Annotated in this window: 101 protein-coding genes, 5 tRNA genes and 2 pseudogenes (2 of these 108 only partly in view); 55 read left to right on the top strand and 53 right to left on the bottom strand. The window is 26.2% G+C overall.

Annotated elements, in window-relative coordinates; genetic code table 11:
* The 11 genes from dnaE to H0H55_RS01590 form a co-directional block, all read left to right on the top strand.
* Positions 1-3,779, top strand: the 3' portion of a protein-coding gene (gene dnaE, locus H0H55_RS01640) for a DNA polymerase III subunit alpha (protein ID WP_185861038.1). 550 nt of this gene lie to the left of the window's left edge; only the last 3,779 of its 4,329 coding nucleotides appear in the window; the start codon falls outside the window, past its left edge; its stop codon occupies positions 3,777-3,779.
* A gap of 182 nt (positions 3,780-3,961) precedes the next feature.
* The gene (locus H0H55_RS01635; RefSeq protein ID WP_185861037.1) at positions 3,962-5,740 is read left to right on the top strand and encodes an argininosuccinate synthase domain-containing protein; all 1,779 of its coding nucleotides are present in this window, start codon (positions 3,962-3,964) and stop codon (positions 5,738-5,740) included.
* A complete protein-coding gene (gene argC, locus H0H55_RS01630; RefSeq protein ID WP_185861036.1) occupies positions 5,737-6,711 on the top strand; it encodes an N-acetyl-gamma-glutamyl-phosphate reductase in 975 nt (324 codons plus the stop codon). The genes H0H55_RS01635 and argC overlap by 4 nt, the downstream gene beginning before the upstream one ends.
* 2 nt (positions 6,712-6,713) lie before the next feature.
* Positions 6,714-7,862 (top strand): aspartate aminotransferase family protein, encoded by a 1,149-nt coding sequence (locus tag H0H55_RS01625; protein WP_185861035.1) that lies wholly within the window; start codon positions 6,714-6,716, stop codon positions 7,860-7,862.
* Positions 7,852-8,934: a glutamine-hydrolyzing carbamoyl-phosphate synthase small subunit gene (gene carA / locus H0H55_RS01620; RefSeq protein ID WP_185861034.1), complete on the top strand. Its 1,083-nt coding sequence runs from the start codon at positions 7,852-7,854 to the stop codon at positions 8,932-8,934. Before H0H55_RS01625 ends, carA begins: the two co-directional genes overlap by 11 nt.
* Before the next feature lie 17 nt (positions 8,935-8,951).
* Positions 8,952-12,179 carry a carbamoyl-phosphate synthase (glutamine-hydrolyzing) large subunit gene (carB, locus tag H0H55_RS01615; RefSeq protein ID WP_185861033.1) on the top strand — a complete coding sequence of 1,076 codons (3,228 nt, stop codon included), beginning with the start codon at positions 8,952-8,954 and terminating at the stop codon, positions 12,177-12,179.
* Between the two features lie 17 nt (positions 12,180-12,196).
* Entirely contained in the window at positions 12,197-13,162 is a 966-nt protein-coding gene (locus tag H0H55_RS01610; RefSeq protein WP_185861032.1) for a Rossmann-fold NAD(P)-binding domain-containing protein, read from the top strand.
* Complete coding sequence (gene argB, locus H0H55_RS01605; RefSeq protein WP_185861031.1) at positions 13,159-13,944, top strand: acetylglutamate kinase; 786 nt, start codon at positions 13,159-13,161, stop codon at positions 13,942-13,944. Before H0H55_RS01610 ends, argB begins: the two co-directional genes overlap by 4 nt.
* Positions 13,935-15,014: a M20 family metallo-hydrolase gene (locus tag H0H55_RS01600; RefSeq protein ID WP_185861030.1), complete on the top strand. Its 1,080-nt coding sequence runs from the start codon at positions 13,935-13,937 to the stop codon at positions 15,012-15,014. Before argB ends, H0H55_RS01600 begins: the two co-directional genes overlap by 10 nt.
* 52 nt (positions 15,015-15,066) lie before the next feature.
* Entirely contained in the window at positions 15,067-15,390 is a 324-nt protein-coding gene (gene trxA / locus H0H55_RS01595; protein ID WP_185861029.1) for a thioredoxin, read from the top strand.
* 5 nt (positions 15,391-15,395) lie between these two features.
* Positions 15,396-15,469: transfer RNA gene (locus H0H55_RS01590), tRNA-Asp, on the top strand.
* Here the strand turns inward: H0H55_RS01590 and ribB are convergent.
* From ribB to H0H55_RS01575, 3 genes are read right to left on the bottom strand one after another with little or no spacing between them, the layout of a single operon-like run.
* On the bottom strand, positions 15,431-16,087 hold the full coding sequence (ribB, locus tag H0H55_RS01585) for a 3,4-dihydroxy-2-butanone-4-phosphate synthase (protein ID WP_185861564.1): 657 nt from the start codon (positions 16,085-16,087) through the stop codon (positions 15,431-15,433). The two genes, H0H55_RS01590 and ribB, sit on opposite strands and share 39 nt — an antisense overlap.
* A gap of 12 nt (positions 16,088-16,099) precedes the next feature.
* A complete protein-coding gene (locus tag H0H55_RS01580; RefSeq protein WP_185861028.1) occupies positions 16,100-17,260 on the bottom strand; it encodes an LptF/LptG family permease in 1,161 nt (386 codons plus the stop codon).
* A gap of 17 nt (positions 17,261-17,277) precedes the next feature.
* Positions 17,278-19,107, bottom strand: coding sequence for a DNA translocase FtsK 4TM domain-containing protein (locus H0H55_RS01575; protein WP_185861027.1), 1,830 nt, complete (start codon positions 19,105-19,107; stop codon positions 17,278-17,280).
* A gap of 114 nt (positions 19,108-19,221) precedes the next feature.
* Between H0H55_RS01575 and H0H55_RS01570 the strand changes: the two genes are divergently transcribed.
* Both H0H55_RS01570 and nadD read left to right on the top strand, forming a co-directional pair.
* Positions 19,222-20,349, top strand: a complete 1,128-nt coding sequence (locus tag H0H55_RS01570; protein ID WP_185861026.1) for a porin — start codon at positions 19,222-19,224, stop codon at positions 20,347-20,349.
* A 66-nt stretch (positions 20,350-20,415) separates the two neighbouring features.
* Positions 20,416-20,993 (top strand): annotated as a pseudogene (gene nadD, locus H0H55_RS01565) (nicotinate (nicotinamide) nucleotide adenylyltransferase).
* Positions 20,994-20,995: 2 nt separating this feature from the next.
* Here the strand turns inward: nadD and H0H55_RS01560 are convergent.
* The gene (locus H0H55_RS01560; protein WP_185861025.1) at positions 20,996-21,898 is read right to left on the bottom strand and encodes a 5'-3' exonuclease; all 903 of its coding nucleotides are present in this window, start codon (positions 21,896-21,898) and stop codon (positions 20,996-20,998) included.
* A gap of 43 nt (positions 21,899-21,941) precedes the next feature.
* On the opposite strand from H0H55_RS01560, the gene metG reads away from it, so the two are divergent.
* A complete protein-coding gene (gene metG, locus H0H55_RS01555) occupies positions 21,942-23,612 on the top strand; it encodes a methionine--tRNA ligase (protein ID WP_238784143.1) in 1,671 nt (556 codons plus the stop codon).
* Between the two features lie 37 nt (positions 23,613-23,649).
* On the opposite strand, the gene H0H55_RS01550 is transcribed toward metG, so the two are convergent.
* The 5 genes from H0H55_RS01550 to prmC form a co-directional block, all read right to left on the bottom strand.
* Positions 23,650-23,737 (bottom strand) — tRNA-Ser (locus H0H55_RS01550).
* A gap of 15 nt (positions 23,738-23,752) precedes the next feature.
* On the bottom strand, positions 23,753-24,988 hold the full coding sequence (gene lysA, locus H0H55_RS01545; RefSeq protein WP_185861023.1) for a diaminopimelate decarboxylase: 1,236 nt from the start codon (positions 24,986-24,988) through the stop codon (positions 23,753-23,755).
* Positions 24,989-24,992: 4 nt separating this feature from the next.
* Positions 24,993-27,395, bottom strand: coding sequence for an endopeptidase La (gene lon / locus H0H55_RS01540; RefSeq protein WP_185861022.1), 2,403 nt, complete (start codon positions 27,393-27,395; stop codon positions 24,993-24,995).
* 123 nt (positions 27,396-27,518) lie between these two features.
* Positions 27,519-29,546, bottom strand: a complete 2,028-nt coding sequence (gene ligA / locus H0H55_RS01535; RefSeq protein ID WP_185861021.1) for an NAD-dependent DNA ligase LigA — start codon at positions 29,544-29,546, stop codon at positions 27,519-27,521.
* Positions 29,547-29,570: 24 nt separating this feature from the next.
* Positions 29,571-30,473, bottom strand: coding sequence for a peptide chain release factor N(5)-glutamine methyltransferase (gene prmC / locus H0H55_RS01530; RefSeq protein ID WP_185861020.1), 903 nt, complete (start codon positions 30,471-30,473; stop codon positions 29,571-29,573).
* 70 nt (positions 30,474-30,543) lie between these two features.
* On the opposite strand from prmC, the gene mnmE reads away from it, so the two are divergent.
* Genes mnmE through rplI form a run of 5 tightly spaced genes read left to right on the top strand, consistent with a single transcriptional unit; the run spans position 30,544 to position 34,622 of the window.
* Positions 30,544-31,932 (top strand): tRNA uridine-5-carboxymethylaminomethyl(34) synthesis GTPase MnmE, encoded by a 1,389-nt coding sequence (gene mnmE, locus H0H55_RS01525; protein ID WP_185861019.1) that lies wholly within the window; start codon positions 30,544-30,546, stop codon positions 31,930-31,932.
* 7 nt (positions 31,933-31,939) lie between these two features.
* Entirely contained in the window at positions 31,940-33,445 is a 1,506-nt protein-coding gene (gene gltX / locus H0H55_RS01520) for a glutamate--tRNA ligase (RefSeq protein ID WP_185861543.1), read from the top strand.
* A 53-nt stretch (positions 33,446-33,498) separates the two neighbouring features.
* Positions 33,499-33,843, top strand: a complete 345-nt coding sequence (gene rpsF, locus H0H55_RS01515; protein ID WP_185861542.1) for a 30S ribosomal protein S6 — start codon at positions 33,499-33,501, stop codon at positions 33,841-33,843.
* Complete coding sequence (rpsR, locus tag H0H55_RS01510) at positions 33,836-34,147, top strand: 30S ribosomal protein S18 (protein WP_185861541.1); 312 nt, start codon at positions 33,836-33,838, stop codon at positions 34,145-34,147. Before rpsF ends, rpsR begins: the two co-directional genes overlap by 8 nt.
* A gap of 1 nt (position 34,148) precedes the next feature.
* Positions 34,149-34,622, top strand: a complete 474-nt coding sequence (gene rplI, locus H0H55_RS01505) for a 50S ribosomal protein L9 (protein ID WP_185861540.1) — start codon at positions 34,149-34,151, stop codon at positions 34,620-34,622.
* Here the strand turns inward: rplI and H0H55_RS01500 are convergent.
* On the bottom strand, positions 34,602-35,933 hold the full coding sequence (locus H0H55_RS01500; RefSeq protein ID WP_185861539.1) for an Nramp family divalent metal transporter: 1,332 nt from the start codon (positions 35,931-35,933) through the stop codon (positions 34,602-34,604). The genes rplI and H0H55_RS01500 overlap by 21 nt on opposite strands.
* Positions 35,934-36,089: 156 nt before the next feature.
* On the opposite strand from H0H55_RS01500, the gene H0H55_RS01495 reads away from it, so the two are divergent.
* The 10 genes from H0H55_RS01495 to mtaB all read left to right on the top strand — a co-directional run bounded on the left by H0H55_RS01495 (position 36,090) and on the right by mtaB (position 46,759).
* Positions 36,090-36,932: a prephenate dehydratase gene (locus H0H55_RS01495; RefSeq protein WP_185861538.1), complete on the top strand. Its 843-nt coding sequence runs from the start codon at positions 36,090-36,092 to the stop codon at positions 36,930-36,932.
* 7 nt (positions 36,933-36,939) lie between these two features.
* On the top strand, positions 36,940-38,079 hold the full coding sequence (locus H0H55_RS01490; protein ID WP_185861537.1) for a pyridoxal phosphate-dependent aminotransferase: 1,140 nt from the start codon (positions 36,940-36,942) through the stop codon (positions 38,077-38,079).
* On the top strand, positions 38,076-38,924 hold the full coding sequence (locus tag H0H55_RS01485; protein ID WP_185861536.1) for a prephenate dehydrogenase: 849 nt from the start codon (positions 38,076-38,078) through the stop codon (positions 38,922-38,924). The genes H0H55_RS01490 and H0H55_RS01485 overlap by 4 nt, the downstream gene beginning before the upstream one ends.
* 15 nt (positions 38,925-38,939) lie before the next feature.
* Entirely contained in the window at positions 38,940-40,013 is a 1,074-nt protein-coding gene (locus tag H0H55_RS01480; RefSeq protein WP_185861535.1) for a bifunctional 3-deoxy-7-phosphoheptulonate synthase/chorismate mutase type II, read from the top strand.
* Positions 40,014-40,043: 30 nt separating this feature from the next.
* Positions 40,044-41,285, top strand: a complete 1,242-nt coding sequence (gene metK / locus H0H55_RS01475) for a methionine adenosyltransferase (protein WP_185861534.1) — start codon at positions 40,044-40,046, stop codon at positions 41,283-41,285.
* Between the two features lie 33 nt (positions 41,286-41,318).
* Positions 41,319-42,119, top strand: a complete 801-nt coding sequence (locus H0H55_RS01470; RefSeq protein ID WP_185861533.1) for an enoyl-ACP reductase FabI — start codon at positions 41,319-41,321, stop codon at positions 42,117-42,119.
* Between the two features lie 31 nt (positions 42,120-42,150).
* Positions 42,151-42,816: a ribulose-phosphate 3-epimerase gene (rpe, locus tag H0H55_RS01465; RefSeq protein WP_185861532.1), complete on the top strand. Its 666-nt coding sequence runs from the start codon at positions 42,151-42,153 to the stop codon at positions 42,814-42,816.
* Positions 42,813-44,657, top strand: coding sequence for a DNA primase (gene dnaG / locus H0H55_RS01460; RefSeq protein WP_185861531.1), 1,845 nt, complete (start codon positions 42,813-42,815; stop codon positions 44,655-44,657). The genes rpe and dnaG overlap by 4 nt, the downstream gene beginning before the upstream one ends.
* A gap of 68 nt (positions 44,658-44,725) precedes the next feature.
* Positions 44,726-45,352 carry a peroxiredoxin gene (locus tag H0H55_RS01455; protein ID WP_185861530.1) on the top strand — a complete coding sequence of 209 codons (627 nt, stop codon included), beginning with the start codon at positions 44,726-44,728 and terminating at the stop codon, positions 45,350-45,352.
* A gap of 45 nt (positions 45,353-45,397) precedes the next feature.
* Positions 45,398-46,759, top strand: a complete 1,362-nt coding sequence (gene mtaB / locus H0H55_RS01450; RefSeq protein ID WP_185861529.1) for a tRNA (N(6)-L-threonylcarbamoyladenosine(37)-C(2))-methylthiotransferase MtaB — start codon at positions 45,398-45,400, stop codon at positions 46,757-46,759.
* On the opposite strand, the gene lipB is transcribed toward mtaB, so the two are convergent.
* On the bottom strand, positions 46,740-47,450 hold the full coding sequence (lipB, locus tag H0H55_RS01445; protein WP_185861528.1) for a lipoyl(octanoyl) transferase LipB: 711 nt from the start codon (positions 47,448-47,450) through the stop codon (positions 46,740-46,742). The two genes, mtaB and lipB, sit on opposite strands and share 20 nt — an antisense overlap.
* Positions 47,451-47,553: 103 nt before the next feature.
* Here lipB and lysS point away from each other — a divergent pair, with 103 nt between their 5' ends.
* The gene (gene lysS / locus H0H55_RS01440; RefSeq protein WP_185861527.1) at positions 47,554-49,050 is read left to right on the top strand and encodes a lysine--tRNA ligase; all 1,497 of its coding nucleotides are present in this window, start codon (positions 47,554-47,556) and stop codon (positions 49,048-49,050) included.
* A gap of 12 nt (positions 49,051-49,062) precedes the next feature.
* Here the strand turns inward: lysS and H0H55_RS01435 are convergent, their stop codons facing one another.
* A complete protein-coding gene (locus H0H55_RS01435) occupies positions 49,063-50,028 on the bottom strand; it encodes an amidohydrolase family protein (RefSeq protein WP_185861526.1) in 966 nt (321 codons plus the stop codon).
* Between the two features lie 26 nt (positions 50,029-50,054).
* Complete coding sequence (gene rsmG / locus H0H55_RS01430; RefSeq protein ID WP_185861525.1) at positions 50,055-50,675, bottom strand: 16S rRNA (guanine(527)-N(7))-methyltransferase RsmG; 621 nt, start codon at positions 50,673-50,675, stop codon at positions 50,055-50,057.
* Between the two features lie 70 nt (positions 50,676-50,745).
* On the opposite strand from rsmG, the gene H0H55_RS01425 reads away from it, so the two are divergent.
* Complete coding sequence (locus H0H55_RS01425; protein WP_185861524.1) at positions 50,746-51,933, top strand: pyridoxal phosphate-dependent aminotransferase; 1,188 nt, start codon at positions 50,746-50,748, stop codon at positions 51,931-51,933.
* A 10-nt stretch (positions 51,934-51,943) separates the two neighbouring features.
* On the opposite strand, the gene H0H55_RS01420 is transcribed toward H0H55_RS01425, so the two are convergent.
* The 4 genes from H0H55_RS01420 to H0H55_RS01405 form a co-directional block, all read right to left on the bottom strand.
* Positions 51,944-52,018, bottom strand: a tRNA-His gene (locus H0H55_RS01420).
* Positions 52,019-52,039: 21 nt separating this feature from the next.
* Positions 52,040-53,095 (bottom strand): diphosphomevalonate/mevalonate 3,5-bisphosphate decarboxylase family protein, encoded by a 1,056-nt coding sequence (locus H0H55_RS01415; RefSeq protein ID WP_185861523.1) that lies wholly within the window; start codon positions 53,093-53,095, stop codon positions 52,040-52,042.
* 18 nt (positions 53,096-53,113) lie between these two features.
* Positions 53,114-54,517, bottom strand: coding sequence for a dicarboxylate/amino acid:cation symporter (locus H0H55_RS01410; protein ID WP_185861522.1), 1,404 nt, complete (start codon positions 54,515-54,517; stop codon positions 53,114-53,116).
* A gap of 56 nt (positions 54,518-54,573) precedes the next feature.
* Positions 54,574-54,644: transfer RNA gene (locus H0H55_RS01405), tRNA-Gln, on the bottom strand.
* A 119-nt stretch (positions 54,645-54,763) separates the two neighbouring features.
* On the opposite strand from H0H55_RS01405, the gene rpsP reads away from it, so the two are divergent.
* Positions 54,764-55,102, top strand: coding sequence for a 30S ribosomal protein S16 (gene rpsP / locus H0H55_RS01400; protein WP_185861521.1), 339 nt, complete (start codon positions 54,764-54,766; stop codon positions 55,100-55,102).
* On the opposite strand, the gene truB is transcribed toward rpsP, so the two are convergent.
* Genes truB through gyrB form a run of 3 tightly spaced genes read right to left on the bottom strand, consistent with a single transcriptional unit; the run spans position 55,099 to position 58,547 of the window.
* Complete coding sequence (gene truB / locus H0H55_RS01395) at positions 55,099-55,815, bottom strand: tRNA pseudouridine(55) synthase TruB (RefSeq protein WP_185861520.1); 717 nt, start codon at positions 55,813-55,815, stop codon at positions 55,099-55,101. The genes rpsP and truB overlap by 4 nt on opposite strands.
* A complete protein-coding gene (locus H0H55_RS01390; protein WP_185861519.1) occupies positions 55,812-56,603 on the bottom strand; it encodes an undecaprenyl-diphosphate phosphatase in 792 nt (263 codons plus the stop codon). Before H0H55_RS01390 ends, truB begins: the two co-directional genes overlap by 4 nt.
* 24 nt (positions 56,604-56,627) lie before the next feature.
* Complete coding sequence (gene gyrB / locus H0H55_RS01385; protein ID WP_185861518.1) at positions 56,628-58,547, bottom strand: DNA topoisomerase (ATP-hydrolyzing) subunit B; 1,920 nt, start codon at positions 58,545-58,547, stop codon at positions 56,628-56,630.
* An 82-nt stretch (positions 58,548-58,629) separates the two neighbouring features.
* Here gyrB and argH point away from each other — a divergent pair, with 82 nt between their 5' ends.
* Positions 58,630-59,985: an argininosuccinate lyase gene (gene argH, locus H0H55_RS01380; protein ID WP_185861517.1), complete on the top strand. Its 1,356-nt coding sequence runs from the start codon at positions 58,630-58,632 to the stop codon at positions 59,983-59,985.
* On the opposite strand, the gene trmD is transcribed toward argH, so the two are convergent.
* The gene (gene trmD, locus H0H55_RS01375) at positions 59,982-60,653 is read right to left on the bottom strand and encodes a tRNA (guanosine(37)-N1)-methyltransferase TrmD (RefSeq protein ID WP_185861516.1); all 672 of its coding nucleotides are present in this window, start codon (positions 60,651-60,653) and stop codon (positions 59,982-59,984) included. The genes argH and trmD overlap by 4 nt on opposite strands.
* 77 nt (positions 60,654-60,730) lie before the next feature.
* Here trmD and der point away from each other — a divergent pair, with 77 nt between their 5' ends.
* The 3 genes from der to H0H55_RS01360 all read left to right on the top strand — a co-directional run bounded on the left by der (position 60,731) and on the right by H0H55_RS01360 (position 65,072).
* The gene (gene der, locus H0H55_RS01370; RefSeq protein WP_185861515.1) at positions 60,731-62,059 is read left to right on the top strand and encodes a ribosome biogenesis GTPase Der; all 1,329 of its coding nucleotides are present in this window, start codon (positions 60,731-60,733) and stop codon (positions 62,057-62,059) included.
* Between the two features lie 32 nt (positions 62,060-62,091).
* A complete protein-coding gene (gene ruvA / locus H0H55_RS01365; protein ID WP_185861514.1) occupies positions 62,092-62,688 on the top strand; it encodes a Holliday junction branch migration protein RuvA in 597 nt (198 codons plus the stop codon).
* Between the two features lie 83 nt (positions 62,689-62,771).
* Entirely contained in the window at positions 62,772-65,072 is a 2,301-nt protein-coding gene (locus H0H55_RS01360; protein ID WP_185861513.1) for an inorganic phosphate transporter, read from the top strand.
* Here the strand turns inward: H0H55_RS01360 and H0H55_RS01355 are convergent.
* Both H0H55_RS01355 and H0H55_RS01350 read right to left on the bottom strand, forming a co-directional pair.
* Positions 65,069-66,058, bottom strand: coding sequence for a LuxE/PaaK family acyltransferase (locus H0H55_RS01355; RefSeq protein WP_185861512.1), 990 nt, complete (start codon positions 66,056-66,058; stop codon positions 65,069-65,071). The genes H0H55_RS01360 and H0H55_RS01355 overlap by 4 nt on opposite strands.
* Positions 66,048-66,557 (bottom strand): CvpA family protein, encoded by a 510-nt coding sequence (locus H0H55_RS01350; RefSeq protein WP_185861511.1) that lies wholly within the window; start codon positions 66,555-66,557, stop codon positions 66,048-66,050. The genes H0H55_RS01355 and H0H55_RS01350 overlap by 11 nt, the downstream gene beginning before the upstream one ends.
* A 25-nt stretch (positions 66,558-66,582) precedes the next feature.
* On the opposite strand from H0H55_RS01350, the gene H0H55_RS01345 reads away from it, so the two are divergent.
* Positions 66,583-66,963, top strand: a complete 381-nt coding sequence (locus H0H55_RS01345) for a hypothetical protein (RefSeq protein ID WP_185861510.1) — start codon at positions 66,583-66,585, stop codon at positions 66,961-66,963.
* On the top strand, positions 66,944-67,927 hold the full coding sequence (locus tag H0H55_RS01340) for a phenylalanine--tRNA ligase subunit alpha (RefSeq protein ID WP_185861509.1): 984 nt from the start codon (positions 66,944-66,946) through the stop codon (positions 67,925-67,927). Before H0H55_RS01345 ends, H0H55_RS01340 begins: the two co-directional genes overlap by 20 nt.
* Here H0H55_RS01340 and rlmB read toward each other — a convergent pair.
* Together rlmB and H0H55_RS01330 are read right to left on the bottom strand one after the other, a co-directional pair.
* Complete coding sequence (gene rlmB / locus H0H55_RS01335; RefSeq protein ID WP_185861508.1) at positions 67,911-68,672, bottom strand: 23S rRNA (guanosine(2251)-2'-O)-methyltransferase RlmB; 762 nt, start codon at positions 68,670-68,672, stop codon at positions 67,911-67,913. The two genes, H0H55_RS01340 and rlmB, sit on opposite strands and share 17 nt — an antisense overlap.
* 363 nt (positions 68,673-69,035) lie before the next feature.
* Positions 69,036-69,299 carry a YtxH domain-containing protein gene (locus H0H55_RS01330; protein WP_185861507.1) on the bottom strand — a complete coding sequence of 88 codons (264 nt, stop codon included), beginning with the start codon at positions 69,297-69,299 and terminating at the stop codon, positions 69,036-69,038.
* A gap of 99 nt (positions 69,300-69,398) precedes the next feature.
* Here H0H55_RS01330 and murB point away from each other — a divergent pair, with 99 nt between their 5' ends.
* Together murB and H0H55_RS01320 are read left to right on the top strand one after the other, a co-directional pair.
* Positions 69,399-70,424 carry a UDP-N-acetylmuramate dehydrogenase gene (murB, locus tag H0H55_RS01325; RefSeq protein ID WP_185861506.1) on the top strand — a complete coding sequence of 342 codons (1,026 nt, stop codon included), beginning with the start codon at positions 69,399-69,401 and terminating at the stop codon, positions 70,422-70,424.
* A gap of 85 nt (positions 70,425-70,509) precedes the next feature.
* The gene (locus tag H0H55_RS01320) at positions 70,510-71,319 is read left to right on the top strand and encodes a purine-nucleoside phosphorylase (RefSeq protein WP_317168412.1); all 810 of its coding nucleotides are present in this window, start codon (positions 70,510-70,512) and stop codon (positions 71,317-71,319) included.
* Between the two features lie 3 nt (positions 71,320-71,322).
* On the opposite strand, the gene H0H55_RS01315 is transcribed toward H0H55_RS01320, so the two are convergent.
* Positions 71,323-72,327 (bottom strand): Mrp/NBP35 family ATP-binding protein, encoded by a 1,005-nt coding sequence (locus H0H55_RS01315; protein WP_185861505.1) that lies wholly within the window; start codon positions 72,325-72,327, stop codon positions 71,323-71,325.
* A 103-nt stretch (positions 72,328-72,430) separates the two neighbouring features.
* On the opposite strand from H0H55_RS01315, the gene H0H55_RS01310 reads away from it, so the two are divergent.
* Both H0H55_RS01310 and pnuC read left to right on the top strand, forming a co-directional pair.
* Positions 72,431-73,030, top strand: coding sequence for a 4'-phosphopantetheinyl transferase family protein (locus H0H55_RS01310; protein ID WP_238784178.1), 600 nt, complete (start codon positions 72,431-72,433; stop codon positions 73,028-73,030).
* The gene (gene pnuC / locus H0H55_RS01305; protein ID WP_317168411.1) at positions 73,027-73,662 is read left to right on the top strand and encodes a nicotinamide riboside transporter PnuC; all 636 of its coding nucleotides are present in this window, start codon (positions 73,027-73,029) and stop codon (positions 73,660-73,662) included. Before H0H55_RS01310 ends, pnuC begins: the two co-directional genes overlap by 4 nt.
* Position 73,663: 1 nt before the next feature.
* Here pnuC and hisS read toward each other — a convergent pair whose 3' ends face one another.
* From hisS to rsmH, 13 genes and pseudogenes are all read right to left on the bottom strand, one after another.
* Positions 73,664-75,079, bottom strand: coding sequence for a histidine--tRNA ligase (gene hisS / locus H0H55_RS01300; protein WP_185861503.1), 1,416 nt, complete (start codon positions 75,077-75,079; stop codon positions 73,664-73,666).
* A complete protein-coding gene (ftsZ, locus tag H0H55_RS01295; RefSeq protein ID WP_185861502.1) occupies positions 75,079-76,413 on the bottom strand; it encodes a cell division protein FtsZ in 1,335 nt (444 codons plus the stop codon). The genes hisS and ftsZ overlap by 1 nt, the downstream gene beginning before the upstream one ends.
* Before the next feature lie 11 nt (positions 76,414-76,424).
* On the bottom strand, positions 76,425-77,786 hold the full coding sequence (gene ftsA, locus H0H55_RS01290; protein WP_185861501.1) for a cell division protein FtsA: 1,362 nt from the start codon (positions 77,784-77,786) through the stop codon (positions 76,425-76,427).
* A gap of 4 nt (positions 77,787-77,790) precedes the next feature.
* Positions 77,791-78,474, bottom strand: coding sequence for a cell division protein FtsQ/DivIB (locus H0H55_RS01285; RefSeq protein WP_238784177.1), 684 nt, complete (start codon positions 78,472-78,474; stop codon positions 77,791-77,793).
* A 40-nt stretch (positions 78,475-78,514) separates the two neighbouring features.
* Complete coding sequence (gene murC, locus H0H55_RS01280) at positions 78,515-79,906, bottom strand: UDP-N-acetylmuramate--L-alanine ligase (RefSeq protein WP_185861499.1); 1,392 nt, start codon at positions 79,904-79,906, stop codon at positions 78,515-78,517.
* Positions 79,903-81,012: an undecaprenyldiphospho-muramoylpentapeptide beta-N-acetylglucosaminyltransferase gene (murG, locus tag H0H55_RS01275; RefSeq protein ID WP_185861498.1), complete on the bottom strand. Its 1,110-nt coding sequence runs from the start codon at positions 81,010-81,012 to the stop codon at positions 79,903-79,905. Before murG ends, murC begins: the two co-directional genes overlap by 4 nt.
* The gene (locus H0H55_RS01270; RefSeq protein ID WP_185861497.1) at positions 81,002-82,201 is read right to left on the bottom strand and encodes an FtsW/RodA/SpoVE family cell cycle protein; all 1,200 of its coding nucleotides are present in this window, start codon (positions 82,199-82,201) and stop codon (positions 81,002-81,004) included. The genes murG and H0H55_RS01270 overlap by 11 nt, the downstream gene beginning before the upstream one ends.
* A pseudogene (gene murD, locus H0H55_RS01265) lies at positions 82,188-83,551 on the bottom strand (UDP-N-acetylmuramoyl-L-alanine--D-glutamate ligase). Before murD ends, H0H55_RS01270 begins: the two are co-directional and overlap by 14 nt.
* A gap of 4 nt (positions 83,552-83,555) precedes the next feature.
* Positions 83,556-84,734: a phospho-N-acetylmuramoyl-pentapeptide-transferase gene (gene mraY / locus H0H55_RS01260; RefSeq protein ID WP_185861496.1), complete on the bottom strand. Its 1,179-nt coding sequence runs from the start codon at positions 84,732-84,734 to the stop codon at positions 83,556-83,558.
* Position 84,735: 1 nt separating this feature from the next.
* Positions 84,736-86,205: a UDP-N-acetylmuramoyl-L-alanyl-D-glutamate--2,6-diaminopimelate ligase gene (locus H0H55_RS01255; protein WP_185861495.1), complete on the bottom strand. Its 1,470-nt coding sequence runs from the start codon at positions 86,203-86,205 to the stop codon at positions 84,736-84,738.
* Positions 86,202-88,181, bottom strand: coding sequence for a penicillin-binding protein (locus H0H55_RS01250; protein WP_185861494.1), 1,980 nt, complete (start codon positions 88,179-88,181; stop codon positions 86,202-86,204). The genes H0H55_RS01255 and H0H55_RS01250 overlap by 4 nt, the downstream gene beginning before the upstream one ends.
* Positions 88,178-88,513: an FtsL-like putative cell division protein gene (locus H0H55_RS01245; protein WP_185861493.1), complete on the bottom strand. Its 336-nt coding sequence runs from the start codon at positions 88,511-88,513 to the stop codon at positions 88,178-88,180. Before H0H55_RS01245 ends, H0H55_RS01250 begins: the two co-directional genes overlap by 4 nt.
* Before the next feature lie 13 nt (positions 88,514-88,526).
* Entirely contained in the window at positions 88,527-89,423 is an 897-nt protein-coding gene (rsmH, locus tag H0H55_RS01240) for a 16S rRNA (cytosine(1402)-N(4))-methyltransferase RsmH (protein WP_185861492.1), read from the bottom strand.
* An 87-nt stretch (positions 89,424-89,510) separates the two neighbouring features.
* Here rsmH and tgt point away from each other — a divergent pair, with 87 nt between their 5' ends.
* Positions 89,511-90,635 carry a tRNA guanosine(34) transglycosylase Tgt gene (gene tgt / locus H0H55_RS01235; protein ID WP_185861491.1) on the top strand — a complete coding sequence of 375 codons (1,125 nt, stop codon included), beginning with the start codon at positions 89,511-89,513 and terminating at the stop codon, positions 90,633-90,635.
* Position 90,636: 1 nt separating this feature from the next.
* Positions 90,637-91,722, top strand: a complete 1,086-nt coding sequence (locus H0H55_RS01230; RefSeq protein WP_185861490.1) for an LptF/LptG family permease — start codon at positions 90,637-90,639, stop codon at positions 91,720-91,722.
* Here the strand turns inward: H0H55_RS01230 and H0H55_RS01225 are convergent.
* A complete protein-coding gene (locus H0H55_RS01225) occupies positions 91,719-93,230 on the bottom strand; it encodes a Do family serine endopeptidase (protein ID WP_185861489.1) in 1,512 nt (503 codons plus the stop codon). The genes H0H55_RS01230 and H0H55_RS01225 overlap by 4 nt on opposite strands.
* Before the next feature lie 65 nt (positions 93,231-93,295).
* Between H0H55_RS01225 and dapF the strand changes: the two genes are divergently transcribed.
* Complete coding sequence (gene dapF, locus H0H55_RS01220) at positions 93,296-94,090, top strand: diaminopimelate epimerase (RefSeq protein WP_185861488.1); 795 nt, start codon at positions 93,296-93,298, stop codon at positions 94,088-94,090.
* 19 nt (positions 94,091-94,109) lie between these two features.
* Positions 94,110-95,195 carry a zinc-binding metallopeptidase family protein gene (locus H0H55_RS01215; protein WP_185861487.1) on the top strand — a complete coding sequence of 362 codons (1,086 nt, stop codon included), beginning with the start codon at positions 94,110-94,112 and terminating at the stop codon, positions 95,193-95,195.
* Here the strand turns inward: H0H55_RS01215 and H0H55_RS01210 are convergent.
* Complete coding sequence (locus H0H55_RS01210; RefSeq protein ID WP_185861486.1) at positions 95,185-96,189, bottom strand: redox-regulated ATPase YchF; 1,005 nt, start codon at positions 96,187-96,189, stop codon at positions 95,185-95,187. The two genes, H0H55_RS01215 and H0H55_RS01210, sit on opposite strands and share 11 nt — an antisense overlap.
* 80 nt (positions 96,190-96,269) lie before the next feature.
* Between H0H55_RS01210 and tatC the strand changes: the two genes are divergently transcribed.
* The gene (gene tatC, locus H0H55_RS01205; RefSeq protein ID WP_185861484.1) at positions 96,270-97,064 is read left to right on the top strand and encodes a twin-arginine translocase subunit TatC; all 795 of its coding nucleotides are present in this window, start codon (positions 96,270-96,272) and stop codon (positions 97,062-97,064) included.
* Positions 97,065-97,121: 57 nt separating this feature from the next.
* Here tatC and H0H55_RS03095 read toward each other — a convergent pair whose 3' ends face one another.
* Both H0H55_RS03095 and smpB read right to left on the bottom strand, forming a co-directional pair.
* Positions 97,122-98,675 carry an OmpA family protein gene (locus H0H55_RS03095; RefSeq protein ID WP_238784176.1) on the bottom strand — a complete coding sequence of 518 codons (1,554 nt, stop codon included), beginning with the start codon at positions 98,673-98,675 and terminating at the stop codon, positions 97,122-97,124.
* A gap of 48 nt (positions 98,676-98,723) precedes the next feature.
* Complete coding sequence (smpB, locus tag H0H55_RS01195) at positions 98,724-99,167, bottom strand: SsrA-binding protein SmpB (protein WP_185861482.1); 444 nt, start codon at positions 99,165-99,167, stop codon at positions 98,724-98,726.
* Between the two features lie 58 nt (positions 99,168-99,225).
* Here smpB and H0H55_RS01190 point away from each other — a divergent pair, with 58 nt between their 5' ends.
* The 8 genes from H0H55_RS01190 to murI all read left to right on the top strand — a co-directional run bounded on the left by H0H55_RS01190 (position 99,226) and on the right by murI (position 104,536).
* On the top strand, positions 99,226-100,071 hold the full coding sequence (locus tag H0H55_RS01190) for a transketolase (protein ID WP_185861479.1): 846 nt from the start codon (positions 99,226-99,228) through the stop codon (positions 100,069-100,071).
* Positions 100,072-100,084: 13 nt separating this feature from the next.
* Positions 100,085-101,050, top strand: a complete 966-nt coding sequence (locus tag H0H55_RS01185; protein ID WP_185861477.1) for a transketolase family protein — start codon at positions 100,085-100,087, stop codon at positions 101,048-101,050.
* Between the two features lie 6 nt (positions 101,051-101,056).
* On the top strand, positions 101,057-101,386 hold the full coding sequence (locus H0H55_RS01180; RefSeq protein ID WP_185861476.1) for a nucleotide pyrophosphohydrolase: 330 nt from the start codon (positions 101,057-101,059) through the stop codon (positions 101,384-101,386).
* 4 nt (positions 101,387-101,390) lie between these two features.
* Entirely contained in the window at positions 101,391-102,644 is a 1,254-nt protein-coding gene (locus H0H55_RS01175; protein WP_185861475.1) for a 3-phosphoshikimate 1-carboxyvinyltransferase, read from the top strand.
* A 334-nt stretch (positions 102,645-102,978) separates the two neighbouring features.
* Positions 102,979-103,050: transfer RNA gene (locus H0H55_RS01170), tRNA-Glu, on the top strand.
* Between the two features lie 11 nt (positions 103,051-103,061).
* Positions 103,062-103,298 (top strand): 30S ribosomal protein S20, encoded by a 237-nt coding sequence (gene rpsT, locus H0H55_RS01165; protein ID WP_185861474.1) that lies wholly within the window; start codon positions 103,062-103,064, stop codon positions 103,296-103,298.
* A 72-nt stretch (positions 103,299-103,370) separates the two neighbouring features.
* Complete coding sequence (locus H0H55_RS01160; RefSeq protein ID WP_185861473.1) at positions 103,371-103,721, top strand: hypothetical protein; 351 nt, start codon at positions 103,371-103,373, stop codon at positions 103,719-103,721.
* A gap of 2 nt (positions 103,722-103,723) precedes the next feature.
* Positions 103,724-104,536: a glutamate racemase gene (gene murI, locus H0H55_RS01155; RefSeq protein ID WP_185861472.1), complete on the top strand. Its 813-nt coding sequence runs from the start codon at positions 103,724-103,726 to the stop codon at positions 104,534-104,536.
* Here the strand turns inward: murI and H0H55_RS01150 are convergent.
* The 10 genes in view from H0H55_RS01150 to H0H55_RS01105 are tightly spaced (at most 54 nt apart) and all read right to left on the bottom strand, a layout consistent with a single transcriptional unit that may run on beyond the window.
* Positions 104,523-106,796 (bottom strand): NADP-dependent malic enzyme, encoded by a 2,274-nt coding sequence (locus H0H55_RS01150; RefSeq protein WP_185861471.1) that lies wholly within the window; start codon positions 106,794-106,796, stop codon positions 104,523-104,525. The two genes, murI and H0H55_RS01150, sit on opposite strands and share 14 nt — an antisense overlap.
* 18 nt (positions 106,797-106,814) lie before the next feature.
* A complete protein-coding gene (locus tag H0H55_RS01145) occupies positions 106,815-107,294 on the bottom strand; it encodes a FixH family protein (protein WP_185861470.1) in 480 nt (159 codons plus the stop codon).
* 54 nt (positions 107,295-107,348) lie between these two features.
* Positions 107,349-108,236, bottom strand: coding sequence for a cbb3-type cytochrome c oxidase N-terminal domain-containing protein (locus tag H0H55_RS01140; RefSeq protein WP_185861469.1), 888 nt, complete (start codon positions 108,234-108,236; stop codon positions 107,349-107,351).
* Positions 108,233-108,430 carry a CcoQ/FixQ family Cbb3-type cytochrome c oxidase assembly chaperone gene (locus H0H55_RS01135; RefSeq protein ID WP_185861468.1) on the bottom strand — a complete coding sequence of 66 codons (198 nt, stop codon included), beginning with the start codon at positions 108,428-108,430 and terminating at the stop codon, positions 108,233-108,235. Before H0H55_RS01135 ends, H0H55_RS01140 begins: the two co-directional genes overlap by 4 nt.
* A 25-nt stretch (positions 108,431-108,455) precedes the next feature.
* Positions 108,456-110,648: a cytochrome-c oxidase, cbb3-type subunit I gene (ccoN, locus tag H0H55_RS01130; protein ID WP_185861467.1), complete on the bottom strand. Its 2,193-nt coding sequence runs from the start codon at positions 110,646-110,648 to the stop codon at positions 108,456-108,458.
* A gap of 8 nt (positions 110,649-110,656) precedes the next feature.
* Complete coding sequence (gene ccoS / locus H0H55_RS01125; protein ID WP_185861466.1) at positions 110,657-110,806, bottom strand: cbb3-type cytochrome oxidase assembly protein CcoS; 150 nt, start codon at positions 110,804-110,806, stop codon at positions 110,657-110,659.
* A 4-nt stretch (positions 110,807-110,810) separates the two neighbouring features.
* A complete protein-coding gene (locus tag H0H55_RS01120) occupies positions 110,811-113,063 on the bottom strand; it encodes a heavy metal translocating P-type ATPase (RefSeq protein WP_185861465.1) in 2,253 nt (750 codons plus the stop codon).
* A gap of 14 nt (positions 113,064-113,077) precedes the next feature.
* Positions 113,078-113,473 carry a glycine cleavage system protein GcvH gene (gene gcvH / locus H0H55_RS01115; RefSeq protein WP_202985610.1) on the bottom strand — a complete coding sequence of 132 codons (396 nt, stop codon included), beginning with the start codon at positions 113,471-113,473 and terminating at the stop codon, positions 113,078-113,080.
* A gap of 38 nt (positions 113,474-113,511) precedes the next feature.
* Entirely contained in the window at positions 113,512-114,177 is a 666-nt protein-coding gene (locus tag H0H55_RS01110) for a glycoside hydrolase family 73 protein (protein WP_185861463.1), read from the bottom strand.
* A 54-nt stretch (positions 114,178-114,231) separates the two neighbouring features.
* Positions 114,232-115,343 carry the 3' portion of a putative porin gene (locus H0H55_RS01105; RefSeq protein WP_238784175.1) on the bottom strand. It continues 535 nt past the right edge of the window, so only the last 1,112 of its 1,647 coding nucleotides appear in the window; its start codon lies off the right edge, out of view — the gene reads right to left on this strand; the stop codon is at positions 114,232-114,234.

Genomic DNA, 115,343 nt, shown 5'->3' with positions numbered 1-115,343 from the left:
TCGAACTATTACGTATTGGAATAATATCTCATAAAGATATAGGAGTCAAAGAAGATGTCATATTGAAATTCAGAAGTAAATATTTACAGAGAATTTCTGCTTCTGTAGTTTTTCTGAATCTGAAGAATAATCATCACGTAAAAACAGAAAAAGAAGAAAAAGTTTCTTTTAAATTCAAAAGTGATGATCCATTACCATTAGATGACATCTTAAAGGATAAATTGAAAAAAAAAAAATATTCTCATATTCATAATCATACCTACTTTTCTATTCTTAATTCAACTATAAATATTCAATCACTAGTAGAAAAAGCTATGTATTTTGATATGCCGGCGGTGGGCATAACAGATTATGGAAATCTGATGGGATCTTTCTTTTTTTTAGATGTTATTCATTCTATGAATAAAAAATATTATCCGAAAAAATCAATTAAAGGAATCATAGGTTGTGAAGTATTTATTTCAAATAATTATTTGAAAAATAAATTTACTAAAGAAGAACCAGACAAACGATATCATCAAGTTTTTTTATCTAAAAATAAAAAAGGTTTTTATAATTTATCAAGACTTTGTTCATTAGGTTTTACAGAAGGTTTTTATGCTGGAATTCCTAGAATTGGAAAAGAATTAATCAAAAAATATAAGGAAAATTTAATTGCTCTTACTGGAGATTTAAATGCAGAAATTCCATATACTATTTTAAATCATGGAGAAAGAAAAGCTGAGAAAGTTTTTTTATGGTGGAAAGATCTTTTCGGAGACGATTTTTACATAGAATTATTGCGTCACGGCTTAAAATCAGAAGATTATGTTAATAGTATATTACTGAAATTTTCAAAAAAATATCACGTAAAATATGTTATACAAAATAATACTTTTTATTTAGATAAAAAAGAAGCAAATGCTCATGATATTTTACTTTGTATAAAAAATGGAGAAAAACAATCGACTCCTGTAGGAAAAGGAAGAGGTTATAGATTTGGTTTTCCGAATCATGAATTTTATTTCAAAAGTCCGGAAGAAATGAAAAAAATGTTTTTTGATTTTCCAGAATCTTTTGATTTTCTAGAGGAATTGATTAATAAAATTGAATCTTATCATCTTTCAAACAAAATATTTTTACCAAAATTTCAGATTCCAAAATCGTTTGAAGATCCTTTAGATCAAATAGATGGAGGAAATAGAGGAGAAAATTCTTACTTAAAAAGAATAACTTTTGATGGAGCTAAAAAGCGTTATAAAAATATTACAAGAAAAATTAAAGAAAGAATTCTTTTCGAATTAAAAACAATAGAAAAAATTGGTTATCCTGGTTATTTTCTAATTGTTCATAATTTGATTTCTCAAGCTAGAAAAACGAATGTTTCAGTGGGACCTGGAAGAGGATCAGTGGCAGGATCTATTGTAGCTTATTGTATAGAAATCACTAATATAGATCCAATAAAATATAATCTTCTTTTTGAACGGTTTTTAAATCCTGATAGAATTTCTTTGCCTGATATTGATATTGACTTTGATGACAAAGGACGTGAAAAAATTATTGAATGGGTAGTTCAAAAATATGGAAAGAATAAAGTAGCACAAATTATAACATATGCAACTATGGGAGCTAAATCATCCATAAGAGATACTGGACGTGTGTTAGATTTATCTTTAAAAGAAACAGATCGTATTGCAAAAATGGTTCCTAATATGCTCTCTCTAAAAGAGATTTTATATCAAGAGAACTTTCCTGTGAAGATAAGTAAAAGCAAAGAAGAAATGATCAATATACAAAAATTGAGAGAAATTGCAAAAAATAAAGATACGTTGGAGGGAAAAGTTTTGCACCAAGCAAAAATATTAGAAGGAACTATAAGAAGCACAGGAGTCCACGCTTGTGGTATTATAATAAGTCCGTATGACATTCAAGAATCTATTCCAGTAACTGTGTCAAAAGAATCAAATTTATTGCTGACACAATTTGATAATCATGTGGTAGAACATGCTGGTTTATTAAAAATGGATTTTTTGGGATTGAAAACTCTTACAATTATTAAATATGCAATAAATATTATCAAAAAAAGATGTAAAAATATTAATATTACAGATAATTTCTTTTCTTTAGAAGATGAGAAAACTTATCGTCTTTTTCAACAAGGGAGAACTGTTGCTATTTTTCAATATGAATCAACAGGAATGCAAAAATATTTACGTCAACTAAAACCTGATAAATTTGATGATTTAATTGCTATGACAGCATTGTATCGACCAGGTCCTTTACAATACATCCCTAATTTTATATCCAGAAAACATGGAAAAGAAGCTATAACTTATGATTTACCAGAAATGGAAGAATTTTTAAAAGAAACTTATGGGATAACAATATATCAAGAACAAGTCATGTTAATAGCTCAAAAAATAGCTGATTTTAGTAAAGGAGATGCGGATATTCTGAGAATAGCTATGGGTAAGAAGCAAAAGAAAATACTCAATAAAATGAAAAATTTATTTATTCATCAAGCTATGAAAAAAGGTTATACTAAAAATATACTAGAAAAAATATGGAAGGATTGGGAACATTTTTCGTGTTATGCTTTTAATAAATCTCATGCAACATGTTATGCCTATATAGCTTTTCAAACTGCTTATTTAAAAGCACATTTTCCATGTGAATATATGGCATCTGTATTAAGTAATAATATGGATAATATTAAACAGCTTACTTTTTTTATAGAAGAATGTAAAAAAATGAATATATCTGTAATAAGTCCAAATATCAATGAAAGTGATTCTTTTTTTCAAGTAACGGATTATAACCAAATCAGATTTGGTCTTTCTGGAATTAAAGGAGTAGGAAAAAATGCTGTTAAAATTCTTGTTCAAGAAAGAGAAAAAAATGGACCTTATATCTCTATTTTTAATTTAATTAAAAGAATAGATTTACGTGTAGTCAATAAAAAAACTTTAGAAAGTTTAATTTTATCTGGATCTTTAGACAATTTTCATATTGATAGAGAACAGTATTTTCATATTGAGTCTGATAATAAATTGAGCACTTTAGAGAAAATTATTCAATTTGGATCTAAATTAAAAAAAACCAAAAGTAAAGTAGATCAACCTATTATTATGAAATGTGATTTGTGGGATAACATATATAAGTTATCCAAAGAAAAAGAAGTATTAGGTGTTTATACTTCTGCACATCCTTTAGATGATTTTTATTATGAAATGAAATATTTTTCGAATATCTCTTTAGAACAATTAAGTAAAAAGGAATCATTCCTCATAGGAAAAAAAATGTATGTATGTGGAATTTTATCCAAAATAGAAAAAAAAACATATATAAAAAATGGAATCAAATATGGAATTTTTTTATTAGAAGATTATAATTCTTGTAAAGAATTCAGAATTTACGGACAACAATATTTGAAATATGAATCTCTTTTAATTCACAATAATCCGTTGCATTTATGTATTTCTATTGAAAAATCGAGATATATAAAATGTAAAATCAACATTTTACATATAGAAAATTTACAAAATATTTTCAATAAATTAGTACATAAATTGACAATAAAAATCAATATAAACAGTTTAAATAGTGCATTGATTAATAATATAGAAAAACTTTTTTCTCAACAAAAACAAATAGGAAAGAAAAAATTAAATATAGTTCTTTATGATAAAGAAGATCAAATTTTTTTAAGTTTTGAATCTATGAAATATGAAATTCATATTCATTCAAATTTTTTAAAAAAATTGGAAAAAATAAAAGGATTAGATTTTTATTTAAACTAAAATTTATAGATATCAATTCAATAATTGTAGAGTGTTAAGACTAAAACTGAAATTAATTAGAAAGACTTTATTAAATTTGTATTTGGTATCAGAAAAATAAATATATGAAGAATTATTCATACTATTCTACTACCAAACGGTACAACACATTTATTTTTTTTTCTTAGTGGTTTCTTACGAAGATGAAAATAAAAGTTAGAGTATCTCATGAAGAGGATACGAAATATGCTTTCTTAATTTGTAAAAAAATTGAGGAATCTGCAAAAATAAGGGGCACTGGAATAGCAAAAAAAGATCCAGAGTATATTAAATCAAAAATGATTCATGGAAATGCGGTAATTGCTTTTTATGATGAAAAATTAGCGGGATTTAGTTATCTTGAAACTTTTCAGAATGAAGAATTTGTCGTGAATTCTGGTTTAATCGTTTTTCCTGAATTTAGAAAACAAGGACTTGCTAAAATTATTAAAATTGAAATTTTTAAACTTTCTAGAAAAAAATTTCCAAATTCTAAAATTTTTAGTATCACAACAAGTAATGCTGTTCTAAAAATCAATACAGAATTAGGATTCAAACCTGTTTCTTTTAGTGAATTGACTCATTCAGAAAAGTTTTGGAAAGGATGTCAAAGTTGCAAGAACTTTGATATTCTAACAAGAAATAATAAAAAAATGTGTTTATGTACAGGTCTCTTATACACTTCAAACACAAATAATAATCAAAATAAAAGTCATAAAAAAGATAAGAATTATTTATCTAATGGAGACAAAATTGTTTTGGCTTATAGTGGAGGGTTAGATACCTCTTATTGTTTAAAATATTTAATACAGGAAAAATATGAAGTTCATACAGTGATTATTAATACAGGAGGTTTTAATGAAAACGAATTAGATAAAATTGAAGAAAGAGCTTTAAGCATTGGATCGAAATCGCACAAAACTATTGACGCTATAGAAGAATATTATCAAAATTGTATAAAATATCTTATATTCGGAAACATTCTTAAGAATAATACTTATCCACTTTCAGTAAGTTCAGAAAGAATTTTTCAGGCTATTAAAATAGCACAATATGCTACTTGTATTCAAGCAAAAGCAATTGCTCATGGAAGTACAGGAGCAGGTAATGATCAAATTCGATTTGATGTAGCCTTTCAAATTATTTGTCCAGAAAAAATAACTTTATCTCCTATAAGAGATATGAAAATATCTAGAAAAGAAGAAATTGAATATTTGAAAAACAAAGGAGTATCTATATGTTGGGATCAAGCTAAATATTATTCCATAAATAAAGGAATTTGGGGAACTAGTATAGGAGGAAAAGAAACACTGACTTCTTATCACGATTTTCCGGAATGCGCTTATCCAACAAAATTAAGAAGAAAAAAAAGTGAAAATTTAGAATTAGAATTTGAAAAGGGAGAATTAGTAAGTGTAAATAAAGAAAAAGGAAAAGCTATAAAAAATATAATAAAAATTGAAAAAATAGCTTCTGAATATGCTATTGGAAGAGGAATACATATAGGAGATACTATTTTGGGAATTAAAGGAAGAGTAGCATTCGAAGCTTCTGCTGCTATTATTATTATAAAGGCTCATCATTTATTGGAAAAACATATTCTTACAAAATGGCAACTTTATTGGAAAGAACAATTATCCAATTGGTATGGTATGTTACTTCATGAAGCTCAATACTTAGATCCTGTCATGCGTGATATAGAAAAGTTTTTAAAAAGTACACAAGAAAGATTAACCGGAACTGTAGATATTATTCTTTATCCTTATAGATTTCATTTAGCAGGGATCAAATCTAAATTTGATTTAATGGAATATTCTAATATGAATATGGCTAAATATGGAGAAATGAATTATGCTTGGACAGCAGAAGATGTTAAAGGATTTACAAAAATTTTGAGCAATCAAATGAAAATATATCACAATTTAAATAAAAAAGAAAAATGATTGAAATAGGTATTATAGGAGGAGCTGGATATACTGCTGGAGAATTGATTAGATTGATAATTCATCATCCAAAAACTTATATTAAAAATATAGTGAGTCAAAGTCATACGGGAAAATTGATTCATCTGATTCATCAAGATTTATTAGGAGAAATGGAAAATGTAAAGTTTAGCAGTGATTTAAGCAAAAAAATAGATATTGTATTTCTTTGTTCTGGACATGGCCAATCTAGAAAAGAGTTGAATCATATATCAGAAAATATAAAAGTGATTGACTTGAGTCAAGATTTCAGAATGAAAATTCAATCTGTTTTTAAAAGCAGAAATTTTGTTTATGGATTACCAGAATTGCAAAAAGAAACAATAAAAAAATCTAATAATATAGCTAATCCTGGATGCTTTGCCACAGCTATTCTTTTATCTATTTTACCATTAGCTAAAAATAAACTATTAGAAAAAGACATTCATATTAGTGCCATAACAGGTTCTACAGGATCTGGAAGGAGACTAAGTGAAACAAATCATTTCAGTTTAAGAAATAATAATATTTCTGCTTATCAAATTTTTAAACATCAGCATTTGAAAGAAATTGAACAAGCTATTCATCAGGTACAAAACAATTTTTATTCTAAAATTTATTTTGTACCTTACAGAGGTAATTTTTCTAGAGGAATTATAACTACTTTATATACTCATTCTATTTTTTCTTTAGAAAAAAATAGAGAAATATATGAAGAATATTATAAGAATCATCCATTTGTAAATATTTCTGATGTTAATATTGATATTAAACAGGTGATCAATACCAATAAGTGTATTTTATATCTAATTAAAGAAAAAGATCAACTGATTGTAATTAGTGTCATAGATAATCTCATAAAAGGAGCTTCTGGTCAAGCGATACAAAATATGAATCTTATGTTTGATTTGGATGAAACTTGTGGTTTAAAATTAAAATCTATTCGTTTCTAAAAATGAAATTATTTGACGTTTATCCTATTCTAAATATAGAATTAAGTAAGAGCAAAGAGTCTTATATTTTTGATGTAGAAGGAAATATGTATTTAGATTTTTATGGAGGACATGCAGTGATTTCCATTGGACATTCGCATCCATATTATGTGAAAGCTTTGACTGAACAAATTCATAAAATTTGTTATTATTCTAACAGTGTTCATATTTATCAAAAAAACAAATTAGCTGATTTACTTGGAAATATTTCAGGATATGAAAATTATTTATTATTTTTATGTAATTCTGGAACAGAATCTAATGAAAATGCATTGAAAATAGCTTCTTTCCATACAGGAAAAAAAAAAGTAATTGCTTTTAAAGGTTCTTTTCATGGAAGAACAAGTGGGAGTTTATCCGTTACGGATAACTACAAGTTTATATCCCCTTTTAATACTCAACATGAAACTATATTTTTGGATTATCAAGATTTTAATTCTTTAGAAAATCAATTAAGGAATCAAGATATTTGTGCTGTCATTACTGAAGGAATACAAGGACTATCTGGAATTGTAGATCCTGGGTCTGATTTCTTTTATAAAATTGAAAAATTTTGCAAAAAATACGATACAGTATTGATTATAGACGAGGTCCAAAGTGGATATGGAAGAACAGGATCTTTTTTTTCTCATCAATTATATTCTATAAAACCTGATTTAATTACTATAGCTAAAGGTATGGGAAATGGGTTTCCTATAGGAGGAGTGCTCATACATCCTAAATTCAAACCATATTATGGAATGTTGGGAACAACTTTTGGAGGGAATCATTTAGCATGTACAGCTGGTATTGCTGTGTTGGAAATAATTCAAAAAGAAAATTTGGTTGAAAATGCAAAAAATATGGGAAAAATATTGTTAGATCAATTGCGTATTATTCCTGAAATTAAAGAAATTAGGGGAAGAGGACTGATGATAGGATTAAAATTTGATTTTCCCATTCAGAATCTAAAAAATATTTTAATTTATAAGGAAAAAGTTTTTGTTGGTACATCAAATCATCCATATGTTTTACGATTACTTCCTCCATTAAATATTAATGAAAATCATATCAAATTATTTGTAAAAAAGTTAAAGAATGCCTTATTCTATCTATTAAAAAATGGAAAATAAAATAAAGAAAGCGATTCTTGTATTGGAAGACGGAACTAGGTATGAAGCTTATCATTTTGGAGCACCAGTATCTTCTTCTGGAGAGGTTGTATTTAATACAGCAATGACTGGTTATACCGAAAGTATAACAGACCCATCTTACAAAGGTCAAATATTGACTTATACTTATCCTATAATAGGAAATTATGGAATTCCGTCTTCTATTGAAGAATCTATTTATGAATTTCATGAATCCGATAGAATTCAAGTATCTGGACTTATTATTTCTTATTATTCTAATCGTCCGTATCATTGGAATATGAATCAAACCCTATCAAATTGGTTGAGTGAAAATGGAATTCCTGGATTATATGGTGTAGATACTAGGTTTATTGCAAAAAAACTTAGAAAAAATGGAGGATCCATGTTGGGTAAAATTTTAATGGAAAATGAAGATATTCCTTTTTATGATCCGAATCAGGATAATCTTTCTGAAAAAGTATCTATACATGAAAAAATTGTATATGGAAATGGAAAATACAAAATATTACTTGTAGATTTTGGGTTAAAAAATAATATATTACGTTGTCTTCTACGAAGAGATTGTTTTATTATCAGAGTGCCATGGGATTATGATTTTACTCAAGAAGAATATGATGGTTTGGTTTTTTCGAATGGACCTGGAAATCCTAAGATTTATAAAAAACCGATACATTATCTTCGGATAGCTATGAAAAAAAAACAACCTATATTTGGCATATGTTTGGGTCATCAACTTTTGGGGATAGCAGCTGGAGGAGATACTTATAAATTGAAATATGCACATCGAAGTCATAATCAACCAGTTTTGTCGTTGAGAACAGGAAAAAGTTTTATCACATCACAAAATCATGGATATGTTTTGGATCCAATCAATCTTTGTAAAGAATGGAAAGTTTTTTTTAAAAATTTAAATGATGATACTTGTGAAGGAATCATTCATGATGAAAAACCTTTTTTTTCTGTACAATTCCATCCAGAAGCTTCAAGTGGACCTAAAGATACCGAATTTTTATTCGATTTTTTTATAGATTCAATTAAAAAAAATAAATAGAATCTTTCAAAATTAGTATGAAAATAGATAAAATACTCATCCTGGGATCAGGTGCATTAAAAATAGGAGAAGCTGGTGAATTTGATTATTCTGGAACACAAGCATTAAAAGCCCTTAAAGAGGAGGGAATTTATACTATATTGATTAATCCAAATATTGCCACTGTTCAAACATCGAAAGGAATTGCTGATAAAGTTTATTTTCTTCCTTTGACTTTATTTTTTATTAAACGTGTTATAGATAAGGAAAGACCACAAGGAATTTTATTGTCTTTTGGTGGACAGACTGCATTGAATTGTGGAATTCAACTGTTTAAAGAAGGTATTATCGAAAAATATAAAATTCAAGTTTTAGGTACTTCTATTGAATCTATTATTCGCAGTGAAGATAGAAACTTATTTAGAAATAGATTAACTCATATTAACATAAAAACGGCAAAAAGTTTTGTAGTCCATTCTATGGATGATGCAATATTCTATTCTTTAAAAATAGGGTTTCCTATTATCATCAGATCAGCTTATACTCTTGGAGGTTTAGGAAGTGGTTTTGCTAAAAATGTTAATGATTTAAAAAAAATAGTAAATAAGGCTTTTTCTTATTCTTCTCAAATTGTTGTTGAAGAATATTTAGAAGGATGGAAAGAAATTGAATATGAAATAGTTAGAGATCGATATGATAATTGTATTTCTGTATGCAATATGGAAAACTTTGATCCTATAGGAATTCATACAGGAGAAAGCATTGTTGTTGCACCTTCACAAACTTTGACAAATTCTGAATATTATAATTTAAGAAAATTAGCGATAGATCTCGCTAGAGATTTTCATATCATAGGAGAATGTAACGTTCAATTTGCGCTAGATACAAATTCTGAAGATTATCGTGTTATTGAGGTAAATGCACGTCTTTCTCGTTCTAGTGCTCTTGCTTCTAAAGCAACAGGTTATCCTTTAGCTTTTGTTGCTGCAAAATTATCTTTAGGATACGGTTTGCATGAATTAAAAAATTCTGTCACTAAAAATACTTCTGCTTTTTTTGAACCTGCATTGGATTATGTAGTCTGTAAAATTCCCAGATGGGATCTAAATAAATTTTATGGTGTTTCTAATAGGATAGGAAGTAGTATGAAAAGCGTAGGTGAAGTCATGGCTATTGGAGGGTCTTTTGAAGAGGCCTTACAAAAAGGAATTCGTATGTTAGATATAGGAATGCAAGGATTCATTAACATTATTAATCATAAAAAATTAAAATCTATTCAATTGTTAAAGGAATATCTAAAAAAACCTACAGATCAAAGAATTTTCTTTTTAGAAGAAGCTTTAGAAGAAGGATTTTCCATCAAGGAAATACATCATTTAACAAAGATAGACCCATGGTTTTTATATCAACTTAATAATATTTTTCAAACAAAAAAAAAGATAGATTGTTTTAATAATTATAGAGATCTTCCGGAAGAATTGTTACGAAAAGCCAAAAAAGAAGGTTTTTCTGATATACAAATAGCTAGTATTTTTTTTAAAAAAAATAAAAATCATAATATTTATAATCTAGAAAAAAAAATAAGAGAATATAGAAAAGTAAAAAATATAGTTCCATATGTGAGACAAATTGATACTTTAGCTTCTGAATATCCAGCTCATACAAATTATTTGTATTTAACATATCATGCTATTCAACATGATATTATTTATGAAAATGATGGAAAATCTGTCATTACATTAGGATCTGGTGTTTATAGAATTGGAAGTAGTGTCGAATTTGATTGGTGTTGTGTCAATGCATTAAATACAATTCATAAAGAATCTTATAGATCCATAATGATCAATTATAATCCAGAAACTGTTAGTACTGATTTTGATATATGTGATCGATTATATTTTGAAGAACTGACTTTAGAACGTGTATTAGATATTATTGAATTAGAAAAACCTAAAGGTACAATTGTATCTATGGGAGGACAAATCCCCAATAATTTAGTTTTAAAACTTTATGAAAAAAAGGTTCAAATTTTAGGAACTTCTCCTATTTCTATAGACAAAGTGGAGAATAGATATAAATTTTCTAATGCTATGGATTCTTTAAAAATTAGACAACCTAGATGGAAAGAATTATCTGATACTGATGCTATTTATCAATTTATAAAAGAAGTAGATTTTCCTATATTAGTTAGACCTTCTTATGTTCTTTCTGGAGCGGATATGAATGTTATTTCTAATCAAGATGAACTGCAACATTATCTTCGTGAAAAAATATCTATATCTTCTGAATATCCATTAATCATTACAGAATTTATTAAAAATGCTAAAGAAATTGAATTAGATGCTGTTTCTCAAAATGGAGAAATTTTGTATTATGCTATATCAGAACACGTAGAATTTGCAGGAATACACTCAGGAGATGCGACATTAGTATATCCACCACATAATCTATATTTATCTACATTAAAAGAAATCATTCGTATATCTGAAAAAATATCCAAATATTTTAATATATCTGGTCCTTTCAATATTCAATTTTTATCTAAAGATAATGAAATCAAAGTAATAGAATGTAATTTGAGAGCTTCCAGAAGTTTTCCTTTTGTATCAAAAGTATCTCATTTTAATATGATAGAATTAGCTACCCAAGTTATTCTTGGAAAGAAAAAAAATAAAATAGAACCTAATTTTTTTATTACAAATTTTTTGGGAGTAAAAGCTTCTCAATTTTCTTTTTCACGTTTGCAAGATGCAGATCCTATTTTGGGGGTAGATATGGCATCCACAGGAGAAGTGGGATGTTTAGGAAATACTTTTGATGAAGCACTTTTAAAATCTATGCTTTCTGTAGGGTACACCGTACCCAAAAAAAATATATTGATATCTGGAGGACCTATTGAATCTAAATTAACTCTTTTGGGAGTTATAAAGCTTTTGCATAAAAAAGGATATATATTGTTTGCGACAGAAGGAACTAATAGTTTTTTATCTCATAATGGAATTCCTTCAATAAAAGTTTATTGGCCTAATGTAAAAAAATATTCAAATGTTCTTGATTTAATAAAAAATAGAAAATTGGATTTAATTATTAATATCCCAAAAAATCTCAGTAAATCAGAATTGAATAATGATTATGCTATCAGACGTTATGCTGTAGATTTTAATATTCCTCTACTCACTAATGCACGTTTAGCAAAAGCTTTTATACAAGCATTTTGTCATCTAACTTTTGATCAGTTATTTATCAAATCTTGGGATGAATATTGAATATTATATTATAAATTATGAAAAAATTTTTTAGCGTAGAAGATGTTATAGATGTGTATGATCTGATTAAAGATGCTCTTTTTTTGAAAAAAAATCCATATGATTTTCAACATATCGGAAAAAATAAGACAATCGGATTGGTCTTTTTTAATCCTAGTTTACGAACAAGAATTAGTTGTCAAAAAGCGGCTTTTAACTTAGGATGTAATACTTGGGTATTAGATTTTAATAAAGATTCTTGGACAATTGAAATGAATGATGGAAGTATCATGAATTTTACACAAGAACATCTTAAAGAAGCTATTTCTGTAATGAGTATGTATTGTGATATTCTTGCAGTAAGAACTTTTCCTAATCTTTTAGATAAAGATTATGATTATAAAGAAATTATTTTTAATAAAATATTAAATTATTCCAAAGTTCCAGTAGTGAATATGGAAAGTGCAACTTTGCATCCTTTACAGTCTTTAGCCGATGTTATAACAATTGCGGAATTTACATCTCTTTTTAAAAAGAGATGTAAAGTCGTATTAAGTTGGGCTCCTCATGTCAAATCATTACCTCATTCCGTAGCGAATTCTTTTTCTCAATGGATATCAAAAATCAAAAAAATAGATTTTATGATCACGTGTCCAAAAAGATATAATCTACATCAAAAATTTTCTAATGGAGTTGATACGACACATAATCAAAATGAAGCATTTATAAATGCAGATTTTATTTATGCAAAAAATTGGAGTAGTTATTTAGATTATGGAAAAATACTTTGTAAAAGTTCCGATTGGATGATTACTGAAAAAAAAATGAAACTAACCAATCAAGCTAAATTTATGCACTGTTTGCCTGTCAGGAGAAATGTGGTAGTAGAAGATGCGGTTTTAGATAGGAATAAATATTCCAATTCCATTGTATTGGAACAAGCAAAAAATAGAATTTATGCTTCGCAAATAATTTTTTTAAAAATATTACAATCTTTATCATGAAAATCCATATAGTCAAAATTGGAGGTCATTTAATTAATGATCATAGATATCTTCATGATTCTTTAGAGGCTTTTTGTAAACTACAAGGATATAAAATATTGATTCATGGAGGAGGAATAAAAGCAGATTTGATTTCAAAAAAAATGGGTATTTCTCCAAAAATGATACAAGGTAGAAGAATAACAGATCAAGAAACTTTGGATATAGTTGTTATGACTTATGCAGGAATAATCAATAAAAGTATTGTGGCTATATTACAATCTTATCATTGTAATGCTTTAGGATTATGTGGAGCAGATGGAAATTGTATTAGATCATATTTACGTAAAATCACAAATATTAATTATGGACATGTGGGTGATATTGATGTAAAAAGTATTAATACACATTTAATAAAATTTTTATTAAAAAATAATATCATTCCTGTATTATGTTCCATAACACATAATGGAAACGGAAATCTACTCAACACAAATGCAGATACAATAGCTGCTTATATAGCTATGTCATTAGCTCAGAATCAGAAAGAAAGTTGTGAAGTAGAGTTACATTTTTGTTTCGAAAAAAAAGGAGTTTTACGAAATATGCAGGATTCGGAATCTTATTTCCGAAAAATAAATTTTCATTTATTTCAAAAAATGAAAAAAAATCATTCCATAACAAATGGAATGATTCCTAAATTGGAAAATGCTTTTTTTGCATTAAAAAATGGAGTATATAAAGTTAGTATCGGTTTACCTATACATTTGAATGATGATGTGAATACTAGACTATGTCTGTAGTAAATTTGCAAGTTTTAAAGAAAGAATCCATACAACTTCTGATGCAGATCATCAATACGCCTTCTATATCTAAAAAAGAAAATGAGGTATCATTTTTGATTGAGAATTATCTCCATCAATATGGATTTCATGTCAAAAGAAAATTCAATAATATATGGACTGAAAATAATAATTATACTAAAAAAGAAAATATACAAACCATATTATTGAATTCTCATCATGACACAATAAAACCAGGAAAAAATTGGATAACAAATCCATTTACTGCTATTAGAAAAGAAGATAAATTGATTGGATTAGGGAGTAATGATGCTGGAGCTTCTATCGTTTCATTGATATCTACTTTTGTATATTTAAGTAGTTTATCGGAATTGCCTTATAAACTAGTACTTTCTATTACTGCAGAAGAAGAAATATCTGGTCCCTTAGGTGTAAGATCAATTTTATCTGAATTAGGATCTATAGATCTAGGAATTGTGGGAGAACCAACAAAAATGCAAGTAGCTATTGCTGAAAAAGGATTAATAGTGTTAGATTGTATAGCTGAGGGGAAGACAGGACACTCTGCTAGAAATACAGGAATCAATGCTATTTATATAGCAACAAGAGATATAGAATATTTAAAAAATTTTTCTTTTGATAGAAAATCTGAATTATTAGGTTTTACTACTTTAAATGTAACTCAAATACGAGGGGGAATACAACATAATGTGATCCCTGATATTTGTTCTTTTGTTATAGATATTAGAACTAATGAATTATATAGAAATGAGGAATTGATTGAAATTATACAAGAAAAAATTCATTCTAAAATCAAACCACGTCCTTCATATTTAAATTCATCTTTTATAAATCCTATGCATCCTATTGTTTTAAAGGCTCAATCTATAGGAAGAAATATATATGGATCTCCTACTCTTTCAGATCAAAGTATAATGCCTTTTTCTACTATTAAAATGGGAGTAGGAGATAGCAAACGTTCTCATACGCCTAATGAATACGTTTTGATTTCAGAAATCATGGAAGGAATAGATATTTATATCTGTTTATTGAAAGATTTTCACTTTTGAATTTGAAACAAAAAAGGTAAATTTGTTATATTTCTTAAAAAATGTAAAAAGCATGTTACAAGAAATAAACGATGATAATTTTGAAAATTTGATTTCTGAATCAGAAAAACCTGTTATGATAGATTTTTGGGCACCATGGTGTGCTCCATGTAAAGCTTTATCTGCTATATTAGAAGAAATTTTTTCTGAATATTATACAAAAGTATCAATTTTTAAATTGAATGTAGATAATAATCCTAAAATTTCTTCTAAATATGGAATCCGTAGTATTCCTACTATGATTTTTTTTAAAAATGGAAAAAAGAAAGATATTCATGTTGGAATTCTTTCTAAAGAAAATATAAGAAAAAAATTAGATGATTTAATTATTTCATGATTTTTGGTCTGGTAGTTCAGTTGGTTAGAATACATGCCTGTCACGCATGGGGTCGCGGGTTCAAATCCCGTCCAGACCGCTTTTTATATTTCATAATATCTTCTATAGATATAATTTTCATATGAAATTTTTCAGCTATCTGAATCAATTGTGGTAAACGTGCCATAGATCCATTTTTATTCAATATTTCGACCAAAACTCCTCCAGGAAGGCATCCTGCCATTTGAGTGATATCAATAGCAGCTTCTGTATGTCCAGGTCTTTCTAAGACTCCCCCTTTTTTTGCACGAAGAGGAAATATATGTCCTGGTTTGTTAAATGCTTCTGGTTTGACTTCGTGAACTAGAGCAAGAATAGTTTTTGCTCTATCTGAAACGGAAATCCCAGTGCTGACACCATTGCCTCGTAAATCTACTGACACAGTGAATGCCGTTTTTCTAGGATCGGTGTTGTTTTTTACCATCATTTGAAGTTTTAATTGATCACATTTTTCTTCTGTTAAAGAAACACAAACTAAACCTCTTCCATGAGTAATGAGAAAATTGACAATTTTAGGAGTGATTTTTTCAGCAGCTACTATAAAATCTCCTTCATTTTCACGATTTTTATCATCAACTACAATGATAATTTTTCCATTTTTTATATCCTGTATGGCTTCTTCAATATCATGAAAATTTTGATTCAAATCAAAAATCATATTTTTATTTAATTATATAATATCAAAATCATCCATTACAGTTTTATAAGTCATCCATATACTTACTGGAAAAAAAATAAAATTTGGGATCCAAGCTCCTATCCATGGATATATTTCAGCTTTTTCTACTTTATTTTGAGTGATAGTTAGTAAAGTGTAATAAATAATGAATATAGCCAGAGCTATCATAGTTGGATAACCTATTCCTCCTTTCCTAATAATAGCACCTAATGGTGCTCCAGTAAGAAACATTATAATGCATGTTACTGGAAATGTAAATTTTTTTTGTAATTCTAATTGCAGTTTGGCTAAGTATATTTTATTTTTGTAGTCTTTATGATTTTTTTTCTTTAAAAAATTAATTTTTTGAATAATGTTTTTTGTATTTAAGGTTTGATAAAAATCATAGTCATTTAAGTTATTTATTTTCGATTCTGAAGGAATTTCAAAATTTTGAATTAAAATATCAAATTCTACAATTTGATAAGAGTGTTGTTTTTTTTTATTTTCATGTAAGTTCTCACTATATAAAACTCCATTCATTAATTTTAATTGAAGAGATTTATTCTCTTCATTAGGTATGAAAACTCCTTTTTGAGAAATAATAGTATTCACAAGTGAATTTTTTCCATAAAAAAAAATGAATACATTATATAAATAATTACTATTTATTGACTTTTTATTTATTTTTATGAATAAATTCGGTAGTAAATTTACAAAAATTCCTTCTTTTAATTTTAACGATGGATGGGTTAACGATATTTGATATCCTAATTTTTTAGCTTTTATTTTTGCTTTTGGAATCACAAAATCTGAAAATAAATACAATATAATGGATAAAAAAAAAGTGACCCATAAAATAGGAACCATAACACGAAAAAGAGATATTCCAGAAGATTTTATAGCGATCAATTCTTGATTTTCTGAAAAATCACCAAATATTATAATAGAAGTCAATAATAGCGCAATGGGAGTTACTAATGGGATAATAGATATCCCAAAGTAAAATATAAATTTTAATATAATGAAAATACTAATGTTTTTTCCTGTTAGTTCATCTATTTGACTCCAAAAGAATTGGATCATAAAAATAATAAATATTGTAAAATAAATAATGAAAAAAGGAGCGATAAACAAACGGACCATGTACCAATCAAGTTTCTTTATTATCATGATAAATTTGAATTTATTTATTCATATATCATATCCGGTTCTGGCAAAAAAAAGTATTCATTTTTTTCGTTATTTTTTCCATAAAAATCAACGATTTTTTTAATATCTGAAAGTTCCATAAATGGACATTGTAATCGTATTAATTCATTTCTATTAGAAAATAGCAGATCTCCTTTTCCGATTAATTGTTCAGCTCCTGTACAATCTAATATAGTTCTAGAATCTATTTTAGAATTTACTTTAAATGCAATTCTTGCAGGAAAATTGGATTTAATTAATCCAGTAATCACATCTACTGATGGACGTTGTGTGGCTATAATCAAATGAATACCAACAGCGCGAGCGATCTGTGCTAACCGAGTTATATATGTTTCTATTTGTTTTTTTTGATTATGAATATTTAAATCTGCAAATTCATCAATAATTAATATGATATAAGGTAAATGATATTTGTCATTGTATTTTATATTATTATATTCTTGAATATTTCTAACTTTATGTTTTTCTAAAAGAGCATATCTTTGATCCATCTCTTTACATAAAGAATTTAATATATTTTTTACTTTATTTAAATCTGTAATGATAGGTTCTATAGAATTCGGAAGTGTAGCAAAATAAGATTTAGAAATTTTTTTATATATAGATAATTCTACTTTTTTTGGATCAATTAAAATAAACTTGATGTCTTTTGGATTTTTTTTATATAATAGAAAAATAATCATAGTATTTAATCCTACGGATTTTCCTTGTCCTGTTGATCCTGCTATAAGTAAATGGGGCATTTTTGCTAAATCCACAATAAAAATATCATTAAATACTGTTTTTCCCAAAGAAATAGGAAGTTCCATATGATTACTTTTTTTGTTGCTTTCTTCTGAAAATAAAATGTCTTTCATATAAACGGGATAACGATTATGATTGGGTATTTCTATTCCAATGGATCCTTTTCCAGGTATGGGTGCTATAATTCTTATAGATAGAGCAGATAAATTTAAAGCAATCTCATTTTTTAAGTTCTTGATTTTTGAAATACGTGTTCCTATTTTAGGATATATTTCATATAAAATAATAGTAGGTCCTACATTTGCTTTGATTTCACATATTTCAATATTATAATAGTTCAGTATTTGAATTATTTTTTTCTTGTTAGATTCCAAATCAATTTTCATATCAGTGTCAGTGTATGAAAAATCTTCCTTTTTTATAGAAAGAGTAGAATAAAGAATATTTTTATTTTGATAAGAATCAATCTTTTGTTCTAGTTTATGAATAATTTTTTTTTTTTTAATATTTTGTGTTTTTTTTTTTATTATAGTTGGAGAACTTATTCTGAAAATGATAATCAAATAAAAAATGATACTCGCAAAAATAAGCATATATAATCCTACTTTTCCGAATAAATGAATTAAGTAGTTTCCTATTTCAAATCCAAAAATTCCACTTAATATTCCTTGATTCGGAATAATGACATAAAAAGATATGGGAAGCCATATACTAAAGAACAGCAATTGATATATTGTGGATTTGTAAGAATTATTTAACAATTTTTTGTTAATAAAGAGAATTTTTAATCCTGTTAAAAATAGGATAACAGGAATGATAAAAGCACTAACTCCTATTCCACAATAAATAAAATAGTGAGAGACAGCAGCTCCTATTTTTCCAAGTAAATTTTCTGCTATGATTTCTTTATCAAAAAGTTTTGATAGTTGACTTTGATCATTTTTCCAATGAAAAAGAAAAGAAAAAAAACTTAAAAATAAAAAAAAACTGTTTCCTAATAAAAAAAATCCAAAAATGGTTTTAATAGTTTTATTTTCATTTCTTTTTATTTTAATTTGGTCCATTTTTTTATAATTATGGAAAAAATTTAATCTTTTTTAAATTATTTGTTTTGATTTAAAAAAGTTTTTTATGTAAAATTTATTATATTATATATTCTGAATAAAAAAAAAAAAAAGATGAAAAAAACAAAAATTATTTTATTTGTCCTTTGTTTAGGATTTTTTTATCCTTTTCATAATTTTGCAGAAATCATAAAGCAAAAAAAAACAACAAATGAAAATCCACATTTGAATATATTTGTTGATTTTTCTAGTAGTCTGAATTCGAAAGTAAAAAAAGAATTATCTGAAGGGTCTCGTTTTTCTGAAGACTATTTAAATTTTGAAATAATAGGAAAGGCTAATGATAAAATTAGTTATCGTTTGACCAAGCAGTTGAAAAAAACAGAAAATTCTGAAATGATTGATTTAGCTTATTTAAAATATAAGTGGAACGAGAAACTTTATTTTTTGATTGGAAAACAACCTTTTGCTTTTGGTAGTATGGAATATGCTAATCATTTCTATGAATACGCATACCGTTATCCGCATGTATACAAAAATCAGGTTAATCCTGTTGGATTTAGTTTTGTTTATCTTCCTATAAAAAATCACGAGTTACAATTTCAAATTGTCAATGGAAATAATATAAAAAATCGAGAAAAAAATGTAGTGATAGAAATCAATCATCCTATGGGATATTCTGTAAATTGGAATTGGAGTTTATTCAAAAATAAAATTATACAAAATAGATGGTCTTATTCTATTTTTCAAGAAAATGATAAAAATAAATTTTGGAAATTTTTAGCTTTAGGCAGTAAATTAAACTTAAAACCTTTTTCCATAGAAGCAGACTATATATTGAGCGATGAAGATGTAGAAAAAAATATGAATATGAAAAAAATTTTACGATCATTGAATAATGATTATGATTATATACCCTCTATAAAATATGGAACTTATTTAGTAAAATTAAAATACAACTTTATTCCAAAATGGAATTTAATTGCTAAAGGAGTATATGAAATAGGAACCTCTAAAAAAGGAATGAATAACGATATTTTGGGAGAAAATAAATTATTTCAAAAAGCATATACTTATTATGGAGGGATAGAATTTCTTCCTATCATAAAAAATGAGGATCTTAGTTTTCATTTTGTGTATCAAAACCATAGAATAAATTACAATTTAGATCAAATTAAAAAAGAAAATAAAAATGATCATTTTATCATTTTAGGATTTAATTATCGTGTTAAAATGATTTAAAAAATAATAATAAAAAAATATCGAGATACGATATGTAAGCTCGGTATTTTTTTTTTTACAGTATGTATGAAAATCGGACTTTATTTTGGATCATTTAATCCTATTCATTTAGGACACACAATCATTGCTAATCATATAATAGAATTTTTAGATATAGATTATGTTTGGTTTGTGGTCTCTCCACAAAATCCATTAAAAAAAAAAATCTTTTAGATTATGAACATAGAATTCAAATGGTTAAAAGAGCTGTTGATGATTATGAAAAAATGAGTGTTTTGGATATTGAATCTGGAAATTTTCCTTCTTATACAATTCATACACTTGACAATATAGAAAAAAAATATCCTAGAAATAAATTTTTTCTTCTTTTGGGAAAAGATTCATTTTGTTCTTTAAAAAAATGGAAAAATTATAAAATCATTTTAAATAAATATGATATATTGGTTTATCCTAGAATTGGATTTTTTTCTCATACTGTTTTGAAACATAAAAAAGACAACATAATTTTTCTGAAAGCTCCAATTATTGAAATATCTTCTTCTTTTATTCGAAAATCTATTCGAGAAGGAAAAAATATGAAGCCTTTACTTCACGCAGAAGTTTGGAATTATATGAATCAATATAAATTCTATATGAAAAAGTAAAATTATTCTTTACTTTTAAATTTATAATATTCATGAGCTTTTTTTAACAATCTTATAAACTCAAGTTCTCCGAATATTTTTTTGATGGAATTCCAATTTGGTTTTTTAATACGAAATTTTTCTTCCTGAAAAGAAAAAAAGGGAATATTAGTAACAATAGTAATTAATTTTTTTGATAAAAAACCCAAATCTTTATTTTTTTCAATATTTTTTTTAATTTTTCCGTTAAGATCATGAGTTGAATTGAATAATTTTTCAATACTTCCATATTTTTTAATAAATTTTGTAGCATTTATTTTTCCTACTCCTGGCAACCCTGGTATATTATCAGAAGGATCTCCCATCATACTCCATAAATCTACAATTTGTTTTGGATGATTGACCCCAAATTCTTTTTTTATTTCTTCTATTCCTAAGATTTTTCTTTCCTTTCCTTTAAAAGGTGGAATATAAACTTTAATATTTTCTGTTATAAGTTGAAAAAAATCTTTATCTAAAGTAATTATATAAACAATATATCCTTTATATTCTGCTATTTTAGCTATTGTTCCGATACAATCATCAGCTTCATACCCATTTTGGGCATAAAAAAAAGAAATTTTGAAAGTTTTTAAAATTTTTATAATATAAGGAATAGCTGTGGAAATAGCTTCCGGTGTTTTTTTTCTATGCGCTTTGTATTTATTATATTCTTTTTTTCTAAAAGAAGTTTCTTGTATGGAATCAAAAACAGTAGCCATGTAAGATGGTTTTTCATTATTTAATGTCTTTATTAAAAAATATGTGAAATTTATGATAGGCGAAGTATTCAGTCCTTTAGAAGTGAAAAGAGGATTATGTATATAAGCGTAATAACTTTGATAAATGAGAGGATATGCATCAATTAAAAATAATTTTTTATTCATATATCAATTTTTTATAAACTATACTATTTTTTTTATGAAAAATATGAAAAAATCAAATAAATATACAGTAACTGCTGCTTTACCTTATGCAAATGGGCCAATTCATATTGGACATTTAGCAGGAGTTTATTTACCTGCAGATATTTTTGTTCGTTATCTCAGACGAAAAAAAATAGATGTTATTTTTATATGTGGATCTGATGAACATGGAGTCCCTATTGCTATACAAGCTAAAAAAGAAAAAAAAACTCCTCAAGAAATAGTAAATAAGTATCATGACATGATTAAAGATTGCTTTAATAATTTTGGTATACAATTTGATCACTATTCCAGAACTTCTACAAAAATTCATCACGAAATCTCTACTTCTTTTTTTAACAAACTTCATAATCAAAAAAAAATTTTTGAAAAAATCTCTGAACAATATTATGATAAAAAAGCTCAACAATTTTTAGCGGACAGATATATATCTGGAACATGTCCCCATTGCAAAAATGAAGAAGCTTACGGAGATCAATGCGAAAATTGTGGTATTTCACTAATACCTGAAGATTTAATATATCCAAAATCAACTATAAGTGGAAGTATTCCAATTTGGAAAAAAACTAAACATTGGTATTTTCCTTTAGATCACTATCAAAAATTTTTAGAAGAATGGATTAATCATAAAAAAGATTGGAAAGTAAATGTATATGGACAAGCAAAATCTTGGTTAGATCAAGGATTAAAACCTCGTGCTATAACAAGAGATTTAAATTGGGGTGTTCCTGTTCCGAAAAATATAGGAAAAGTTTTGTATGTCTGGTTTGAAGCTCCCATAGGATATATTTCTGCTACTATAGAGTGGGCTAGACAAAAAAAAATCGATTGGAAACCTTATTGGAAAGATAAAGATACTAAATTAATTCAGTTTATAGGAAAAGATAATATTGTTTTTCATTGTATTGTTTTTCCAGTTATACTCAAAGCATATAATAATGGATATATCCTTCCGGATCAAATATTGGCTAATGAATTTCTTCATTTAGAAAATAAAAAAATATCTACTTCTAAAAATTGGGCAGTATGGGTTCATGAGTATTTAAAAGATTTTCCCAATCAACAGGATACACTTCGTTATATTCTCATAGCTAACATGCCTGAAAAAAAAGATAATAATTTTAATTGGAAAGATTTTCAAAGAAAAAATAATACTGAATTGGTTGCTATATTAGGAAATTTTGTAAATAGAAGTTTAACTTTAATTCAAAGGTTCAATAAAGGGATAGTTCCTCATCCTGAAATGTTATCTAGAAAGGATCAAAACATTTTAACTAAAATTAAAAACTATCCAGAATATATCGGTAATTTAATTGAATCCTACCAATTTCGAGAATCCTTAACATGTTTTATGGATTTAGCTAGATTAGGAAATAAATATTTAACAGAAGAAGAACCTTGGAATCAAAAAGAAAAGAAACGTGTCAATACCATACTTTATGTATCACTCCAAATTGTTGGAATGTTAGCTCAACTTGCAGAGCCTTTTCTTCCATATACGGCGAAAAAATTGTTAAATATGCTTCGTTTGAAAACTTTTTTTTGGAATCAAATAAAAAATATAGAAGAAATTTTATGTCCAGGACATGTTCTAGGTCATACTATATTTTTATTTCAAAAAATAACCAATGAAAGTATAGAAAAACAGATTAAAAAACTGGATAAAATCCAATAATATAATTCACGCGATATGATCTATGATCAACTGGCACTGGCGGAGAGAGAGGGATTCGAACCCCCGGAGGTATGACCCTCAACGATTTTCAAGACCGCCGCAATTAACCACTCTGCCATCTCTCCAAACTATATTTATAGTTATAGTATTTCTATTATGTTTCTAAGAAGATCTTGCATCGTTTCTCTTTTTCTGATAAGAAAATCTTTTCCATTAAAAATCATAACCTCAGAAGGTCTATAACGAGAATTATAATTCGAAGACATAGAAAAACAGTAAGCTCCCGCATTTTTAATACACAAAATATCTCCTTCACGGATTTCTTGAACTTTTCTATTCAAACCAAAAGTATCTGATTCGCAAATATATCCAACAACCGTGTAAAAATGAAAATGTCCATTGGGATTAGAAATATTTTCAATACAGTGATAAGCATCGTAAAACATAGGACGAATCAAATGATTAAATCCTGAATCTACTCCAGCAAATACAGTTGAAGTCGTATGTTTAATAACATTCACACTAACTAAAAAATATCCAGATTCACTAACTATAAATTTTCCAGGTTCAAATATCAAAGTAATTTGATTTCCGTAATTTTTACAAAATTCTTCGAATTTTCTTGTAATAGAGAAACTTAAAGAATAAAGATCCGTTTTGATATCATTTTTTTTGTATGGAACTTTAAAACCACTTCCAAAATCAATATAATCAAGATTGGGAAAATCCATAGCTGTTTGAAACAAAATTTTCGCTCCTTCTAAAAAAGATTTGATATTTGATATATCGGATCCTGTATGCATATGAAATCCTTCTATTTTAAGTCCGGTATTCTTTAATATTCTTTTTATATGAGGAATTTGATAGTAAGAAATACCGAATTTAGAATCAACATGGCCTACTGAAATTTTTGAATTTCCTCCTGCCATAATATGCGGATTGATTCTGATTCCTACAGCATAATCTGGGTAAAATTCTCCAAATTTTTCTAAAATAGATAAATTATCTAGATTAATTCTCACTCCAAAATCAACAGCTTTTTTGATTTCTTGAATCGAAACACAATTCGGAGTGAATATAATTTTTTTAGGATGAAAACCTGCTTTTAATCCTAATTCGACTTCCTGAATAGATACGGTATCTAATCCACTTCCTAATTTTTGCAAAAATTTTAATATATTTAAATTAGTATTAGCTTTACAGGCATAATTAATGATTAAATTTTTTATGCCACTAAAAGCATTTTTCATTTTTATATATTGTTTCTTGATTTTGCAAGAGTCGTATACATAAAGTGGAGTTCCATACTTTTGTGTGAGTCCAATTAAATATTCTTTATCAACTGAGGAATTTTTATTTTCTAATTCATACATCATAATTTTACAATAAAGCTAAATGAATTACATCATTCATATTTCTAACATAATCAAAAGTTAATCCTTTTAAGTGTTCGGATTTTATTTCTTCTACATCTTTTTTATTATCCTGTGAAAGAATAATTTCTTTAATATTAGCACGTTTAGCCGCTAAAATTTTTTCTTTAATTCCACCAACAGGAAGAACCTTACCTCTTAAAGTGATTTCTCCTGTCATAGCTAAATGAGGTCTTAATTTTCTTTTAGTAAAACTTGAGACTAGAGATGTTAACATAGTTATTCCTGCAGATGGACCATCTTTAGGAACTGCTCCTTCAGGAACATGAACATGTACATTTTTTTCTTCCAACATGATAGGATCTATGTTAAATTCTTTATAATGAGCTTTAATATACTGTAAAGCAATTGTTGCAGATTCTTTCATCACTTCTCCTAAATTACCAGTAATACTTAAATGACCTTTTCCTTTAGATAAACTGGATTCGATATATAAAATATCTCCACCAAAATGAGTCCAAGCTAAACCAGTAACGACCCCTGGTACACTATTTTCTTCATAACGATCCGGATCATTGGGTATACCAAGAATACTTTCTATTTTTTCAATACTCAAATGCTTAACATATTTTTTATTCATCGCAATATGTTTAGCTACATAACGTGCTAATTTAGCAATATGTTTTTCCAAAGTTCTCAAACCAGATTCTCTTGTATAACTCTCAATGACTTTTTCTATTTCTTTTGTTTCAAGTACTAAATCTGATTTTCTTAAACCATTTTCTTTCAGTTGTTTAGGTAATATATGTTTTTTGACAATTTGCGTTTTTTCTTCTACAGTATATCCATTCATTTCTATGACCTCCATTCTATCTATTAGAGCTGGTTGAATATGTGAAAGTGAATTTGCGGTAGCAATAAATAATACTTTTGATAAATCGTAACCCATTTCTAAAAAATTATCATAAAACGAGGTGTTTTGTTCCGGATCTAAAACTTCTAACATGGCAGAAGAAGGATCTCCATTCGTACCTATCCCCATTTTATCTATTTCATCTATAACAAAAACGGGATTTGAAGTTCCTACTTTTCTAATAGATTGTAATAAACGACCAGGCATAGCTCCTATGTAAGTCCTTCTGTGGCCCCGTATTTCTGATTCATCATGTAATCCTCCTAAAGAAATACGAACGTATTTTCTTTTCAGTGCAGTAGCTATAGATTTTCCTAAAGAAGTTTTTCCGACTCCGGGTGGACCATAAAAACATAGAATAGGAGAACGCATATCTCTCCTTAATTTTAATACAGCTAAATATTCGATAATACGTTCTTTTACTTTTTCTAGTCCATAGTGATCTCTGTCTAATATTTTTTGTGCATATTCCAAATCAAAATTATCTTTTGAATATCTTCCCCAAGGAAGATCAATCATCAATTCAAGATAATTCCTTTGTACCGTATATTCTGGCATTTGAGGGTTAGTTCTTTGCATTTTTAATAATTCTCGATCAAACTGTTTTTTTGCTTCTTTAGGCCATTTTTTTTTGGAAGCTTTAGCACGCATTTCATCTATTTCTTTTTCATAAGAAATATCTCCTAATTCTTCTTGTATAGCTTTAATTTGCTGGTGCAAAAAATATTCTCTCTGTTGCTGATCCATATCACTACGAACACGGGATTGAATATCATTTTTTAACTTAATTTGTTGATGTTCTACGTTTAGAAAACGCAATGTTTCCATTGCTCTTTTTTTTAAATCATCGTATTCTAATAATTTTTGTTTATCTTTAGTAGCTAAATTCATATTAGCTGCTACAAAATTTATTAAAAAAGAGGGACTTTCGATGTTGCGAATAGCAATGCTTGCTTCTGATGGAATGTTTGGGTTATCTTGAATAATTTTGATTGCTATTTCCTTTATAGATTCCACTAAAGCAAGGTACTCTTTATCCTTGCAGGAAGGTTTATTCTCTTCTAGTGCTATGATTTCTGCTTTAAAATATGGATCGTTTTGAATAAAACGATTGACTTTAAATCTTCTTTTTCCCTGTAAAATAACGGTAGTATTTCCGTCAGGCATTTTCAATAATTTCAGTATTTTAGCAACTGTTCCAATAGAATATAAATCTTTTTCACTAAGATTTTCTATACCGGAATTTTTTTGCGTTAGAACTCCAACTGTTTTATCTAATCCATAAGCATCTTGTAATAATTGTATGGATCCACTTTTTCCTGCTATAATTGGAAAAACAATACCAGAATACAAAACCATATTTCTTACTGTTAAGATACATAATTGTTTAGGAATATCATCTTTAAGTAACTGATCTTCTTCATCTTGACTCATTAAGGGAATAAACTCAGCTTCAGACTCAAATCCAGATTCTGTAAATATATTTTTTAATAACATAAAAAAATAGATTTCTGACTTAAATGATGGATTAACTCGTATAAAAATTAATCACCATAACATAAATTAAATATACTGTTTTCTATATGAAAAAAAAAACTATATATATAGACTTAAAATGAATTACTGACAATTGTGAAAAAATTGATTTTTTTCTTTTTTCAGCATATTCAAAAAAACATGTTCTTTCAAAATTTTTATATGATTTCTTTTTATACTTTTTTTTAATTTTGACCCAAAATTTTTTCCAACTACTATAAAATTAATTTTATTGTTGACAGTATTATATACTGTTCCACCTAAAAGTTCTACTATGTTTTTGGCTTCATTACGGGTCATACAAGATAATTTACCTGTAAATACAAAAGATTTTCCTTTAATACAAGAATATTTTATAATAGGAATAGGAATAGTACATTTCGAAATATGTAATCCATATTTGATAAGCATTTTAACGATGTATTGATGTTCCGTAATTGAAAAATAAGTAATGATACTTTTTGCAATTTTTTTTCCTATGCCATAAATAGAAATTAAATGATTATAATTTGCATGCATCAAAGAATTGATATCCAAAAAATTTTCTGTCAATTTTTTGGATATGTATTCTCCTACATGATGAATTCCTAAAGAAAATAAGACTCTATAATATGGATTTTCTTTAGATTTTTCTATATTATTCAAAATTCCACATGCCAATTTTTCTTTGATTCCTTCTATTTTAAGTAATTCTTCTTTTTTCAATTCATATAAATCATAAAAACTATATAAAAAACCTTTTTTGTATAGTTTATTTATCATTTTTCTTCCAATTTTTTTTATATTCATAACGCTTACAAAGTGTATGATTTGTTCTATTCTTTTAGAAGAACAATTTTGATTAGTACAATAAAATAATTCATTTTTTCTCATTAAAATGCTATTACATGATGGGCATTTTTTTAAAAAAAATACAGGAACAGTTTGATTTGGTCTTTTTTTTATGTTTATTTCTGTTACTTTTGGTATGATATTCCCTCCTTTTTCTAATAAAAGTCGATCTCCATAATGAATTCCCATTTTTTGTATAAAACTGTCATTATAAAGTGCGACTCTTTTTATTGTGGTTCCAGTAATTAAAACAGGAACTACATTGGCTACAGGAGTAATGATTCCTGTACGTCCTACTTGATACGTAATACTTAATAATTTTGTTTCATGCAATTCTTGTCGAAATTTATAGGCTATAGCCCAACGTGGGTATTTATTGGTAAATCCTAAAATAGATTGTTTTTGATATTCATTAACTTTAATCACGATTCCGTCCGTCTGATAAGGCAGTTTATTTTGACAGACTTCCCAAAAGTCTATAAAATGAAATACTTCTTTAATGTTTCTACAAAAGCGTGCGGGTTCCGGAATTTGAAATCCCCAATATTTTATATATTTTATAGCTTCATATTGTGTATCAAAAGGTAAATTATTTCCTACAACATGAAATGCTATACAAAATAAATCTCTTTTACGTACTTCTTGATGATCATGAATTTTTAGTGTTCCACTAGCCGTATTTCTTGGATTTGCATAAGGATTTTGTCCATTTTTGATCCGTTTTTTATTGATTTCTATAAAATTATTTATGGGAATAAAAATTTCTCCACGTATCTCAATATATGTAGGATAGTTATTTCCTCTTAATTTGAAAGGAACATATTTTATCGTTTTTATATTTCTTGTGACATCTTCTCCTTTTTCTCCATCACCGCGAGTTACCGCATTTGTTAAAAGTCCGTTTTGATAAATTAAATTAATAGATACTCCATCATATTTCGGTTCGCATACAAAAGATAAAGAATGAACATATTTGCTGATTTTTTTTTTCCAAATCATTAATTCTTTTTTAGAATAGGTGTTTTGAATAGAGTACATTTTATATCTATGATAAAAAGTGGATATCAAGTCTGTTTCATTAATTTTTGCTCCAATATTTATGGTAGGTGAAGTAGAATCCTGTAATTCAGGATTTTTTTTTTCTAAAAAAGATAATTCTTTTAATTTTTTATCAAAATGTAAATCTGATACTTCTGAAGTATCAGAATTATAATATTGATCATTATATTTTATCAATTCTTTTCTGAGTTTAGATATTTTTTTTTCAATTTTTTTATCCATATTGTTTTGATATTTATTATTTTTTTATTTTTTTCCGTAATAAACTGCACGAATCATTCTGAAAAATCCTTGAAAATCTTTTTTTATTTCTATATTTAAAAATCCTATTTTTTTTAAAAAATCAAGAATATCTAGATAAAGAAATTGGTTGATTTCAAAATACACATAAACGACTCCAGTCAATTTTCTTTTTATCCAAAAAGAAATTTTTTTATAAAAAATCAAAGGGTCCTCATCAGGAACAAATAAAGCTTGATAAGGTTCGTATTGAACAATATTTGGATGTAGGAGTTTTTTTTCAGATAGCTTGATATAAGGAGGATTACTGACGATAATATTAATATAGTTTTTTTTATTTGTAGGAATGAAAATGTCCTCTGTCAAGAGATCTACATTTTTGAATGTAATTTTTACATTATGTAATTTTGCATTTTCACTAGCTATATCAAGAGTTTTTTGATTATAGTCAAAGGCATGAACATGTGTAATTTCAGGTTTTTTTTTTTTTAAAGTAATACCAATACATCCACTTCCTGTTCCAATGTCAAATACTCGAATGGGATTATTGTGATTTGAGTTGTAACCGTGATTCTGTATAATCCAATATACAAGTTCTTCTGTTTCTGGTCTTGGAATAAAGACATTTTCATTGACTATGAATTTCATTCCAAAAAAATAAGCCTTACCAATTACATATTGTATGGGTCTATTTTTTTTTAATTCCCATAATTTTTTGATTAATTTATCGTAAGTGAAAAAATTGATTTTTTCTTTTCGATTTAATCGTAATAAAATAGTTGTTTTATCACATTTCAAAATGTGGGTCGTGAGTAAAAAAAAAATACTTTCTAACTCTTTAGGTTCTGGATATAAATCTTGAAGAGTATGTTGAAAGACACGGTAAAATTTGTAAAAAAAATATTCCATATAACGAAATTAAAATGATGTGAATTTCAAAAAAAAATACTTATTTTATGATTCATAATTTTTTCGTTTTATGTTAGATAATGATGATACCATTGTTGCCTTAGCAACACCTATTGGTTCTAGTGCTATTTCTGTTATTCGTATTTCTGGAGAAAATTCCATATCTATTGTTGAAAATATTTTTGTTTCTATTAAACCTGGTAAAAAACTGGAGAAACAGTCTACACATACTATTCATTTAGGGTCTCTTGTAGAAGAGAATAATAATTTATTAGATCAAGTTTTGATTTCTATTTTTAAATCTCCTTTTTCTTATACAGGAGAAAATATGATTGAGATTTCTTGTCATGGTTCCTATTATATTCAACAAAAAATTCTGCAATTGCTTATTAGAAAAGGAATACGGTTAGCTCGTCCTGGAGAATTTACATTTCGTGCTTTTATAAATCAAAAAGTAGATTTATCACAAGCTGAAGCTATAGCAGATTTAATTGTATCTGAAAACAAAATATGTCATGAAATATCTTTACAACAGATCAAAGGATCATTGTCTCAAACGATTAAGGATTTAAGAAAAAAATTATTAGATTTTGCATCTTTATTAGAATTAGAATTAGATTTTTCTGAAGAAAATGTAATCTTTGCTAAAAGATCAGAACTTTTTTCTTTTTTACAAGAATTAAAAGAAATTTTAAAAGATTTAATTGAATCTTTTTCATTAGGAAATGCTATAAAAAAAGGAATTTATGTGATTATTATTGGAGAGCCCAATGTGGGAAAATCTACTTTTTTTAATCAAGTGATTCAGGAAGATCGTTCTATTATATCCCATATAGAAGGAACAACTAGAGATTGTGTGGAAGGAGAAATCATTTTAAATGGAATTCTTTTTCATTTTTTAGATACGGCAGGAATTAGGGAAACTGAAGATCCTATAGAAACTATGGGAGTGGAAAAAACCATGGAGAGAATAGAAGAGGCTCAAGTCATATTATATATTTTTGATTCTTATAATCAAAAAAAACAAAAAATTATTAGTGATATTAAAGAAATTCACACAAAGTATCCACTAAAAAATATTTTTGTTATAGCAAATAAATCAGATATATCTCCTATTCATGATTTTGAAAATTTCAAGTCAGAGATTCCTTATTTTTTTGAAATTTCTGCAAAAAATTATAATGAAGTGAAAAGGGTTCTCAATGCTTTAAGTTCTTTATTTTTGGATAAGTTAAAAAAAAAAAAAATAGTGGTTACACAATACAGACATTATGAAGCTTTAAAGCTTTCATTAAGAGAATTATCATTAGCACATCATGCTTTTAATAAAGGATTATCAGTAGATTTAATATCAATATATATTAAAGAGTCATTACGGTATTTAGGAGAAATTACGGGAGAAATTACAAGTGAAGATATTCTAAAAAATATTTTTTCAAAATTTTGTATTGGAAAATAAATAAATCATGTCATCACATTCTGTAAGAGTTCGTTTCGCTCCTAGTCCTACAGGGCCACTTCATTTAGGTGGAATCAGAACAGCATTATATAATTATCTTTTTTCTAAAAAACATGGTGGGACATTTATTCTGAGAATAGAAGATACTGATCAGAAAAGATTCGTTGAAAATTCTGAATCATATATTTTGGAAACATTAAAATGGTGTCAGATCGAACCTGATGAAGGAGTAGGATATGGAGGACCTTATTCTCCTTATTATCAATCTCAAAGAATGGATATTTATCGTATGTATATCAATAAATTGTTAAAAAAAGGATATGTTTATTATGCTTTTGATACAGATCAAGATATTGATAAAAAAAGAAAAGAATATAGTAATCGTGATTTAACTTTTTCTTATAATTCTAGAAATAGAATGTATATGAATAATTCTTTAACTATGACGAAAGAACAATTACATGATAAATTGCAATCTGATTCTTATGTGATTCGATTTAAAATAGAACCTGGAGAAAAATTAAAAATATATGATATCATACGTGGCAATATAATAGTTGATACAGATCATTTAGACGATAAAATTTTATTAAAATCGGATGGATTAGCTACTTATCATTTAGCTCATACAATAGATGATCATTTAATGAAAATTACTCATGTGATCAGAGGAGAAGAATGGCTTCCGTCTACGTCTTTACATGTATTGTTATATAGAGCTTTAGGTTGGACCACTCCTAATTTTGCACATTTACCTTTAATTTTAAGAAATAATGGAAAAGGAAAAATCAGTAAAAGAAATACAAATAACTTAAATTTTCCTATATATCCTATACAATGGAAAATTCCAAAAACTCAAATTCTTATACCAGGATATAGGGAATTAGGTTATTTGCCTGAAGCATTTGTGAATATGTTAGCTTTATTAGGATGGAATCCTGGAGTTAAAAAAGAAATTTTTTCTTTACAAGAATTAATACATTTATTCTCTTTAGAAAAAATAAAAAAATCTGGTGTTTATTTTGATATCAAAAAGACGAATTGGTTTAATAAAAAACATTTAAAAAAAGAAGATATATTTGCATTTCTTTTTAGAGAAGTAAAAAAACGTTCTATTTTATACAAAAAAAAAGATTATTTATGGAAAGTCATTTATTTAACAATGGATAGAATTCATTTTATTCATGAAATATGGGAACATTCTTCTTATTTTTTTGTTTCTCCTAATTCTTATGAAGATAATTTTTTCAATAAAATTTGTCATGAAAATACAATTATTGAATTAGAAAATGCAAAAATATTGTTATATAATATAAATTCATTTAGTTCGGTTAATTTGACATGTTTTTTTCAAAAAAAAAAAAACAAACATAAAATTATGCAATTATTTCGTTTAGCTTTAGTGGGTTCTCTAAAAGGAATTGATATTTTTATAATTTTTGAAATGCTAGGAAAAGAAGAAAGTTTACTACGTATAGAGAAATTAATCAACAGAATAAAAGAAAAAATTTAGAATGTTTTTGAAAAAAGAATATAAAAATATAGATTTACATTTAAAAAAATTCAATGCTAAAACATTATGAAAATATTATCATAATAACTCCTATATTATCTGATGATCAAGCAAAAGATACTACAAATGAATATGAAAATTATATCATACAAAAAAAAGGAAAAATCATTCATCAGGAACATTGGGGATTAAAAAAACTAGCTTATTCTATTCGAAAAAAACAAAGCGGTTGTTATCACTTATTTGAATTTTTATTGAATTCTGATTCCATTTCTGATTTAGAATTAAAATTAAAACAAGATGAGCGTATTTTACGTTTTATAACTGTTAAATTAAATAAATATGGAATAGAATATGCTGAAAAAAGAAGAAAAAAATTATTGAAAAAAGATGAATAATTTAGAGGAATCACATAAAAAGATAAATACAAAACAAGTAGTAGATAATGAATTAAGATATTTATCTCCTATTAAAATAGAAACAAAAGTAGAAAAAAAATATTGTTTTTTTGAAAAAAGAAATATTAAATATATAGATTATAAAGATCCTACATTTTTAATCAAATTTCTGAATGCACAAGGTAAAATTTTACCACGTCGTATCACAGGGACTTTACAAAAAAATCAAAATAAATTAAATTCAGCTATCAAAAGATGTAGACAGATTGGACTTTTACCTTTTGTTACAGATGATTTAAGATAAAATGAAGATTATTCTAAAAAAAGACATAGAAAATTTAGGATTTCAATATGATGAATTAGATGTTAAACCTGGTTATGCTAGAAACTATCTCATTCCTAAAGGATATGCAATTTTAGCATTGCCTGGAACTATAAAAAATACTCATGAAATATTGAAACAACGTTCTAAAAAAGAAAATTTTTTAATTGAAAAACATAAAGAAATAGAAGATAAATTAAAAAAATTAACTATTAAAATACCAGTTAAAACAGGGAAAGGAGGAAAACTTTTTGGTTCAATTAATAATCAATACCTTATGAATGTTTTGAATCAAGAAGGAGTTTCCATAGATAAGAAACTCATTAGGATACCTGGAAATAAAGTAATTAAAACAATAGGAAAACATAAGGCAACTATACGATTACATAAAAATTTCGAATTTACATTCAATTTTGAAGTATTATCTTCTTCATCTTCACAAGAAGCTATTATATAATAAAAATAGATTTAGCATCACAATGATAATTGTAATGAACCAGGCTGATATTTTTAAAAAAGTTCCATTAACAAATGGTCCCATTTTTTCTGAATCTCCTGTAAAATGAACTAATGGAACTATTGCAAAACTTAGTTGTGCCGATAAAATGATTTGACTTATTATTAATAATTCAGTTGTGCCTTTTTCTCCATAAACAATAGATACAATCATGGCTGGAACAATAGCAATCAATCTCGTTATTAATCTTCTAATCCAAGGTTTGAGTTTTATATTCAGAAATCCTTCCATAACTATTTGTCCAGCTAAAGTTCCAGTTAATGTAGAATTTTGTCCTGATGCTAGTAAAGCTAATGCAAAAAAAACTCCAGCTAGGCTAGAACCTAATATAGGAGTTAGAAGTTTGTGTGCATCCATAATATCTGAAACTTTTGTATGTCCAAATTTATGAAAAGTGGCTGCAGATATAATTAATATCGCTGCATTGATAAAAAATGCTAAAGATAGAGATAAGGTACTGTCTATGGTGGCATATTTGATCGCCATTTTCTTCCCTTCAATAGTACGTGGATAATCTCTAGTTTGTATGATGCTTGAGTGAAGATACAGATTATGAGGCATTACCGTAGCTCCTAGTATTCCGATAGATATATAAAAAGAATGCGAATTTTTCATAATCTCAGTACTAGGGATAATTCCTTTTAATATGGAAAAAAATTCAGGTTTTGAATTAATAATTTCAAAACTAAAACAAATTAAAATTGTAAAAATTAAAGTTGCTACTACACTTTCAATGTATCTAAAACCTTTATGTTGAAAAAACAAAATAATTAAAACATCTATAACTGTAATTAATACTCCCCATGTCATGGGAATGCCAAAAAGCAATTTTAAGGCTAGTACTGAACCGATAATTTCCGCTAAATCACAAGCTGAAATAGCTATTTCGCATAATATCCATAAAATGAAACTAATAAAGGGTGGGTAATGATCTCTACAAGCTTGTGCTAAGTCTCTCTCACAAACAATTCCTAATTTTAAAGCTAAATGTTGCAAAATCATGGCAAAAAAATTGGATATAAAAATCACAGATAGAAGCATATAACCAAATTGAGCCCCTCCAGCAATATCTGTCGCCCAATTTCCTGGATCCATATATCCTACAGAAATTAATAATCCTGGACCAGTAAAAGCAAAAAGTTTTTTCCATATCCCTTTCTGTTTTGGAACAGAAACGGAAGAAAAAACTTCCGAAAGAGAAGGGTGCTTGTTTTCATTCCTCCATCCTATAGAAGATTTTTTCTTTTGCATAATGAAATAGTAGAATCCGAAAACACAAAGTTATAAAGTTAACCGTTTTAATCTTTTTTGATCATTTCAATTGTGAATAATTGATCTATATTGTATAAATAAATTATAATAATTTTTTATATTTGCATCAAATTTATCCGCCTTTTTTTTGTTTTCATGAAAAAAATAGCGATACAAGGAGTTAAGGGATGTTTTCATCATGCAGCTGTTTCTAGATATTTTGAAGGATGTAATTATAAATTGATGGAGTGTTCTTCTTTTAGAGAATTGGCTATTTCCGTAGCAAAATCAAATGTAGATATAGGGGTTATGGCTATAGAAAATAGCATAGCAGGAACAATACTGACCAATTATAGTCTTTTATCTGAATATAATTTAAAAATAGTGGGAGAAATATATATGCCTATAAAGCATAATCTTATGGCTTATCCCGGACAAAATATAGAAGATATTAAGGAAATATATTCTCACCCTATGGCTATTTTACAATGTGAATTATTCATAGATGCTCATCCTAACATCAAGATATCAGAATATTCTGATACGGCCGCTGCTGCTAAATATATTTCTATATGCAAAAAAAAAGGCTTAGCTGCAATAGCGTCCGAAAATGCGGCTAGAGAATATGGTTTGGAAATCATTTACAAAAATATACAAACTATTACAAGTAATTTTACTAGATTTTTTATTATTAAAAATTGTTGCAAAAAAGGACAAAAAGAAAATAATTATTTTGACAAAGCTTCATTAATATTCAAAATATTGCATACTACTGGTAGTTTATCTCAGATATTGAGTCTGATATCTAGTCTTGGAATTAACATGACGAAAATACAATCCATTCCTATTATACAAATACCTTGGGAATATTCATTTTATGTGGATATCATATTCAACAATATAAAAGATTATGAAAATATGAAACAACAAATACAAAAAATTCCCTGTCTTCATCAGTTATATATTATGGGAGAATATCAAAATGGGAGAATAGAATAAGAACCTAATGATTGTAGCAGCAAAAAGAACGAATCAAATATCGGAATATTTTTTTTCAGAAAAAATGAAGGAAATTTATCATTTTGAAAAAAATGGGATCAAAATCATTAATTTAGGAATTGGAAATCCTGATCTGATTCCTCCATCTGGGGTTATACATAAAATGAAAAAAGCATCAGAATTAAAGCATGCGAATACTTATCAAAAGTATATTGGAATAGAAGCACTACGAAATGCTATTTCTAATTGGTATAAAAAAGTATATCGAGTAAATGTGGATCCTAAAAATGAAATTTTACCATTAATGGGTTCTAAGGAAGGAATTATGCTTATAAGTATGTCTTATTTAGATAAAGGGGATGAGGTATTAATTCCCGATCCTGGATATCCTCCTTATTCTTCTGTATCAAAACTTTTAGATGCAAAAATTGTTTATTATAATCTTTGTGAAAATGAAAACTGGATTCCTGTATTGAAAAATTTATCTAAGGCAAAAATAATGTGGATTAATTATCCTCACATGCCTACTGGTGCAACAATTCCTTTTGAAAAATTAGAAGAAATTGTTTTTTTTTCTAAAAAAAATCATGTGTTGCTCGTTCATGATAATCCTTATAGTTTTATCTTGAATGAAGAACGTCCTTTAAGTATTTTTAATGTGAAAGGAGCTAAAGATGTAGCTTTGGAATTAAATTCTTTAAGTAAAAGTTACAATATGCCTGGATGGCGTGTTGGAATGATAATAGGAAAAAAGGAGTTTATTCATAATATTTTGAAAATAAAAAGTCAAATGGATTCTGGTATGTATTACCCCATACAAATTGGAGCTATAGAAGCCTTGAATCATGATTCAAAATGGTTTGAAAAACTGAATATAGAATATATTAAACGAAGAAAAATTATATGGGAAATATGTGATTATTTAAATTTAAAGTATACAATCAAAAGTTCTGGAATATTTGTTTGGGCAAAAATTACAGATACAAACAAAAATGATCATATATGGTCCGATAAGTTTCTCAAAACTTATCACATATTTGTGACACCTGGTAGAGTATTTGGTAATAATGGAAAAGGATATGTCAGGTTTTCTATGTGCTGTCCAATAAAAATTTTAGAACAGGCAAAAAATCGAATCTTTTCATGAATATTGGAATAATAGGATTAGGATTAATTGGAGGATCCATTGGTTTAAGATTGAGAAAATCAAATTTTGGAGATAAATTTATAGGGACAGATTCAAATCAAGAAAATGCTTCATATGCTGTAAGACTTGGAATTGTAGACGAGATAATTCCTTTGCAAGATCTCGTGATGCAATCTTCCGTAATTGTTTTATCTATTCCCGTAGATGGAATAAAAAAAATACTTCCAATTATTCTGAATCAAATTAATACAAATACCGTAATTTTAGATACGGGATCTACAAAATATGATATTTGTAATCAAATACATTCTCATCCTAAAAGAAATCGTTTCGTAGCGACACATCCGATTGCAGGAATTGAAAATTCTGGACCTGTTTCAGCTTATTCTAATTTATTTCATAAAAAAAAATGTATTATTTGTGATTCTGAATTGAGTGCTCCAGATGCTATGGATGTCGTTACAAAAATCTATTCTATTCTGAAAATGCGTATAATTTATATGACCTCTAAAGAACATGATTTAGATATTGCTTACATTTCTCATTTACCTCATGTGATTTCTTTTACTTTAGCTAGTACAGTTTTAAAAAAATTTAAAAATAAAGAAAAAATTTTCAATAATATGATGGGAAGTGGATTAAATTCAACTACACGATTGGCAAAAAGTCAGCCAGAAACATGGTTACCTATTTTTATTTCTAATAAAAAAAATTTAATTCAAGCTATAGATTTTTATATTGATGATTTAAATAAATTTCGTAATCATTTAATAAACAAAGAATTTCATGATATAAATCAGTATATGAAAAAAGCAAATGATATTAAAAATAAAAAATATGTGTAAATTAAATGTATTGTGATGGAAAAATTGAATAATAGTATAGATAGATCTTGGATTGATAAGTGGGATCAACCTTTTATTATATCTGGTCCTTGTAGTGCAGAAAGTGAGAAACAAATATTAGAAACAGCAAATAGATTGAATTCTTCTAGTGTTCAAGTATTTAGAGCTGGTATTTGGAAACCTAGAACAAAACCCAATAATTTTGAGGGAGTTGGAAAAAAAGGACTTGAATGGCTTCATAAGGTTAAAAAAAATACGGGATTAATGGTAGCTACAGAAATAGCGAATGCAGAACATGTGAGATTGGCCATTTCTTTTGGAATAGATGTTCTTTGGATAGGAGCTAGAAGCACGGCTAGTCCTTTTACGATTCAAGAAATAGCGGATGCTCTGGAAGGAGAAAATAATAAAATTGTTTTAGTCAAAAACCCTATTCATCCTGATATAGAATTATGGATAGGAGCTTTAGAACGTTTGTTGGGGAAAGGGATTCAAAAATTAGGAGTCATACATCGTGGTTTTTATACCTACAAGAATTCAAAATATCGGAACCAGCCGAATTGGAATCTTTTATTAAATTTTAGAAGCCTTCTTCCTAGAATACCGATTATATGTGATCCATCACATATTTGTGGAAATAAAGAAGGGATTTTTGATATAGCAAAAGCTGCTTATCATTTTCAATATGAAGGATTAATGATAGAAAGTCATTGTGATCCATCTCATGCTTTGAGCGATGCTCAACAACAAATCACACCAGAAAATCTTTTGAAGATGTTAAAAAAATTAACATCTATCGAAAAATTTGATCAAAAAAGTAAAAGATATTTAGATTCTTTTAGGATTTTAATTGATGAATTGGATGAAAATATTATTACACTTTTAGCAGAAAGAATGAATATTTCAAAAAAATTAGGATCTTTGAAAAAATCTTCAGACATTGCTGTTATTCAACCTAGCAGATGGGAAAAAATTATGAAAAAATCTCTTTTTTTTGGGAAAAGTTTAGGTCTTACTGAAGAATTCCTTGAAGGAATTTTTGAACTTTTGCATCAAGAATCTATTAAAATTCAGAATCAAATCAGGTAATTTATTATAAAATACTTCGTAGTCCTCAAAATGGCTTATTTATTTACCAGTGAATCTGTTTCAGAAGGTCATCCTGATAAAATTTCAGATCAAATATCTGATTCTATATTAGATCATTTTTTAGCATCTGATTCAGATGCAAAAGTAGCTATAGAAACTTTGGTTACTACGGGACAAATTATATTAGCTGGAGAAGTCAGGTCTAATACCTGGGTAAATGTTCAAAAAATAGCTCGTGATATTCTTAGAAAGATAGGGTACACTAAAAATGAATATAGATTCAATGCAGATTCTTGTGGAGTTATTTCTTCGATTCAAGAACAATCTTTAGATTTGTTAGAGGGAATTCAACGATCAAAAAAAGAAGAACAAGGTTCTGGAGACCAATGCCTTGTTTTTGGTTATGCTGTAAAAGAAACGGAAAATTATATGCCTATGTCATTAGAAATTTCACATCTTATATTAAGAGAACTCTCTTATATTCGAAATGAAGGAGAAAGAATGACATATTTACGTCCAGATGCAAAATCTCAAGTTACTTTAGAATATTCTGATACAAATGTTCCGGTGCATATTCACGCTATTATCATATCAACTCAACATGATGAATTTGATACGAAAGAAAAAATGCATCAACGCATAGTTCATGATGTTAAAAATATTCTTATACCAAGAGTCATGAACAATAAAAATGCAAAAAAATTATTTACGGATAGAACAAAATATTACATAAATTCAACAGGTAAATTTGTCACTGGAGGACCTCATGGGGATACTGGTCTGACCGGAAGAAAGATTATAGTCGATACTTATGGAGGAAGAGGGGCTCATGGAGGAGGGGCTTTTTCTGGAAAAGATCCATCTAAAATGGACAGATCTGGAGCCTACGCTGCTAGACATATAGCTAAAAATTTAGTAGCAGCAGGAATTTCTGATGAGTTATTAATACAAATATCTTACGCGGCAGGTATTGCAGAACCCATAGGAATTTTTGTAAACACCTATGGTAAATCAAAAATAGATAATGAAAATATTGCATCTAATATAAATAAAATTTTTGATTTACGTCCTTATGCTATAGAAAAAAGATTAAAATTACGTCAACCAATGTATGAAGAAACTTCTGTATATGGACATATGGGAAGAACTCCAAAAAAAGTCTATAAGTCTTTCTTAGATATAGAAGGATATCAAAAAGAACAAGAAGTAGAACTTTTCACATGGGAAAAATTGGACTATTTATCCGTTATAAAGGAAATATTTAATATTTAAAAAAATAGGTATTTTTAGTTAAATATTTTGACTATGTCTTACAATCTATTGAAAGGAAAAAAAGGAATTATATTTGGAGCCTTTGACGAAAATTCTATTGCTTGGAAGGTAGCTGAACGTGCTTATGAAGAAAAAGCATCTTTTGTATTAACCAATACACCAGCCTCTTTAAGAATAGGTAAAATTTATGAATTATCTCATAAAACGGAATCTATGGTGGTTTCAGCCGATGCCACTTCCATATCAGATCTTAATATTTTATTTGAAAAAACATTAAATCATTTTGGAGGAAAAATAGATTTTTTATTGCATTCCATAGCTATGTCTATGAATATCCGAAAGGGTTTAACTTATCCCTCTATAAATTATGAATTTTTAAGAAAAGGATGGGAAATATCTGCTGTATCTTATCATAAAATTATGCAGACAGCTTGGAATAAAAAAGCGATGAATAAATGGGGTTCTATTGTAGCTATAACATATATTGCTTCTCGACGAAGTTTTCCAGATTATGTAGATATGTCGGATTACAAATCCTATTTAGAAAGTATTACACGTAATTTTGGATACCATTGGGGAATCAAAGAAAAGGTAAGGGTGAATACGGTATCACAATCTCCTAGTATCACACGAGCTGCAAAAGCTATCAAAGGATTTGATCAACTTTTAACATTTTCTGAAAAAATATCTCCGTTAGGAAACGCTTCTACACAAGATTGCGCTAATTATATAATTACACTTTTTTCAGATTTAACAAGAAAAGTAACCATGCAAAATTTATATCATGATGGAGGTTTTTCTCATACTGGAATTATTGAAGCTATGATTTCATAAAAATAATACCTACATAACTAACTTATATAATATGAAAAGAATTATAGCTCCATCTTTATTTTCCGCAAATTTAGCTTTCTTATATCGTGATATAGAAATGCTGAATCAAAGTGAAGCAGATTGGTTTCATATTGACATAATGGATTCTTCTTTTGTTTCTAATATTTCTTTTGGATTTTTGTTCACTAAATATATAAAAAAATATACACATAAGCCAATGGATGTACATTTAATGATATTACAACCAGAACGATATATTGAACAGTTGAAAGCTTGTGGAGCCAACCATTTACATATTCATTATGAAGCTTGCATTCATTTAAACAGAACAATTTCTTATGTTAAAGAAAATGGAATGAAGGTAGGTGTAGCTGTGAATCCACATACTCCAGTTTTTCTTTTACAAGACATCATTAATGATATAGATTTTGTTTTATTGATGAGTGTTAATCCTGGTTACAGTGGACAAAAATTTATTCATCAAACATATCAAAAATTAGAAGATACTAAAGATTTAATTTTAAAAAAAGATTCTTCTGCTTTAATAGAAGTAGATGGAGGAATTAATTTAGAAAATTCTTCTTTATTGTTCAAAAATGGAGCAGATATATTAGTATCAGGAACTACTATTTTTTCTAATTCTAACCCAAAAGAAATTATTCATAGAATGAAATTAGAAAATGAAACATTATTATGATTTCTAAACAAACTATAAAAAAAATACTTTCTCTTTCTTGCATTGAAGATGTGATTGGTGATTTTATCAAATTAAAAAAAAGTGGATCGAATTACAGAGGGCTAAGTCCTTTTTCTAATGAAAAAACACCTTCTTTTATCGTTTCTCCTACAAAAAAAATATGGAAAGATTTTAGTTCTGGAAAAGGAGGAAATATTATCACTTTTATTATGGAACATGAACATTTAACTTATGAGGAATCATTGCGTTTTCTTGCCAAGAAATATGATATCAATATTGATCATATAGATCAAGATAACGATTATAATAAACATAAAAATCAAGAAAAAGAAGAATATGAAAAATTGTATTTAATACAAGATTATGCAAAACGTTTTTTTATTAATCAATTACATGAAACCAAAGAAGGACAAGAAAACGGATTAAATTATTTAATTAAAAAAAGAGGTTTTGATATAGAAATCATTCAAAAATTTGAATTAGGATATGCACCTATTTATTTGAATAGACTCACGTATACAGCATTAAAAAAAGGATTTAAAATACAGGATATCAAAAAATCTGGATTTACTGTTGTTAAAAAATCTAATTATTTTTTTGATTGTTTTCGTAAACGTGTGATGTTTCCAATACATAATTTATCAGGAAAAGTGATAGGTTTTGGGGGAAGAAATATTGATTCTAAATATTCCGCTAAATATATCAATTCATCAGAAAGTAATATTTTTATAAAAAGTAAAATTTTATATGGCTTGTTTCAAGCTAAAAAAAACATGATTCAAGAAAATTTTTGTTATTTAGTGGAAGGATATACAGATGTTATTTCTTTACATCAATCTGGTATTAAAAATGTAGTTTCTTCTTCTGGTATTTCACTCACCGTAGATCAAATTTTATTGATCAAAAAATTTACAAAAAATGTTGTTCTTTTTTATGATGGAGATCGTTCTGGAATTAAAGCTTCTTTAAGAGGAATTAATATGATGCTGGAACAAGAAGTAAATGTCCGCATATTATTGATTTCTAATGGAGAAGATCCAGATTTTCTATCAAGAAAATATTCTTTTTCTGAACTCAGAAATTTTCTATCAAAAAATAGTTATAATTTTGTTTCATTTAAACAAAAAATATATGAAAAGTTCTATAAAAATGATCCCATAAAAAAATCATTTTTAATAATGAATATTTTGAATAGTATTTCAAAAATATCCAATGTAATTCAAAAGGAATTATACTTACAAGAAGCTTCAAAAGTACTAAACATTCGTCAACAAATTTTGATTTATGAATTGAACAGAATAAACGAAAAAAATGCACATAAATTAAAAGAAAATCCAACGTTTTTTTCAAAAAAAAAAAATACTATTCTTGTTGTTGAAGAAGAATTGATTCAATTGATTTTAAATCATGGAAATCAAATTATAAAAAAAAAAGAACAAAATACAACGGTTTTAGAAGAAGTCTTGCACTTTTTTAAGTGCTGGAACTTACGTTTTTCTTTGAATAAAAATCAAGAAATATTTGATCAAATTTGTTTAAAAAATAAAAAAACAGATTTATCAAAATTTTTTGATAAAAAAAACACAAAATTTTATTCATTATCCAAATGGGATAGAAAAGGAATACAGGTTTCCTCTAAAGAGGATCATCTGAATCAATATATTAGTGATATTTTATTGAGGTATAAATCTTTATATATTTATAAATTAATTCAAAAAGAAATTATACATTATAAAAATTCTCTTGAAAAAGATGAGAATAGAAAATCTTGTATCAAAAAAATTATGCATTTAACAAATATAAAAAATGAACTTCATAAAAAATTACATAGATTTGTGTAATGATTTTTTTCTTTTTTTAAGTTTTGGTAAATTCGTGCATATAAAAACGATAAAAACGAAAAGAAAAAATGAATACATTAATTTCAAAAAAAGCGCCTAATTTTACGTCTAGTGCGGTTTTAAATGGAAAAGATATTGTACAAAGTTTTACTTTAGAGCAATTTAAAGGAAGTAAATATGTTTTACTTTTCTTTTATCCAAAAGATTTTACTTTTGTATGTCCCACAGAAATATATGCATTTCAAGAAAAAATTCAGGATTTTGAAATGAGAAATGTACAAGTTATTGCTGTATCTACGGATACAGAACAATCTCATTGGGCTTGGTTGCAGATGCCAAAAGAAAAAGGTGGAATACATGGAGTAACTTATCCTATTGTATCTGATATCAATAAGACCATATCTCATAACTATGGAGTGTTGTCTGGGAATTGGATTTGCAATCATGAAGAATTGAAAGCTACTGGAGAACTGATAGCTTATAGAGGATTATTTTTAATAGATAAAGAAGGGATAATCAGACATCTTTTAATTAACGATTTTCCTTTGGGAAGAAATGTGCATGAAGCGATCCGTATGATAGATGCACTTCAATATTATGAAAAAAGTGGAGAAGTATGTCCCGCTAATTGGAAAAAAGGAAAAAGAGCTATAAAAGCTAGTCATAGTGGAATTGAAGATTATTTTTCATCTTAGATTTATTCAGAATATCCTTGACTTTCAATTCAAAAAAAATAAAAAATGTTCAAAAAAAAAGTAGCATTTTATACCATGGGATGTAAACTCAATTATGCTGAGACTTCTACGATAGCAAGAAAGTTTTCTCCTTTATATTATAAACATGTTACTTTTAATAGTTATGCAGATATTTATGTAATCAATAGTTGTTCTGTAACAAAAAATGCAGAAATTGAATTTGAACATATTGTACGTTCTGCTATAAATAAAAATTCAAAAGCTATTATTGTAGCAATAGGATGTTATGCTCAACTGAATCCTAAAAAAGTGTCTTCCATTATTGGAGTAGATCTCGTTTTAGGCTATGAAGAAAAATTTAAAATTATAGATTATATTAATAAAAAAAAATGGTTTTTGAATAAAAAATATTATGCAAAGATTATTTCAAAAAAAACTTATTTTCCATCGTTTTCCGTTGGAGATAGAACTCGTTCTTTTTTAAAAATACAAGATGGATGTGATTATAAATGTAGTTATTGTGTCATTCCTATGTCAAGAGGCCCCTCTCGTTCTGATAGAATAGAAAATATATTGCAAAATATTAGATTTCTTTTTCATAAAGGAGTTAAAGAGATCGTGTTAACAGGTGTTAACATAGGAGATTATGGAAAAAATATATACGGATATAATAGACAATTATATACATTTTTTGATTTAATACAAGCTATAGATGAAATACAAGAAAAAGGAAGAATACGTTTATCCTCTATAGAGCCTAATTTATTGAGAAATGAATGTATTAAATTTTTGTCTAAAAGCAAACATTTTGTTCCTCATTTTCATATTCCTTTACAATCCGGAAGCAATGATACATTGGAAAAAATGCATAGACGTTACAAACGAGAACTTTATCAAGAAAAAGTAAAACAAATTCGATATTTAATGCCAGATGCTTATATAGGTTCAGATATTATTGTTGGCTTTCCTGGAGAAACACATAAACATTTTTTGGAAACTTATCATTTTTTGAACAAATTAGAAATTTCATCTTTACACATATTTACTTATTCTAATAGACCAAATACAAAGTCCAGTACAATGGATCAAAATGTATCGAGAAAGATACAATGTAAACGAAATCAAATTTTTAGAGTTCTTTCAAACAAAAAATATCGTTCTTTTTGCAGTAGACAAATTTATACTAAAAAAACCGTATTATTCGAAAAAAATTCTCACAATAAAAAATATTTATATGGATATACAGAAAATTATATTCGAACTAAAATGTTATTAAATTCATGCAATTCTTCATCATATGAGAATACATTACAAGATGTATTAATCACAAAAATAGATCAAGATGGAATAATGGTAGCCGAACCATTAAATTTAGTTAAAAATCCAATTAATCCGGCATGTTTATAAATTCTACATCAAAAATTTCTTGAAAAGATTTTTTGACCATACATTTTACTTTTTGTAAAGATATATCATCTTTTTTCAATTCTTTTTTTAAAGAAGTCACTTCTTGATTATAAATTCCACAAGGAATAATATGATTAAAATACTGTAAATCTGTATTTACATTTAAAGCAAATCCATGCATAGTGACCCAGCGACTCATTCTAATTCCTATTGCACATATTTTCCTTGATTTTCCGTTTTTTCCATTATTAAACCAAACTCCCGTTCTTCCTTTTTTTCGTTCTCCCTTGATTGCATAATTTTTACATAAAAAGTGAATCATTACTTCTTCTAAAAGACGAAGGTATTTATGAATATCAGTAAAAAAATAATCCATATTTAAAATAGGATACCCAATCAACTGACCAGGACCATGGTAGGTGATATCGCCCCCTCTATCTGTTTGATAAAAAGAAACATCTATTTTTTTTAAAAAATCAGACGAAACCAACAAATGTTGATTTTTGTGACCATTTTTTCCTATAGTATATACATGAGGGTGCTCTACAAAGAGAAAATATCCTGCTTTTTTATCCGATATATTATTTACTTTTTTTTGTATGATTTCATCAAATAATTTTTTTTGATACATCCAAGTTTCTTGGAACTCTTTTTTTCCTAAATCTTCAAAAAAAAGTATTTTTTTTTTCATAGTTTTTGAAAAATTTATATAAACAAATGTACCTTAGTTTTATTCAATTCGTTCGTTTCGTATGGTCAACATCCACACAATCCACACAAACACAAATTAGTATATGACTTATTTATCAGAACAACAAATTATACGAAGAAAAAAACTAGATCAACTTAAATTATTGGGAATCAATCCTTATCCTTCAGAAGAATATGTTGTCACCACTACCATTTGTAATATACAAAAAAATTTTACGGAAAACAGAACTGAAACTATAAGTATAGCTGGACGGTTAATGCGTTTGCGTATTTTAGGAAAAGCTTCTTTTGGAGAGATTAAAGATCATACAGGCAGTATGCAAATATATTTGAATCAGGATCATTTATCTTCTGATCAAATAAAAAAAGAGGATGTTTACAATATTTTTTTAAAAAAACTTATAGATATAGGAGATATTATTGGAATCAAAGGGTTTTTATTTAAAACAAAAATGAATGAAATGACCATCCATGTTCATAAATTAACTTTATTATCCAAATCTATACGTCCCTTGCCACAAGTAAAAGTGGATAAAAACAAAAAAATATATGATGCTTTTTCTAATACAGAACAACGTTATCGTATGCGTTATGTGGATCTTATTGTCAATAATTATGTAAAAGAAATTTTTTTAAAACGTACTCGTATCATTAAAAAAATAAGAAATTTTTTGGATGATCAAGAATATCTAGAAGTAGATACTCCAATTTTACAATCCATACCTGGAGGAGCTATAGCTCGTCCTTTTGAAACATTTCACAATACACTGGGGATTCCATTATATTTACGTATAGCTAATGAACTTTATTTGAAAAGATTAATCATTGGTGGATTTAACGGTGTATATGAATTTTCAAAAAATTTTAGAAACGAGGGGATGGATCGTCTTCATAATCCAGAATTTACTGTATTGGAACTTTATGTAGCTTATAAAGATTATTACTGGATGATGGATTTTACAGAAAAATTTATGAAATGGATCTGTAATAAATTTCAAGAAAATAACCATATTAGTTTTCAAACTCCTTTTCCTCGTATTCCTATATTGGATTCTATTAAAAAATATACAGGATTTGATATCAAAAAAATGGAAAAGGAAGAATTAAGAAAAGTTTGTCAAAAATTGCATATAGAAGAGAATGTAAAAATGAGTAAAGCTAAATTAATTGAAAACATTTTTGAAGAAAAATGCAAAAATCATTACACAAACCCAACTTTTATTATTGATTATCCTTTGGAAATGAGCCCATTAACTAAAAAACACCGTGATAAAGAAAATTTATCAGAACGTTTTGAACTCATTATAAATGGGCAAGAAATAGCGAATGCTTATTCAGAACTTAATGATCCTATAGATCAATTGTCTCGTTTACGAGAACAAATGAAATTATCTGAAAGGAACATGAAAGACGAATCTATATCAATTGACCAAGATTTTATACGTGCTTTAGAATTTGGCATGCCTCCTAGTGCAGGCATTGGAATTGGAATCGATCGTTTAGTAATGTTACTTACTGAAACAAAATCGATTCAAGAAGTTTTACTTTTTCCGCAAATGCGTCCAGAAAAGAAAAAGTAAAAAAAAAATAAATTACTTATTTTCCAATCCTAATACTTTTAATCCATTTATTGTAGAAATTTTTACCAAATGATCGATATCATAATAATGACAAGCTTCTAACATTACTCGTAATTCTATCCATAGATTTCCATCAGAAAAAGGTTTGTATATATCACAAATATTATCTGTTCCAAAAGCTACTATAATTCCTTCAGGAACCATTTCATCCACTGGCGTGATAGAATTATGGCTAGGAGTTAAACGCTCACTTCTGGTATGATCAATCCAAGCAATGGGACAAGATATTACCATTAAATTTGCTTTTCTCATTAAATGGTATATTTTATAACGATAATCTCTAGTATGTGCGGCTAAAGAAATGCTATGTATAGCTACTACTTTTCCTTGCATCCCATGTTCAATCGTTTTTTTTGCTAATTTTTCAGTCTCTTTTTCTTCTCTAGTATTCAACTGATCCACATGTACATGCACAATTTTTCCTTTTTTTTTAGCTGTTTGTAATAAAATATCTAAATGTTCATCTTCTTTTCCATAATCTGTAGCGGGTAATCCACCAATAATATCTACAAATTCTATTGATTGATCAAACCAATATTTTGATTTTGTATTCAAAACACCTTTCAGAACTTGATTAGCAAAACAAATATGAATTAAATTTCCGTAATTATTTTTCAATTTTTTAGCGGCTTTCAAAGCACGATTTTCAATAATTTCATCTACATCAATAAAAGAACATAAAGCTTGTGTTCCTTGCATTAAAAAATATTCTAAAGCTTTTTCCATACGGATATAAATATCCTCTTCTGTAGCTAAACGTTTCATTTCATCAACTAGATACCATTTTTTTTGAAGGGGGGAATAAGAATATTGAAAATTTTTTTTTGTTAGAGTATAAGCTCTGTCCAAATGAGCATGAGCATTTACCCATCCACCTTTTTTTTTCACTTTTTCTATAAAAATTTTTTTAGGATTCATTTTAAATCTGTTTCTATTTATTAATGTTAAATATTGGAAATCCAAACAACTTTCTTAGTTATAAAAAATGGTTCTTCAAAATAATGATTTAAAGGATATTCTATTGCATGAGGAAATTCTTTTAATTCATCATAAAGATTTCCTCCTTTTAGATATAAAGCTCCATTTTTAATTTTATAATTGGACTTGTGTTTAAATTTATCTTTTATCCAATTGTGAATGATATTTATTTTGTTAACAGCTCGAGTGACCACAAAATCAAATTTATTTTCTAATTTCTCTGCACGAATACAAATAGTACATACATTTTCTAGATGAAGATTATATATGATTTTTTCTATAATTTTGATTTTTTTTCTAATAGAATCTACTAATATAAATTTTGTATTAGGAAAAATTATGGATAAGGGAATTCCAGGAAATCCTCCTCCTGTTCCTAAATCCATGACACATGATCCTGGATAAAAAGAAAATACTTTAGCTATTCCTAAACAAAAAAGGACGTGTTGCTGATAAAAATCGAAAAATGTTTTTCTAGAGACTAAATTCACATATGTATTCCAATACGCATATAAATTTTTTAAATCAGACAATTTATAAAATTGTTGATCCAATAAATTAGGAAAATATTTTTTAATTAATTCCATATTAATGAATAAATAAACTTATAATCAAATTTATTTAGATTTGTAATCATTCCAAATAAATATTTATGATATGACAAATAGATTATCTCATCGTTTACAGAATATATCTTATTCACAAACTATAGCTATGTCATCTAAAGCCAGAGAATTAAAAAATAAAGGTTATGATATTATCAATTTAAGTTTAGGAGAACCCGATTTTTTACCTCCAAATTTTGTTTTATCCGCTGCAAAAAAAGCTATAGATGAAGGTTATCATTATTATACTCCTGTATCCGGATACTTAAAACTTAAAAAAGTAATATGCGAAAAATTTTACCGTGATAATCATTTGAAATACAACCCTTCTCAAATTGTAGTTTCTACCGGTGCAAAACAATCTATAATGAATGTTCTTTTATCTTTGTTAAATAAAGATGATGAAGTTATTATTCCCGCCCCTTATTGGGTTAGTTATTTACAAATGGTTAAATTTTGTGAATCTTCTCCTGTTATTGTTCCAACAATTATGAAAAATGATTTTAAGATTCATCCAGATCAATTAGAAAAAGCTATTACATCTAAAACAAAATTATTTATATTCAGTACTCCTTGTAATCCTACAGGAAGTGTTTATTCTTATGAAGAACTAAAAGATTTAGCCGAAGTTTTTAAAAAACATCCAAAAGTCATGATTCTTTCTGATGAGATTTATGAACATATTTGTTACTCAGAAAAACATACTAGTATTGCTATATTTCCAGATATTCATCATCAAGTTATTACAGTTAATGGTTTATCTAAAGCTTTTTCTATGACAGGTTGGAGAATTGGATATATTGGATCTGCAGAATGGGTTGCTCAATCTTGTGATAAAATACAAGGTCAGATGACCTCATGTGCAAATTCTATCGCGCAGATAGCTGCCATTTCTGCATTATCTGCTCATCCAAATCAAATTGAGTATATGATTAAGGAATTTGAAAAAAGAAAAAATTTAGTTTTAGATATGATTCAGGAAATTGATGGATTACAAATTTGTAAACCAAATGGAGCTTTTTATGTTTTTCCAAAAATTTCAAATTTTTTTGGAAAAAAATTACATGGAAAAATGATTCAAAATTCAGATGAATTTTCTGAATTTTTACTTGAAAAAGCTCAAGTTGCTACCGTTAGTGGGAGCGCTTTTGGCGATAATGAATGTTTACGAATTTCTTACGCAACATCATACGAAAAAATTACAGAAGCCTTGACAAGAATAAAAAAAGTATTAAGATAAAAAAGATTTGGGTGGACGACCGGATTCGAACCGGCGACCCTCAGAACCACAATCTGATGCTCTAAACCTACTGAGCTACGTCCACCAATAACAATGACAAAGATAATTAATTCTGTAAACAAAAACTTTCTATAATTTTTTTACAATAAGAAAATAAATCACTATATATCCATTTGATGATAGATGTTTTTTCTTGAATAGGATATAAAAGATGAACATTAGCGCCTGCATCTAGTGTAAAATAAATATTTTTTTTGCTCTGTTTTCTAAAATTCCATACTGTCTGAATCACATTCAGAGTATTTGGTTTCATCCATAAAAAATAGGGACGAGAAGTCATAATCATAGCATGAAGAGTCAAAGCTTCATGTTCTATTAATTCTCCAAATTCTTGGAAATCTCCTATTTTTAATATAGATATAAGCCGATTCATATTTTGATTTGCACATTTAAATCTTTCTCTAGCATAAGGATGATTATTCATTAATTGATGTCCTTTTGTACTCAATATTTTTTTTGGTTCATCATCTATAATTAAAATCGTATCTTCTATTTTTGTAAAAATGGAATGAACTTCATATGGATATGGAATAGCATAAAGATTATTACTTCCTTTTATGGATTTATGACACCCCCAAACAACCAGTCCAGGATAAATAGATCTGCAAGCACTACCAGAACCTAATCTAGCTAAAAAAGAAGCTTTTTTGAAAAAAAAATCTTCTTTTAAGGAAGAGACTAATTTTTTTTCTATTTTCATAATACATAAAGCTAAAGCACTCATGGAAGAAGCAGAAGAAGCTATTCCACTACTATGTGGAAAAGTATTATAAGTTTCTATAATGAAATTATAATATTGTAAATAGGAACAATAAAATGAAATTCTATGAAAAAATTCTAAAATCTTTGGAAGAAAACTCGTTTTTTCTTTTCCTGAAAAAAATATTTTTATAGATAAATTACTTTTTTTCTTTTCTTTATAAATTAGTCGTGTTACCGTATATATTCCTCCTAAAGAATAACTAATAGATGAATTCAACGGTATTTGAATTTTATTATTATGTTTTCCCCAGTATTTAATTAAAGCAATATTGGAATGACTTTTACAGGTAACTACTCCGTTAGGTTCTATAGAATATTTTTTTTTCCTATAAAAAAACAATTTTTTTTAAAAATTTAATTACAAATCATTTTTACTTTTGATGTAATCTAACATTTTTTTATCATCAAATTCTCCTTCAGAACGAGCAATGACACAACTAGCTAATCCATTTCCTATTACATTTACGGTAGTTCTAGCCATGTCCATTAATTCATCTATCCCTATAATAGCTAATATAGGCCAAGTCGGTAATCCAAAAGAAGCTACAGTAGCTAAAAGAATTACTAAAGATGCTCTCGGTACTCCAGCAACTCCTTTACTAGTTAAAATTAACGTCAGTCCTATAAATATTTGTTGGCTAAAACTTAAAGGAATACCAGACGCTTGTGCAACAAAAACAGTCGCTAAAGATAAATAAAGAGTAGTCCCATCTAAGTTAAAGCTATAACCTGTAGGAATAACAAAAGCTATAATTTTTCTGGGAACTCCTAATTTTTCTAAATTTTCCATAAGTAAAGGCAAAGCAGATTCGGAACTTGTAGTAGCAAACGCGAGTGAAACAGGTTCGGCTAATGCTTTTACAAAACCTTTTAAAGGAACTTTAATCCAAAAAAGAATAGGAAGTAAAACAACGATCAAAAAAATCAGTAAAGCAATATAAAGAGTCAATAACAATTGAAATAAATTATATAAAATATCCAACCCCATATGTCCTACTGTATAGGCAATAGCGGATCCTACTCCTATAGGAGCAAAATACATAATAATTTTAGTAAATTTGAACATGATTTCTGAAAGACTTTCTGCAAACAGTAGTATAGGATTTCGTTTTTTCTCCTCTAAAAAAACCATGGATACACCGAATATAACGGAAAATACGACTATAGGCAATACATCTCCATGATATATGGATTTTATAAAATTTTCTGGAAATACATGAAGGATTGTGTCTTGCCAAGTTCTACTTTCTACTTTTGGTAATTGTTGTTTTGTTATTCCTGAAGGGATAACAATGCCTACTCCTGCCTGGGATACATTAATAGCAATTAGACCAATAAATAAAGCTAAAGTTGTAACAATTTCAAAATATAGTAGGGATTTCCATCCCATGCTGCCTAATTGTTTGATATTAGAATGACTTGCTATTCCAACTACCAAAGTTGAAAACAATATTGGTGCAATGATCGTTTTGATCAACCTCAAAAATATTTGAGATAAAAATCTTAATTCTACAGCTATTTTTGGCATATCTAATCCTATTTCTATTCCTATGATAATGGATAACAATATCCAAGTAGTTAAGTCTTTTTTCATAAAAGAATACAATATGAAAATAGATATTACGAAATATCTTAATATGCAAAGAGTCAATTTATCCAATCCTAATAAGGATTTTGATAAATGAATCAATACATATGCCAAAACACTTAAAAAAGCTACTAATAAAACTTTTTCTTTTTTTATTTTCATTCCAGTACTCATTTTTTTTATATAAAAAATCCAATCAAAAAATTATTACATGGTAAGGTATAAGGTAACAGACCCGTAGGGACTCGAACCCCAACTAACAGAACCAAAATCTGCTGTGCTACCGTTACACAACGGGTCTATGAAAAATGTAAATATATACCATTTTTTTTCAAAAACATGATAATTATATCTAAATTTGGACTACTTGACTTTAAAAACGTTAACAAGGTTTTATATATAATATAAATTAATCAAATTATGTCCGTAAAAATTCGTTTAAAAAGAATTGGGAAAAAACATCGACCTATTTATCATATAGTTGTAGCTGATTCTCGTGCTCCACGAGATGGAAAATTTATTGAAAAATTGGGAACATATAATCCTCATACGGATCCTCCTTCAACTGTATTAAAAATACAAAATGCTGTATCCTGGTTGATGAAAGGAGCACAACCTACCAATACGGTTAAATCCATTTTTTCTAAAACTGGTGTTCTATTGAAAAAACATTTGTTAGAAGGAGTAAAAAAAGGCGTCTTCACTAATGAAGAATCCCAAAAAAGATTTCACACATGGTACAAAAAATATAGAATTTAATCTAGTAAATAACATGTAAATTTTTTCGAAATATTTAATTTTTTTATATAAGTATCAGAACAATTCATTGAAAAATTTCCTATTTGTTCTCTTCTTAAAGAAAGGATATAAGCTCTGCTTCTAAGTGCTTGTCCAAAATCTCTGGCTATAGATCGAATATAAGTCCCTTTTCCACATTCTATCAAAAATTTTATGTAGGGGATTCCTATTTTTAAAATATGAAATTTATAAATTTTTACGCGTCTAGATCTGACAAGTATCTTGATTCCTTTTCTAGCATATTCATATAATCTTTTTCCTTTTTTTTTTAAAGCGGAAAAAGATGGAGGGAATTGATCTATTTCTCCTAAAAATCTTTTAGATATTTTTTCAATTAACTGAGGAGTAATATGCGAAATGGAAGAAAAATTATGCTCTTTTGTTTCTGAATCAAAAGATAAAGTTTCACAACCTAATTTGATAATGCCTGTATAAACTTTTTTATAATTTTGAATTTCATTTACTTTTTTAGTATATTTTCCTGTTAAAACGATTAATAAACCTGTAGCAAAAGGATCTAAGGTTCCGGTATGTCCGATTTTCAGATTTTCTTGAGATATGGTAGAGATAATATGACTTTTTATTTTTTTAACAATATCAAAAGAAGACCATCCCCATGGTTTATCTACTAATAATATTTTTCCATTTTTTAATTCTGATAAATTGATAATCAAAATTTTATAATTGGTTTAATAAAATAATGTATAATCAGAAAAAAAGTTCCTAAAATAATTCTATAGTATCCAAAAAATTTGAAATTTTTTAAATATTTTATGAAATATTTTATGGATATCATTCCAGTGATAAAAGATACTATATTTCCTAATAATAACAATTCCATATCTTTAAATGTCAAATAATTTAATTGGAAATAATAGTCAAATAATTTTTTGCATGTCGCAATTATGATAACAGGAACAGATAAAAAAAAAGAAAATTCAATAGCTTTTATTCTATTTATATTTTGTAACATACAAGCAACGATAGTCGTTGCGCTTCTGGATACTCCTGGTACTAAAGCTATACATTGGAATAATCCAACAATAAAAGCTTTCAAATAAGTAATATTGTTTTTCTTATTAAGAAAATTTTTTTCATAAAAAATCTCCGCTTTCAAAATTATTAATCCTCCTATTAAAAGAGATAAAGCGACTATAAGTGGTTGATTCAAAAATAAATTGGTTATTTTGTTCAAAAAAAAACCAAAAATTCCTACAGGAAAACTAGCTACACAAATTTTTATATAAAAATCAAATTTTTGAAAAAAAAGCTTTTTTCTATATAAAAATACGACAGATAAAACAGCTCCAAACTGAACAGAAATAAGAAATAAATTTGTTATTTTATTTTCTATGATTCCCATCATGTAAGCCGCAAAAATCATATGACCTGTAGAAGAAATTGGAAAAAATTCTGTAATTCCTTCAATAATCCCCAACAGGATCGATTGAATATAATTCATAGTATGATCAATTCATTGAAAAAATTAAACATCAATGTTTGCATGTATTGCATTTTTTTCTATAAAACTTCTTCGTGGAGGAACTTCATCTCCCATTAGAATGGAGAATATTTTATCTGCTTTTGAATAATCCTCTATATTTACTTTCCGTAAAGTTCTTTTTTTAGGATTCATAGTCGTTTCCCAAAGTTGTTCTGCATTCATCTCTCCTAATCCTTTATATCGTTGTACATTCACATATTTTCTTCCTCCTAATTTATGGATAATGTTTTCTCTTTCTTGATCACTCCAAGCGTATTGGTAATGTTTTCCCTTTCGAATGAAATAAAGTGGAGGTGTAGCAATATAGATGTGTCCTTTTTCTATTAATGGTTTCATATAACGAAAAAATAATGTTAAAATTAAAGTAGAAATATGACTTCCGTCTACATCTGCATCTGTCATAATAATAATTTTATTATATCTAAGTTTTTTTATGTTTAAAATTTTTTGATCTTCTTCTGTTCCAATAAAAACTCCTAAAGAAGTAAATATATTTTTTATTTCCTCATTTTCAAATATTTTATATTGCATAGCTTTTTCCACATTGAGTATTTTACCTCGTAAAGGCAAAATAGCTTGAAAATTTCGATCTCTTCCTTGTTTAGCTGTCCCTCCAGCAGAATCTCCTTCCACTAAATAAATTTCACAGTTTTCTGGATTACTGAAAGAACAATCAGCTAATTTTCCAGGTAAAATACTACTTATAGAAGTCTTCTTTTGTATTAATTCACGAGCTTTTTTAGCTGCTTGACGTGCTTTAGCTGCTAATATAATTTTATCAATAATTTTTTTCCTATCACTAGGATGTTCTTCTAAATAACTATGAAATTTTTCTCCTACAATTTTATCCACAATACCTCCTACTTCATGATTACTTAGTTTTGTTTTAGTTTGTCCTTCAAATTGAGGCTCCATAACTCTAACAGATATAATAGCCGTAATTCCTTCTCTAAAATCATCTCCAGTTAATTCTACTTTATTAGATAAAATACTACCATATCCATCAACATATTTTTTTAACGTTCTTGTTAATGCTCTTCGAAAACCAGAAATATGAGTTCCTCCTTCATAAGTATTAATATTATTAACATAAGAATAAATTTTTTCTTTAAAAGAAGTGTTGTATTGCATAGCTACTTCTACAAGAGTATTATCTTTTTCTTCTTCAATAAAAAGAATTTCTTTAGTCAAAGATTCTTGATTTTGATCCAAAATTTTTAGGTATTCTTTTAATCCATTTTTAGAAAAAAAATATTCTTTCATATCCTTTCTCTCATCTTTTAAAAATAAATACAACCCTTTATTTAAAAAAGATAATTCTTTTAATCGATTAGCTAAAATTTCATAATTATATATAATGGAATTAAAAATAGAGTGATCAGCAAGATAATAAATTTTAGTTCCTTGCATATTAGTTTTTCCTAAACATTTTACAGGATAAAGGGCTCTTCCTTTCAAATATTCTTGTTGATAAATTTTTCCGTTACGATAAATTGTAACTATAAGTTTTTGAGAAAGAGCATTGACACAAGAAATCCCTACTCCGTGTAATCCTCCAGAGACTTTATAAGAATTTTTGTCAAATTTTCCACCTGCACCAATTTTAGTCATAACAACTTCTAGAGCTGATTTTCCTTCTTTTTTATGAATTTCTATTGGGATCCCACGACCGTTATCAAGTACAGTGATGAATCCATTCTTATGAATTGTAACCCATATTTTTTTGCAAAAACCAGCTAGAGCTTCATCTACAGAATTATCTATCACTTCGTAAACTAAATGATGTAACCCTCTAACTCCTACATCTCCAATATACATAGAAGGTCTAAGTCGAATATGTTCAATTCCTTCAAGAGACTGAATACTATCTGCGGTATAATCTTTTATTTTATTTTTATTCATAATCCATTAATTTTATTAGAGTCTTTTTTAGTTTACATAAAATTTATAGCTTTAAAAAAAAATATAGAAAAAATATTATTACGTGAAAATTTGGGAAAAGAAAAAAAATTTTAGTTTCAATAAAAAAATAGTAAGTTTTACTTCAAGTCAAGATTCAAAAATAGATTTACTTTTAGCTCCACATGATGTGATAGGAACTATAGCTCATGTTATTATGTTGAAAAGTGTAGGATTATTAAATCAAAAAGATTTCAAAATTATAATTCAAGAATTACGTAATATTTATATTCATGAAATTTTAAATAATAATTTTAAAATAGATGAAGGAATAGAAGATATTCATTCTCAGATAGAATTTTTGTTAACCAATCGTTTAGGGGAAGTTGGAAAAAAAATACATAGTGGTAGATCTAGAAATGATCAAATTTTAGTGGATTTAAAACTTTTTGTTCGCACAGAAATCAAAGAGATCGTATACATGACTTATTCTTTTTTCGATTTATTATTAAAATTAAGTGAACAGCATAAAAATATATTAATCCCTGGTTATACTCATTACCAAATAGCAATGCCTTCTTCTTTTGGTCTTTGGTTTGCCGCATATGCAGAAAGTTTGATAGATGATTTACTATTAATACGGACCGCATATCGCATCGTAAACAAAAATCCTTTAGGTTCCGCTGCAGGGTATGGATCTTCTTTTCCATTAAATCGAAAAATGACAACTGATTTATTGGGTTTCGAAAATTTAAATTATAATGTAGTGTATGCTCAAATGGGACGTGGAAAAATGGAAAGAATAGTTTCGGAATCTATTGCTTCCTTAGCAAGAACTTTAAGTAAAATGTCACAGGATATTTGTTTATATTTAAGTCAAAATTTTAACTTTATTAGTTTTCCTGATCACTTGACCACTGGATCGAGTATTATGCCTCATAAAAAAAATCCGGATGTTTTTGAGATGATACGAGCTAAATGTAATAGAATCACTTCGTTACCTAACGAAATATCTTTAATTTCTTCTAATTTATGTTCCGGTTATCATAGAGATTTTCAAATCATTAAAGAAAGATTTATTCCTCTTTTTGATGAGATAAAAAAATGCCTTTCTATGTTTCAATATATGTTGAATTATATTATAGTAAAAAAGGATATTATTCAGGATGATAAGTATAAATATCTGTTTAGTGTAGAAGTTGTGAAAAAATTGGTAGTTGAAAAGGGATATTCTTTTAGGGAAGCTTATCAAAAAGTAGATTTAGATATACAAAACAAATGTTTTAAACCCTTTACTAAGGGTTATTATTCTCATGAAGGAAGTATAGGAAATTTGTGTAATACAAAAATTAGGAATTTAATGCAAGATGTGATAAAAGAGTTTGATTTTGATAAAATAAACGAAGTGATAAAACGTTTAATTTATCACCCATTATATTAATCTAAAGAATCCGAATCTTGTTTAAATTGCATAGATTTTTTATCAAACCAATCTTTTATTTTCTTGTGATGTCCAGATAGAAGTGTTTTTGGAACAGCCCACCCTTTGTAAACTTTTGGACGAGTGTAAATGGGTGGAGCTATGAAAAATTCTTTTTGAAAAGAATCTGTGAAAATGGAATCTTGATTTTTTATGACTCCAGGTAACAATCTAACTATAGATTCAACAACAACAGCAGCAGCTAGTTCACCTCCAGATAAAATATAATTTCCAATAGATATTTCTTTTGATATTAAATGATCTCTAATTCTTTGATCAATTCCTTTATAACGACCACAAAGAATGATAATGTTTTTCTTTTCAGTTAAATCTTGAGCATATTTTTGTGAAAATAATTTTCCATCAGGAGTCATAAAAATTTTTTCATCATAATCTCTTTCTAACAAAAGTTTGGAAAAACATTGATATACAGGTTCTATTCTAAGAATCATTCCTGATCCACCTCCATAAGGATAATCATCCACATTTTTTCGTTTTCCTAAACCATATTGACGTAAATCATGAACATGAATATCAACCAACCCTTTGTTCATCGCTTTTTTAATAATAGAATTGGAAAAAGGGCTATGAAAAATTTCAGGTACTATACTAATAATGTCTATACGCAACGCATTATTTTTTTGTTAATATACACTTTGATTGATAAAAACGAAAAAATTATACCTTTGTGAATAATTTATTCAAAATGAATTACATCGTATCCATAGTAGGACGTCCTAATGTCGGAAAATCTACTTTTTTTAATCGTATTGTAGGAAGAAGAAAAGCAATTGTTCATGTCACAAGTGGAGTTACAAGAGATCGTATTTATGGAAATTCAGAATGGAATGGAGTAAAATTTTCTGTAGTGGATACTGGTGGTTTTTCATTTTCAAAAAATGATATGCTTGAAAAAGAAATAAAAAACCAAATTTTCATAGCTATCAAAGAATCTGATGTTATTTTATTCTTAGTCGATATAAAAATCGGAATCTTAGATTCAGATAGAGAAATCGCTAAAATATTAAGAAAATGTGACAAAATAATTTTATTAGTTGTAAATAAAGTAGATAATGGAAAAAATCTATATCAGAATACAGATTTTTTCCATTTAGGATTTGAAAAATATTACTATGTATCAGCTATCAATGGAAGTGGGACAGGAGAATTGCTAGATCAATTAATAGAAATATTTAAACATAAATTACTGAAAAAAAAAGAAAAAATATTGGAAAACGAATTCATTCCTCGTTTTTCAATCATAGGACGTCCTAACGTTGGAAAATCTACTTTAATTAACTCTTTTCTAAATAAAAACCATCATATTGTGACAACTATCTCTGGTACAACCAGAGATAGTTTAGATGTATTTTACAAGAAATGGGAATACAAGTGTATTTTAGTAGATACACCTGGAGTCAGAAAAAAATCAAAAATAAAAGATCACATTGAATTTTATTCTACTATTCGAACATTTCAAACAATCAAATATGCGGATGTTTGTCTTTTAATGGTAGATGCATATCGTGGATGGGAAAAACAGGATATGAATATTTTTAGATTAGTAGAACAAAATCATAAAGGGATCATAATTCTTATTAACAAATGGGATTTATTTCATAAAAATAATTCTCATACACAAAAAGATTATGAATTTTTTATAAGAAAAAAAATTTATCCATTTGATAATGTTCCCATTATTTTTATATCTGCTAAAAATAAATATGGAATAGACAACATTCTTCCTATGGCTTATCAGGTTTTAAAATACAGTAAAAAAAGATTAAAAACGAATATTTTAAATAAAATTATGTTACCAATTTTTAAAAAAAATCCTCCTACTCCTAATAAAAAAAATAAATTCATAACTATCAAATATTGTATTCAGTTGCCTTCGTGCACGCCAAAATTTATTTTTTTTTCGAATTTTCCTCAATACATAAAAGAATCTTATAAAAGATTTGTTGAAAATAAAATTCGTTTTCATTTTGATTTTATAGGAGTCCCAATACAAATTTTTTTTAGAAAAAAATAATTTGTATTGGATTTTTATCGATTGATAATATCGTGATCACACATTTAAGAGGAAAATTAATAGAAAAAAATCAATCTTATTTAATTATAGATTGTCATGGAGTCGGATATCATATTCATATATCCTCATATACCTATTCTTCTTTGCTTTTGAAAGAAGACATAGATATATGCATATATACTTATCTGTTTATAAAAGAAAATCAACATGTTTTATATGGTTTTTTTGATAAAAAAGAAAGAAAAATGTTTTCTAATTTGATATCCGTGAATGGAATTGGTCCAAATTCGGCTATAATGTTATTATCTTCTCTCACTCCATATGAAATAGAAAAATCTATATATAAAGAAGATATCAAAGTGTTTAAAAAAGTTAAAGGAATTGGGACAAAAACAGCTCAAAGAATTATTATTGAACTAAAGGATAAAATTATTCCTAAAAAAGGAAAAAACATAAAATTATTGAAAGATCCATCTTATTTAATAAAAAAAGAAGCTTTAAGTGCTTTGAATGTGCTTGGATTTTCTCCTAAAGAATCTAAAAAAGTTTTGGATGATATTTTGTATAAAAATCCAGAATTTTCTGTAGAAAATCTCATTAAAGAATCTTTAAAAAAAATTGTCAAATAATAAAAATTATTCACTATTTATTAAATAAATATTAATTTTTAATAATATACTTTTTTTTGTGAATTCAATAATACCTCTTATTTATGAAATTTTTTTATCCCTCAATTATAGTAGTTCTTTTTTTCTTATCAATATTTGATTTGATTGTTGGTTTAATTAATGATGCCGTTAATTTTTTAAATTCTGCTATAGGATCTCAAGTTGCTTCTCGTAGAACTATTATGATTTTTGCTAGTTTAGGTATTTTATTAGGAGCTTTTTTATCTAGTGGAATGATGGAAGTAGCAAGAAAAGGAGTTTTTGATCCTTCCTATTTTTATTTTTCCGATATTATTTTTATCTTTTTATCGGTTATGATATCCGATATTATTTTACTAGATATTTTTAACACTTTGGGATTACCAACTTCTACTACAGTATCTATGGTTTTTTGTTTATTAGGTGCAGCTTTCAGTATAGCCATGATCAAAATGACTTCTCCATTGAATAACGAACCTTTTCATCATTTAGCTTTATACATTAAAGCTGAAAAAACATTTACTATTAGTATAGGTATTTTTTTATCTATTATCATTTCTTTTACTTCTGGTGCTTTTATTCATTATTTCATTCGTTATTTATTTAGTTTTGAATATGAAAATAGATTAAAATATATAGGAGTGATATGGACTGGTATTTCATTGAGTAGTATGACTTATTTTCTAATTGTTAGAGGATTGCATAGTACTTTTCAGGGTTTTATTGATGAAAACTTAACAGGTTTTTCCTTATTAGTTCAAGGTTTCATAAAATGGATTCACCATAATTTTTTTATTTTTTTGTTGATATTATTTTCAACGTGGATTATTATAGCAAAAATATTTGTTTCTTTAGGATATAATATATTAAAATTTGTAGTATTATATGGAACTTTTTCTTTGGCTATGGCTTTTGCAGGAAATGATTTAGTCAATTTTATCGGTATTCCTATAGCTAGTATACAATCTTATAACATATGGAAAGAATCGGGAAGCCCTCCTGCCGAAAAATTTCATATGAAAAGTTTATCTGGAAATGTACAAGTTCCATCTTATTTTTTAATTTTTTCAGGAATGATCATGATATTGACTCTTTGGTTTTCAAAAAAAACCAAAAATATCACGAGCACAGAAATTAATTTAAGTAGACAAAATGAAGGACCAGAAAAATTTTTATCTAATTCTTTTTCTAGAGGAATTGTTCGATTCTTTTTACATTTAGGGAATCGTTTTTTTAAATTATTTCCTAAAAGACTTTTGGTTCAAATAGAAAAAAATTTTAAACCAAAAAAAATACAAAAAGAAGAAAGCGTTGCTTTTGATTTAGTTAGAGCTTCTGCAAACTTAACTATATCCAGCATATTGATATCTATAGCTACAGTTCAAAAACTACCATTATCTACCACTTTTGTCACTTTTATGGTGTCTATGGGGACTTCTCTTTCAGATCGAGCATGGGATAGAGAAAGTGCTGTTTACAGAGTTTCAGGTGTGTTAAAAGTTATAAGAGGATGGTTTTTAACAGGTTTAATAGCTTTTACTATGGCAGGAATTACTGCTGCTTTTTTATATTTTTTTAAAGTCTGGGCTCTTTCCTTACTAATTTTTTTTATTTTATTTGTTTTTTATAGAAGTTACAAAAACTATAATAAAATGCAAGATCTAAAAATAGAAGAAAAACCGTTTTTTGGAATAGTGAATTTAACTTTAGAAACCACTTTAAACAAAACTTTTGATATTTTAAAACCGATACTTGAACATATTGAAAATATTTATAAAAATAGTATAGAAGGAATTACCCAAGAAAATTTAAAAACTCTTCAAAAGAGTAGAAATAACTTTTTAAAAGAAAAAGAAAATTTTGCAAGTATACATAACTCTTTAATTAAAGTGATTAGAAAAACAAAAAATAGAGAACCGATTGCTGGAATACTATATTTACATATATATAATAAAATTAAAGAAATTATTGAATCTTCAGATATTATTACGAATCATACTTTATTTCATGTCATCAATAGCCACAAACCTTTAAAATATAAACAAAAAAAAAATTTACTAACACTCGAACATCTTATGATTCAACATTTTCATATCATAAAAAAAATAACAAAAAATAAAAATATAAAAAAGATTAAATTTTATTGTGTGATACGAAATCAGATTTCAAAAAAAATTGAAGGGCAAATGAATGAACAAGTAATGGGTATTATTCATAAAAAATATGGAACAAAAAACACTTTCTTGATGTTGGATATTCTTTTACAATCAAAAAAAATAACAGAAAGCATAAAAGATATTATTTTATTGTATAAAAATGCATTATCCCATATTTCATCAAAAAAAAAAGACACATTAGCTCTCTAGAAAATGGTCATTAAATTACATCCTCGCATATCTGAAAAATCTATTCTTCCTAATACTTCGAATTCATTATCATTAATTTTTTTACCTAAATCTTCAGTAGAAATAAAAGGACAAGATAAATAATTCGATAAATCAATAATATCAATTGCTCCTATTTTATTTTTATCTATATGGATAAAAGGATCTTCAGTATCTCTTATATATATTCTCATCCAAGGAGGACATTGAAATATTCCGTTTTTTTTTGCATATGCTTGAGAAAGCAATTCTGTCATTCCATATTCCGAATGAATTTCCTTTACACAAAAAAATTTTTTTAATTTATTGTGCAATTCTTCTCTAATAATTTCTTTTTTTTTCCCCTTCATTCCTCCTGTTTCCATAATTATAACTTTGTTTTTATTCTTATTTAGTTTCATATGATTATATTTTTCTATAAAATCCAATAAAGAAAAGCTAAGTCCAAAAATTAAAATATTTTTACCATTTTTATTAGGAATAAAACGGATATTATTATTAGGAACAAAATGACTTCCATTTTTATGAGTTTTTTGTATTAAATATTTAACCATATAAATCAAAGAAGAATCTTTTCGATCTCGATCTGTAGGAAAAAATCCTAAAAACTGAAATTTTTCTATTGGACCATAAAAAAACTCAAAACTATTTTTAATACTATCAATATAAATACTCAAATTTTTTACATAATGTTTACTTTTTATACCAGTAGTTCCACTGCTAGTAAAAATGATATCATAACAATCACAATCTGTTGGACTAATACTAATACAATGTGTTTTAAAGAAAGAAATAGGTAAAAAAGGAATTTCAGAGATATTTTTTATTTCAAATGGATCAATATTTAAAGATTGAAGATAAGTTTGATAAACTTGATTATTTTTAATTTGATAGTGAAATATATCCCATGTCAAATTATCAAATTCTTTTTTTGATGATATAGAAAAAATCTTTTTTTCAAATTTCATAAAATTTAAAATATAATTCTTTCAATTTATCCAATAAAGATCCTTTTTGATACAAGAAAAATTGAAATTCTTTTTCAAAGGAATTTTGAAAAAAATTATTAGGAAAAAGATCTAATTTTTTATTTCCTTCTTTTAACAAAGAAAGACATATTGAAAGAAGAAAAAAATATTTAATCATGCCTAATATTCCACCACATAATCTATTTATAGGCTTCATCCATGTGATCATCATTATGAATTCTATTATTTTTTTAGTCAAAAAAGCTATAAAAATAATAGAAAAAAGTGAAATTATTAAAGAATAAATTATCAATACATAAGATTTTTGATTTACGATATTCATTTCTTTTAACATTTCTTTTACAAAATGATAAATATAAAAACCTTTGAAAATAAACATAAAAAATATCATAAATATAAAAAGTTGAGAAATTAATCCTTTTTGATATCCATGATATACACCATACAAAACTAGAATTATAATTATTACATCTAACATAACTATTTTTAATATACTAAATAAAATGGAAAAAAAATTTATGCACAAATTTTATCTCAATTGGAATAAAGTCATGTCGTATATGCAAGATAATTTTTCAATAGAAGGAAAAATTGATATAATTGGAGTTATTTATATAATAGGAATTCAAGAATTAGGAAAAGGAAAGAATCCATTTTTCAATAAAGAAGATAAAATCAATATTCTACATATTGCAATATGTAGAATATTAGAACCTTTTGGGTATTATTTATTTATTGGAAGAGATAAGGAAGGATGGCCCCATTACATATTGAAAAATAAGATTCCTTTTAATCATGAAGAACAATTATTTCTAATTAAAAAAGCTATTATTCGTTATATGAATGACGAAAATATTATACAATATGAATCAAAAAACAGATAAAATTAAAGAAGAAATTAAATGTTTTCGCATTAAAACACGTAATGATTTAGAAACATTTAGAATTAAATTTTTAGGTAAAAAAAAGGGAATTATAACAATTTTAATTAAAGAATTGAAAAAAATTTCAATTCATAAAAGAAAGATTTATGGAAAAATTATTAATGAATTAAAAAAAGAAGCTCAAAATAAAATAAAAATTTTTCAATCAAAAAATGAGATTCAAAATGAAAAAATACCAAAATTTGATCCTACTATACCTGGAAAATCTATAGAAATAGGATCCAGACATCCACTATCTATTATAAAAAACAGAATCATAGATATTTTGACAAAAATTGGATTTCTTTACGAAGATGGCCCTGAAATAGAGAATGATTGGCATAATTTTACAGCTTTAAATATTCCTATATCTCATCCATCCAGAGATATGCAGGATACATTTTTTTTGTGTAAAAATCCAGATATTTTATTACGGACACATACTTCCTCTGTGCAAATCCGATATATGAAAAAACATAGGCCCCCTTTTCGTGTAATGTCTATAGGAAAAGTATATAGAAATGAAACTATTTCATCACGTTCCAATTTTATGTTTCATCAAGCGGAAGGATTTTATATAGATAAACAGGTTTCTTTTTATGATTTAAAACAAACAATTCATTATTTGGTTACCTCTCTTTTTGGAGAAGAAAAAATTAGATTTCGTCCTTCTTATTTTCCATTCACAGAGCCTAGTGTTGAAGTTGATATATATTGTAATAATGAATGGATAGAAATTATGGGTTGTGGAATGATAGATCCACAAGTTTTGAAAAACGTAAATATTGATTCAGAAATTTATTCTGGATTTGCTTTTGGATTGGGAATCGAACGTTTATCTTTAATTATTTACAAAATGAAAGATATTAGAATTTATTTTGATAATGATATTCGTTTTTTAAAACAATTTAAAAGCGAGTTTTAAATTGATATTTTCTTTGTCTCAAAATTTCGTATAAAATAACCCCACAAGCTACAGATACGTTTAAAGAGGAAATTCCTTTTTTTGCTGGAATTTTTGCTTTTTCATAGGAATTTTTTAAATATTTTGAAGAAATTCCTTTTTCTTCATTTCCTAATATTAAAGCTATTGGACCTGAAAAATCAATATTGTACCAATATATATTGGATTTCTCTGTAGCAGAAACGATTTTTAACCCAGAATTTTTCAAAAACTCTATCGTGTTTAATATATTTTTTTCTTGACATATTGGAATTTTAAATAAAGCTCCTGAAGAAGTTTTGATAGAATCGGATCCAATCATAGCTGTGTCTTTTTTTGGAATAATAATAGCATCTGCTCCTGCGCATGCAGCGGTTCGTATTATAGATCCAAAGTTTCTGACGTCTGTAATTCTATCTAAAATGATTAAAAGTGGATTTTTACCTTTTTCATAAAATATAGGAAGTAAATCTTGGATATGATAAGTTTTGATAGGAGAGAGAATAGCAAAAACTCCTTGATGATTTTTGTTTTTAAATTGGTAAAATTTTTGTTTTGAAACGATTTCAATTGGAATATATTTCTCTTTGGAAAGAGAGATTAATTTTTTATAAGCATTTGATACTTGTTTGAGTCCTCTTTGAGAAAAGATTTTTTTAATAGTTTGATTAGCGATAATCGCTTCTATTAATGGATGGATTCCATAAACAATTTCTAATTTTTTCATAATATATTATTTTTCTCATCAAAAATTTTAATAAAAGATTTATTTAATAAATTTTTGATGAGAAACCGTGTAATATTTCTTCCAAAATAAAATATAATTATAAAAATTATAAAATATAAAATAGTTAGAATTCCAAATCCTACTACATAATTATCAAAATAAAAAGAAAAGAAAAAACATAAAGAAAGGCTCACTAAAAAAAAAATAATAATGCAAAATATCAATAAAAAAAAATTCAAAAAAATCTCTGTCATAATGGAAATCAATATTTTAATGACTTTTTTAATAAAAAAACACCATTTTTGATGAATAAAATTTTTTATAAAAATGAACATTTTAAAAAAATAAAAAACTTATTAAAGTTTAAGTTCCTAATTCATCTTCTACTTTATCCATTTTTTCTATTTTATTTTTTTTCCACTTAGATTCAAGATTTGATTTAATTTGATACACTTTTTTTCCAATTTTCTTACCAATTTCCTGTATAGAATCACTTAATTCTTCTGTTTTTTTTCCTAACATATTTTTGATTTTTTCTTCTTTTTTTGGAGCTAATATCATTCCTACTATTAAACCTGCCATGGTTCCTAAAATAACTCCCCAAAAAAAACTTCCTACTTTTTTCATAAGAAATAACAATTTTATATTTTTACTCTTACTAATAAATTTAACCATACAATATTTACATACAAAATTGTATTTATATATTTATGAAATATTTTTTACATGTTCATTAAAAAAAATTTTTATCTCAAAAAATTCAATACATTTGGAATAAATGTTTCTGCTCGTTATTTTGTAGAAGTGAAAAGTATAGAGGAAATTCAAAAAATTTTCGATATATATCCATCAATTTCAAAACTTTTTTTGGGAAATGGAAGTAATATTCTTTTTTTAAAAAATTATTATGATGGTATTGTAATGAAAATGGGAATTAAAGGAAAAAAAGTAATTAAAGAAAATGATAATCAAGTTATGGTTCAAGCTTTTGCTGGAGAAAATTGGCATGAATTTGTCAGTTGGACAATAAAAAAAGGATTTAGTGGTTTAGAAAATTTATCATTTATTCCTGGTACAGTTGGAGCCGCTCCTATTCAAAATATTGGAGCATATGGATCAGAAATCAAGGATACTTTAATTAAAGTACAAGCATATGAAACAGACAATAGAAAAATAATAGAATTGACTCGTAAAGAATGTCAACTAAAATATCGTTATTCTTTTTTTAAACATCCTCAGTATAAAAGTAAATTTCTGATTTTGTCTGTTTTTTTTCTTTTAAAAAAGAAATATCAACAATTAAATACATCTTATGTGGAAATCCAAAAAGAATTAGAAAATATGAATATTAAAAAAAAACCTACTATTCACGATTTAAGTCTGGCAATTTTTAATATTAGAAAAAAAAAACTTCCAAATCCTAAAAAACTTGGAAATGCTGGTAGTTTTTTTATCAATCCTGTAGTAGAACTACTATATTTTCAAAAAATCAAACATCAATATCCCGCTATTATAGGTTATAATATTTCTAATAATAAAATAAAATTATCTGCTAATTCACTAATTGAAAATATAGGATGGAAAATAAAAAAAATTGGAAATGTAGGAATGTATGAAACAAAACCCATTATTCTAGTCAACTATGGGAAAGCTACAGGAATGGAAATTTATTCTTTTTCAGAAAAAATAACGAAAAACATAAAAAATAAGTTCAATATTTCTTTATCAAGAGAAGTCAATGTCATACAATAAGTAAAAATAAATCATGAAACAATTTACCTTTGTTTTTTTCTAGGTTATTTGGGGTGTTCGTATAATTTGATAACAACTTGAATTTATGTTAATGACTATGAGTTTAGATAAATCGAAACAATACATACAAAATAAAATCAAAGAAAAACCTGATTTTGGAATTTTATTATTAGAAAGTCAGTTTGATCAGCTGATAAAAGAGATGAAAAATCCTATATGTATTTCTTATGAAGAAATACCCCTTTTCTCAAATTTATATGGAAAATTCTTATTCGGTAAAATAGAAAATAAAAATGTGGTTCTTTTAATAGAACCTGAACCTTATCCTTCTTATGAAGAAAAGAAAACTAACAATTTTCCTATTTTACTGTGTAAAAATATAGGAATAGATAAATTAATATTGATTAATATTTCTGGTGGAGTCAATCCAAACTATAAAATGGGAGATGTTATGTTGATTAAAGATCATATTAATTTTTTTCCTGAAAATACTAATATAAAAGGATTTATAAAAAATAAATTTTTTCAAATTACAGAACCATATGATAAAAAAATGATAGAAATTGCAGAAAATATTGCAATGAATCACAATATCATTATTCAAAAAGGAGTATATGTTGCTTATCCTTATCCGAATTATAAAACTTATGCAGAATATGCTATGATACGATCTATGGGGGGAGATAGTGTGGGTATAAATATCGTTCAAGATGTCATAACAGCTAGATCTATGAATTTACGAGTATTTGCTATATCCATTGTAATGGGATTATATGAAAAACTTAAAGATAATGGACAACATAATTTTGACGAAATTAATTTTTATAAAGAAACAGAAAAATCTATATCTCTGCTCATATTAATAGTCAAAGAATTTATCAAACTTTGTATATAAATATTATTTATCCAATTGATTTATAATATTTTTTGTAATTTTTATAAATATATTTCTAACATATTCGTTTTCTATAACAACAGGAATTCCTAAGTCTGAACATTCTCGTATATTTTGTAACATCGGAATTTCTCCAAGAAAAAATAAATTCATTTTTTTGGAAAAATCTCTTACTCCATCTTTTCCAAAAAAATAATATTTTTCTTTAGTTTTTTTTGAAAAAACATAAGACATATTTTCTATAATTCCAAGTATTGGAACATAAATCGATCTAATACGAAACATACCTACAGAACGATTAACATCAGACAAGGCTATTTTTTGAGACGTACTAACTATCACAATTCCTTTTAATGGAATCTCTTGCAAAAGAGACAAATGAATATCCCCTGTTCCTGGTGGTAAATCTACAATTAAAAAATCTAAACCACCCCAATTAGTTTCATGTATAAATTGTCTCAAAACTTTAGTAACCATTGGGCCTCTCCAAACAATAGCCTGTCCATCTTTTGAAAAAAAACCTATGGATAAAATTTTAACTCCATAACTAGTAATAGGATTGATAACACCATTTTCATGTTGTAAATTTCCAGAATTATTTTCAATGTGAAACATTAATGGAATAGAAGGGCCGTAAATATCCGCATCTAATAATCCAACATGAAAACCCATTTGAACTAAAGATACAGCAATATTTGTTGCTATTGTAGATTTTCCTACTCCTCCTTTTCCAGAAGCTATAGCAATTATATTTTTTGGTTTAATTTTGATATTGGATTTTATTTCTATTTTTATACGTATTGTATTTAAAATATTTTGATTTTTTATAGAATGAGTAATATCCTTTATGAGTCTATTTTTTATATGCATAGTAGGATTGGATAAAATCAAATAGATTTGGATTTCATTATTTAATAAATCTATTTTTTTTACTAAACCGGATTCTACAATATTTTTATTATCAATCATCATAACATTTTTTAACGCTTTTTCAATTTTATTTTTCATACATAAATAATTATATTCACAATAGTACAAAAAAAATGGCTAGATTTATTGATTATATCAAATGAATTTATACTCTTCTAAATTTCATAAGATCTTTCATACGATGATCATAGTTTTTAGATGGAAATATTTTTTAGAAACTATGTTTTTAAAAAAACTTTATCTTTCAGATAAAGAAAAGATATTTTTTTTATCATTATCAAAAAAACGAAAAAGAGAATTTTTAGGAGTACGTTATGCCTTTAAATATATAGGTATGAAAATGAATATTTTTTATAATGAAAAAAGCAAGCCTTTCCTTTTTTCAGAAAAAAAACATATTTCTATAAGTCATTCTTTTGAAAGAATAGCTATAGCCATAAGTTCTTATCAAATAGGAATTGATATAGAAAAATTACGAAAAAATAAAAAAATAGTGAAAATAAAAAAAAAATTTGTTAGAGATGATGAATCTGTTTTTATTCATCCAAATTATGAAGAAGATTATTTACATATTATATGGGGAATTAAAGAAAGTTTATATAAACTAGAAGGAGGAATTTTCTATAGTTTTTTAAATCATTATAAGGTATCTCCTTTTTGTATTAAAAAGGATTCTTTTGTCTCATGCTGGATTATAAAAAATTCCTATAGTAAACGGTTTTTTGCCTTTTACAGAAAAATAGAAGAATATTACTTAGTTTATGTTATAGACAACAAATGAATTCAATGAATATGATGAATGATTGGATCCATATAGTTTTATCTCCCTATTATCATAATAGTTATTTTCACACAATTTTAGAATTGACTGCTGTCACATTTACAATATTTAGTGTTTTTTTTGCTCAAAAAAATAACATATGGGTATATCCAATAGGAATAGTTAGCACTATTATATATAGTTATTTAACTTTTTTGACTTCTCTTTATGGAGATTTTATGATTAACGTATATTATACGTTGATGAGCTTTTACGGATGGTATACATGGATGTATAAAAAAAAGAAAAATAAAAAAATACCTATTACTTTTTGCAATCAAAAAGATTATTTTAACACCTTTATTTTGTTTTTACTTACCTGTATTTTCAGTATAATGATTTATTATTTTTATGGAAAACTTCAATATCATTATGATTGGATGGATGTACTGACAACGGGTATCTATTTTTCTGGGATGTATCAAATGTCCATAAAAAAAGTAGAAAACTGGATATTTTGGATGGTTGGAAATAGTATTTCCGTTCCTATTTATTTTTTTAAGGGATTCTTCATGACAGGAATTTTATTTATGATTCTTGTTTTATTGGCTATATTTGGATTTTTTATATGGAAAAAAAAAGCGATCAATTGAGTTATAATTTTTTCATTAATTGATTCACAACATCGTTAATGCAATCATATTCTTTTTCTATTCTTTCTTGAATATTTTTCATTCTAATTTTATTTCTTTTGATTTCATTTTTTCCTATACTAATAGCAAATGGAATATTATTATCATTAGCATATCTAAATTGTTTTCCTATTTTATCCGCATGAGGATATAATTGAGTAGAAATTCCTTTTTTTCTGAAAAATTTTATGATTTTGTACGCATATAAAACTTCTTCATTTCCATAATTAATAAATAAAACTCTTGAAGGATAATTATAGATAGTTTGAAACAAGTTTTCTTGTTCCATTGCTAAATAAATTCGATCTAAACCTAAAGAAATTCCGACTCCACAAACATTGTTGTTATTGTTGTTCATTCCAAATAAATTAGCTAATCCATCATATCTCCCTCCTCCTCCAATAGAAATAAAACTCCTATTGTTGAATGGTACAATTTCTAATATTGTTCCTGTATAATAATTCATTCCTCTAGCTAAAGAAAGATTCCATTCTAATTTTGTTTTTTGTAAAGAAATATTTTTTATATTATCATAAATAAAACTTAAATCTTTAATTCCTTTTTTACCTTTTTCAAAATCTTTTAAAGCTAAAGTCAAATACTTTTTTTTATTATAGAAATTTTCTTTCATATCGAAAAAAAATGCAATTTTGTCAAATGATTTAGATGAAATTCCTTTATGAAGCATTTCTTTTTTTACTAAATCTCTTCCAATTTTATTCCATTTATCTAAAGAGGTCGTAAAATATTTCCATAAATTATTTTCTATTCCAGCCATTTTTACTAATCCTTTTAATATATCTCTATGATTAATATAGATAAGAATAGGAAAATTTAGTTTAGTAAAAATTTCGTCACAAAGCTGAATTAATTCTATTTCTTCCCATAAAGACCAAGATAAAGAGATTGTATCTGCATCACATTGATAAAATTCCCTAAATCTTCCTTTTTGAGGTTTATCTGCACGCCAGACAGGTTGTATTTGATATCTTTTAAAAGGAAAAAAAATTTCATTTCTATGCATAACTACATAACGGACAAGAGGAACCGTTAAATCATATCTAAGAGCCTTATTAGATATATATTCAGTTAAGCATTTTGCAACATTAACTGTTTTTTTATCATTTTTTATTTTTTTATAAAAATCTAAAATCCTTTTTTTTAAAAAATTACCTGAATGTAACAACTTAAATATTAAGGAATCTCCTTCCTCCCCATATTTTCCAACAAGAGTGGAAATATTTTCAATAGCAGGAGTTTCTATAGAATAAAAACCAAAAAGTTCAAATTTTTTTCGAATAGTTTGAATTAAATAATTGCGTTTATTCATCTCAATAGATGAAAAGTCTCTGGTTCCTTTAGGAATGTTAAGAAACATTAATTGAATTCTTGATTTGTATTATTTTCTTTTTTACGAATACGATTTTTTAATATTATTTCATTGGATGAAATAGGAAGATCGAAATTATCTTCTAGCATATATTTTTTTTTTATCAAAAAATTTGAATTGATAGATTGATCGAAAATATTTTTTTTTTGATTTGATGAATCTTTTTTATTTTTATAACAAGATTTTTCTAAATGATTTGATTTTGAATAATAAGGATCGATTCGTTTAGAATAAGAATGGTTTTCTTCCATTTTTTTTAATTTTTGTTCATAAGGTTCTTCTAATCTATGAAATATTTTTTTTTCTTCGTGATTAATAACCCGTTGTACATCCGTAGGAAATCCCGTCGCTACTATGGTGACTGAAATGCTTTCTTCCAAACTTTCATCTTCTCCTAAACCCATTATAATATTAGCATTGTTACCTGCTTCAGCTTGTATATAATCACTTATAATTCCTATTTCATCTATAGTAATTTCTATTTTTCCTGAAACAATAAGAAGAAGAACATTTTTTGCTCCCGTAATCTTATTGTCATTTAATAATGGAGAATCCAAAGCTTGGACAACTGCTTCCTTAGCTCTATTTTCTCCAACCGCAATAGAAGAACCCATAACAGCTGTTCCACTTTCTTTTAAAACGGTTCTTGTATCTCTTAAATCTATATTTTGTTTATAATGATGAGTAATGACTTCTGCAATCCCCTTAGCTGCAGTAGTTAAAACTTCATCTGCTTTTGCAAAACCAGCTTTGAATCCTAAATTTCCATATAATTCTCTTAATTTATCATTATTAATAACAATGAGAGAATCCACGTTTTTTCTTAATGCTTCTATTCCTTTTTGAGCTTGTTTTAATCTCATCTTTCCTTCAAAATGAAACGGAATCGTAACGATCCCTACAGTAAGAATTCCTTTTTCTTTAGAAATTCCTGCAATAATTGGAGCAGCACCAGTTCCCGTTCCTCCACCCATTCCTGCTGTAATAAAGGTCATCTTAGTATTAGAATCTAAAATACTTTTTATTTCCTCCAAACTTTCTAATGCGGCTTTTTCCCCTATTTCTGGATCAGCTCCAGCCCCTAATCCTTCTGTAATAGAAGCACCTAACTGAATTTTTATAGGGACTGGATTATTTTTTAATGCTTGTGCATCCGTATTACACGCTATAAAATCTACACCAGTAATTCCTTGTTCAAACATATGACTTAAAGCATTACTTCCTCCTCCTCCTACTCCAATTACTTTTATAGAAGCTGAACGATTTTTTTTCAATCCAAATTGAACGTTTTCTTTTTTTGGTATAAAATCTTCTTTTTTCATTTCATGGTTGATTATTCTGTATCATTCAATATTTGACGGAACTTATCTGCCCAAATTTCAAGAAAAGATTTTGATTTTGGTTTATTTTTTTTCTTTTTATGATCTTCGTCATAATTGAATCTACGATTTTTATTATAAAATTTTGGAGAAATAAACTCATAATTTTCATCATTTTTATGTCCCATATCTGCGTTTGTACAAAGATATTTTTTTTTATCATCAAGTCCTTTAATTATTAATCCTATAGATGTAGCATATTCTGGATGACTAATAATCCCGTTTTCTCCTCCTGAAATGTGTTCATTAGAATAACCTATACGAACATCCATTCCAGTAATATATTCTGTTAATGGACGAATATGATTCAGTTGAGAACCTCCACCTGTCATGACTAATCCTGCAATTAGTCTTTTTTTTTGTTCTTCATTTCCATAATTTTTTATTTCTACATTTACTTGTTCCAAAATTTCACATACTCGTGTATGAATAATTTTTGAAAGATATTTTAAAGAAATTTCTTTAGGATCACGACCCCTTAATCCAGGAATACAAACAATTTCTGTTTCCTTATTTTCTCCTGGCCATGCAGATCCAAATTTTATTTTTAGTAATTCTGCTTGTCGTTCGATAATTAAACAATCCGTTTTTATATTTTCAGTAATGACATTTCCCCCAAAAGGAATCACGGCAGTATGTCGGATAATATTATCTTTAAATATCGCAATATCCGTAGTTCCTCCTCCTATATCCACTAAAGCAACACCTGCCTCTCTTTCTTCAGTACTTAAAACTGCTTCAGCAGAAGCTAAAGGTTCTAAAGTCATTCCAGATAAATTTAATCCTGCAGCTTTGACACATCTTCCAATATTACGTATCGAAGATATTTGTCCTACTACTACATGAAAATTTGCTTCTAAACGACTTCCATACATTCCTATAGGTTCTATTATTTCTGCTTGACTATCTACCTTGTATTCTTGAGGAAGAACATGAATAATTTCTTCTCCTGGTTGCATAACTAGTTTATGAACTTGATCTATTAATTTTTGTATATCATTTTGACTAATGACATTTTCAAAATCTAATCTAGTAATATAATCATTGTGTTGTAAACTTCTAATATGTTGTCCTGCTATTCCAACAATAACTTCTTTGATTTTTAAACCAGAACTATGCTCTGCTTCAGATATAGCTTCACGAATAGCTTCAATTGTTTGAGTTATATTATTTACAATTCCTCTATGCACACCTACACTTTTAGATCTCCCTATGCCTAATATTTCAACTTTATTATATTCATTTCTCCTTCCTACCATAGCTACAATCTTCGTGGTTCCCACATCAAGACCTATAGCTATATCTTGATATTCCATAGACTTATCTTTTTTTTGCAACTATTTGGTCTTTGTATTGTAAATCAATACTTTGATATTGATTAATATCTATTTTATTTAGGTACTGCTTATAAAATGCTTTTAATTTATTCAATTTATTTTTAAAATTTTTTATATTTCCCAATATAATATGATGATTACCGATTTTTGGAATTAAAATAAATGAATCTTTATTATTTTTTTTTATGCTAATAATTTGATTTTTTAATAAATTATCGGAATTTATAAATTTTACTAAATTAGTTAAATGTTTTTTTTCTTCTTTTGAAAAAGGTCCTTTTGCTAAAAGGACTTTTGATGAAAAAAAAGAAGAAAGTTCTAAATCCTCTGCATCTTTAGTAAGATAATATTCTCTTTTTCCATTTTTGATTCTTAATATGGGTTCTTTTTGCAAAATTTTAATATTCAGAGTCCCATCTATACTAAGAAACACTTCAGATTTTTTTATAAAAGGATAATCATTGAGTTTTTTTTCCATTCTCAATATACATAATTGACCGATTTTTTTTTCAATTTTTTCTGTTTTATGGAATAGAATATTTTTAATAATTCTTTCATTTACAAAATGATTTTGATATAAAGGATAAATGATAATATGAAATTTTTTTAAAATTCTGTTTTGATGTGTTTTTTGAGAGAAATAAAAAAGCGAAATGAAACAAATCATATATAGGAATAAAATAAGGATAAAGAATGTTTTATTATTTTTATCCATATTGTTTATTCAACCATTTTTTGATAGGAATAATTAAAGTATCTATATCTCCAGCTCCCATTGTCAAAATAATATCAAAATGTTTTTTTTTAATTTTTTCTAAAACTTTGGCTAAAGTAGATATTTCTTTATAACTTATTCTTATTTTTTCTAATAAATTATTGGAATTAATTCCATTTTTTTTATCTAATTCTCTAGCTGGATAAATGTCTAGTAAAATTAAAATATCAAGATTTTCCAAACTTTTTGCAAAAGATTTTTCAAAAAATTTAGTTCTACTAAATAAATGAGGTTGAAAAATACCCAATATTTTTTTATTAGGAAAACATTTTTTGACAGTAGATATCAAAGCATTAATTTCTGTTGGATGATGTGCATAATCATCTATATATATTTTTTTTGAAGATTGATAATGAATAGAATATCTTCTTTTAATTCCTTTAAATAAAAATAAAGCTTTTCTAATTTCTTTTTGAGTTATTTTAAGATAATCAGATATAGCTAATGCTGCAGTAACGTTTTTTAAATTATGTAGACCAGGAATAGGTAAAGGTAAAGATTTCCATGTTTCTCTTGGAGTATGAAAATCAAAGTACCATTTATTTTTTTTTATATAAAGATGATTAGCATAATAATTATCTTTTTTTATAACGGAATAATATATAGTGTTCCCACATATAAAAGACTCTTTCTTACATTCTTCTTTGCAAAGAAAAATTTTTTTATATGGTTTTTTTATTCTATTGGAAAAAGCAACATAAGCTTTTTTCAAGTCATTTTCTATTGGATAAATATCTACATGATCTTGGTCAAAAGATGTGATACATGCTATATTAGGAGACAAATATAAAAAAGAATAATCAAATTCGTCAGCTTCTACCAAAAAAAATTTTCTTCCGTTTAATACATTATTCAATATCAAATTTGATTGATAATTTTCAGATATCCCTCCTAAAAAAGCAGTAACATTCATTCCTACGCTATATAAAATATGTCCTAATAAGGTGCAAGTAGTTGTTTTCCCATGTGTTCCTCCTATAGCAATACAAATTTCATTTTCTGTAATTAAAGCTAATACTTGAGAACGTTTTTTTATATTTTTTCCATATTTTTTTAAATATGTCCATTGTTTATGATGCTTAGGAATGGCTGGTGTATATACAATCAAACATTCTTTGGATAATATCCATTTCGGTAATATTTCAATATTATCATGATAATTGATGGATATCCCTTCTTTTTCTAATTCCTTTGTTAAAAAAGTTTTATTTTGATCATGACCATAAACAGTTTTTCCCATAGTATTAAAATATCTAGCTAGAGAACTCATACCTATTCCTCCTATTCCTAAGAAATAAAAAAAATTAATTTTTTTTAAATTCATAAAATAATTTGTAAAATTTCGTTTACAATATCATTTGTTGCTTGAGGTTTTCCTAATTTTAATATATTTTTTCTCATTTTGTTTTTCATATTAGAATCATTCACTAATTTGACAACAGAATTCACTAATTTTTTCTCTATATCCTCATTATTTACAATTAAAGCGGCCTCTTTTTCTTCTAATATTTTAGCATTTTTATTTTGATGATCATTTGAAGACCAAGGATAAGGTACTAATATATATGGTTTTCCTATTATACATATTTCTGATATAGTTAAAGCTCCAGCTCTAGATACAATGATATCTGCCGCAGCATAACATATAGGGATATTTTCAATAAATTCCATAAATATGATATTCGAATGATAAAACATTTTATTTTTTTTAATCTTATGAATATCAAATTTTCCTACCTGCCAAATCAGTTGCATATCCAATTCTATTATTTTTTTTAATCCTTTTATCCAAGCATTGTTCATACTATGAGACCCTTGACTTCCTCCTATAGATAAAATAATAGGTTTTGTTTTTTTTAATCCTAAATGAATGCAAGCTTTTTCTTTACTAGGTAATTGCAATATTTCAGATCTAACTGGATTTCCAGTTATGATCGTTTTATCTTTTGGAAAAGATTTTTTTGCTTGTTCATAAGCAATACATATCTTATTCGCATAACGAGAAAATATTCTATTAGTTAATCCAGGAAAAGAATTTTGTTCTTGAATTAAGATAGGTATTTTATTCTTTTTTGCAGCATATAAGGTAGGAAAACTGATAAATCCACCTGTCCCGATAACTATATCGGGAGAAAATTTTTTCATAATTTTATTTGCTAAAAAAAAACTATATATTAGTTGTATAGATAAAATGAAACCAGATATAGAAAGAAATTTATCCTTTCCACCTGAAAGACAAATTTTTTCAATGGGATATCCGAATTTTGGAATCTCTCGCATTTCCATATGATTTTTAGATCCTATAAACAGAATATTAACTTTCGGAAGTTGTTTTTTAAGTTCATTAGCAATAGCTATTCCCGGATATATGTGTCCTCCTGTTCCTCCACTTCCAATAATTATTCTATATGATAAAATATCATGATTCATGATGAATTATATTATAATTTGAGTCATTAGTGGAATTTTTATATATCATTTTACTAACACTTAATATAATGCCAAAACTAAAAAAAGTAACCCACATAGAAGTTCCTCCAGCACTAATTAAAGGTAAAGTTTGTCCTGTTACTGGAAATAAACCAACAGCTATTCCCATGTTAATGAGAGCTTGATTGATAATAGGAAACCCTACAGCAAGAACTAACAAAGAACAAAAATAATTTGTTACTTTCGTAGCTATTATCATAATTCTCATTAGAATTAGTATATAAATAAATAAAAGGATAACACCTCCAACAGACCCATATTCTTCTATTATAATAGCATATATAAAATCTGAAGAAGATTGTGGTAGAAAAGCCTTTAAAACACTTTTACCTGGACCACGACCAAATTTATTTCCTAAAACAATAGCCATTTTAGATTGTTTCATTTGATAACTTTCTTTCGATTCATGATCTAAAAATTTTTCTATACGACTTTTCCATGTATATACCCTATTCATTGGGTTCTTATATCCCCATTTAATAACAGAATAAATATATATTCCAGAAAATAAAATACCCATTGAAAGAACTCCTATAACACTTATAAATGGGTATCCTCCTATAAAAAGCAAAATTAAAACGGATAGAAAAACAATAACAGCAGTAGAACCATTAGCAGGAAAAATTAATCCAATGATAAGAAATATTGGAAATAACAAGGGAAAAAAAGAATTTATAAAGTTTATTTTTTTTTTATTAGCTAAATATCTGGCACAATAAATGAATAGAACTAATCCAGCAATACTAGAAGTTTGAAAAGATATGTTAATAATTGGAATGTGTAGCCAACGAGAAGCATTCACTCCATCTAATTCTTTTCTTTGACTTATAGTGAAAATTAATAAAATGAATACTATAGGCATGGAAAGAATAGACATTCGATAAAAATATTTATAATCTATAAATTGAGTAACAAAAAGGATACAAAATCCAACTAATAAAAAAATAGCATGTTTTAATAAATAACTAAACACTGTATTTGACCCTCCATATGTAGTAACTAAATTTGTACTAGCAGAATAAACTGGTAAAAAAGAAAATATAGCCAACAAAGATATAAAAGCCCATAAATATCTATCTCCTTTTATATATTTATTTAAAAAAAAATCTTTTTTTTTATAAATTTTCATAAATCAGTTTTCTTACTTCTTGTTTAAATTTATTTCCTCTTTCTTGATAGTCTTTAAAAAGATCAAAGCTAGAACAAGCAGGAGAAAATAAAATATTATCTCCATGAGAAGATAACATATAAGCCATATAAACAGCTTTTTTCATATTTTTTGTTTCCAAAATAATATTAATGATATTTTTAAAAGAATTTATAATTTTTTCATTGTTTTGTCCTAAACAAATCATAGCTTTTACTTTTTTTTTAACCAATGGAATTAATTCTATATAGTTATTACCCTTATCTTCTCCTCCTGCTATCCATATTATAGGTGCATTCACACTTTTTAACGCATAAAAAACTGCATTTACATTAGTAGCTTTAGAATCATTAATGAATTGTACTCCATTTATATTGTGTATTTTTTCCATACGGTGTTCTATAGATTTCAATTTTAATAATATGGAAATTATTAATTTTTTTTTTACGTTTAATATTTTTGATATAATCAATGAAGCCATTATGTTATAGAAATTATGATCTCCTATTAAAGGAATATCTTCTATAGATAGAAAATCTATTTCTTCATTTTTTTTATTTCGAATAAATATTTTATGATTTTTTATATAAGCACCTATATGCAATTCTTCTTTTATAGAAAAAGGAATACAATGAGATATAATAGGATATTTTTTTAACCCTTTTCTTATAATTGGATCGTCATGATTGTAAATCAAAATATCTTCTTTTTTTTGAAAAGTCGCTATTCTAAATTTTGAATCAATATAATTTTCAAAATTCTCATATATATTTAAATGATCTCTTGTTATGTTTAATAGTACTGCAATATTTGACCTAAAATTATAACAATCATCTAATTGAAAACTACTCATTTCTAATACGTAAACATCTTTTTTTTTATAACTTCTTTAGAAAAACTACGTCCAATATTTCCTGCAATTCCTACATGTATACCTGACTTTTTCAGTATTTGATAAATAATAGAACAAGTTGTTGTTTTTCCATTACTTCCTGTGATTCCTATGATATAAGAATTATTGATATAACTTTTACCGAATTCCAATTCGGATTGGATGGGAATCCCTAAAGAGTTGATCTTTCTTATCAAAGAATTTTTTTTATAAAAAATTCCAGGACTTTTTATCACTTTCATAGCATTTCGAATAATGAAATTATCCGTATGTCCTTTTTCTTCAAAAGGAATTTGATTTTTTATTAAAATTTTTTTATATTCATCCGTGATAATTCCAGAATCAGATAAAAATATTTTTAATCCATTATTTTTAGCTAATAAAGCTGCCCCTACTCCGCTTTCTCCTCCACCCAATATAACTATGAATTTTTTTTTCATTTTTTTAAATAATTAATAAAATAAATACTAACATAGAAAGTATCATTTGTATGATCACAAAACGATTAAAAATTTTATTTTCATGATATCCTAGTTTTTGAAAATGATGATGTAAAGGAGCCATAAGAAAAATTCTTTTTCCTATGCCATATTTTCTTTTAGAATACCTAAAATACAAGACTTGTATAATTACAGAAATATTTTCTACGAAAAAAATTCCACCTAAAATAGGTAGTATGAATTCTTTTTTATTTATAATAATTAGTGTAGCCATGACTCCTCCTATAGTTAAGCTTCCAGTGTCTCCCATGAAAATTTGAGCTGGATAAGTATTATACCAAAGAAAACTTATTAAAGTTCCTAAAAAAGAAGAAGAAAATATGATTGTTTCTTCTATATGAGGTATATAGATAAAATTAAAATATGAGGAATATATTTTATTACTGGAAATTATAGATAATAAAGATAATGTAACAAAAATAATAGAAGAAATTCCAGCTGTTAATCCATCTATTCCATCAGTTAAATTCGCTCCATTGGATACAAATGTTATAATTATAATAACAATAGGAATAAAAATAGTCCATGTATATTTTTTCCATTTTTTATTATACCAACTCAAAATATTAGTATAATCAAATTCATTATTTTGATATATGGAAGAAAAAAAAGGAATACTGGTTTTTAATTCATATTCTTTTTTTATAGGAAAATTTTTTGATTCTATTTTTTGTTTTTTAATACAATTGAAATACATAGTACTCCCAACAAAAATTCCTAATAGAATTTGACTTAATATTTTACACATTATATTAAGTCCTTTTTTATTATGTTTGATTTTAATATAATCATCTATAAATCCAATACAACCCATATACAATGTAGTCATTATCAACATGAGTATATATACATTATGTAATGTAGAAAATAATATTGTAGAAATTAATGTTGAAAATATCATAACAACACCTCCCATAGTTGGCGTCCCTTCTTTTTCTTTTTGTCCAAAAAGTCCAAGATCTCGTATCTGTTCTCCTATAATACTATTTTTTCGATTCCAACATATAATTTTTTTATATAAAATAAAAGCTATGCAAAACGATAAAAAAAAAGCGATAATCGCTCTATAAAAAATAGAATTGATATTGATAATCAATAAAAAGTATTTCAAAAAATTAATCATCTTACTTAGAGTAAGTTTTTAACAAATTTTTAGCTATTTTCATATCATTAAAATCATAACGTTTTCCTTTAATTTCTTGAAAAGTTTCATGTCCTTTTCCAGCTATTAGAACAATATCTTTTTTTTGAGCAATCTGAATAGCAGCTTGAATAGCTCTTTCTCGTTTTACAAAGGTTAAAATAGATTTTTTTTTGAAAGATGATTCAAAATTTATCATATCATTTAATATTTTATTGATATTTTCATATCTTGGATTATCTGATGTGAAAATAGATATATCACACGCTTCATAAACAATTTTTCCCATCATAGAACGTTTTTTGATATCCCTATTTCCTCCACAACCTATAACACAAATTAATTTTTCATTATTTTTTTTTCTTTTTTTAAGATTATCTAAAATAGATTTTAATCCATCTGGATTGTGTGCATAATCTACAATAATAGAAATGCCAGAACTGGATATAAATTGCTCAAAACGACCTTTGATCGGTTGAACATATTTGATTTTATTAATAATATCATATTTATTTTTTCCCAATAAAATAGCTGTAGCATAACTGGCTAATAGATTATAAATATTAAATTTTCCTATCAAATGAGTAAAAATTTCATGACCATCAATTAATAATTGATTTCCATTTATGCTTTCTTTCAAAATTTGAATTTTAAAATTTGCATTTTTTTTTATTCCATAAAAATAGGTTTTAGCTAAAGTTTTTTTTATGATTTTATGCGAATTTTCGTCATCTAAATTAATTAATGCAAAAGCTTTTTCAGATAAATTTTCAAAAAAAATCCTTTTAGTTAATAAATAATGATCAAAAGATCTATGATAATCCAAATGATCATGTGTGATATTAGTAAAAATGCCTCCTTTGAATAATAATCCTGCAATTCTTTTTTGATGTATTCCATGTGAACTAACTTCCATAAAAGCATACTTACATCCTTTTTGTATTGAAATATTTAAATATTTATTAATTTCAATAATATCAGGGGTAGTATGTGTTGTAGGATATTTTTTAGACAATATTTTGATTCCTATAGTAGAAATAAGAATATTTCTTTCTCCTATTTTAGAAAATAATTGATGAAGTATTGTTGCGACAGAGGTTTTTCCATTTGTTCCCGTAATTCCTATTAATTTTATTTTTCTTGTAGGATGATCATAAAAATTAGATGAGATAATACCTAAAGCTTCCATAGAATCTTGAACTAATATGTATGTGATATTTCTATGAATAAAAGAAGGACTTTTTTCACAAACTATAGTATGAGCTCCTTTTTGAATCGCATCTATAATAAATTTATGTCCATCTGTTATTTTTCCTTTTTTAGCTACAAAAATCATATTAGATTGTACTATTTTTGAATTCATAGAAATTCCTTCTACAAATTTAGAAGTATTTTTTCCTATCATTTTTAACACATGTACTTTTTGTAGTACATCTTTTAAGAATTTTTTCATTCTTCTAATTTCAAAAATATCATCTGATTTTTTTTCAATTTTTTTCCTGGTCGAATAGATTGAGTTAATACTTTTCCTGTTCCTTCATATTCTATATGAAAACCCCTATTTTCCAATATAGGTATGATTTCTTTACCAGGAACAGATACTACATTAGGCATGATCCATTTATCAGTAAAAAAATTTTTTGATTCTCCAATTTTATTGAGTAAATTTTCTTTATTCTTTTTCTTTGTTAAAAATATTTTTCTACCTATTCTTGTGTAGATATATTTAGCTATTTTGTCAAATACAGGAACTGCTACCTCGATTCCGTAATATCCTTTCTCTGGTTTTGAAATGACTACAATACAAGAATATTTTGGATTTTTAGCAGGAAAGTATCCTACAAAAGAACTATTGTAAGATACGGGTTTTCCTTTTTTCCAATAATTTAATTGTGTTGTTCCCGTTTTTCCTGCATAAGGATATTCTGAATTATAATATTTTTTAGCTGTTCCATTTTTTACAACTCCTTCTAACATATTTTGTATTTTCATTAAAGAAGATTTCTCAGCTATAGAAGGAATCATAACAATAGGTTTTGTATATTTTTTTATACATTTTCCATGATGTTTTATCTTTCTAATAAATAAAGGCTTAATCATTTTACCCTGATTTGCAATAGCATTATAAAAAGTAAGTATTTGTAAAGGAGTTAGTTTTATATTATATCCAAAAGTCATCCATGGTAAGGTAATGCTACTCCAATTTTTTTTTCCAGGATCTGGTATAAAAGGCATACTTTCTCCCGGTATGTCTATATCTATTTTTTTATCTAATTTCCATTTTCGTAAGTGTTCTATAAATTTTTCCGGATTTTCTTTATAATTTTCATAAATAATTTTTGCTATTCCCACATTTGAAGAAAATTCTAAAATTTGCTTTGGATTCATTTCAACATGTCCACTGTAATGACTATCCCGTATTTTTTCTCCTCTTAATTTCATGACTCCACCTTGAGTATTGACAATCATATCTACATCTATTTTTTTATCTTCAAGAGCAGCAAGAATAGCCATAGTTTTAAAAGTTGATCCAGGTTCACTTCCTTCCCATACTGCAAAATTTCTTAAATCTTCATAAGTATTTTTTTTAGTTTTTTCTAAATTGATCATAGCAGGAATTTCTCCACTTTTTACATCCATCAAAATTACACATCCATGATCTGCTTGAGAAATAGATAACTCTTGAAGTAATGCATGATAGGCGACATCTTGTAAATATATATTTATTGTTGAATAAACGTCTTTTCCATCTTCTGGATTAATTTCGTTTTCTGATTTCAATGGTTTCCATATTTTCAAACTAATACGTTGTTCTAATCTTTTTCCATCCTTTCCTTTCAAATATTTGCTAAAAGCTCCTTCTAATCCGGCTTTTCCTCTATGATCATCATATCCTAATGTTCTTTTTCCAATATTTTCCAATGGATGAATTCGACATATCTTTTTTTCTACAATGAACCCCCCTCGTATTTGTCCTTTATTGAAAATGGGAAAATTTTGTAATATTTTAAAATGTGGATAATCTAAATTTTTTGCTAATAAAAAATATCTATTCCCCCTTTTTTTTTCATATCGAAATTTTTTATAGAAAAAAAATTTGGGTTTTTTAAATAGAAATTCTAAAGAATTACATAATGAATAAACATTTTCTTGAAATAATTTTTCAGATATAGACCTAAAATCAATGTGAATATCATATCTTACAATAGACATTGCTAAAATACTATTATCTGATGCATAAATATTTCCACGTTTAGCTTTAATTAAATTGGTTCTAATCGTTTTTTCTATAACAGATTTTTTGTATCCTTCTGAATAATAATAATTTTGAATATAAAATAAATTGAAAATAATTAATGCGGCAATAAATATGAATAAAAAACCAATTAAATAAGACTTATATAATAGAATATATCTTTTTTGTTTCATTTTTTTTGGAGATAATCCACATCTTTTTTATCTATGATTAATTCATATGGAGGAGAGTCTAAATCTTTTAATTCATTCACTAATTTTTTTTTTATAAAAGAAGCTAATTGTATTTTCATACATTTACTATGTAAATCTGCGTATTCAGATTTTAATTCTTTTATTTCTTCACCAAGAAGAGTTATTTTCCGAATTTTTCTATCCATTATATGTGAACTAGTAATGCTAATCAAAGATAGTGTAGTAATAAAAAAAATAAAATTCCAAATACGATAAGCATTTTTTTTTACTAAAAATTTTCCTTTCAGAATATCTTGTATTTTTTTTTTCATTTGATATTATTTTTTAAGTTTTTTCTGCAATTCTTAATCTAGCGCTCCTAGATCGTGGATTATTTATGATTTCTTGAAAACTAGGTTTAATGACTTTTTTATGTATCATTTGGAAAGGAAGAGTTTTAAAATTTACTTTATTTATTATAATTCCTTTTTTAAAAAAATATTTAATAATTCTATCTTCTATAGAATGATATGAAATCACGGCAATTCTCCCTCCTGGTAATATAATTTTAGAAGATTCTAATAAAAAATCCTTTAAAACATTTATTTCATTATTAACTTCTATTCGTATAGACTGGAAAAGTCTAGCAAAAAATCTTTTTTTATTTTTAAACGATCCTTTTATAGAGAAAAGACGAATTAAATCCAAAGTAGTTTTAATATTTTTCTTTAAACGTTTATTAAATATTTTATCTGCAATTTTTTTTGCATTTTTTAATTCACCATATTCATAAAATATATGAAATAACTTTTTTTTTGAACATTCATTTAGAACATTTTGAGCAGAATAAAAAGATTCTTGATTCATTCTCATATCTAAAACACAATCGAATCGATTCGCAAAACCTCTTGTCGGATTATCTATTTGCAAAGATGAAATTCCCAAATCTACTAATATTCCTGATACTTTATTTATACAATTTTGATTCAAAACATTACGTATATGAATGAAATTTTTGTGAAATAAATGAAAACGTTTATCTTGAATACAATTTTTTTCGATAGATTCCTTATCCTGATCCAAAGCGATTAGAGTTGCTTTTTTATTTAATTTTTTTAGTATAGCATAAGAATGTCCTCCTGTACCGAATGTAGCATCTACATAAACTCCATTTTGATCTGTAATTAAATTTTTTATACTTTCTTTTGTAAGAACTGGCTTATGCCGATATTGAAAATTCATTTTTATATAGATATATATAGGACGAAATTATATTTTATAAATACTATATGTCACATATATCACTTAAATTTTTAAAAATTTTTTCAAATGAAATTTGACTTAATTAAAACGGATACTTGTTCAAAAGCAAGAATAGGAATTTTAGAAACAGATCATGGGCAAATAGAAACACCTATTTTTATGCCAGTAGCTTCAAAAGGTTATGTTAAATCTGTTCCAAATCATGAACTTTATAAAATATCTAAAATAGTTCTTGGAAACACTTATCATTTACATTTTCAACCCGGTATTGAAGTATTACGTCAAGCAGGAGGTATTCATTCTTTTCTAAATTGGAAAGGATCTATATTAACAGATAGTGGAGGTTTTCAAATTTTTTCAATGAAAAAATTAAATAAAAATACTGAAAATGGAGTTGTATTTAAATCTATTTTAGATGGATCCTTTCATTTTTTTGATCCTGAAAAATCTATGCAAATTCAACGTATTATAGGTGGAGATATTATTATGGCTTTTGACGATTGTACTCCTTTTCCTTGTAGTTATCAAGAAGCTGAAAAATCTTTAAAAAAAACGCATCGTTGGTTAAAAAGATGTTATTATTATTTACGAAATAATCCAGAAATATATAATTATAAGCAAAGTTTTTTTCCTATTATACAAGGAAGTATTTATACGGATCTAAGAAAATATTCTGTAGAATATATTTCCTTATTAAAAGCTGAAGGTTATGCAATAGGTGGATTAAGTTTAGGAGAAGAAAAAGAACAAACACATAGTGTGATTAATTTATTAACAGATCTTTTACCTAAAGAAAAACCTAGATATTTAATGGGATTAGGTTATCCTGTAGATATTTTAGAAGGAATAGCTTTAGGAATCGATATGTTTGATTGTGTGATTCCTACAAGAAATGGACGTCATGGAATGCTTTTTACGTGGAAAGGAATCATGAATATCAAAAACAAAAAATGGGAAAAAGATTATTCTTGTTTAGATGAATTTGGGAATTCTTATGTTGATCAATTATACAGTAAATCTTATGTCAGACACCTTTTTTTATCTAAAGATAATTTAGCAAAGGAAATTGCTTCCATTCATAATCTTTCTTTTTATTTTCATCTTATTCAAGAAGCGAAAATTCATATTCTACATAATAAATTTTTTTCTTGGAAAAAATCTATAATTCCTTTATTACAAGAACGTTTATAATATGAAAATTATTGATCGTTATATTATTCGTAATTTTATTGGAACTTTTGTATTTATTACGATTTCTATTCAATTTTTATCTGTAATTATAGATATTTCTCAAAGAATGCATCGTTTAGAAAATAATCAAGGATCAATTAAAGAGGCTTTAATTGATTATTATCCTTTTTGGTCCATATGGTTAATTAATACTTTTTCTCCTATTTCCGTTTTTTTATCTGTTATTTTTTTCACATCAAAATTAACCCATAATTCAGAAATTATGGCCATTTTATCAAATGGTATTAGTTTTATGAGATTGACATTCCCTTATTTGACATCAGCTATTATGATAGGAATTGTATCTTTAATACTAAATTATTATTTTTTACCTATAGCTAACAAAAAAAAAAACAAATTCCATTATCAATATTTATTAAGTGCAAAATACAAAAATAAATATGAAAATAATCAAACAATAAGTGCTCAAATTTCAAAAAATGAGTATATTTTCATTCGAAATTTTTCAAAAAAAAAAAACATAGGTAAAGAATGTGTATATCAAAGATTTAATGGGAAAAAGTTAATCCACATTTTAAAATCTAAGAATATTTTTTGGTACAAAAAGTATAAAATATATATTTTTCTTTCTTATGAAGAAACTATCATAAAAAAAAATCATGATTTTTTTATGATAGGAGATTATAAAATTAAGAAATTACCCATAACTCCAGAACAACTATTACCGGAGGAATATATAGCAGAAACTATGAATATTCATGAATTGAAAAAATTTATTGATATGGAAAAAGACAAAAAAAACATGAATATGCATTTAAATGAATATTATCAAAGAACAAGTTTACCTTTTTCTACTTTAATATTTACTGTTTTAGGACTATCCATATCTACAAAAAGAAAAAAAGGAGAAATCGCCTATAACCTGATTATAGGAATTGCGTTAGCCTTTTTTTATATATTTTTTGTAGAAATTAACAAAATATATTCTAACAAGGATTATATACCCTCTTTTTTAGCTGTTTGGTTTCCAAATTTAATTTATGGAATAATTACAATATTTTTTTATTGGGATAGAAATAGAAATTAATTCATTTCAAATCCTGCTATATATACTTGTCCGTTTTGTTTAATAGATTTGATTGTCACATCGCCTGAATACTTTTTCAAAATTTTATCAACATCATTAGGTTTTTTCATTTTTACTCCATTAATAGATAAAATGATGTCTCCTTCTTCCAACCCTATAGAACTTAAACGACCTGTTCTGATTTCTGTGATTATAATTCCATAATTAATTCCAAAATCTTTTTTATACTCTTTACTTAATGGTTCAAATTTTGCCCCTAATAATTCAGAAGGAGAAATTTCTTCTTTAGTTCTTATTTTTATTCTTCCCTGCAAATCTTTTAAAACAACGGTAAAAGTTTTTGTATTTTTATTACGTACAATATTCACTTTAACTTTATCACCTGGATGTTTAGTTCCAACAATAAATGATAAATCTGCAACATTTTGTATAGGTTTTCCATCTACACTTTTTATAATATCTCCTTTTTTCAAACCTGCATCAGCTGCTCCACTGTTTTCAAATACTTCTCCTATTAAAAAACCCTGTTGTGATTTTATATTTTGATGTGTTTCTCTATTATAAGCTTTTAAATATTCGGTTTTAGAAAGATCCATACCTCTGACTCCTAAGTATGCACGTTGTACGGTTCCGTATTTTTTTATGTCTTGTATCACTTTTGCTACCAAATTAGAAGGAGCAGCAAAACTATATCCTATAAAATTTCCTGAAGCAGAGGAAATAGCTGTATTAATTCCAATTAATTCCCCATTAGTGTTAATTAAAGCTCCACCACTATTACCAGGATTTACAGCTGCATCAGTCTGAAAAAAAGATTCAATAGCTGATTGTGATTGTGTTTCTCCTCTTAATATACCCAAACTTCTATTTTTTGCACTTATGATACCAGCTGTAACAGTCGAGTTTAAATCAAAAGGATTTCCTATAGCTAAAACCCATTCTCCAACTTGTACTTTATTAGAATCAGAAAAGTAAATAAAAGGCAAATTTTTTTCATTAATTTTTAATAAAGCCATATCTGTGCTAGGATCTGTTCCTATTAACTTTGCTTTATAAGTTCTTTGATCATGTAGAGTGATTTCTATTTTATCTGCATCTTTTATAACATGATTATTAGTCACAATATATCCATCAGGAGATATGATTACCCCAGATCCATGAAGTCCAGGAATATCATTATTTTTTTGAGGTTTTCTTCCTCTATTTCCAAAATCATCAGGAAATCCAAAGAAAAAATCAAATGGATCAAATTGATTGGTGTATTTTTTTGAATAATTTTTTACATTGACTACTGTATGTATGGTTTTTGATACGATTCTGGTAAAATCAGGTAAACCACCAGAACTAACCAATGATGAAGAATTTGATGAAGCAGAAGTAAGTTTTGTTTTTTCTGATGTATATGGAAAAGGTAAAAATTCTTCTCTTACATATTGTTTATATGCAGAAATAGTTATTATTGAACTCATAACACTGCTTAACACAATATAAAAAACTATTTTTTTCATATCATATAGTAAAAATTATTAAAACAAATATATTAAAAAATAATATTAACTTCGTTATTTAATTTATGAAATTAAGTTTTTATAAATATCAAGGAACAGGAAATGATTTCATACTTCTAGATTATAGAAAAGAGGGGATGGGGAATCCTTTTTTATTCAAAAGATTGTGTGATAGACATTTTGGAATTGGGGCTGATGGAATTATTTTCATTAAAAATGATAATAATAGTGATTTTTATATGAAATATTGTAATTCTGATGGGATCGAAAGCACAATGTGTGGAAATGGAGGAAGATGTGCAATTTCTTTTGCTCATAAGTTAGGGATAAAAAAAAAAGAGGATAAAATTTATTTTCGAGCTATGGATGGATATCATGTTGGATTCATAAATAATCAGAATTTAGTTTCTATAAATATGCTTAACATAGATAAAAATGCAATAGAAATTCATTCAGAATATGTTTTTTTAAACACTGGATCTCCACATCATATTCTATTCGTAGAACATGTAGCAGAAAAAGACGTATATAAAGAAGGAAAAAAAATAAGATCTCAAAGTACTTATTTAGAAGAAGGAGTCAATGTTAATTTTGTGGAAATACTTGAAGATCAAACTTTAAAAGTACGAACTTATGAGAGAGGAGTTGAAAATGAAACTTTATCCTGTGGGACAGGAGTAGTCGCTTCTGTTATTGCTGCATGCGAAACTAATAAAATAAAAAATGGTGTTGAAAATATTTTGGTTAAAACTCTTGGAGGTAAATTATGGGTTTCATTCAAAAAAACAAAAAATGAATATCAAGAGATTTACTTAACCGGAAATGTTCAATTTATATTTGAAGGATGTATTACGATTTGAATTTAATTTAAAAAAAAGAATGAGTCATTATTCAATTAATAGTAATTCTATTGAATTTCTTGAAAAATATTTGAATGAATTTTCTCCAACGGGAGATGAGAGTAAAGGACAAAAAATATGGATAAACCATATTAGTTCTTATGTAGAAAAAATTCAAACTGATTTATATGGAACAGCAGTAGGAATTATCAATTATAATTCTCCATATAAATTGATTATTGAAGCACATGTTGATGAAATATCATGGTACGTTAATTATATTACAGAAGAAGGATTGATATATGTATCTCGTAATGGAGGATCTGATCACCAAATAGCTCCATCTAAAAGAGTAATCATTCATACAGAAAAAGGATTTGTACATGGAGTTTTTGGATGGCCTGCTATTCATACAAGAAAACCTTCAGAAGAAAAATCTCCTAATATAGATAATATATTTGTTGATATTGGTGTTTCAAGTAAAAATGAAGCGATGAAAATGGGCGTTCATCTAGGTTGTGTTATCACTTATCCCGATAAGTTTTTTATTATGAATCAAAATTATTTTGTATCTAGAGCATTAGATAATAAAATAGGAGGTTTTATTATAGCGGAAGTAGCAAGAATGCTAAGAGAAAATAAAGTTGATTTAAATTTTGGATTATACATAGTCAATTCAGTTCAAGAAGAAGTAGGATTAAAAGGAGCTAAAATGATATCTCAAACCATACAACCTAACATAGCTATTGTGACGGATGTGACACATGATACTTATAGTCCTATGATTGATCAAAAAATACAAGGAGATGTAAAATGTGGATTGGGCCCTGTTATTGGATATTCTCCTTCAATACACAAAAATATTAGAGAATTAATTATTCAAACTGCTATGAATAAGAAAATACATTTTCAACGTTTAGCATCATCTAGATATACAGGAACGGATACAGATGCTTTTGCTTATTCCAATAGAGGAGTATTGTCTGCTTTAATTTCCATTCCTCTTAAATATATGCATACCACAGTAGAAATGGTTCATAAAAATGATGTAGAAAAAGCTATATTACTGATTTTTGAAACTTTACAAGAAATTAATAATAAAAATAAAAAATTTTTTATTGATTAAATCGAAATTGAATGATATCTCCATCTTGAATGAGATAATTTTTTCCTACTAAAAATATTTTTCCTGCTTTTTTCACATTTTCTTCGGACCCATATTTAATAAAATCATCATAATGAATCACTTTTGCTCGAATAAATCCTTTTTTAAAATCTGTGTGAATAACTGAAGAAGCTTCATAAGCTGTACATGTACTAGGAATAGACCAAGATCGAATTTCTTTTTTACCTACTGTAAAAAAACTCTGTAAGTTTAATAACTTATAAGTTTTTTTTAATATTTGGTCAACTTTTATACAATTTTTTTTCAATGATAAAATTTCCAAAGGAGCATTCTCCATTTTTACCATTTCTTTAATATTTTCTATATGTGAATTAGTTTTTATATCCAGTTTTTCATCTATATTACATACATAAATTATAGGTTTCACAGTTAATAACTGTAAATCTTTTATATATTCTTTTTCATATTTTTGAAATGGATACGTTCTAACATTTTTTCCTTTTTTTAAAAAAGAAAGAATTTTTTGTAGTATCTCTATATATTTCTGATTTTTTTGATTTATTTTTTTTAATCTTTTTTCTATTGTTTCTAGATCTTTGAACTGTAATTCCATATCAATGATTTCTTTATCTCTAATAGGATTCACAGACCCTTCTACATGAAGGATACTTATGTCGAGAAAGAAACGTATTATGTGTATAATGACATTTGTTTCACGAATGTGAGATAAAAATCTATTTCCTAATCCTTCTCCTTTATGCGCTCCTTTAATTAAACCTGCTATGTCTATTATTTTTATTTCGGATGGAATTATTTTCTCAGGATTAATAATTCTTTTGAGTTCGTATAATCTTTGATCTGGAACTTTTGTGATTCCATAATTTGGTTCTATGGTACAAAAAGGAAAATTTTCTGATAAAGCTTTAGAATTAGAAATTCTGTTAAAGAATGTCGATTTTCCTGTATTTGGTAGACCTATAATTCCACATTTCATTTATATGAAGTTTAACATGAAAATTACAATTTTTTATGAAAAAGAAATATTATTTTATAAAAATTTAATTTTTTTTTTGAATGAACGAAAATAAAATGCCGTTTTGGAAACATATTGAAGAACTAAGAAAACATGTAATTCATTGCATTTGTGCAATAATTATTTCAATGATTATTTTAATGAATAATAAAAATTTTATATTCGATTGTATTATTTTTGCTCCAGCAAAAAAAGATTTTATCACTTACCGTATATTTTACAAATTAGTGAATTCTTTTTCTGGTTTAGGTATTCATTTAAATTCCGTTTATTTTTTGTATAATAATTTAGAAATACAAAATAGACAAATATTTGGACAATTTAATATTTATGTATGGACTTGCTTTATAGGAGGGGTAATTTTATCTATCCCTTATGTTTTTTATGAATTTTGGAAATTTATCAAACCGGCTCTTTCGTATAAAGAAAAAAAATATTCTATATGTATATTAATTCTGGTCTCTTTTATGTTTCTATTGGGGATTTTTTTTGGTTATTTTATATTATGTCCATTTTTGATTCATTTTGGATATTCTTTTCGAATCAGTTCGATTCCTAAAAATATATTTGATTTATCAGATTATATTTCTTTGATCATTCATTCAGTACTTTCTATGGGAATTATTTTCTTATTTCCATTTTTTATATTTTTTCTTACTAAAATAGAATTAATATCTTCTTCATTTTTGAAAAAATATAGAAAACATGCTTTCTTGATTATGCTAGTTATAGCATCTGCTATAACCCCAGGAGATATTTTAAGTACAATCATAGTCTTAATACCCTTATTAATACTTTATCAAATAAGTGTATATATATCTTTTTTATGCAAATAAATAAAAAGCCTCAATCAAAGAGACTTTTTATTTCTTATTTATGTTTATGCTTATTACTTACGACTTACGTATTACAATTTCAACACATCTTTTCTTTTTCTTTCCGACTCCTAATCCCCTAACTTCTATTCTAGAAGAATCCACTCCTTTTGAAACTAAAGCTTCAAATACAGAACGAGCTCTTTTTAGAGATAAAAATTGATTATAACGGGATTTTCCATTAGCATCTGTATATCCATTAATGTAAAATTTCGAATTAGGAAAATTATTAATCATAATATTAGCAACATTATTAATAATTTTTAAAGAACGAGTAGATAATGAAAATTTACCTAAACCAAATAGAATAGGACGAAAAACTATATCAGGACAACCTTTAAATTTTTTCAATCCAAATTGATTTGGACACTGATCTTCATGATCAGGAATATTATCTAAATCTGTATCAGGACAACCTTTAAATTTTTTCAATCCAAATTGATTTGGACACTGATCTTCATGATCAGGAATATTATCTAAATCTGTATCAGGACAACCTTTAAATTTTTTCAATCCAAATTGATTTGGACACTGATCTTCATGATCAGGAATATTATCTAAATCTGTATCAGGACAACCTTTAAATTTTTTCAATCCAAATTGATTTGGACACTGATCTTCATGATCAGGAATATTATCTAAATCTGTATCAGGACAACCTTTAAATTTTTTCAATCCAAATTGATTTGGACACTGATCTTCATGATCAGGAATATTATCTAAATCTGTATCAGGACAACCTTTAAATTTTTTCAATCCAAATTGATTAGGGCATAAATCTTCTTTATCCCAAATTCCATCATGATCATGATCTTGATCTATATCTTGACAATAAATTTTTTTCTCTTTTTCTTCCTCTTCATTTTTATTATTTTTTTCAGATTCATTTTTATCATTTTTTTCAGACAGATCTTGATCTACTTGATCTATATGATTTATTACAATTTTATGATCATGATTTATTTTTAAATTCCCAAAACGAAAAATCAGTCCCACATTATGTTTCCAAAAATTCAAATAATCTCCACATTGTTTTGCAAATACTTGATTATAAGTACTTTGAGCATTCAATCCAAAATTTGATACCAGCCAAAAATTTAAACCTAATCCACCGTCTAATAGAAAAAAATTCTTTCTATTTGTTTTAAAATATTTTGTATCTGAAATTCTCAATTCTCTGTTTAGATAATTATTGAATTTATGATAACCTATGCCTAACCTTAAGTAAGGATCAAATTTTTTATGAGGTAACATGTATAAATTTATCCCATTGCTGAATTTGATAAAAAAATTATTTCCTATTCTCCATCTTGTATTATCTACCATACCTAATGAAGCATCTAAATATAAACCTATATGTTTCTTTATATTGTGTTCTAATTCTATACTAGAAATAATGGGATTAAAACTATTATTCCTTTTAAGAAAAAAACCTTTCAAAGGAGACCTTATAGGATAATAATTAATATCATGTGCTCCTACACGAATGAACCATTTTTCTTTCGAATCTTGTGAAAAAACAGATGAAAAAAAAGCAAATAAAATAACAATAAAAAAATTGACGTTTTTCATAAAACTATAATTTCTTTAAATCTAAACAAATATAAATATTTGATTTCATTAAATACGATTTTTTAATTTGAAAGATTGTTTAATTTCTCTAAAAAAATCTTTCTTTCGTAAAGATTCACGTTTGTCATGTGTTTTTTTTCCTTTAGCTAAAACTATCCTCATTTTTATATATCCCTTAATGAATAATTCGATAGGAATTAAAGTAAGACCTGGATTTTTTAATTTTTTATTAATTCTTATTAATTCTTGTTTTTTTAATAATAATTTTCTTTCTCTTTTACTTGAATGATTACAATTTGTTCCAAATTTGTATTCATCTATATACATATTTATAGAATACAACTCTCCATGTTTCATTTGACAAAAGCTTTCCATAATATTGACTTTATTTTGTCTGATTGATTTTACTTCTGTTCCAAGTAACTGTATTCCAGCTATATAATATTCTATAAAATGATATAAAAATCTTGCCCTCCGATTTAGAATACTCATAATTAATTGTTATTTTTGTGAAAGTTTTGAGAAAAATATACAAACAAAAATTGAAAAAATGAATGTACGTTATTTAAAAGATTTGTGTATTCAAGTAAGAAGAGATATTTTACGCATGGTAAATGAGGCAAAATCTGGCCATCCTGGAGGATCTCTAGGATGTACAGAATATTTTGTGGCTTTATATAAAAAAATTATGCATTATAATCCAAATCAATTTACTATGGATGGGAAGGGTGAAGATCTTTTTTTCTTATCTAATGGTCATATATCTCCTGTTTATTATAGTGTTTTAGCTCGTTCTGGTTTTTTTTCTATTCAAGAATTATCTACTTTTAGAAAATTAAATTCTCGTTTACAAGGACATCCTAGTACTCATTTACCTGGAATACGGATTTCTTCCGGTTCTTTAGGACAAGGAATGTCTGTATCCATTGGTGCCGCTTTATCAAAAAAGCTGAACGGAGAAGATCATAGTATAATTTACAGTTTACACGGAGACGGAGAGTTAAACGAAGGACAAATTTGGGAAGCTGCTTTATATGCGGGAGCAAAAAAAATAGATAATTATATAGCTACTGTAGATTATAATGGACAGCAAATAGATGGAACTACAGATGAAGTGTTACCTCTAGGGAATTTAAAAAAAAAATTTGAATCTTTCGATTGGAAAGTTATCGAAGAATTAGAAGGGAATCATATTGAAAAAGTAATAAGTGTTTTAAAAAAAGCTAAAAATGAAACTGGTAAAAAAAAACCTATTTTAATCATGTTATATACTCAAATGGGATACGGTGTTGATTTTATGGTCGGAAATAATGCATGGCATGGAAAATATCCTAGTGAAAAAGAATTAAAAAAAGCATTACGTCAACTTCCTGAAACTTCTTTAGGAGATTATTAATAAGAAAATTTTTATGAAAAAATATGAAAATAAGGGACTTAAAGAAACTAGAGCTGGTTTTGGAGAAGCTTTAACTTTTTTGGGTAAAAAAAATAATAAAGTAGTCGCATTATGTGCGGATCTTACCACTTCTTTATTTATGGATGAGTTTTCTAAAAAATTTCCTGAAAGATTTTTTCAAATAGGAATAGCTGAAGCTAATATGATCGGGATCGCAGCTGGACTTAGTATTGGTCAATATATTCCATTTGCTGGAACATTTGCTAATTTTGCAACATCTCGTGTTTATGATCAAATACGTCAATCTGTTGCTTATTCTTCAAAAAATGTAAAAATATGTGCTTCACATTCTGGGTTAACATTAGGAGAAGATGGAGCGACTCATCAAAGTTTAGAAGATATAGGAATGATGAAAATGCTTCCTGGAATGACCGTTATTAATACTTGTGATTATAATCAAACTTATGCAGCTACTATAGCTATATCAAACTACTTCGGTCCAGTATATTTACGTTTTGGTCGTCCTTCTGTAGCTAATTTTACAGATAAAAATAAAATATTTGAAATAGGAAAAGCAGTCATATTAACAGAGGGAAAAGATGTAACAATTGTGAGTACAGGACATTTGGTATGGGAATCTTTGGAAGCGTCTAAAATTTTATATGAAAACAAAGGAATAGAATGTGAAGTGATTAATATTCATACAATTAAACCATTAGATGAAAAAACCATTTTGAAATCTATTCATAAAACAAAATGTATTGTTACTGCAGAAGAGCACAATTATTGGGGAGGATTAGGAGAAAGTATAGCTAGAGTACTGACTACTAGAAAATCGTCAGTTATTCAAAGTTTCGTATCTGTTAATGATACTTTTGGGGAAAGTGGAAAACCTATGGAACTTTTAAAAAAATATAAAATTGATCGTCAATCTATTATAAAAAAAGTAGATTTTGTTTTAAAACATAAAAAAAACTAATAAATTTTGGAAATTCATAGTTTACAAAAACTAGTTCATAATTGGATAATTCATCATGGAATTCGTTATTTTGATATATTAACTAACACTATTCTTTTATCTGAAGAAGTAGGAGAAGTTTCTAGAATTGTTGCTAGAAATTATGGAGAACAATCAAATAAAAAAAATTGTAAAAATAACGAAGATCTTGGAGAAGAATTATCAGACGTATTATTCGTTATAATTTGTTTAGCAAATCAAACTGGGATTGATTTAGAAAAATCCTTTCATAGAAAATTAAATAAAAAGAAAATTAGGGACCATGATAGACATCATGACAATAAAAAATTAAAATAAAAGTATGTATTCTTACATTAATGTTTGCAAAAATAGCAATGACTTATGTGGTTCTATATTAATTACGGGATCTAAAAGTATATCTAACCGTCTTTTAATTTTAAAAGCTATTTATAAAGATGATATTCATATTGAAAATATTTCTAATTCTGAAGATACAGTAATTCTAAAAAAAAGTTTAGTCAGTAATTCTAATGTATTAGATATTCACCATGCTGGAACTGCTATGCGTTTTTTAACCTCTTATTTCTCAATACAAGAAGGAAAAGAAGTGATATTAACAGGATCAGATAGAATGAAAGAAAGACCTATTTTTATATTAGTGAAAGCTTTAAGAGAATTAGGATCTGAAATTTATTATTTGGAAAAAGAAGGATTTCCACCAATCAAAATTTTGGGTCAAAAAATTTTAGGAGGAAAAATAGATATTGATGCAAGAATGAGTAGTCAGTATATAAGTTCTCTTATGTTAATAGCAAGTAAATTTAAAATGGGGTTACAAATATATCTTCAGGAAAAGATTACATCTATTCCCTATATCAAAATGACTTTTGATTTACTGACTCTAGCTGGAATCAAAGCGGATTGGAAAGACAGAATGATTCATATTTATCCAATAAAAAGTAAGGAAAAAAAATATTTTCATGTAGAATCAGATTGGAGTTCTGCATCTTATTATTATTCTATGGCTGCTATTGCAAAAAAAAGTCATATTATTTTACGTTCGTATAAAAATACAAGTTTACAAGGAGATAAAGAAGTTTCATCTATATATGATAAATACTTTGGCGTTCATACAATCTTTGATAAAGATGTAATAATATTAAATAAAAAATTGAATTTTTCATTCCCAAAATTTATTGAATTAAATTTAAACAAAACACCAGATCTTACTCAGACTATTGTAGTGACTTGTGCTGCTATTGGTATAAAATGTGATTTAAAAGGTTTAGAAACATTAAAAATTAAAGAAACAGATAGATTACAAGCATTAAAAAATGAGCTTTTAAAATTTGGAGTGATAATAAAAATTACGAATTCTTGTTTAAGAATAATAGATTTTTGTAGAGAAAAAAAAATTGATTCTTTTATCAAAATTCAAACTTATCAAGATCATAGAATGGCAATGTCTTTTTCTACATTTGGATTATGTTCTGATTTTATAAAAATAGAGAATCCAAATGTTGTAGAAAAATCATATCCTAATTTTTGGAGAGATTTAGAATCTTTAGGTTTTTTAATTAATTATTGTGAATAATAAATGGATGATCCAGAGTCCATGATTCCAGTATTTTGATCTAATTGTATGTGATGGCTATTATTAATTTGATTTTTAGTATGTCACAACAAAAAATTATAAATCTCCTTTTTTTTTTTTTTCGAAATAAAAAAACCTTTTTTAGGTTGATAAAAAGAAAAAACATTTCTTTATTCTAGTCTTTCAGTCTCATGACTTCCTCTATTCTGAAAATAAAAATTATTTTATGATAAACTTTTTTTCAAAAAAATCTGATAGATTTATCTACATAAAACAAAATATATAAAAAAAATTTAATTTATCTTAGTATTACTAATTACAATAAAATATCAGAGGCCCATTCGTCTATTGGTTAGGACGTCAGGTTTTCATCCTGGAAAGAGGGGTTCGATTCCCCTATGGGCTATAATAATTGTTATGGCAAATCATTTATCTTCTTTCAAAAGAATCAAACAAAATCATACTAGACGTTTACGTAACAAATATGTATATAAAAGTACTAAGACTGCTATAAAAAAATTATTAATGAATAAAAACAAGAAAGAATATTCTGTTGTTATCTCCATGATAGATAAATTATCTAAGAAAAATATTATACATATGAATAAAGCTGATAGATTAAAAAAAAAACTGAGTCAAAAATTATTTGATTAATTGTTAATCAAATTTTTATCAAAATTTCATCGTTACATAGCTTTTTTTTTGATGATTTTTTTGATTATGGAAATGATCTACATTTTATGTAGTAAAAGATATTCAAAAATAAAAATTGGGTTTTTTTTTCAAGTTATGTTGAATTTGACAGTACTCATTATACTTGTTCAGATATTGATTGGTTTTATGTTAATATTTTTTCATTTATATAAAAATAAAATTGGAATTTTTGAAATTTTTAAACAAAAAAAAATTCGCTTTAAATTAATTGAACATCCAATTACAATGATTGTTGGATTTTTAATATTTATTCTTTTCTATCAAAAATTATATCAAAATCATCAAATTACTCATACAGTTTTATTTTTATTTTTTTTATCTGTATTATTTTTTTTAATTCGTTTTCCTTTTAATTTAATTTGAATATGAAAATAAATGCATTATCTCCAATAGGAATATTTGATTCTGGAATTGGCGGACTTCTTATAGCTAAAGAAATTCAAATTCAGATGCCTCATGAAGATTTTATTTATTTTGGTGATACAAAAAATATGCCTTATGGAGAAAAATCTAAAGAATTTATTATCAAAAATTCTATGAAAATTGCATCTTTTCTTTATAAAAAAAAATGCAAAGCTTTAGTCATAGCATGTAATTCGATAGCATCGAATGCTTTAAATATTATTCATAAAAAATTTTATAAAAAAATATTAATATTTAATGTCATAGATCCTGTAATAAAAAATACAATTTTTCTTTCTTATAAAAGAATAGGAATCATTGCAACACCTGCTACTATTCATTCAAATTTTTATATAAATCAAATAAAAAAATACTATCATCATTTAGATGTAGTTCAAATATCTGCACCTTTATTAGCCACTATTATAGAAAATGGTTGGGAAATCAAAAAAATAAATCCTATTATAAGCAATTATTTAAATCACTTAAAATCAATAGATGCAATATTATTAGCTTGCACTCATTATTTATTCTTAAAACAAGAAATAGACAATTTTTATCATGGAAAAGTTCATTTAATCGATATACAAAAAATAGTGGTGCAAGAAATAAAGAAAAAGTTAAATGAAAAAAAACTATTATGTTTAAATTCTACTTATAATAGATTTCCTATTTTTTATACATCTAGTTCAATTCCTATTTTTTTTGAAAAAAAAGTCCAAATTCTTTTTGGTAAAAAAGTTTTTTTTAAAACACATATTTTTAATTTTGTCTAATTTGTGCATCTATTACAGCTAAAGTAGTTAGATTCACTATTTCTTCTATACTAGATTGCATTTGCATAACATGTGCAGGTTTTCGCATTCCTAACATAACAGGACCAATAGTTTGAACTTCTCCTAATCCTCTAATGAATTTATAAGTCAAATTTCCTGATTCTAAATTTGGAAAAATAAAAATATTTGCCCTTTTTTTAACAAGCTTTGAGAAAGGAAATTTTTTAGATAATAAAAATTCATTTAATGCAAAATCAGGTTGAACTTCTCCATCTACTATTAAATCTGGATATTTTTTGTGTAAAAAGGCTACTGTTTGAGAGACTTTAGAAGAAGTTTTTGAATGAGAAGAAAAATTTTGAAAAGATAACATAGCTATACGAGGTTCAATATCAAAATATTGAACTACATGAGAAGCCATTAAAGCTATTCTAGCCAATTCTTCACTTGTTGGATCTAAAATCACGGCTGTATCTGCTAAAAATAAAGGACCACGTTTTGTTAATAAAATCATCATTCCTGCCGTTTTGTGAACAAAATCAGCTTTTCCTATAACTTCTAACATAGGACGTAAGCTTAATGAAAAACTTCTAGAATATCCTGTAATAACAGCATCTGCTTTTCCTTGATCAACCATCATAGCTCCGAAATGATCATTCGTACGCATGCGAATTTTGGAATCATATAAAGTTAAACCTTTTCTATTCCTTCTTCCCCAAAGTATTTTAGAAAAATTCTCCACTTCTTTTTTATTTTTTTCTGGATCTATAATTTTTAACTCAATATCTAAATTATTTTCATCAATTAAACGTTTAATACGATCTTCATTTCCTAGAACTATGGGAATAGAAACAATTCCTTCTTCTTGAAGAATTTGAATAGATTTTAAAATATCATATTCTTCTCCATTACAAAAAACAACTTTTTTAGGATTTGTACGTGCTCTATTTTGAATCATTCTAAGCATTTTACTTTCATATCCCATTCTATCAAGTAATTTTTCCTGATAGATTCTCCAATCTAAAATAGGATTTTTTGCAACTCCAGAATCCATTGCAGCTTTTGCTACAGCAGGAGCTACACGAATAATCAAACGATTATCAAATGGTTTTGGAATAATATATTCTTTTCCGAAAGAAATATTTTTTTTATTATAAACAATATTTACCTGTTCTGGAACAGGTTCTTTTGCTAAAGAAGCGATAGCATATACTGCTGCAAGTTTCATTTCATCATTGATAACATTAGCATGAACATCTAGTGCCCCTCTGAATATATAAGGAAATCCTAACACATTATTCACTTGATTTGGATAATCACTTCTTCCTGTCGCCATAATAACATCTGGACGGATTTTAACAGCTAAATTATAGTCTATTTCTGGATCAGGATTTGCCATAGCAAATACAATTGGATCTTTAGCCATACTTTTTAACATGTTAGGAGTTAATACTCCTCCTATTGATAACCCTATAAAAATATCAGAATTATTAATAGCTTGTTCCAATTTTTGAATTGGATAAGTATTGACAGAAAATTCTTTTTTTTCTTCATTCAAATCTTTTCTTGAAGTATGTAATAAACCCTTACTATCAAACATTAAAATATTTTCAGGTAGAACTCCAAGTTGTTTATATATTCTTGCACAAGAAATGGCTGCAGCTCCAGCTCCATTAACAACCATCTTAATTTCATTAATTTTTTTACCTACATAAGTAATAGCATTCAACAACGCTGCTCCAGAAATAATAGCAGTACCATGTTGATCATCATGCATAACAGGAATGTTAAGTTCTTTTTTAAGCCTTTTTTCTATTTCAAAAGCTTCTGGTGCTTTGATATCTTCTAAATTAATTCCTCCAAAAGTAGGAGCAATTGCTTTGACTGTTTCTATAAATTTTTCTGGATCAGATTCATTAATCTCTATATCGAAAACATCAATACCGGAAAATATTTTAAATAAAAGAGCTTTACCTTCCATCACCGGTTTAGAAGCTAATGCTCCAATATCACCAAGACCTAATACGGCCGATCCATTAGTAATTACTGCTACAAGATTACCTTTAGAAGTATATTTATATACTTCTGTAGAACAACGAGCTATTTCTTTGCAAGGTTCAGCTACTCCTGGTGAATAAGCAAGAGATAAATCTCTTTGACTACTATATTTTTTTGTTGGGGTTATTTGTATCTTTCCAGAAGGGAATTTACTATGATAATTTAAAGATTCTTCACGAAAATTACCTATGTTTTTTCTCATGATTTTATGTTTAAAATATTAAAATTTTGAAAACAGGTAAAAAACATTTAATTGATTCCAAAAAATATCTTTTTCAAAAAAATATTTTTTATTTGTTTTCCATCTTATTATAAGTTTATAATGTCCTTTTTTTAAAAATTTATTAGGAATCAATAATATTTTTTTTTCAGATTTCAATATTTTAAAAGGTTGTGTAAAATCTAAATTTTTTGAAGAAGATCTGAATAAAGTAAAAAAACCATTAATATCATTATTAATAGAAGGAAACATTATCTTAATTCCAGAAGACAAAATAAAAACTTTTATTTTTACAGGAAGTTTCAATACATTTTTTTTTTCATCTATAATTTCTTGATATTTTATTTCTTCTTCATAATATTTATCTGAAACAAGTTCACTTCCTACATGTGGAAAAAAGAAAGCAATGTAAATAATAAAGATTATAAAAAAAACTAAAGATAACACAATTCCAATATCCCAATTGAATTTTATTTTCATAATAATTAAAACTTTAAATTTTTTCGAGAAAAAATCTAAAAAATGTAATTATAATTACATTTTTCTCCATTCTTTTATTTCTGTTCCTTGATGAATTTTCCCTTTTAAAGGTTTTTTAGATTTTTGATTGATAAAATAAACATAACTAGATATTTTTTCAATGTCGTTTCCTTTAATTTCTCCTGATTGACCAAAAGCACGCATAGTTGGATTATTCTCACTCCCATTCCATATTATATAAAATATGTTCTTAAACAAATCTTTGTCTTTTATATTAATCCAATAATTATCTGTTAAATTAGGTCCTATATTCCCACTACCATCAGATTGATGACAAGTTGCACAATTTTCATCAAAAAGAACTTTTCCATTATGAATTAAGTTTTCCTTAAAATGTGCATTTTCTATAGTTGCTTGTGGAGTATTTTTTTCAAAAATTTGAATTTCTTTTAATTGATTTTGATAAGCTCTATCATACTCCTTATAAGGATTAGAAAAATCTATTAATAAATAAGAAAAAAAATAAATTGCAGAAAAAGCTATGGTAAGATAAAAAAGATGAACCCACCACATAGGTAATTTGTTATCTAATTCTATAATTCCATCAAATCCGTGATCTATTTTTTTCACTCCATTATGATGGATTTTTCTATAATCGTAAAATATAAATTTATAAAGCCTATAAAAATAATTTCCTTCATTTTCTTCAAAAAGTTTTTCCCTTTCTTCTTTTGAAATAAATTGTAATTTTTTTTTAAAAATCAAACGATTAATCGACTCTAAAATATACAATAACACTGTAATTACAATAAAAAAAAATATGGTGATAGGATGTACTAAATAAGATATGTGATTATAACTTATAAAAAATACATAAAACATGAATATTATAACAGATAAAAGAGAAGGTATCATAATAAAAGAAGAAATTTTAGATCTCATGATCTTTTATTTTTTTCTTCTTCTTCTAATTCTTCTAAAGGAATTAAACTTATTTTATTATAATATTCTTTAGATTTTGAAAAAACAAAAAATATTACAAAAAAAAATATCAATAAAAACAAAATTAACATAATGGATTGAAATATTCCTATATTTTTCTCTCCTGTAAAATATTGTTTAAAAAAACTTATCATAAACTTTTTTTATTATATGTTAAGATTAAGATTTTATATCTGTACCTAATCGTTGTAAATAAGCAATAATAGCTATAATTTCTCTTTTTTCTAATGGAACAAATCTTTCTTTTTCTACTTTTTTTTGTTTATCTATTTCCTTTTTTAAATTTGGATATTCTTTATAAATGTCAGATACAATTTTATTCGCCTGAAGATCCATATCTTTATGAACATTTTTAATATACTTTAAAGTGTATGGAACTCCTAATTTTACCATTGCTTGCATTTTTTTTTCCGTATTAGATCTATCTAATTTATTATAAATTAACCAAGGATATCTTGGCATAATTGATCCGTGAGAAGTAGAACGAGGATTATACATATGATTAAAATGCCAAGAATTTGGATTTTTTCCTCCTTCTCTAGCTAAATCTGGACCTGTTCGTTTAGATCCCCAAAGAAATGGATGATCATATACAAATTCTCCAGCTTTGGAATACTCTCCATAACGTACTACTTCATCTCTAAATGGACGAACTTGTGCACTGTGACAAGCATTACATCCTTCTCTTACAAATAAATCTCTACCTTCTAATTCTAGAGCTTTATAAGGTTTTACATTATGAATCGTAGGAACATTAGATTTAATGACTAAAGTAGGTATAATTTCTATAAATCCTCCAATAGCTATTGCTATAAAGGAAAGAATCGTTAGTTGTATTGGTTTTTTTTCTAACCATGCATGAAATGTCTCCTTTTTTTCTTTATTTTTCGTATAATTTAATGGATAAAATTGAAATTTTTCATTATCGAATGAATAACCTTTTCTAATTGTTTTAAAAATATTAAAAATCATTAAAATAAAACCTAAAAAGTAAATTATTCCACCTAAAAATCGTATTTTATAAAATGGAATGATGTATAAAACAGAATCTAAAAAATTTTTATAAGCTAAAGTTCCATCAGGATTAAATTTTTTCCACATCATAGATTGTAAAATAGATCCAAAATACATAGGAAATATGTATAAAATGATACCAATACAACCTAACCAAAAATGAACATTAGCCAATGATGTAGAATATAACTTTGTATTCCATATTTTTTGAGTTAACCAATATATGATTCCAAAAGCCATAAAACCATTCCATCCTAAAGTCCCTAAGTGAACATGTGCTATAACCCAATCTGTAAAATGTCCTATAGAATTTAAAGTTTTAGTCGCTAACATTGGTCCTTCAAAAGTCGCCATTCCATAACAAGTAATTCCTACTACAAAAAATTTCAAAATAGGATTAGTTTTCATTTTATCCCAAGCCCCTCTTAAAGTAAGCAATCCATTTAACATCCCTCCCCAAGAAGGAGCAATTAACATAATTGAAAAAATAGTTCCTAACATTTGAGCCCAATTAGGAAGAGAGGTGTACATTAAATGATGAGGGCCTGCCCAAATGTATATAAATATCAATGACCAAAAATGTATAATGGAAAGTTTGTAAGAAAAAATAGGTTGATGAGATGCTTTTGGAACAAAGTAATACATTAAACCCAATATAGGTGTAGTTAAAATAAAAGCAACGGCATTGTGCCCATACCACCATTGCATTAAAGCATCTTGTACTCCAGCATATATCGAATAACTTTTAAAAGATAAAAGAGATATAGGAAGTTCAAGATTATTAAATACATGTAACATCCCGACAGCTACCCATGTTCCTAATAAAAACCAAATACTTACATATAAATGTTGAATTTTTCTTTTTAAAATGCTTCCAATCATATTAACACCATAAATAATCCAAATAATCAGTATTCCTATATCTATAGGCCATTCATGTTCAGCATATTCCTTGCTAGTATTAATTCCCAATAAAAAAGTGATCCAAGTAGAAACGATAAATATTTGCCATCCCCAAAAATGAATCCAACTGAGGATATCACTAAAAATCCTTGTTTTTAACAAACGTTGTAAAGCATAATAATAACCCGTAAAAATAATATTCCCTACAAAAGCAAAAATAGCAGTACTAGTATGTAACATCCTCCATCTTCCAAAACCCATCATACCTTGAGAATCCTTGAGTCTATGACCAAAAAACAATTCAGGAACTTCAGGAAGAAATAATAATATAGCTACAAATAATCCAGCTAAAAATCCAACAAAAGCCCAAAATATTGTAGCATATAAAAAAGCTTTTACAATCCTGTTATTGTAATAATATGTTTTTAGTTTCATGAGAAAATTTAATTTTTTTCAATATCATCAATGAAAATTCTAATAGAAGAAGATTCATAATCATCAAATTGTCCGTAAAAAAGACTGATTAAAAAAAATATAAGAAAGAGAGCTCCTAAAGAAATACTAGACAATATCATAATAATTAATATATCCATAAAACTAAAATGTTAATTTTCGTGAAACAATCCAAGTAGATATAATAGAAAAAAAAATAACAGAAAAAGAACTTAAAGGCATTAAAATAGCAGCTATAAAAGGTTTTAAATTTCCGGTAGTTGCAAACAAAATTCCTATACTATTGTAAAATAAACTAATCATAAAATTGATAAATACTAATTTTGTAGATATTCTAGATATTTTCAAAAATAAAAAAATTTTATTCAAACAATTAGATTGTATAAAAGCGTCACAACTTGGAAAAAAACTACTTGGATTTTCTGATACAGCAATTCCTACTTCACTTTGATTTAATGCGGAACAATCATTGATCCCATCTCCAAACATAAGAATTTTTTCTCCTTTTTTTTGCAATTTTTTAACATAATTTAATTTGTCTTCTGGACTTTGATTGAAAAAAACTTTACTTGATTTTGGTAAAATTGATTCTAAGTATTTTTTTTCTAAATCATTATGATCTCCAGAAAGAATAAAAATTTTATATTCTTTTAAATTTTTGAACATTTTTTTTATTCCCTTTCGATAGTAATTTCTGAATACAAAATAACCTAAAAATTTATTATTTATAGAAACATAAACTGTTGTTTGATTGATTTCATTTTCATTAATTATTTGTCTTTTAATGCCTAAATACTTTGAAGAACCAATTTTAACTGGTATATTTTTTATAATACCTTCTAATCCTTTACCTATGATTTCTTTAAAATTTTTTAAAGGATAAAGATCTTTTATGTTTACAGATAATTCTAATAATATTTTTTGGCTTAAAGGATGACTTGAATTTCTTAGTAAAGAAGCTATAATTTTTTTTTCTTCATCTTTTATTTTCCCTATAAAATATATTTTTTCTTTATTTGGATCAGTTATAGTCCCAGTTTTATCAAAAATCAAGGTTTTCACTAAAGAAATTCTTTCCATTGTATAAATATCTTTGATATAAAAACCTTTTTTTGAAAAAAAACGTATGATATTTCCAAAAATGAGTGGAGTAGAAAGTACTAAAGAACAAGGACAAGTAATAATCAAAACGGAAAAAACTGTATGAAAAATTTTTAAAACATCTTTACTGAAAGACCAGTATATTCCAGTTAACAAAGTTATTATTAATATTATAGGAGTGAAATACTGACTAAATTTAGCAGATATGGAATTCAAATAAAATAATTTTTTTTGAAAAAGTTGATTAGATTTACTCTTATTCCATAACAAACTTAAATAACTATGATCTATATTTTTGATCACTTTAACAAGAATCGCTTCTCCTTTTTGTTTAGAACCAGCGTAAATTTTTTCTCCTATTTTTTTATTAATTAAATAAGACTCTCCTGTTATAAAACTATTATCTAGTATAGCATTTCCTTTCATTAATACAGAGTCAGCGGGAATAATTTCTTCATTTCTGATTAAAATTAAATCTCCTTTTTTTAAAGAAGAAAGTAAAATTTTCTCTTCTTTTTCATTATGTATTTTTGTAATTAGAATTGGATAAAAAGATTTATAATTTTTATCAAAAGATAAAATTTCATTATGAGTATGTATTTGAAATATTTTACTCAAAAGTAAAAACAATGAAAAACTAGAAAGACTATCAAAATATCCTGAACCTAAATCACAGAATATTTCATAACAACTCCATAAAAAAAGAACTAATATTCCAATAGAAATTGGAACATCCATATTTAAAATATGTTTTTTTAATCCTAATACAGCATATCTGATATGATCATAAAAAGAGAATATTACTACAGGTAAAGATAAAATCACCATTAAATAACGAAAAAAATTACGGTTTTCCACAAACCATAGATCTTCTTGTTGAGCACCTACATATTCTGGTATTGCTAAAAGCATAATATTTCCAAAACAGAAAAAAGAAATAGCCAATTTTCCTATTAATTTTCTATCAAATAAATTGGTATGATTTTTTCTTTTATCTATTGATTCACAATTAATAGATGGATGATATCCCATATTATGAAGCAATTTAGCTATATCACTTAATTTATATTCAATATTATTGAATGTAATCCAAACTTGTTTACTGGAAAAATCAACAATAGAATCATAAATGTATTTATGTGTTTGAGGTAATTTTTCTAAAATTAAAACACAAGAATTACAGTGAATAGCAGGAATTAAAAAACGAACTGTGGTAATATTTTTATGATTAAAATCAATTATTTGATCTGCAATCTTTTCATCATCAAGAAAATCAAAAATTTTCTTTCTTTTCATATTTTATTTCTTGATTATTTTGATTTTTGTATATATTTTTCGTATTCATTCAAAGACATTAATTTTCTGTATTCTTCGATATCTATAATTTTTATTCGTATAATCCATCCTTCATGATAAGAACTTTCGTTAATCAATTCTGGATGAGATAACAATTTTTTATTAATTTCAATAATAAAACCTGAAACAGGCATGAATAAATCTGAAACAGTTTTAACCGCTTCTATTGTTCCAAATGAATTATTTGATTTGATTTTTTTTCCTATTATTGAATTTTCAACATCTAAATAAACAATATCTCCTAACTCATTTTGGGCAAAGTGTGTAATCCCTATATAAGCTTCATTTTTTTCGTTCTGGATTCCTATCCACTCATGGTTTTTACTATATCTTAAATTACTAGGGTTCAGGTTCATATTAAAAAATTTTAATTCTAAGCATAATTAGATCATGTAACTTTTTTTTTTGAAAAAAATTTTATAAAAAAACGTATTTTATCATTAAATATTTTGAAAAAAAAATTCTGATTTTTCTGTTTTTGTATATAATTTAAATATTGGTTAATTCTCTTTTCCATGCTACAAGTAGCATTTTGATCAAATTTCCATAAATAGTATTTCTCAATCTGATCAATTAATAAATTCGCATAATTTAAGGATGTAGCATAACCTGCTTTTTTTAATTCCTCTGCCCAAGCTTGATAGTCATTTTTTTTAAGATCAAACAGTTTTGAGTAACGTGGTTGTTGTAAAAATTTAGAGTGATCATGAAAAGATTCCTCCACAGAATTATATTTTCGAAAACATTCTTTTGGAAGATCGTCATCATGATAATAAATGTCACCCATCCAATTTTTACCGCATTTAATTCCAAAATGATTATTTGTAGCTTTTGATAAAGAACTGTTTCCAACAGAAGATTCTAAAATACCTTGACCTAATTTAATACTAGCTGGAATTCCAAATTTTTCCATTTCTTCAATAGCAAAAACAGCATATTTCTTCACATATTCAATGACATTTTCTATTTCTTTTTTATTTTTTCCTTGTACTTTTTGTAAAAAGTAAAATGATGACATCAAAAATAATAATACAAAATAAAAAAATTTATTCATTTTATTAACTTTCGATAAATAAAATTACGTTTTTTACAGATATATTTTTATAATTTAAGTAAAAAGATTCCAAACGAAACCAGTTTTAATAAATATCCTATGAGGATTATGAGGATTAGAAATAAATTCTGTATCTATATTGTGAATATTAAAGTAAAATATAGTTCTATATATTTTAAAATTGAAAAAATAATCTAAAAAATAAGTTTTTGAAATTTTCCCTTCAATAGGAAGATACTCTTTTTCTAAAAAAAAACTTTGAAAATCAAAAGGATAAGAAATTTTTTTAGGATTACTAAAATAATGAAAAGAAAAACCTGTTTGTATAAATAAAGCTTGATTAAAATAATTATTTTTATAAAAAATTGTATTTTTAGATAAAAAATTTGGAATAGAAAAAATTAATGGATTATCATTACACTTGTGATAGAAAAAAATATTATTTAATTCAAATTTTGATATTTCATGTGTGGTTTGAATTTTAAATCCATATGAATAAATTTTTTTCATTGAAAAATGATTTAATCTAGATATAAAAATAGAATATTTATCTCCATGTTCAGAACTTAAAGAAAAATCTATTGTTTTTTTTTGATTGATATTTTGATCATTTTTGATGTTATCAATATTCAATCGAGTTAAAAACAAAAATTTTGAAAATAAAAAAGTATTTAACATAATATCAGTTTGATAATTAATGTTTTTATTTCCATTTCCGATAATCCATTTTCCATTTGAATAGAAATTCAAAACATTACTAATAGGATAATTTACTTTAGTTTGTATGGATAAATTATTGATATATTTATTTTTAAAATCATTTGCACTCAATAATTGATAATGTATTTTATCAAAAATAGATCCTACTTCTATATTTATTTTTTTTTGATTGAAAATTAAAAATAAACCATTTCTCAAATAAAAATGATTCATTGTTTTTTTTTCAAAATTATGAAATATATAAGAATCATAAAATGAATAGTTTATAAAATATTTTTCATATTCCACATAATTTTTTAAACATATCGATCTTTCTTTAAAAGAAAATATTTTTTGAATGAAATTTATATAAAATCTGCTATGAACTAATTTTTTATAATTAAAAAAAACATTTTTGTAATTCATTATATCCCATTTTGGGATTTTTTCTTTTTCTTTTGTTTCAA

The organism is Blattabacterium cuenoti, from assembly GCF_014251795.1.
Lineage (GTDB): Bacteria > Bacteroidota > Bacteroidia > Flavobacteriales > Blattabacteriaceae > Blattabacterium > Blattabacterium cuenoti_AB.
The sequence above is the reverse complement of the archived record's forward strand: the minus strand, read 5'-3'. Positions and strand labels throughout refer to the sequence as shown.

Bases quoted from the DNA above. Each gene is read 5' to 3' on its own strand.
- H0H55_RS01635 (WP_185861037.1), top strand. From the start codon at position 3,962: ATGAAAATAAAAGTTAGAGTATCTCATGAAGAGGATACGAAATATGCT.
- argC (WP_185861036.1), top strand. From the start codon at position 5,737: ATGATTGAAATAGGTATTATAGGAGGAGCTGGATATACTGCTGGAGAA.
- H0H55_RS01625 (WP_185861035.1), top strand. From the start codon at position 6,714: ATGAAATTATTTGACGTTTATCCTATTCTAAATATAGAATTAAGTAAG.
- carA (WP_185861034.1), top strand. From the start codon at position 7,852: ATGGAAAATAAAATAAAGAAAGCGATTCTTGTATTGGAAGACGGAACT.
- carB (WP_185861033.1), top strand. From the start codon at position 8,952: ATGAAAATAGATAAAATACTCATCCTGGGATCAGGTGCATTAAAAATA.
- H0H55_RS01610 (WP_185861032.1), top strand. From the start codon at position 12,197: ATGAAAAAATTTTTTAGCGTAGAAGATGTTATAGATGTGTATGATCTG.
- argB (WP_185861031.1), top strand. From the start codon at position 13,159: ATGAAAATCCATATAGTCAAAATTGGAGGTCATTTAATTAATGATCAT.
- H0H55_RS01600 (WP_185861030.1), top strand. From the start codon at position 13,935: ATGTCTGTAGTAAATTTGCAAGTTTTAAAGAAAGAATCCATACAACTT.
- trxA (WP_185861029.1), top strand. From the start codon at position 15,067: ATGTTACAAGAAATAAACGATGATAATTTTGAAAATTTGATTTCTGAA.
- ribB (WP_185861564.1), bottom strand. From the start codon at position 16,087: ATGATTTTTGATTTGAATCAAAATTTTCATGATATTGAAGAAGCCATA.
- H0H55_RS01580 (WP_185861028.1), bottom strand. From the start codon at position 17,260: ATGATAATAAAGAAACTTGATTGGTACATGGTCCGTTTGTTTATCGCT.
- H0H55_RS01575 (WP_185861027.1), bottom strand. From the start codon at position 19,107: ATGGACCAAATTAAAATAAAAAGAAATGAAAATAAAACTATTAAAACC.
- H0H55_RS01570 (WP_185861026.1), top strand. From the start codon at position 19,222: ATGAAAAAAACAAAAATTATTTTATTTGTCCTTTGTTTAGGATTTTTT.
- H0H55_RS01560 (WP_185861025.1), bottom strand. From the start codon at position 21,898: ATGAATAAAAAATTATTTTTAATTGATGCATATCCTCTCATTTATCAA.
- metG (WP_238784143.1), top strand. From the start codon at position 21,942: ATGAAAAAATCAAATAAATATACAGTAACTGCTGCTTTACCTTATGCA.
- lysA (WP_185861023.1), bottom strand. From the start codon at position 24,988: ATGATGTATGAATTAGAAAATAAAAATTCCTCAGTTGATAAAGAATAT.
- lon (WP_185861022.1), bottom strand. From the start codon at position 27,395: ATGTTATTAAAAAATATATTTACAGAATCTGGATTTGAGTCTGAAGCT.
- ligA (WP_185861021.1), bottom strand. From the start codon at position 29,546: ATGGATAAAAAAATTGAAAAAAAAATATCTAAACTCAGAAAAGAATTG.
- prmC (WP_185861020.1), bottom strand. From the start codon at position 30,473: ATGGAATATTTTTTTTACAAATTTTACCGTGTCTTTCAACATACTCTT.
- mnmE (WP_185861019.1), top strand. From the start codon at position 30,544: ATGTTAGATAATGATGATACCATTGTTGCCTTAGCAACACCTATTGGT.
- gltX (WP_185861543.1), top strand. From the start codon at position 31,940: ATGTCATCACATTCTGTAAGAGTTCGTTTCGCTCCTAGTCCTACAGGG.
- rpsF (WP_185861542.1), top strand. From the start codon at position 33,499: ATGCTAAAACATTATGAAAATATTATCATAATAACTCCTATATTATCT.
- rpsR (WP_185861541.1), top strand. From the start codon at position 33,836: ATGAATAATTTAGAGGAATCACATAAAAAGATAAATACAAAACAAGTA.
- rplI (WP_185861540.1), top strand. From the start codon at position 34,149: ATGAAGATTATTCTAAAAAAAGACATAGAAAATTTAGGATTTCAATAT.
- H0H55_RS01500 (WP_185861539.1), bottom strand. From the start codon at position 35,933: ATGCAAAAGAAAAAATCTTCTATAGGATGGAGGAATGAAAACAAGCAC.
- H0H55_RS01495 (WP_185861538.1), top strand. From the start codon at position 36,090: ATGAAAAAAATAGCGATACAAGGAGTTAAGGGATGTTTTCATCATGCA.
- H0H55_RS01490 (WP_185861537.1), top strand. From the start codon at position 36,940: ATGATTGTAGCAGCAAAAAGAACGAATCAAATATCGGAATATTTTTTT.
- H0H55_RS01485 (WP_185861536.1), top strand. From the start codon at position 38,076: ATGAATATTGGAATAATAGGATTAGGATTAATTGGAGGATCCATTGGT.
- H0H55_RS01480 (WP_185861535.1), top strand. From the start codon at position 38,940: ATGGAAAAATTGAATAATAGTATAGATAGATCTTGGATTGATAAGTGG.
- metK (WP_185861534.1), top strand. From the start codon at position 40,044: ATGGCTTATTTATTTACCAGTGAATCTGTTTCAGAAGGTCATCCTGAT.
- H0H55_RS01470 (WP_185861533.1), top strand. From the start codon at position 41,319: ATGTCTTACAATCTATTGAAAGGAAAAAAAGGAATTATATTTGGAGCC.
- rpe (WP_185861532.1), top strand. From the start codon at position 42,151: ATGAAAAGAATTATAGCTCCATCTTTATTTTCCGCAAATTTAGCTTTC.
- dnaG (WP_185861531.1), top strand. From the start codon at position 42,813: ATGATTTCTAAACAAACTATAAAAAAAATACTTTCTCTTTCTTGCATT.
- H0H55_RS01455 (WP_185861530.1), top strand. From the start codon at position 44,726: ATGAATACATTAATTTCAAAAAAAGCGCCTAATTTTACGTCTAGTGCG.
- mtaB (WP_185861529.1), top strand. From the start codon at position 45,398: ATGTTCAAAAAAAAAGTAGCATTTTATACCATGGGATGTAAACTCAAT.
- lipB (WP_185861528.1), bottom strand. From the start codon at position 47,450: ATGAAAAAAAAAATACTTTTTTTTGAAGATTTAGGAAAAAAAGAGTTC.
- lysS (WP_185861527.1), top strand. From the start codon at position 47,554: ATGACTTATTTATCAGAACAACAAATTATACGAAGAAAAAAACTAGAT.
- H0H55_RS01435 (WP_185861526.1), bottom strand. From the start codon at position 50,028: ATGAATCCTAAAAAAATTTTTATAGAAAAAGTGAAAAAAAAAGGTGGA.
- rsmG (WP_185861525.1), bottom strand. From the start codon at position 50,675: ATGGAATTAATTAAAAAATATTTTCCTAATTTATTGGATCAACAATTT.
- H0H55_RS01425 (WP_185861524.1), top strand. From the start codon at position 50,746: ATGACAAATAGATTATCTCATCGTTTACAGAATATATCTTATTCACAA.
- H0H55_RS01410 (WP_185861522.1), bottom strand. From the start codon at position 54,517: ATGAGTACTGGAATGAAAATAAAAAAAGAAAAAGTTTTATTAGTAGCT.
- rpsP (WP_185861521.1), top strand. From the start codon at position 54,764: ATGTCCGTAAAAATTCGTTTAAAAAGAATTGGGAAAAAACATCGACCT.
- H0H55_RS01390 (WP_185861519.1), bottom strand. From the start codon at position 56,603: ATGAATTATATTCAATCGATCCTGTTGGGGATTATTGAAGGAATTACA.
- gyrB (WP_185861518.1), bottom strand. From the start codon at position 58,547: ATGAATAAAAATAAAATAAAAGATTATACCGCAGATAGTATTCAGTCT.
- der (WP_185861515.1), top strand. From the start codon at position 60,731: ATGAATTACATCGTATCCATAGTAGGACGTCCTAATGTCGGAAAATCT.
- H0H55_RS01360 (WP_185861513.1), top strand. From the start codon at position 62,772: ATGAAATTTTTTTATCCCTCAATTATAGTAGTTCTTTTTTTCTTATCA.
- H0H55_RS01355 (WP_185861512.1), bottom strand. From the start codon at position 66,058: ATGAAATTTGAAAAAAAGATTTTTTCTATATCATCAAAAAAAGAATTT.
- H0H55_RS01350 (WP_185861511.1), bottom strand. From the start codon at position 66,557: ATGTTAGATGTAATAATTATAATTCTAGTTTTGTATGGTGTATATCAT.
- H0H55_RS01345 (WP_185861510.1), top strand. From the start codon at position 66,583: ATGGAAAAAAAATTTATGCACAAATTTTATCTCAATTGGAATAAAGTC.
- H0H55_RS01340 (WP_185861509.1), top strand. From the start codon at position 66,944: ATGAATCAAAAAACAGATAAAATTAAAGAAGAAATTAAATGTTTTCGC.
- rlmB (WP_185861508.1), bottom strand. From the start codon at position 68,672: ATGAAAAAATTAGAAATTGTTTATGGAATCCATCCATTAATAGAAGCG.
- H0H55_RS01330 (WP_185861507.1), bottom strand. From the start codon at position 69,299: ATGAAAAAAGTAGGAAGTTTTTTTTGGGGAGTTATTTTAGGAACCATG.
- murB (WP_185861506.1), top strand. From the start codon at position 69,399: ATGTTCATTAAAAAAAATTTTTATCTCAAAAAATTCAATACATTTGGA.
- H0H55_RS01320 (WP_317168412.1), top strand. From the start codon at position 70,510: ATGTTAATGACTATGAGTTTAGATAAATCGAAACAATACATACAAAAT.
- H0H55_RS01315 (WP_185861505.1), bottom strand. From the start codon at position 72,327: ATGAAAAATAAAATTGAAAAAGCGTTAAAAAATGTTATGATGATTGAT.
- H0H55_RS01310 (WP_238784178.1), top strand. From the start codon at position 72,431: ATGATCATAGTTTTTAGATGGAAATATTTTTTAGAAACTATGTTTTTA.
- pnuC (WP_317168411.1), top strand. From the start codon at position 73,027: ATGAATTCAATGAATATGATGAATGATTGGATCCATATAGTTTTATCT.
- hisS (WP_185861503.1), bottom strand. From the start codon at position 75,079: ATGTTTCTTAACATTCCTAAAGGAACCAGAGACTTTTCATCTATTGAG.
- ftsZ (WP_185861502.1), bottom strand. From the start codon at position 76,413: ATGAAAAAAGAAGATTTTATACCAAAAAAAGAAAACGTTCAATTTGGA.
- ftsA (WP_185861501.1), bottom strand. From the start codon at position 77,786: ATGGAATATCAAGATATAGCTATAGGTCTTGATGTGGGAACCACGAAG.
- H0H55_RS01285 (WP_238784177.1), bottom strand. From the start codon at position 78,474: ATGATTTGTTTCATTTCGCTTTTTTATTTCTCTCAAAAAACACATCAA.
- murC (WP_185861499.1), bottom strand. From the start codon at position 79,906: ATGAATTTAAAAAAAATTAATTTTTTTTATTTCTTAGGAATAGGAGGA.
- murG (WP_185861498.1), bottom strand. From the start codon at position 81,012: ATGAATCATGATATTTTATCATATAGAATAATTATTGGAAGTGGAGGA.
- H0H55_RS01270 (WP_185861497.1), bottom strand. From the start codon at position 82,201: ATGAAAATTTATAAAAAAAAAGATTTTTTTTTAAATAAATATATAAAA.
- mraY (WP_185861496.1), bottom strand. From the start codon at position 84,734: ATGATTAATTTTTTGAAATACTTTTTATTGATTATCAATATCAATTCT.
- H0H55_RS01255 (WP_185861495.1), bottom strand. From the start codon at position 86,205: ATGAAAAAATTCTTAAAAGATGTACTACAAAAAGTACATGTGTTAAAA.
- H0H55_RS01250 (WP_185861494.1), bottom strand. From the start codon at position 88,181: ATGAAACAAAAAAGATATATTCTATTATATAAGTCTTATTTAATTGGT.
- H0H55_RS01245 (WP_185861493.1), bottom strand. From the start codon at position 88,513: ATGAAAAAAAAAATACAAGATATTCTGAAAGGAAAATTTTTAGTAAAA.
- rsmH (WP_185861492.1), bottom strand. From the start codon at position 89,423: ATGAATTTTCAATATCGGCATAAGCCAGTTCTTACAAAAGAAAGTATA.
- tgt (WP_185861491.1), top strand. From the start codon at position 89,511: ATGAAATTTGACTTAATTAAAACGGATACTTGTTCAAAAGCAAGAATA.
- H0H55_RS01230 (WP_185861490.1), top strand. From the start codon at position 90,637: ATGAAAATTATTGATCGTTATATTATTCGTAATTTTATTGGAACTTTT.
- H0H55_RS01225 (WP_185861489.1), bottom strand. From the start codon at position 93,230: ATGAAAAAAATAGTTTTTTATATTGTGTTAAGCAGTGTTATGAGTTCA.
- dapF (WP_185861488.1), top strand. From the start codon at position 93,296: ATGAAATTAAGTTTTTATAAATATCAAGGAACAGGAAATGATTTCATA.
- H0H55_RS01215 (WP_185861487.1), top strand. From the start codon at position 94,110: ATGAGTCATTATTCAATTAATAGTAATTCTATTGAATTTCTTGAAAAA.
- H0H55_RS01210 (WP_185861486.1), bottom strand. From the start codon at position 96,189: ATGAAATGTGGAATTATAGGTCTACCAAATACAGGAAAATCGACATTC.
- tatC (WP_185861484.1), top strand. From the start codon at position 96,270: ATGAACGAAAATAAAATGCCGTTTTGGAAACATATTGAAGAACTAAGA.
- H0H55_RS03095 (WP_238784176.1), bottom strand. From the start codon at position 98,675: ATGAAAAACGTCAATTTTTTTATTGTTATTTTATTTGCTTTTTTTTCA.
- smpB (WP_185861482.1), bottom strand. From the start codon at position 99,167: ATGAGTATTCTAAATCGGAGGGCAAGATTTTTATATCATTTTATAGAA.
- H0H55_RS01190 (WP_185861479.1), top strand. From the start codon at position 99,226: ATGAATGTACGTTATTTAAAAGATTTGTGTATTCAAGTAAGAAGAGAT.
- H0H55_RS01185 (WP_185861477.1), top strand. From the start codon at position 100,085: ATGAAAAAATATGAAAATAAGGGACTTAAAGAAACTAGAGCTGGTTTT.
- H0H55_RS01175 (WP_185861475.1), top strand. From the start codon at position 101,391: ATGTATTCTTACATTAATGTTTGCAAAAATAGCAATGACTTATGTGGT.
- rpsT (WP_185861474.1), top strand. From the start codon at position 103,062: ATGGCAAATCATTTATCTTCTTTCAAAAGAATCAAACAAAATCATACT.
- H0H55_RS01160 (WP_185861473.1), top strand. From the start codon at position 103,371: ATGATCTACATTTTATGTAGTAAAAGATATTCAAAAATAAAAATTGGG.
- murI (WP_185861472.1), top strand. From the start codon at position 103,724: ATGAAAATAAATGCATTATCTCCAATAGGAATATTTGATTCTGGAATT.
- H0H55_RS01150 (WP_185861471.1), bottom strand. From the start codon at position 106,796: ATGAGAAAAAACATAGGTAATTTTCGTGAAGAATCTTTAAATTATCAT.
- H0H55_RS01145 (WP_185861470.1), bottom strand. From the start codon at position 107,294: ATGAAAATAAAATTCAATTGGGATATTGGAATTGTGTTATCTTTAGTT.
- H0H55_RS01140 (WP_185861469.1), bottom strand. From the start codon at position 108,236: ATGAGATCTAAAATTTCTTCTTTTATTATGATACCTTCTCTTTTATCT.
- H0H55_RS01135 (WP_185861468.1), bottom strand. From the start codon at position 108,430: ATGATAAGTTTTTTTAAACAATATTTTACAGGAGAGAAAAATATAGGA.
- ccoN (WP_185861467.1), bottom strand. From the start codon at position 110,648: ATGAAACTAAAAACATATTATTACAATAACAGGATTGTAAAAGCTTTT.
- ccoS (WP_185861466.1), bottom strand. From the start codon at position 110,806: ATGGATATATTAATTATTATGATATTGTCTAGTATTTCTTTAGGAGCT.
- H0H55_RS01120 (WP_185861465.1), bottom strand. From the start codon at position 113,063: ATGAAAAGAAAGAAAATTTTTGATTTTCTTGATGATGAAAAGATTGCA.
- H0H55_RS01110 (WP_185861463.1), bottom strand. From the start codon at position 114,177: ATGAATAAATTTTTTTATTTTGTATTATTATTTTTGATGTCATCATTT.